This is a genomic window from Sedimentimonas flavescens, from assembly GCF_019264375.1.
In the GTDB taxonomy this organism is placed as follows: Bacteria; Pseudomonadota; Alphaproteobacteria; order Rhodobacterales; family Rhodobacteraceae; genus Rhodobacter; species Rhodobacter flavescens.
Genome location: NZ_JAHVAI010000009.1, coordinates 54,421 through 155,327 on the forward strand (window position 1 = coordinate 54,421; position 100,907 = coordinate 155,327).

104 protein-coding genes and 1 tRNA gene (1 of these 105 running past the window's edge) are annotated in these 100,907 nt (G+C 65.2%); 56 read left to right on the forward strand and 49 right to left on the reverse strand.

The genetic code is table 11. The annotated features are described in order from the left end of the window. Positions 1-412, reverse strand: partial view of a TSUP family transporter gene (locus tag KTQ37_RS10135; protein ID WP_218630499.1) — the 5' portion only. Its footprint begins 347 nt before the window's first position; the window shows 412 of its 759 coding nt (coding positions 1-412); it begins with the start codon at positions 410-412; its stop codon lies beyond the left edge, outside the window. Positions 413-534: 122 nt separating this feature from the next. On the opposite strand from KTQ37_RS10135, the gene KTQ37_RS10140 reads away from it, so the two are divergent. From KTQ37_RS10140 to KTQ37_RS10160, 5 genes are all read left to right on the forward strand, one after another. Next, on the forward strand, positions 535-1,293 hold the full coding sequence (locus tag KTQ37_RS10140) for a sulfotransferase family 2 domain-containing protein (RefSeq protein WP_218630398.1): 759 nt from the start codon (positions 535-537) through the stop codon (positions 1,291-1,293). Next, on the forward strand, positions 1,290-2,180 hold the full coding sequence (locus tag KTQ37_RS16950) for a CPBP family intramembrane glutamic endopeptidase (RefSeq protein ID WP_218630399.1): 891 nt from the start codon (positions 1,290-1,292) through the stop codon (positions 2,178-2,180). The genes KTQ37_RS10140 and KTQ37_RS16950 overlap by 4 nt, the downstream gene beginning before the upstream one ends. Before the next feature lie 72 nt (positions 2,181-2,252). Then, entirely contained in the window at positions 2,253-3,161 is a 909-nt protein-coding gene (gene accD, locus KTQ37_RS10150) for an acetyl-CoA carboxylase, carboxyltransferase subunit beta (RefSeq protein ID WP_218630400.1), read from the forward strand. 72 nt (positions 3,162-3,233) lie between these two features. Continuing rightward, positions 3,234-4,508, forward strand: a complete 1,275-nt coding sequence (locus KTQ37_RS10155; RefSeq protein WP_218630401.1) for a bifunctional folylpolyglutamate synthase/dihydrofolate synthase — start codon at positions 3,234-3,236, stop codon at positions 4,506-4,508. A gap of 96 nt (positions 4,509-4,604) precedes the next feature. After that, positions 4,605-5,624: an LLM class flavin-dependent oxidoreductase gene (locus tag KTQ37_RS10160; protein WP_218630402.1), complete on the forward strand. Its 1,020-nt coding sequence runs from the start codon at positions 4,605-4,607 to the stop codon at positions 5,622-5,624. On the opposite strand, the gene zapE is transcribed toward KTQ37_RS10160, so the two are convergent. After that, positions 5,621-6,700 (reverse strand): cell division protein ZapE, encoded by a 1,080-nt coding sequence (gene zapE, locus KTQ37_RS10165; protein ID WP_218630403.1) that lies wholly within the window; start codon positions 6,698-6,700, stop codon positions 5,621-5,623. The genes KTQ37_RS10160 and zapE overlap by 4 nt on opposite strands. Positions 6,701-6,843: 143 nt before the next feature. Here zapE and KTQ37_RS10170 point away from each other — a divergent pair, with 143 nt between their 5' ends. The 3 genes from KTQ37_RS10170 to lpxK are packed head-to-tail and all read left to right on the forward strand — an operon-like array spanning position 6,844 to position 9,337. After that, positions 6,844-7,101, forward strand: coding sequence for a DUF4170 domain-containing protein (locus KTQ37_RS10170; protein WP_218630404.1), 258 nt, complete (start codon positions 6,844-6,846; stop codon positions 7,099-7,101). Between the two features lie 14 nt (positions 7,102-7,115). Continuing rightward, positions 7,116-8,348: a 3-deoxy-D-manno-octulosonic acid transferase gene (locus KTQ37_RS10175; protein WP_218630405.1), complete on the forward strand. Its 1,233-nt coding sequence runs from the start codon at positions 7,116-7,118 to the stop codon at positions 8,346-8,348. After that, positions 8,348-9,337 carry a tetraacyldisaccharide 4'-kinase gene (lpxK, locus tag KTQ37_RS10180; protein ID WP_218630406.1) on the forward strand — a complete coding sequence of 330 codons (990 nt, stop codon included), beginning with the start codon at positions 8,348-8,350 and terminating at the stop codon, positions 9,335-9,337. The genes KTQ37_RS10175 and lpxK overlap by 1 nt, the downstream gene beginning before the upstream one ends. Before the next feature lie 9 nt (positions 9,338-9,346). On the opposite strand, the gene KTQ37_RS10185 is transcribed toward lpxK, so the two are convergent. The 6 genes from KTQ37_RS10185 to KTQ37_RS10210 form a co-directional block, all read right to left on the reverse strand. Beyond that, positions 9,347-10,516, reverse strand: coding sequence for a TIGR03862 family flavoprotein (locus tag KTQ37_RS10185; RefSeq protein ID WP_218630407.1), 1,170 nt, complete (start codon positions 10,514-10,516; stop codon positions 9,347-9,349). Continuing rightward, complete coding sequence (locus KTQ37_RS10190; protein WP_218630408.1) at positions 10,513-11,826, reverse strand: mechanosensitive ion channel family protein; 1,314 nt, start codon at positions 11,824-11,826, stop codon at positions 10,513-10,515. The genes KTQ37_RS10185 and KTQ37_RS10190 overlap by 4 nt, the downstream gene beginning before the upstream one ends. A 61-nt stretch (positions 11,827-11,887) precedes the next feature. Then, positions 11,888-12,910, reverse strand: a complete 1,023-nt coding sequence (gene holA, locus KTQ37_RS10195) for a DNA polymerase III subunit delta (RefSeq protein ID WP_218630409.1) — start codon at positions 12,908-12,910, stop codon at positions 11,888-11,890. Beyond that, complete coding sequence (lptE, locus tag KTQ37_RS10200) at positions 12,907-13,401, reverse strand: LPS assembly lipoprotein LptE (protein ID WP_218630410.1); 495 nt, start codon at positions 13,399-13,401, stop codon at positions 12,907-12,909. The genes holA and lptE overlap by 4 nt, the downstream gene beginning before the upstream one ends. Beyond that, positions 13,388-15,955 (reverse strand): leucine--tRNA ligase, encoded by a 2,568-nt coding sequence (leuS, locus tag KTQ37_RS10205; RefSeq protein WP_218630411.1) that lies wholly within the window; start codon positions 15,953-15,955, stop codon positions 13,388-13,390. Before leuS ends, lptE begins: the two co-directional genes overlap by 14 nt. Positions 15,956-16,095: 140 nt before the next feature. After that, a complete protein-coding gene (locus KTQ37_RS10210) occupies positions 16,096-16,593 on the reverse strand; it encodes a DUF3576 domain-containing protein (RefSeq protein WP_218630412.1) in 498 nt (165 codons plus the stop codon). A 281-nt stretch (positions 16,594-16,874) separates the two neighbouring features. Here KTQ37_RS10210 and KTQ37_RS10215 point away from each other — a divergent pair, with 281 nt between their 5' ends. The 3 genes from KTQ37_RS10215 to KTQ37_RS10225 all read left to right on the forward strand — a co-directional run bounded on the left by KTQ37_RS10215 (position 16,875) and on the right by KTQ37_RS10225 (position 19,630). Continuing rightward, entirely contained in the window at positions 16,875-17,819 is a 945-nt protein-coding gene (locus tag KTQ37_RS10215; protein WP_218630413.1) for a porin, read from the forward strand. Positions 17,820-18,021: 202 nt separating this feature from the next. Further along, a complete protein-coding gene (locus KTQ37_RS10220; protein ID WP_218630414.1) occupies positions 18,022-18,879 on the forward strand; it encodes a porin in 858 nt (285 codons plus the stop codon). Positions 18,880-18,970: 91 nt separating this feature from the next. Next, positions 18,971-19,630, forward strand: a complete 660-nt coding sequence (locus KTQ37_RS10225; protein ID WP_218630415.1) for a YggS family pyridoxal phosphate-dependent enzyme — start codon at positions 18,971-18,973, stop codon at positions 19,628-19,630. A 3-nt stretch (positions 19,631-19,633) separates the two neighbouring features. Here KTQ37_RS10225 and KTQ37_RS10230 read toward each other — a convergent pair whose 3' ends face one another. Beyond that, positions 19,634-20,191 (reverse strand): L,D-transpeptidase family protein, encoded by a 558-nt coding sequence (locus KTQ37_RS10230; protein ID WP_218630416.1) that lies wholly within the window; start codon positions 20,189-20,191, stop codon positions 19,634-19,636. Next, on the reverse strand, positions 20,191-21,270 hold the full coding sequence (ribA, locus tag KTQ37_RS10235; RefSeq protein WP_218630417.1) for a GTP cyclohydrolase II: 1,080 nt from the start codon (positions 21,268-21,270) through the stop codon (positions 20,191-20,193). The genes KTQ37_RS10230 and ribA overlap by 1 nt, the downstream gene beginning before the upstream one ends. Positions 21,271-21,420: 150 nt before the next feature. On the opposite strand from ribA, the gene KTQ37_RS10240 reads away from it, so the two are divergent. Beyond that, positions 21,421-22,107 (forward strand): response regulator transcription factor, encoded by a 687-nt coding sequence (locus KTQ37_RS10240; protein ID WP_218630418.1) that lies wholly within the window; start codon positions 21,421-21,423, stop codon positions 22,105-22,107. Between the two features lie 30 nt (positions 22,108-22,137). Here KTQ37_RS10240 and KTQ37_RS10245 read toward each other — a convergent pair whose 3' ends face one another. The 10 genes from KTQ37_RS10245 to KTQ37_RS10290 form a co-directional block, all read right to left on the reverse strand. Then, positions 22,138-22,482 (reverse strand): DUF3775 domain-containing protein, encoded by a 345-nt coding sequence (locus KTQ37_RS10245; protein ID WP_218630419.1) that lies wholly within the window; start codon positions 22,480-22,482, stop codon positions 22,138-22,140. Between the two features lie 59 nt (positions 22,483-22,541). Then, a complete protein-coding gene (locus KTQ37_RS10250) occupies positions 22,542-23,699 on the reverse strand; it encodes a DNA recombination protein RmuC (protein WP_218630420.1) in 1,158 nt (385 codons plus the stop codon). After that, entirely contained in the window at positions 23,696-25,555 is a 1,860-nt protein-coding gene (gene mutL / locus KTQ37_RS10255; protein ID WP_218630421.1) for a DNA mismatch repair endonuclease MutL, read from the reverse strand. Before mutL ends, KTQ37_RS10250 begins: the two co-directional genes overlap by 4 nt. A 51-nt stretch (positions 25,556-25,606) precedes the next feature. Next, the gene (locus tag KTQ37_RS10260) at positions 25,607-26,923 is read right to left on the reverse strand and encodes a M16 family metallopeptidase (protein ID WP_218630422.1); all 1,317 of its coding nucleotides are present in this window, start codon (positions 26,921-26,923) and stop codon (positions 25,607-25,609) included. Next, positions 26,920-28,254 (reverse strand): M16 family metallopeptidase, encoded by a 1,335-nt coding sequence (locus KTQ37_RS10265; RefSeq protein ID WP_218630423.1) that lies wholly within the window; start codon positions 28,252-28,254, stop codon positions 26,920-26,922. The genes KTQ37_RS10260 and KTQ37_RS10265 overlap by 4 nt, the downstream gene beginning before the upstream one ends. Positions 28,255-28,328: 74 nt before the next feature. Next, positions 28,329-28,883 (reverse strand): DUF3035 domain-containing protein, encoded by a 555-nt coding sequence (locus tag KTQ37_RS10270; RefSeq protein WP_218630424.1) that lies wholly within the window; start codon positions 28,881-28,883, stop codon positions 28,329-28,331. 69 nt (positions 28,884-28,952) lie between these two features. Continuing rightward, the gene (gene lspA, locus KTQ37_RS10275; protein WP_218630425.1) at positions 28,953-29,432 is read right to left on the reverse strand and encodes a signal peptidase II; all 480 of its coding nucleotides are present in this window, start codon (positions 29,430-29,432) and stop codon (positions 28,953-28,955) included. A gap of 69 nt (positions 29,433-29,501) precedes the next feature. Next, entirely contained in the window at positions 29,502-31,088 is a 1,587-nt protein-coding gene (gene purH / locus KTQ37_RS10280) for a bifunctional phosphoribosylaminoimidazolecarboxamide formyltransferase/IMP cyclohydrolase (protein ID WP_218630426.1), read from the reverse strand. Between the two features lie 16 nt (positions 31,089-31,104). Next, complete coding sequence (locus tag KTQ37_RS10285; protein ID WP_218630427.1) at positions 31,105-32,859, reverse strand: heparinase II/III family protein; 1,755 nt, start codon at positions 32,857-32,859, stop codon at positions 31,105-31,107. Positions 32,860-32,952: 93 nt separating this feature from the next. Next, positions 32,953-34,218, reverse strand: coding sequence for an RsmB/NOP family class I SAM-dependent RNA methyltransferase (locus KTQ37_RS10290; protein WP_218630428.1), 1,266 nt, complete (start codon positions 34,216-34,218; stop codon positions 32,953-32,955). 75 nt (positions 34,219-34,293) lie between these two features. On the opposite strand from KTQ37_RS10290, the gene KTQ37_RS10295 reads away from it, so the two are divergent. Continuing rightward, entirely contained in the window at positions 34,294-34,473 is a 180-nt protein-coding gene (locus tag KTQ37_RS10295; protein ID WP_218630429.1) for a DUF1674 domain-containing protein, read from the forward strand. A gap of 62 nt (positions 34,474-34,535) precedes the next feature. On the opposite strand, the gene dapB is transcribed toward KTQ37_RS10295, so the two are convergent. After that, complete coding sequence (dapB, locus tag KTQ37_RS10300) at positions 34,536-35,345, reverse strand: 4-hydroxy-tetrahydrodipicolinate reductase (protein ID WP_218630430.1); 810 nt, start codon at positions 35,343-35,345, stop codon at positions 34,536-34,538. A 100-nt stretch (positions 35,346-35,445) separates the two neighbouring features. Here dapB and rbfA point away from each other — a divergent pair, with 100 nt between their 5' ends. From rbfA to KTQ37_RS10345, 9 genes are all read left to right on the forward strand, one after another. Continuing rightward, positions 35,446-35,880, forward strand: a complete 435-nt coding sequence (gene rbfA / locus KTQ37_RS10305; RefSeq protein WP_218630431.1) for a 30S ribosome-binding factor RbfA — start codon at positions 35,446-35,448, stop codon at positions 35,878-35,880. 63 nt (positions 35,881-35,943) lie between these two features. Further along, positions 35,944-36,843, forward strand: a complete 900-nt coding sequence (gene truB, locus KTQ37_RS10310; protein ID WP_218630432.1) for a tRNA pseudouridine(55) synthase TruB — start codon at positions 35,944-35,946, stop codon at positions 36,841-36,843. A 36-nt stretch (positions 36,844-36,879) separates the two neighbouring features. Then, complete coding sequence (locus tag KTQ37_RS10315; RefSeq protein ID WP_218630433.1) at positions 36,880-37,401, forward strand: DUF1643 domain-containing protein; 522 nt, start codon at positions 36,880-36,882, stop codon at positions 37,399-37,401. Between the two features lie 96 nt (positions 37,402-37,497). After that, the gene (locus KTQ37_RS10320; protein ID WP_218630434.1) at positions 37,498-38,493 is read left to right on the forward strand and encodes a calcium-binding protein; all 996 of its coding nucleotides are present in this window, start codon (positions 37,498-37,500) and stop codon (positions 38,491-38,493) included. A gap of 153 nt (positions 38,494-38,646) precedes the next feature. Then, on the forward strand, positions 38,647-38,916 hold the full coding sequence (gene rpsO / locus KTQ37_RS10325; protein WP_218630435.1) for a 30S ribosomal protein S15: 270 nt from the start codon (positions 38,647-38,649) through the stop codon (positions 38,914-38,916). Positions 38,917-39,047: 131 nt separating this feature from the next. Then, the gene (locus tag KTQ37_RS10330; protein ID WP_218630436.1) at positions 39,048-39,809 is read left to right on the forward strand and encodes a phytochelatin synthase family protein; all 762 of its coding nucleotides are present in this window, start codon (positions 39,048-39,050) and stop codon (positions 39,807-39,809) included. A 225-nt stretch (positions 39,810-40,034) separates the two neighbouring features. Beyond that, positions 40,035-42,179, forward strand: a complete 2,145-nt coding sequence (gene pnp, locus KTQ37_RS10335) for a polyribonucleotide nucleotidyltransferase (RefSeq protein WP_218630437.1) — start codon at positions 40,035-40,037, stop codon at positions 42,177-42,179. 146 nt (positions 42,180-42,325) lie between these two features. Further along, positions 42,326-43,243: a glycosyltransferase family 2 protein gene (locus KTQ37_RS10340; protein ID WP_236021176.1), complete on the forward strand. Its 918-nt coding sequence runs from the start codon at positions 42,326-42,328 to the stop codon at positions 43,241-43,243. A gap of 318 nt (positions 43,244-43,561) precedes the next feature. Continuing rightward, positions 43,562-43,774: a hypothetical protein gene (locus KTQ37_RS10345; protein ID WP_218630439.1), complete on the forward strand. Its 213-nt coding sequence runs from the start codon at positions 43,562-43,564 to the stop codon at positions 43,772-43,774. A gap of 233 nt (positions 43,775-44,007) precedes the next feature. Here KTQ37_RS10345 and KTQ37_RS10350 read toward each other — a convergent pair whose 3' ends face one another. After that, positions 44,008-44,895: a glycosyltransferase family 2 protein gene (locus KTQ37_RS10350; protein ID WP_218630440.1), complete on the reverse strand. Its 888-nt coding sequence runs from the start codon at positions 44,893-44,895 to the stop codon at positions 44,008-44,010. Positions 44,896-45,053: 158 nt separating this feature from the next. Next, the gene (locus KTQ37_RS10355) at positions 45,054-45,707 is read right to left on the reverse strand and encodes a peroxiredoxin (protein ID WP_218630441.1); all 654 of its coding nucleotides are present in this window, start codon (positions 45,705-45,707) and stop codon (positions 45,054-45,056) included. 155 nt (positions 45,708-45,862) lie between these two features. On the opposite strand from KTQ37_RS10355, the gene KTQ37_RS10360 reads away from it, so the two are divergent. The 5 genes from KTQ37_RS10360 (at position 45,863) to KTQ37_RS10380 (ending at position 50,033) form a co-directional block, all read left to right on the forward strand. After that, positions 45,863-47,299, forward strand: a complete 1,437-nt coding sequence (locus KTQ37_RS10360) for an aldehyde dehydrogenase family protein (RefSeq protein ID WP_218630442.1) — start codon at positions 45,863-45,865, stop codon at positions 47,297-47,299. Positions 47,300-47,419: 120 nt separating this feature from the next. After that, positions 47,420-48,208, forward strand: coding sequence for an exodeoxyribonuclease III (locus tag KTQ37_RS10365; protein ID WP_218630443.1), 789 nt, complete (start codon positions 47,420-47,422; stop codon positions 48,206-48,208). Positions 48,209-48,286: 78 nt separating this feature from the next. Beyond that, entirely contained in the window at positions 48,287-49,186 is a 900-nt protein-coding gene (gene trxA, locus KTQ37_RS10370; protein ID WP_218630444.1) for a thioredoxin, read from the forward strand. A 26-nt stretch (positions 49,187-49,212) separates the two neighbouring features. Next, a complete protein-coding gene (locus tag KTQ37_RS10375) occupies positions 49,213-49,851 on the forward strand; it encodes an LON peptidase substrate-binding domain-containing protein (protein WP_218630445.1) in 639 nt (212 codons plus the stop codon). Continuing rightward, a complete protein-coding gene (locus KTQ37_RS10380) occupies positions 49,848-50,033 on the forward strand; it encodes a Trm112 family protein (protein WP_218630446.1) in 186 nt (61 codons plus the stop codon). Before KTQ37_RS10375 ends, KTQ37_RS10380 begins: the two co-directional genes overlap by 4 nt. Here KTQ37_RS10380 and KTQ37_RS10385 read toward each other — a convergent pair. Continuing rightward, entirely contained in the window at positions 50,030-51,256 is a 1,227-nt protein-coding gene (locus KTQ37_RS10385; RefSeq protein ID WP_218630447.1) for an FAD-dependent monooxygenase, read from the reverse strand. The two genes, KTQ37_RS10380 and KTQ37_RS10385, sit on opposite strands and share 4 nt — an antisense overlap. Before the next feature lie 77 nt (positions 51,257-51,333). On the opposite strand from KTQ37_RS10385, the gene KTQ37_RS10390 reads away from it, so the two are divergent. From KTQ37_RS10390 to KTQ37_RS10405, 4 genes are all read left to right on the forward strand, one after another. Beyond that, complete coding sequence (locus KTQ37_RS10390; protein WP_218630448.1) at positions 51,334-52,647, forward strand: amidase; 1,314 nt, start codon at positions 51,334-51,336, stop codon at positions 52,645-52,647. Between the two features lie 119 nt (positions 52,648-52,766). Further along, positions 52,767-53,945 (forward strand): aminotransferase class I/II-fold pyridoxal phosphate-dependent enzyme, encoded by a 1,179-nt coding sequence (locus tag KTQ37_RS10395; RefSeq protein WP_218630449.1) that lies wholly within the window; start codon positions 52,767-52,769, stop codon positions 53,943-53,945. 12 nt (positions 53,946-53,957) lie between these two features. Next, positions 53,958-57,020 carry a DNA translocase FtsK gene (locus KTQ37_RS10400; protein WP_218630450.1) on the forward strand — a complete coding sequence of 1,021 codons (3,063 nt, stop codon included), beginning with the start codon at positions 53,958-53,960 and terminating at the stop codon, positions 57,018-57,020. 84 nt (positions 57,021-57,104) lie between these two features. Further along, a complete protein-coding gene (locus tag KTQ37_RS10405) occupies positions 57,105-57,701 on the forward strand; it encodes a LolA family protein (RefSeq protein ID WP_218630451.1) in 597 nt (198 codons plus the stop codon). Between the two features lie 3 nt (positions 57,702-57,704). Here KTQ37_RS10405 and KTQ37_RS10410 read toward each other — a convergent pair whose 3' ends face one another. Next, positions 57,705-58,283, reverse strand: a complete 579-nt coding sequence (locus KTQ37_RS10410) for a transglycosylase SLT domain-containing protein (RefSeq protein WP_218630452.1) — start codon at positions 58,281-58,283, stop codon at positions 57,705-57,707. Positions 58,284-58,476: 193 nt separating this feature from the next. Between KTQ37_RS10410 and hspQ the strand changes: the two genes are divergently transcribed. After that, entirely contained in the window at positions 58,477-58,803 is a 327-nt protein-coding gene (hspQ, locus tag KTQ37_RS10415; protein WP_218630453.1) for a heat shock protein HspQ, read from the forward strand. Here the strand turns inward: hspQ and KTQ37_RS10420 are convergent. Together KTQ37_RS10420 and KTQ37_RS10425 are read right to left on the reverse strand one after the other, a co-directional pair. Next, entirely contained in the window at positions 58,763-59,278 is a 516-nt protein-coding gene (locus tag KTQ37_RS10420) for an ATP-binding protein (RefSeq protein WP_218630454.1), read from the reverse strand. The genes hspQ and KTQ37_RS10420 overlap by 41 nt on opposite strands. Continuing rightward, complete coding sequence (locus KTQ37_RS10425) at positions 59,268-59,615, reverse strand: STAS domain-containing protein (RefSeq protein WP_218630455.1); 348 nt, start codon at positions 59,613-59,615, stop codon at positions 59,268-59,270. Before KTQ37_RS10425 ends, KTQ37_RS10420 begins: the two co-directional genes overlap by 11 nt. Before the next feature lie 93 nt (positions 59,616-59,708). On the opposite strand from KTQ37_RS10425, the gene KTQ37_RS10430 reads away from it, so the two are divergent. The 4 genes from KTQ37_RS10430 to KTQ37_RS10445 all read left to right on the forward strand — a co-directional run bounded on the left by KTQ37_RS10430 (position 59,709) and on the right by KTQ37_RS10445 (position 62,803). Next, positions 59,709-60,887: an acetyl-CoA C-acyltransferase gene (locus KTQ37_RS10430; RefSeq protein ID WP_218630456.1), complete on the forward strand. Its 1,179-nt coding sequence runs from the start codon at positions 59,709-59,711 to the stop codon at positions 60,885-60,887. A 73-nt stretch (positions 60,888-60,960) separates the two neighbouring features. Next, positions 60,961-61,416: a GAF domain-containing protein gene (locus KTQ37_RS10435; RefSeq protein WP_218630457.1), complete on the forward strand. Its 456-nt coding sequence runs from the start codon at positions 60,961-60,963 to the stop codon at positions 61,414-61,416. A gap of 69 nt (positions 61,417-61,485) precedes the next feature. Beyond that, positions 61,486-62,112: a LysE family translocator gene (locus KTQ37_RS10440; protein WP_218630458.1), complete on the forward strand. Its 627-nt coding sequence runs from the start codon at positions 61,486-61,488 to the stop codon at positions 62,110-62,112. Positions 62,113-62,149: 37 nt separating this feature from the next. Further along, positions 62,150-62,803 carry a pseudouridine synthase gene (locus KTQ37_RS10445; protein ID WP_218630500.1) on the forward strand — a complete coding sequence of 218 codons (654 nt, stop codon included), beginning with the start codon at positions 62,150-62,152 and terminating at the stop codon, positions 62,801-62,803. Positions 62,804-62,806: 3 nt separating this feature from the next. Here the strand turns inward: KTQ37_RS10445 and KTQ37_RS10450 are convergent, their stop codons facing one another. From KTQ37_RS10450 to KTQ37_RS10465, 4 genes are all read right to left on the reverse strand, one after another. Beyond that, positions 62,807-63,949: a saccharopine dehydrogenase C-terminal domain-containing protein gene (locus KTQ37_RS10450; RefSeq protein ID WP_218630459.1), complete on the reverse strand. Its 1,143-nt coding sequence runs from the start codon at positions 63,947-63,949 to the stop codon at positions 62,807-62,809. Between the two features lie 9 nt (positions 63,950-63,958). After that, positions 63,959-64,198 (reverse strand): WGR domain-containing protein, encoded by a 240-nt coding sequence (locus tag KTQ37_RS10455; RefSeq protein ID WP_218630460.1) that lies wholly within the window; start codon positions 64,196-64,198, stop codon positions 63,959-63,961. A 67-nt stretch (positions 64,199-64,265) separates the two neighbouring features. Beyond that, positions 64,266-64,970: a response regulator transcription factor gene (locus KTQ37_RS10460; protein ID WP_218630461.1), complete on the reverse strand. Its 705-nt coding sequence runs from the start codon at positions 64,968-64,970 to the stop codon at positions 64,266-64,268. Next, a complete protein-coding gene (locus KTQ37_RS10465) occupies positions 64,967-66,874 on the reverse strand; it encodes a PAS-domain containing protein (RefSeq protein ID WP_218630462.1) in 1,908 nt (635 codons plus the stop codon). Before KTQ37_RS10465 ends, KTQ37_RS10460 begins: the two co-directional genes overlap by 4 nt. A gap of 193 nt (positions 66,875-67,067) precedes the next feature. Between KTQ37_RS10465 and KTQ37_RS10470 the strand changes: the two genes are divergently transcribed. The 8 genes from KTQ37_RS10470 to KTQ37_RS10505 all read left to right on the forward strand — a co-directional run bounded on the left by KTQ37_RS10470 (position 67,068) and on the right by KTQ37_RS10505 (position 75,920). Then, positions 67,068-69,035 (forward strand): long-chain fatty acid--CoA ligase, encoded by a 1,968-nt coding sequence (locus KTQ37_RS10470; protein ID WP_218630463.1) that lies wholly within the window; start codon positions 67,068-67,070, stop codon positions 69,033-69,035. After that, positions 69,032-69,850: an ABC transporter ATP-binding protein gene (locus KTQ37_RS10475; RefSeq protein WP_218630464.1), complete on the forward strand. Its 819-nt coding sequence runs from the start codon at positions 69,032-69,034 to the stop codon at positions 69,848-69,850. Before KTQ37_RS10470 ends, KTQ37_RS10475 begins: the two co-directional genes overlap by 4 nt. An 83-nt stretch (positions 69,851-69,933) precedes the next feature. Beyond that, on the forward strand, positions 69,934-70,920 hold the full coding sequence (locus KTQ37_RS10480) for a branched-chain amino acid ABC transporter permease (RefSeq protein ID WP_218630465.1): 987 nt from the start codon (positions 69,934-69,936) through the stop codon (positions 70,918-70,920). A 165-nt stretch (positions 70,921-71,085) separates the two neighbouring features. Beyond that, positions 71,086-71,265, forward strand: coding sequence for a hypothetical protein (locus KTQ37_RS10485; protein ID WP_218630466.1), 180 nt, complete (start codon positions 71,086-71,088; stop codon positions 71,263-71,265). Between the two features lie 49 nt (positions 71,266-71,314). Then, on the forward strand, positions 71,315-72,391 hold the full coding sequence (locus KTQ37_RS10490) for a branched-chain amino acid ABC transporter permease (protein ID WP_218630467.1): 1,077 nt from the start codon (positions 71,315-71,317) through the stop codon (positions 72,389-72,391). Between the two features lie 64 nt (positions 72,392-72,455). After that, a complete protein-coding gene (locus KTQ37_RS10495; protein ID WP_218630468.1) occupies positions 72,456-73,742 on the forward strand; it encodes an ABC transporter substrate-binding protein in 1,287 nt (428 codons plus the stop codon). A gap of 53 nt (positions 73,743-73,795) precedes the next feature. Then, complete coding sequence (locus KTQ37_RS10500) at positions 73,796-74,617, forward strand: ABC transporter ATP-binding protein (RefSeq protein WP_218630469.1); 822 nt, start codon at positions 73,796-73,798, stop codon at positions 74,615-74,617. An 82-nt stretch (positions 74,618-74,699) separates the two neighbouring features. Further along, entirely contained in the window at positions 74,700-75,920 is a 1,221-nt protein-coding gene (locus KTQ37_RS10505) for a phenylacetate--CoA ligase family protein (RefSeq protein WP_218630470.1), read from the forward strand. 174 nt (positions 75,921-76,094) lie between these two features. Here the strand turns inward: KTQ37_RS10505 and ykgO are convergent, their stop codons facing one another. Together ykgO and KTQ37_RS10515 are read right to left on the reverse strand one after the other, a co-directional pair. Then, positions 76,095-76,220 (reverse strand): type B 50S ribosomal protein L36, encoded by a 126-nt coding sequence (gene ykgO, locus KTQ37_RS10510; protein WP_038074920.1) that lies wholly within the window; start codon positions 76,218-76,220, stop codon positions 76,095-76,097. Between the two features lie 62 nt (positions 76,221-76,282). Next, positions 76,283-76,357: transfer RNA gene (locus tag KTQ37_RS10515), tRNA-Val, on the reverse strand. A gap of 161 nt (positions 76,358-76,518) precedes the next feature. On the opposite strand from KTQ37_RS10515, the gene KTQ37_RS10520 reads away from it, so the two are divergent. After that, positions 76,519-77,376, forward strand: coding sequence for an N-formylglutamate amidohydrolase (locus tag KTQ37_RS10520; protein WP_218630471.1), 858 nt, complete (start codon positions 76,519-76,521; stop codon positions 77,374-77,376). On the opposite strand, the gene KTQ37_RS10525 is transcribed toward KTQ37_RS10520, so the two are convergent. Both KTQ37_RS10525 and clpB read right to left on the reverse strand, forming a co-directional pair. Beyond that, positions 77,377-78,642 (reverse strand): DNA polymerase IV, encoded by a 1,266-nt coding sequence (locus KTQ37_RS10525; protein ID WP_218630472.1) that lies wholly within the window; start codon positions 78,640-78,642, stop codon positions 77,377-77,379. It lies immediately after the preceding gene. A gap of 147 nt (positions 78,643-78,789) precedes the next feature. Further along, the gene (gene clpB / locus KTQ37_RS10530) at positions 78,790-81,405 is read right to left on the reverse strand and encodes an ATP-dependent chaperone ClpB (protein WP_218630473.1); all 2,616 of its coding nucleotides are present in this window, start codon (positions 81,403-81,405) and stop codon (positions 78,790-78,792) included. Positions 81,406-81,627: 222 nt separating this feature from the next. Between clpB and pyrF the strand changes: the two genes are divergently transcribed. Next, positions 81,628-82,338 carry an orotidine-5'-phosphate decarboxylase gene (gene pyrF / locus KTQ37_RS10535; protein WP_218630474.1) on the forward strand — a complete coding sequence of 237 codons (711 nt, stop codon included), beginning with the start codon at positions 81,628-81,630 and terminating at the stop codon, positions 82,336-82,338. Between the two features lie 45 nt (positions 82,339-82,383). Here pyrF and KTQ37_RS10540 read toward each other — a convergent pair whose 3' ends face one another. The 7 genes from KTQ37_RS10540 to def (KTQ37_RS10570) all read right to left on the reverse strand — a co-directional run bounded on the left by KTQ37_RS10540 (position 82,384) and on the right by def (KTQ37_RS10570) (position 86,008). Then, positions 82,384-82,656 carry an NfeD family protein gene (locus KTQ37_RS10540; protein ID WP_218630475.1) on the reverse strand — a complete coding sequence of 91 codons (273 nt, stop codon included), beginning with the start codon at positions 82,654-82,656 and terminating at the stop codon, positions 82,384-82,386. Continuing rightward, on the reverse strand, positions 82,656-83,537 hold the full coding sequence (locus KTQ37_RS10545; RefSeq protein ID WP_218630476.1) for an SPFH domain-containing protein: 882 nt from the start codon (positions 83,535-83,537) through the stop codon (positions 82,656-82,658). Before KTQ37_RS10545 ends, KTQ37_RS10540 begins: the two co-directional genes overlap by 1 nt. Before the next feature lie 62 nt (positions 83,538-83,599). Beyond that, positions 83,600-83,752 carry a hypothetical protein gene (locus KTQ37_RS10550; RefSeq protein WP_218630477.1) on the reverse strand — a complete coding sequence of 51 codons (153 nt, stop codon included), beginning with the start codon at positions 83,750-83,752 and terminating at the stop codon, positions 83,600-83,602. Beyond that, a complete protein-coding gene (locus KTQ37_RS10555) occupies positions 83,752-83,988 on the reverse strand; it encodes a GlsB/YeaQ/YmgE family stress response membrane protein (protein ID WP_218630478.1) in 237 nt (78 codons plus the stop codon). The genes KTQ37_RS10550 and KTQ37_RS10555 overlap by 1 nt, the downstream gene beginning before the upstream one ends. 89 nt (positions 83,989-84,077) lie before the next feature. Beyond that, the gene (gene fmt, locus KTQ37_RS10560; protein ID WP_218630479.1) at positions 84,078-84,971 is read right to left on the reverse strand and encodes a methionyl-tRNA formyltransferase; all 894 of its coding nucleotides are present in this window, start codon (positions 84,969-84,971) and stop codon (positions 84,078-84,080) included. 3 nt (positions 84,972-84,974) lie between these two features. Further along, positions 84,975-85,475, reverse strand: coding sequence for a peptide deformylase (def, locus tag KTQ37_RS10565; protein WP_218630480.1), 501 nt, complete (start codon positions 85,473-85,475; stop codon positions 84,975-84,977). Beyond that, the gene (gene def / locus KTQ37_RS10570; protein ID WP_218630481.1) at positions 85,475-86,008 is read right to left on the reverse strand and encodes a peptide deformylase; all 534 of its coding nucleotides are present in this window, start codon (positions 86,006-86,008) and stop codon (positions 85,475-85,477) included. Before def (KTQ37_RS10570) ends, def (KTQ37_RS10565) begins: the two co-directional genes overlap by 1 nt. A gap of 174 nt (positions 86,009-86,182) precedes the next feature. Here def (KTQ37_RS10570) and KTQ37_RS10575 point away from each other — a divergent pair, with 174 nt between their 5' ends. Both KTQ37_RS10575 and KTQ37_RS10580 read left to right on the forward strand, forming a co-directional pair. Beyond that, the gene (locus KTQ37_RS10575; protein WP_218630482.1) at positions 86,183-87,391 is read left to right on the forward strand and encodes a MalY/PatB family protein; all 1,209 of its coding nucleotides are present in this window, start codon (positions 86,183-86,185) and stop codon (positions 87,389-87,391) included. After that, on the forward strand, positions 87,391-87,921 hold the full coding sequence (locus KTQ37_RS10580) for a L,D-transpeptidase family protein (RefSeq protein ID WP_218630483.1): 531 nt from the start codon (positions 87,391-87,393) through the stop codon (positions 87,919-87,921). The genes KTQ37_RS10575 and KTQ37_RS10580 overlap by 1 nt, the downstream gene beginning before the upstream one ends. A gap of 4 nt (positions 87,922-87,925) precedes the next feature. Here KTQ37_RS10580 and KTQ37_RS10585 read toward each other — a convergent pair whose 3' ends face one another. Beyond that, a complete protein-coding gene (locus KTQ37_RS10585; RefSeq protein ID WP_218630484.1) occupies positions 87,926-88,273 on the reverse strand; it encodes a hypothetical protein in 348 nt (115 codons plus the stop codon). 174 nt (positions 88,274-88,447) lie between these two features. Between KTQ37_RS10585 and KTQ37_RS10590 the strand changes: the two genes are divergently transcribed. From KTQ37_RS10590 to KTQ37_RS10600, 3 genes are all read left to right on the forward strand, one after another. Next, a complete protein-coding gene (locus tag KTQ37_RS10590; RefSeq protein WP_218630485.1) occupies positions 88,448-89,614 on the forward strand; it encodes a lytic murein transglycosylase in 1,167 nt (388 codons plus the stop codon). A 110-nt stretch (positions 89,615-89,724) separates the two neighbouring features. After that, positions 89,725-90,465: an MlaA family lipoprotein gene (locus tag KTQ37_RS10595; RefSeq protein WP_218630486.1), complete on the forward strand. Its 741-nt coding sequence runs from the start codon at positions 89,725-89,727 to the stop codon at positions 90,463-90,465. Next, positions 90,455-91,060, forward strand: a complete 606-nt coding sequence (locus tag KTQ37_RS10600; RefSeq protein ID WP_236021177.1) for an MlaC/ttg2D family ABC transporter substrate-binding protein — start codon at positions 90,455-90,457, stop codon at positions 91,058-91,060. The genes KTQ37_RS10595 and KTQ37_RS10600 overlap by 11 nt, the downstream gene beginning before the upstream one ends. A gap of 6 nt (positions 91,061-91,066) precedes the next feature. Here KTQ37_RS10600 and KTQ37_RS10605 read toward each other — a convergent pair whose 3' ends face one another. Further along, positions 91,067-93,253 (reverse strand): transglycosylase domain-containing protein, encoded by a 2,187-nt coding sequence (locus KTQ37_RS10605; RefSeq protein ID WP_218630488.1) that lies wholly within the window; start codon positions 93,251-93,253, stop codon positions 91,067-91,069. A gap of 71 nt (positions 93,254-93,324) precedes the next feature. Next, the gene (locus KTQ37_RS10610) at positions 93,325-93,531 is read right to left on the reverse strand and encodes a hypothetical protein (protein WP_218630489.1); all 207 of its coding nucleotides are present in this window, start codon (positions 93,529-93,531) and stop codon (positions 93,325-93,327) included. Between KTQ37_RS10610 and KTQ37_RS10615 the strand changes: the two genes are divergently transcribed. Then, positions 93,518-93,856 carry a P-II family nitrogen regulator gene (locus KTQ37_RS10615; RefSeq protein ID WP_218630490.1) on the forward strand — a complete coding sequence of 113 codons (339 nt, stop codon included), beginning with the start codon at positions 93,518-93,520 and terminating at the stop codon, positions 93,854-93,856. The genes KTQ37_RS10610 and KTQ37_RS10615 overlap by 14 nt on opposite strands. Positions 93,857-93,880: 24 nt before the next feature. Continuing rightward, on the forward strand, positions 93,881-95,236 hold the full coding sequence (locus tag KTQ37_RS10620; protein WP_218630491.1) for an ammonium transporter: 1,356 nt from the start codon (positions 93,881-93,883) through the stop codon (positions 95,234-95,236). Positions 95,237-95,436: 200 nt separating this feature from the next. On the opposite strand, the gene KTQ37_RS10625 is transcribed toward KTQ37_RS10620, so the two are convergent. From KTQ37_RS10625 to smpB, 3 genes are all read right to left on the reverse strand, one after another. Further along, a complete protein-coding gene (locus KTQ37_RS10625; RefSeq protein WP_218630501.1) occupies positions 95,437-96,618 on the reverse strand; it encodes an amino acid aminotransferase in 1,182 nt (393 codons plus the stop codon). Beyond that, positions 96,618-97,475, reverse strand: coding sequence for a 3-mercaptopyruvate sulfurtransferase (gene sseA / locus KTQ37_RS10630; protein ID WP_218630492.1), 858 nt, complete (start codon positions 97,473-97,475; stop codon positions 96,618-96,620). Before sseA ends, KTQ37_RS10625 begins: the two co-directional genes overlap by 1 nt. A gap of 104 nt (positions 97,476-97,579) precedes the next feature. Continuing rightward, on the reverse strand, positions 97,580-98,053 hold the full coding sequence (gene smpB, locus KTQ37_RS10635) for an SsrA-binding protein SmpB (RefSeq protein WP_218630493.1): 474 nt from the start codon (positions 98,051-98,053) through the stop codon (positions 97,580-97,582). A gap of 104 nt (positions 98,054-98,157) precedes the next feature. On the opposite strand from smpB, the gene KTQ37_RS10640 reads away from it, so the two are divergent. Then, a complete protein-coding gene (locus tag KTQ37_RS10640) occupies positions 98,158-98,607 on the forward strand; it encodes an ion channel (protein WP_218630494.1) in 450 nt (149 codons plus the stop codon). A gap of 2 nt (positions 98,608-98,609) precedes the next feature. Here KTQ37_RS10640 and KTQ37_RS10645 read toward each other — a convergent pair whose 3' ends face one another. Continuing rightward, positions 98,610-99,059, reverse strand: a complete 450-nt coding sequence (locus KTQ37_RS10645) for a DUF302 domain-containing protein (RefSeq protein WP_218630495.1) — start codon at positions 99,057-99,059, stop codon at positions 98,610-98,612. 153 nt (positions 99,060-99,212) lie between these two features. Here KTQ37_RS10645 and msrP point away from each other — a divergent pair, with 153 nt between their 5' ends. Next, positions 99,213-100,136, forward strand: coding sequence for a protein-methionine-sulfoxide reductase catalytic subunit MsrP (gene msrP, locus KTQ37_RS10650; protein ID WP_218630496.1), 924 nt, complete (start codon positions 99,213-99,215; stop codon positions 100,134-100,136). Then, a complete protein-coding gene (gene msrQ / locus KTQ37_RS10655; protein ID WP_218630497.1) occupies positions 100,136-100,741 on the forward strand; it encodes a protein-methionine-sulfoxide reductase heme-binding subunit MsrQ in 606 nt (201 codons plus the stop codon). Before msrP ends, msrQ begins: the two co-directional genes overlap by 1 nt. Positions 100,742-100,907: the final 166 nt, after the last annotated feature.

Sequence of the window (100,907 nt, forward strand, 5' to 3'; positions counted from 1 at the left end):
ATGTCGCAGGGCGAATCCGCTCGGCCCGGTCGGTGTCATCGAGGCCTTTCTTGAGCGCGAAAAACGCCGCGATCCCGATCAGCACGACGGGCAGCGCAAGCCGCAACCCCTCGGTCGGGATGACGGATACCAGAAGCGCACCCACCAAACCCGCGACAAAGGCCAGCCCCGCGGCGCGGATCTGGCGGCGCAGGTTCACATGCCCCGAGGCCGCATAGGACAGCGCCGCCGTGGCCGCCCCGAATGAGCCCTGCACCTTGTTGGTTGAAAGCGCCTGCAGGGGCGTGGCGCCGGCCAGCAGCAGCACGGGCAGGGTGATCAGCCCGCCTCCCCCTGCGATACTGTCCACAAAGCCCGCAGCAAAAGCCGCGGCAATCAGCATCAGGGCAAGCTCCAGCGAGACTTCGAACATGCGGCACCAAGGGGTCAGACTGTCTTTCATCGGCTGCCCTCCGCCCAAAGTAAAGAGAGCCGATTGCTTGCGGCGCTGAGGTGCGCGTATTACCGTTCGGCACCTGCGGGGACCCAAGGCCAATGCAACGCTCGACCACGATCATCCACTATGCCCCCGCCAAGCTGGTCGTGGTTCTCGTTCCCAAATGCGGATCGACGACAATGATCGCGGCGTTCCTGACCCTTGCGGGCCTTGGCGCGCATGTTCCAACCGCGCGCAACTTCATTCGCTCGGATGAGGGCAGGGCGCAGATGCACGCCGCCGGGTTGGAGGTACGGCCCGTCCGGTTCGAGGAACTGGCGCAGATGCAGCAGCGCGATCCCGGCTATCGTTTCCTGACCGTCCTGCGCGACCCGACCGAGTGTTTCGTCTCGGGGTATTTCAGCAAGATCAACCGCTATGCCAAGCGATTTGCCCGCCGTGCCTATCTGTGGGGCAAGCTACGCCAGGCCCTGAGCGGCCCGCGCGCCTGGCCCCATATCGAGCAGGCGAACCGTCACATCCGCAAACTGATCCCGTTCGAGCAGTTTGTCTCGGGGATGGAGCGGCACGGCACCGAATGGGATTCGCATTTCCGTCCGCAGGGCCAGACCGTTGGGCACGAGCTGATTCGATATGATCGCGTGCTGATGCTTGAGACGCTAAATGCGGCGCTGATCCCGACGCTGCAAGACCTTGGCTTCGACACGGCAGAGTTGGCGTTGTTGAAGACGCTCCCACGCAAGAACCCGACGCAGACCCCGCAGACCACGCGCGGGCAGCTTCTGACACCCGATCTGCGGGCCCGTATCGCGCGGCTCTATCACGACGATCTCAGATTCCTCGGACAGATGCAGTGATCCCCGTGGCCCCCTATCCGCGCCTTTCCCAGTTCAGCGCCCCGGCCCGCGAAAGCGCCGAGATCTGGCGCACCTTCGCCGGTGTGATCGGAATTGCGGTGCTCTACATGGCCTTCGTCTTTGGCGCGCTCAGCGCCATCGCCAAGATGATGAGCGAGTTCGAATTCGCACGCCTCGTGGCGGGCATGGTCGGCGCCTCGACCCCGATCGGGCTGTCGATGACGCTTGCCACCTTCATCCCGATGCTGATGGCGGCGTTGCTCGTGGCCAAGATCTTGCATGGGCGTGACTTCTCTACGCTGATCGGGCGCGGGGCGCTGCATGACTTCCTGCGGGTCTCCGCGCCCCTTTTGTTGCTGGTATTCCTGATGATGCCGCTGTCGCTGCTCAACCCCGACGTGGGTGCGGCGACACCATTCTCGGTTCTGCTGCGCTGGCTTCCGGCGGCGTTGCCGCTCCTGTTGCTTCAGATCACCGCTGAAGAGGTCGTCTTTCGCGGCTACCTGCTGCAGCAACTCGGTGCGCGCAGCACGCGTCCGCTGGCCTGGATGGTGCTTCCCTCGGTTCTGTTCGGGGTGCTGCATTACGCGCCGGGCGATTTCGGGGCGAATGCCATATGGCCCGCGCTCTGGGCCTTTGTCTTCGGCTGCCTTGCTGCCGATCTGACGGCGCGCACCGGAAACCTCGGCGCGGCGCTGGCAATGCATTTCGCCACGAATTTCTCGTCGATCTTCCTCGTGGGGCTTTACGGCAATCTCGACGGTCTGGCGCTCTATACGCTGGTGATCAACAGCCGGGACTTCGCCTCGCTCGCCCCCTATCTTGCAACCGACTTCGCCGCGATGCTCGTCTCGTGGCTTCTGGCGCGGCTGATGCTGCGCGTCTGATTGCATTTCCCGCGCGTCGGGCTTATCTGGGGCGGACGTGACGGAAGGCGCATTGCAGAAGGACACAGGCAGATGAACTGGATCTCGAACTACGTCCGACCCAAGATCAACTCGCTGTTCTCGCGCCGTGAGGTGCCTGAGAACCTTTGGACCAAATGCCCCGAATGCGGAACCATGCTGTTCCATCGCGAACTGGCAGACAATCAGAACGTCTGCACGAACTGCGATCACCACATGGCGATCACCCCGCGCGAGCGCTTCACCGCGCTTTTTGACGGCGGCATCTTCTCCGAGGTCAAGGTCCCCGATCCGATCACCGATCCGCTGCAGTTCAAGGATCAGAAGAAATACCCCGACCGGATGAAATCCGCCCAGAAATCGACGGGCGAGAAAGAAGCCATGCTGGTCGCCGAGGGCGAGATCGGCCGCACCCCGATCGTCGCCGCCGCACAGGACTTTTCGTTCATGGGCGGCTCGATGGGCATGTATGTCGGCAACGCGATCATCGCGGCGGCCGAACGTGCGGTGAAACTCAAGCGCCCGCTCGTGCTGTTCTCGGCTGCTGGCGGCGCGCGGATGCAAGAAGGCATCCTGTCGCTCATGCAGATGCCGCGCACCACGGTCGCGGTGCAGATGCTCAAGGAAGCCAACCTGCCCTATATCGTCGTGCTGACCCACCCGACCACGGGCGGGGTGACGGCCTCCTACGCGATGCTGGGCGATGTGCAGATCGCTGAACCCAATGCGCTGATCTGCTTTGCTGGCCCGCGCGTCATCGAGCAGACCATCCGCGAGAAACTCCCCGAAGGCTTCCAGCGCGCCGAATACCTGCTCGACCACGGCATGCTCGACCGCGTGACCCATCGCATGAAACTGCGCGAGGAACTGATCACCATCCTGCGCATGCTCATGGGGCTGCCGCCGGCCGTCGCGGGCGATCTTCCGGCACCGGGCAAATCGGCCGAAACGACCAAGGCCTGATCTTCAACGTGGCATAAATATCCCGGGGGTCCGGGGGCAGCGCCCCCGGCCCGGCTCGATCGGGTGACCCAGATGACCCAGCCCTCCGACCAGATCCTGACGCGGCTGATGTCGCTGCATCCCAAGGTGATCGACCTCACGCTTGACCGGATGCACCGCATCCTCGCCGCGCTCGACCACCCCGAGCGCGCCATCCCTCCCGCGATCCATATCGCGGGCACGAATGGCAAGGGCTCGACCCAGGCGATGATCCGCGCGGGGCTCGAGGCCGAGGGTAAGCGCGTCCACGCCTATACCTCGCCCCACCTCGCGCGCTTCCATGAACGTATCCGGCTGGCGGGCGATCTGATTTCGGAACCTGCGCTCGCTGCGTTGCTTGATGAATGCGAAGCGAAGAACGGCGGCGTTCAGATCACTTTTTTCGAGATCACCACGGCGGCGGCCTTCCTGGCCTTTGCCCGCACCCCGGCCGATTTCACCTTGCTTGAGGTAGGCCTCGGCGGGCGGCTAGACGCCACGAACGTGATTGACCGTCCCGCGCTGAGCATCATCACCCCGGTCTCGATCGACCATCAGCAGTTCCTGGGCGAGACCCTGCCCGAGATCGCAGGCGAGAAAGCCGGGATCATCAAGCGCGGCGTGCCCGTCGTGGTCGGCCCGCAGACACCCGAGGGCTTGGCCGTGATCGAGGCCCGGGCCGAGCGTCTTGGCGCGCCCATCTTCGCATATGGCCAGCACTGGCATGCTTTCGAGGAACGCGGCCGCCTGATCTATCAAGACGAGAACGGCCTGATGGACCTGCCATTGCCGAACCTGCCCGGGCCGCATCAGATCCAGAATGCGGGCGCGGCCATCGCGGCTTTGCGCACGCTCGGCTATGGTGAGACCGCCTGCGAGGCCGCCGTGACCCGCGCCGAATGGCCCGCCCGGATGCAGCGCCTGCGCCGTGGCCCGCTGGTCGAACTGGCCCCGGGGGTCGAGCTTTGGCTCGACGGCGGGCACAACCCGGCGGGGGGTGAGGCCGTGGCCGCGACGCTGGCGCGTATGCCCGCGCGCCCCACGCATCTGATCTGCGGGATGCTCAACACCAAGGATGTCGCGGGCTACATGCGCCCGCTGGCGGCGCACGCGCAAAGCCTGACCGCCGTTGCGATCCCCGGTGAGCCGAACACCCTGCCTGCCGAGACCACGGCCGAGGCCGCCGCCCGCGCGGGTTTCGCGCGCAGCGGCACGGCGGCGTCGGTGGCCGAGGCGCTTGCGGCAATCGCCGCGCAGGACGCGCAGGCCCGCGTGCTGATCTGCGGCTCGCTCTACCTTGCCGGGCAGGTTCTGCGCGACAACGGCTAGGCCTTCCGCGCGCCCATGTAGCAAGCATTGTGCGTAATGTGCGCTATACGCACAGGCCCGCTGGCCCTATCTTGCGCCCAACAGCAGGAGCGCATCATGAGCCTTGAATTCGGCCTCGACACCTTTGGCGACATTACCCGCGATTCGGGCGGCAACCGCTCGGGCGCGCAGGTCATCCGCGACACGCTGGCCGAGGGGATCCTGGCCGATCAGGTGGGCCTCGATTATTTCGGTCTGGGCGAACATCACCGCCCCGATTTCGCGATTTCCTCGCCCGAGCCGATCCTGGCGGCGATCCTTGCCCGAACCGAACGGATCAAGGCGGGCACCTCGGTCACGGTGCTCTCGTCGGATGATCCCATTCGCCTCTTTCAGCGATTCGCCACGCTCGACGCCATCGCTCCGGGCCGGGCCGAGATCACCATCGGGCGCGGCTCGTTCACGGAAAGCTTCCCGCTTTTCGGCTACAAGCTTGATGATTACGAGACGCTGTTCGAGGAGAAATCCCAACTTCTGCACCTGCTGACGACGCAGGACAAGGTCAGCTATCAGGGCAATCACCTGCCCGATCTGCGCGGCGTGACGGTCTATCCGCGCCCCGAAGAGCCGCTGCGCGTCTGGCGCGGCGTGGGCGGCAGCCCGCAATCGGTGGTCGAGGCCGCGGCGATGAACATGCCGCTGGTGATGGCGATCATCGGAGGCAGCCCCTCGCGTTTCGCGCCGCTGGTTGATCTTTATCACCGTGCGCATGCGCAGATCGGCACGCCCGTGCAGCCCATCGGCGTGCATTCGCCCGGTCATGTCGCCCATACCGATACTGAGGCCAAGGAAGAGTTCTTCCCCGCCTATGCCGAGATGCATGACCTGATCGGGCGCACGCGCGGCTGGCCGCGTCTGACCCGCGAGGCCTTTGAATCCGAGATCGCGCATGGCTCGCTTTACGTCGGCTCGCCCGAGACGGTGGCACGCAAGATCGCCAATACGGTTAAGACGCTTGGCCTTGCGCGCTTCACGCTGAAATACAGCGCAGGCCCGCAGGCGCCGGAAAACCTGCTCAAGACGATCGAGCTTTACGGCACACGCGTCGCGCCCATGGTGCGCGAGTTGCTGGCCTAGGCCTCGGCGCCCCAGTCGGCGCCCTGCATCTCGCGCAGGCGGCTTGCGGTGCGCTCGAATTCAAAGGTGCCCTCGCCCTCGATATAAAGCCGCTCGGGCACATCGGCGGCCGAGCAGATCAGGCGCACCTTGGCCTCATAAAGCGCGTCGATCAGGATGACGAAGCGTTTGGCCTCGTTGAAGTTCGAGGCGGATAGCAGCGGGATATCGTCGATCATCAGCACCCGCACCGCCTCGCCGATGGCGAGGTAGTCGGCAGGCCCCAGCATCGCGGCGCAGAGATCCCAGAAGGACGCGCGCCCGACGCCGTTGTGGAAATGCTCGATCACCACCTGACGGCCCTTGACGGTCAGCACAAGGCGCGAAGCCTCGTCATGGCCGGTCAACTCATCCCACAGCGCATCCATCCGCGTGCGCGCGGCCTGGCCGAGCGGCTGGAAATAAACCTCTGCACCCGCCAGCCGGTGCTGGCGATAGTCGGTCTCGCTCTCGATCTCATGCACGTCAAGCTGGGTGCGCAGGACGCCGATGAAGGGCAGGAAGAGCTGGCGGTTGAGGCCGTTCTTGTACAGATCCTCGGGTACCCGGTTCGAGGTGGTCACCACGGTGACGCCCAGATTGAACAGCGTCTCGAACAGGCGGCCCACGATCATCGCATCGGCGATATCGGTGATCTGCATCTCGTCGAAGCACAACAGCCGCAGTGAGGCCGCGATCTCCTTGGCTGCGGGCATCAGCGCGTCTTCCACCTTGGCGCGGCGGGCGACGTCGATCTTGGCCTGCACCTCCTGCATGAAGGCGTGGAAGTGGACGCGCCGCTTGGGCACATCGACCGCGTCGCAAAACAGGTCCATCAGCATCGACTTGCCGCGCCCGACCCCGCCCCAGAGGTAAAGGCCGCGCACCGCCTCGGGTGGTTTGGCGAAGAGCCCGAAGATCCCCGCCTTCTTCGCCGGGGCCTCCAGCTGCTCGCGCACCTGCTCGAGCATCGGCAGCACCGCGCGCTGCGCGGCATCGGCATGGAGCGTTCCCGCGGCGACCCGCGCGTCATAGATCTCGGTCAGCGTCTGTTTCATCTGATCTAGGTATCGCGTGATGTGGGCTTTGAAAAGAAGGCGTTTACGCGGGTTTCACAACCAATCGCCGCAACGCGGCGCTTGTGACATTGCGGTGCTTGCACTAGTGTCCCGCAGCGCAGCAATACCCGACAGGAGGACCCATGTCCAAACCGAGCCCTCAGCGCCTTCACCTCGTTTTCGGCGGTGAACTGGTCGATCCGCAGCGCAGCGAATTCAAGGATGTGGACAAGATCCATGTCGTCGGCATCTTCCCGAACTATGCCTCTGCCTATGCCGCCTGGAAGGCCGAGGCGCAGCGCACCGTCGATGACGCCCACAGCCGCTATTTCATCGCGCATCTGCATCGTCTGCGCGACGAGGAAGCCGCCGCCTCCTCGACCGAAGAACTCGGCAACTGAGCCGCACGGCGGTCATGCAGCGCTCCTTCCTGCTCTGGCTACGCCTTGCGCTGGCCGGTTTGCGCCGGCCGGGACCGGAAGCGCGCCGTATCGCCGCCGAGCCGCGCCCGGAAGGCACGCTGATTTGGCTGGTGCTGAACGACAGCGCCGAGGCCACCGCCGATGCGGCGCTTCTGGCGCGTCGTCTGAACCGCCTGCGCCCGCAGCTGAACCTGATCGTCACGACCCGAGGCCCTATCGCGGACAGCATCGCCTGGCCGCAGCGCACCCGGATCGAGGCCATGCCGGAAAATACCCCGGCCTCGATGCGCATGGTGCTGGATAGCTGGCGGCCCGACCTGATCGTGTTGATCGGCAATGATCTGCCCGCCGCGCTGATCTGCGCCGCGCGCAGCGTGCCGATCCTGCTCGTCGATGTGCATCTGGCGGGTGGCACCACCCGCAACCCGTTGCTGCGCAACGAGGCACGCTCGCTTTTGCGGCGGGTGCGGCGGGTTCTGGTGCGCGACGCCGGAACCTCCGAGACGCTTCTGGCGCTTGGCGTCGATCAGGCGCGCGTCGAGATCGGCGGGGTGATCTCTGACCCGCCCGATCCTCTGTCTTGCTCCGATGCCGAGCGCTCCTCGATCGCGCAGCAGATGCGCGCGCGCCCGGTCTGGCTGGCGGCCAGTGTTCCCGAGGATGAGATCGATACCGTCATCGCCGCTCATACCCATGCGCTGCGCCTTGCCCATCGGATGCTGCTGATCCTGGCGCCCGATGCGACGGGCGATGCGACCGAGCTTGCCGACAAACTGAACGCCGAGGGCTGGGTGGTCGGGCGCCGCTCGCTTGAGGGGGAGCCGGACGAAGAGATGCAGATATTCCTGGCCGACGATCCGGGCGATTACGGGTTGTGGTATCGGCTGGCGCCGGTCACCTACATGGGCGGCACGCTTGGCGAGGGCGCGCAGGCGCCGCGCTCGCCGCTTGAACCCGCAGCGCTTGGCTCGGCCATCGTGCATGGTCCGAAAACCGCCCCCCATGCCGCCGAGTTCGCCCGGTTGAGCGAGGCCCGTGCCGCGCGTGCCGTGATGGCGCCCGGCCAGCTTGGCGAGGCCGTCGCCGAGCTTATCGCCCCCGATCGTGCCGCGATTCTGGCGCATAACGCCTGGGCCGTGACCTCGGGCGGGGCAGGGGCCGTGGAGGCCACCGCGCGCGCCATCGTGACAGAGCTTGACCGCGCCGCCATTGCGAGGGCCAACTGATGGGCGCGCCGCTGTTCTGGTTCACCCCTCCCGAGGCCCCCGCGCCGCTGGCTCGGCTGCTGGCGCCGCTTGGGCGGTTCTATGCACAGGCGACCGCGCGGCGGTTGCGGCAGACCGGGCAGGCGGTCGACGTGCCGGTGATCTGCGTGGGCAATATCAACGCGGGGGGCACCGGCAAGACGCCCACGGTCATCGCGCTGGTGCAGCACCTCACCGCGCGCGGGGTTGTCGCCCATGTCGTCAGCCGTGGCCATGGCGGCAGCCTGACCGGCCCCGTGCGCGTGGATGAACGCACCCATACTGCGGATGAAACCGGGGATGAGCCGCTTCTGATTTCCGCCTTCGCGCCGACCTGGGTCGCCAAGGACCGTGCGGCGGGGGCGCGGGCGGCGGTTGCGGCCGGGGCGCAGGCCATCGTTCTGGATGACGGGCACCAGAACCCGGCGCTGATCAAGGATCTGTCGATCGTCGTGGTCGATGCGGTCAAGGGCTTCGGCAATGGCCGCTGCCTGCCCGCAGGTCCGTTGCGCGAGCCGGTCGAGGCGGGGCTGAGCCGCGCCGATCTGCTGCTGTCTATCGGCGCCCCCGCCGCGCAGGCGGCTTTCGCAGCAAGTTGGGGGGGCAAGATCAGCGTTCCGCATCTGACTGGAGCACTCGCGCCCCTGCAGACCGGGATGGACTGGGAGGGGCTGCGCGTTCTGGCCTTTGCCGGCATTGGTCATCCCGAGAAATTCTTTGCCACCCTGCGCGGTCTTGGCGCCGAGGTGATCCGGGGCGAGGCGCTGGAAGATCACCAGCCCTTCACCCCACGCCTGCTGACCCGGCTTGAGACCGAGGCACGGCTGCTTGGTGCGCAGATGGTCACGACCGAAAAGGACGCCGTGCGCCTGCCCGCGGCCTTCCGCCCCAATGTGCTGGCGCTTCCGGTGCGGCTTGAGATTGCCGATACCGCTCCGCTGGATGCGGCACTGACGCGGCTTGGGCTGTAAACGCCGCGCCTAAGCGGCCAGATGACGCGCGGCCGCCAGCCCGGCATGATGCCCGGTGGCAAGGCAGGCGGTCAGCAGATAGCCGCCCGTCGGGGCCTCCCAATCCAGCATCTCACCCGCCGCAAAGACGCCGGGCAGGGCGCGCAGTTCCAGATCGGGGCTTAGCGCGGCGCGGGCGATACCCCCGGCGGAAGAAATCGCCTCGGCAATCGGGCGCGGCCCGGCGTGGTGAACGGGCAGCAATTTGATCAGCGCCGCCAGCGCGGCAGAGTCTTGCGGCAGCGGGCGGCCCCATTCGTTCAGCAGCGCGATGCGCAGCGCGTCGAAATGCAGTGCCTTGCGCAGCCGGTTCGTCAGGCTCTCCTTGGCGGGCAGCCGGGCCAGACGCTCGGCGATCTGATCCGCGCCCAGATCCGGCGCGAGGTCGAGCGCAAGCGGGCTGCCATCGCGCATCTCCGCCGAGACGGCATAGATCCCGCCGCCCTCGATCCCGCGCGCCGAGATGACGAACTCGCCCCGCGTGACGCCGCCGTCGGTGATCAGCGCAGCACCTTTCACGGGCGTGCCGAAATGGCGCTGCATATGGGGCGACCAGTGCACCACAAAACCCATGTTCGCGGGGCGGAACGGGGCGATCTGCACGCCCTTGTCCGCCAGCCACGGCACCCATGCCGCGTCCGAGCCCAAGCGCGGCCAGCTTGCCCCGCCAAGCGCCAGAACGGTGACGCGTGGGCGCAGGCTGACCTGCCCCTGCGACGTGTCGAAAAGGAAATCGTCGCCTGCAAAGCCGCGCCAGCACCAGCGGGTGCGGATCTCGACGCCGAGGCCCACAAGCCGCCCGATCCAGGCGCGCAGCATGGGCGAGGCCTTCATGCCAACGGGAAAGACCCGCCCGGTCGAGCCGGTGAAAAGTTCGATCCCCAGGCCGCGCGCGAAATCCTGCACCGCCTCAGGGGCAAAGGCATCGACGTAGCCTGTGATCCAGTCGTCGCGATAGGCGGCGGTGAAATCCGCCTCGACCTTGGTCAGGTTCAGCCCCGACTTGCCCGCCATCAGGAACTTGCGCGCGAGCGTCGGCTTGGCCTCGGCCAAGTGCACGCGATAGCCCGCCCGCCCGATCTGTTCCGCCGCCATAAGGCCTGCCGGACCGCCGCCTATGACAAGCGCGTCGAGGGTCATGCCGGCAACGTGCCCCGGATCTCGACCACGCGATGGGGGTAGGGCATGGCGATCCCGGCGGCGGTCAGCGCGCGCCAGACCTCCATCCGGACCTGGCTTGCGTATTTGTTCTTGCCGTCGTCGATGCCGTTCACCCAGTACTCCAGGCTGAAATCGACCCCGCTTTCGCCAAATCCCGCAAGCTCGCAATCCGGGCCCTCGGGCGCCTTCAGCACAAAGGGCAGCGCCGCGACGGCGGGCACGACAACATCGGCCACGCGCTCCAGATCGGTCTCATAGGCGACCTGAAAGGTGACTTCGTAGCGGTTGGCTGAGCCCTGATCCGAGTAGTTCACCACGCGCGAGGTGATGAAATGCTCGTTCGGGACGACGATCCACTTGCCGTCGAAGGTTTCCAGGATGCAGGCCCGCGCGGTCATGCGCACGATGGTGCCCTTCTCGCCGCCGTCGAGTTCCACATAGTCGCCAACGGTGGTCTGGCCCTCGATCAGCAGGATGATCCCCGAAACGAAGTTGGCCGCGATCTGTTGCAGGCCAAGCCCGACACCAACGCCAAGCGCGCCGCCCAGAACCGCCACGGCGGTCAGGTTGATACCCATGATCGACATCAAGAGCAGGAAGGCCGCGCCGAAAATGGCGATCTCGGTCGCTTTGGCGGCCAGCTCGCGCGTGGCTGGGCGCAGGCCTTGCTGGGCCTTGATGTAGCTCGCGCTTTGCCGGTTGGACCAGGCGCCCATCCAGAACAGAAGGCTGCCCGCGATCACCCCGCGGATCAGCGCCATGACCGAGAAATGAATATTGCCTAACTCGATTGTCAGGCTTTCCAGCCAGGTGACGATCGGCCCAAGCGCGCCAAGCGCGTAAAGCGCGGCGGCGGGTACCAGAACGTAGCGCCCCAGAAGGCGCAGGAAGGGCTCGCGCAGGATGTCTTGCGCAAAGGCGCGGGCGGCCATGAACAGAAACACGCGCTTGCCAAAGGCGATCACCGCGCCGGAGCCAAAGAGCGAGCGCGTGAAGGCCTCACCCACCGCCGTCAGCCCGTAGGCCAGCAATGGCACCAGCAGCGGCAAAAGCAGAAGCGACCAGCGTCGGATCATCGCGAAGGGGCCGCTGGCGCCCTCGGGCGGGGTGATCAGCGCGCTGAGTTGCGTGCGGAACCGCCGCCCGAGCAGATGTGCCATCACCCAGGCCATGCCGAGCAGCACGAATTGCGACCATGCGGCGGGGCTGGTCGCCCAGTCCTGCGCCGTTGCGAGCCAAGGTGCGAGACGGTCCTGCAATGAGTCGATAAGCGGGCTTAGCTGTTCCATGATCTCATCCGGTCGGGTTTGGCCACAGATCGCATGGCAGGCCCGGCATCACAAGCCGCGCCTAGCGCCGCGCCATCATCGCCAGACGCAGCAGCGCGCGCTCCATCACCGCCATTTGCGGCGCCTTCGAGGTCGAGCGCAGCGTCAGGTCGGTCTCGATCAGCAGCTTGAGCGCCTCTTCGAGCCGGAACATGCCCCAAGCCTGTGCCTGCCGCTGCATCCGGTCGCGGCGCGGCCCGAAGACCGGCGGGCGCATCCGTTGCAGCCCCGCGCCCGGCCCGCCGGGGTCGGAGGCGGCGAAATGCAGCGCCCGGAAATGGCGCAGCGCGGCGATGGCCATCTGAACGGGCTGCACGCCCTGCCCCTCGATCCGGCGCATGGTCTGGCCGAGTTCACCGGTGCGGCCCTCGGCCACGATATTGAGCACGTCATCCACCTCGGCCTCGATCGTGGCGGGGGCGCAGGCGGCAACATCGGCGGGGGCCAGCGGGGTCGTGTCGCCGAACTTGTACAGCGCGATCTTCTCGACCGTCTGGCGGAAATCGCCGGGATCGAGCGCCTTGGCCAGTGCAAGCAGATCGGTCATCGCCTCGGGCGCGATATGGTGCAGACCGGCGCGCTTGAGCGTGTCCTCGATCTCTTCGCGCGAGGGCGGATCGTCATAGATGCCAATGGCATAGGCGTTGGAATGGCCCTCGAAAATCTTGCGAAGCGCGGATTTCGCGGTCAGCGAGCCTGCGGTGACGACGATCTGGGCATCGCCCTCGCGCCAGTCCTTGACGGCTTCGGCGATAACCGGGGCGAGTGTGTCGGTCGCATCCTCGACAAAGGCCACGCGCGGGCCGGGGAAAAAGCCCACGGCCTTCATCGCATCCATCAGCGCCGCGCCGTCCTTGCGCAGCTCGGCCGCGGGAATGCGGGACAGGCGCATTTCGGCCTCGCCCTCAGGGCCGATCAGGGCGGCGATCACCTCTTGCCGGCGCAGGGCCACGCGCATCGCATCCGCACCGAAGATCAGAAGGCCGGTGCGGTCGGCTTCGGGGCGCGCGAAGTAACGGGTCGCTGCGACACCGGCCAGCTTCATTGCGGCAGCGATCCGGCCTGCGCGAGCAACCGGGTCACGATCTGGTCCGCCAGCATCCGCATCAGGCGCTCATGTGCATCGATTTCGGCGGCCTGGGTCGAGACGATCGAACCGGTCGCAGACCAGGAGGTGAAGGAGCTTACCCGCCCGGTCAGCAGCACCGCATCCGAGGCGCGATCATGCAGCCGATATTCCGCCGAGCCGGTCAGCGAATAGCGTGTGGTCGCGTTGTCGGGCGTGATCGCCTGGCCGATGGTTTCGGTGTTGAGCTTGTAGGCCAGCCGGTAGCGCGCCGCGCCCGCCGGACCAAGCCGTTCGCTCAGCCGCCGCACCAGCGCGAATTCGTCGCGGGTCTTGGGGGCATCGGCCTCGACCCCGCCGAGAAGCGCCGTGCCACCACCCTGCGGCCCGTAGGCCGGGGTGAAACCGCAGGCGCCGAGGGCCAGGGCCCCCGCAAGCACAAGAAATTTCCGACGGTCAGATGACCACATTGACGATGCGCCCCGGCACGACGATGAGTTTCTTCGGCTGACCACCGGCCAGCGCCTTGAGCACAGCTTCGTCCGCCAGCACCAGCTTTTCAACCTCTTCCTTCGGCATCTCCTTGGGAACGGTGATTTCGCCGCGGCGCTTGCCGTTGATCTGGATCGGCAGGGTCACCGAATCCTCGGCCAAGAGCGCGGGATCGGCCTTGGGCCAGGGCGCGGTGACAACGAAACCCTCGCCGCCAAGCGCGGCCCAGATGTCCTCGGCCAGGTGCGGCACCATCGGCCCCATCAGCTGCGCCATCAGCTTCATCGCCTCGCGCTTGACCGGGTTCGAGGCACCCGATTTCGACAGCGTGTTGGTCAGGCCGTAAAGTGCTGCGACCGCCTTGTTGAAGGCAAAGCCCTCGATCGAGCGGGTGATCTCGTCCACCGCCTTGTGCGTGGCGCGCAAAAGCGCCTCATCCTCGGCCTCGCCTGCACCGCCCACGCCTTCCGCGATCTCGGCGGCGATGCGCCAGACGCGGGCAAGGAACTTGGCCGTCGCTTCGGCGCCCGAGGCGGTCCATTCCACGTCGCGCTCGGGCGGGCTGTCGGACATCACGAAGAAGCGCGCCGTGTCGGCCCCGAAGGAGGCGATGATATTCATCGGATCGACGACATTCTTCTTGGATTTCGACATCTTGGCCGAGGGGATGATCTCGAGCTTTTCGCCCGTGACCTTCACCACGCCGGCCTCGCGGTCGATGTCTTCGGGCAGGTGGTAGACCGGTCGGCCCGCGCTGTCGCGGGTCATGTAGATCTCATGCGTGACCATGCCCTGGGTGAAGAGCGCGTTGAACGGCTCGATCGCCTTGGCGGGTAGGTGGCCGGTGCGGTGCATCGCGCGGGCGAAGAAGCGCGAGTAGAGCAGGTGCAGAATCGCGTGCTCGATGCCGCCGATATACTGATCGACGTTCATCCAGTAATCGACATCCTCGGCCACGGTCGGCGTGGCGGCGTGGGGCGCGGTGAAGCGCGCGTAATACCACGACGAATCGACGAAGGTATCCATAGTGTCGGTTTCGCGCTTGGCGGGCGCGCCGCAGCTTGGGCAGGTGCAATCGCGCCAGGTCGGATGCCGGTCAAGCGGGTTGCCCGGCTTGTCGAAGGACACGTCATCGGGCAGTTGGACGGGCAGGTTTTCCTTCTTCTCGGGCACCACGCCGCAGGTCGCGCAATGGACGACCGGAATCGGGCAGCCCCAGTAGCGCTGGCGCGACAGGCCCCAGTCGCGCAGGCGATAGTTCGTCACGCCCCGGCCGATGCCGTTTTCCTCGCAGAATGCGATGGCCGCGGCGACGGCCTCTTCGCCGGTCTGCACGGTCTCGCCCGCGAAGCCGCGGATATAGCGCACGCGCTCGGACTTGAGCGGCACGAATTCCTCGGTGGGTACAAGATCGGCCTCGGCGGTGTCGTCCGCCTCGGGGCGGAAGACCGAGTGGATCGGCAGTTCGTATTTGGTGGCGAATTCAAAGTCGCGCGCGTCATGGGCCGGGCAGCCGAAGATCGCACCGGTGCCGTAATCCATCAAGATGAAGTTGGCGATATAGACCGGCATCTCCCAGGCCTCGTCGAGCGGGTGACGCACACGGATGCCGGTGTCCATGCCCAGTTTCTCGGCGGTCTCGATGGCCTCTTCGGTGGTGCCACCCTTGCGGCATTCGGCGACGAAAGCGGCGATCTCGGGGTTGTGGCGCTCAAGATGCTTGGCCAGCGGGTGATCGGGCGAGATCGCGGCAAAACTGGCGCCCATCAGCGTGTCGGGGCGGGTCGTATAGACCTCGATCCGGTCGAAACCTTCCGGCGCGTCGATGGTCGAGAAGGCAAATTGCAGACCGCGCGACTGGCCGATCCAGTTTGCCTGCATCAGGCGCACCTTCTCGGGCCAGTCCTTGAGGCCGTCGAGAGCGCCCAACAGTTCACCGGCGAAATCCGAGATGCGGAAGAACCACTGCGTGAGTTCCTTGCGCTCGACCAGCGCGCCCGAGCGCCAGCCGCGCCCGTCGATCACCTGCTCGTTGGCCAGAACGGTCATGTCGACCGGGTCCCAGTTCACCACGGCGTTCTTGCGATACACGAGCCCCGCGTCGAGCATGTCGATGAACATCGCCTGCTGCTGGCCGTAGTATTCCGGGTCGCAGGTGGCGAATTCGCGGCTCCAGTCGATCGACAGGCCAAGCGGCTTCATCTGCCCGCGCATGTCGGCGATATTGCCGTAGGTCCAGTCCTTGGGGTGGCCGCCCCGCTCCATCGCGGCGTTTTCGGCGGGCATCCCGAAGGCGTCCCAGCCCATTGGGTGCAGCACCGAGAAGCCCTGCGCCATCTTGTAGCGCGCGACCACGTCGCCCATCGTGTAGTTGCGCACATGGCCCATGTGGATGCGCCCCGAGGGGTAGGGGAACATCTCGAGCACGTAGTATTTCGGCTTGGCCGGGTCGCGCTTGGCGGTGAAGACGCCGGCCTCATCCCAGGCGGCTTGCCATTTCTGTTCGGTCTGGCTCGGTTCGTAGCGCGACATTTCGGCCCCTCATGCGGAATTCTGCGTGCCGTAGCTACACCGTGAGGGGCAACAACGTCCAGACTGCCAAGGGAGCAAGGCAAAAAATACTCCCGCCGCGGAGACCGAGGCGGGAGCGCATCTTGCCTGTCTGCGGCGCCTTAGAGGTTGGCGTCGCGGATCCGGATCTGCCGGGCGCGGGTGAGAATCGCATCCTCGACCGCGCGCACCGTCTCGGCCGAGACAACGCCGCCGCGGCTTTCGAGCGAGACCTTGAGGCTGCGCGCATCCAGTGCCGGGTCGGTGACGTAAACGGTGGCCTTATAGGCGCGGCCGCCGCCGGGCGGGGTGCCGTAGCCCGTCACGATCACGCCCGAGAAAGGGTCGACCGATTGAATCGGCAGGAAGTTCAGCACTTCAAGCGATGCCTGCCACAGATATTTGTTGACCTCGACCGTCACGTTCGGGTCGTCGGCATTCCCGAATAGCTCCCAGATCGTATCGGTCTTGTCGCGACCTTCCTCGACCTGCGGGGCGACCTGGGCATCGGGGCCGGTATTGTCGCCGAACAGGTTGCCGCTGCTGATGCCGCCGCAGCCCGAGACCGCAAGCACGAGGCCGCAGATCGCGCTGGCGCGCAGAAAGTCACGCATGTTCATCGGCTACTGCCTCCGTCCGCCTAGGTTTTCAGACTTGTGCCCGTACTATGCCTGTCTCTAGCCCAAGGCCCCAAGCCCGACAAGGATTTTCCCGCGTATTACATCATGCTTCGCCGCGCTGGCCGGTTTGCGGACTGTGGCAAGAGTGCACCATGCACGGCGGCAATTCCTGGAAGGGGGAGGTTTGCGTTGCATTGCAGGGGCCAAGGCGTGAAATAGCACCATACCCAAATCGGAGTGACCCGAGTTGGGGTTTACCTTTGACACAATGAGGGAAAACGATGAAAAAGGTTCTTCTCGCGACGACCGCTCTGGTGTTCTCGGCTGGCTACGCTGCCGCTGAAGTCACCATCTCGGGTTCGGCCAACATGGGCTTCAAATACGCCGAGCACGGCCTGGCCTACACCAGCGAATCCGCCGATCCGATCACCTGGAAAGACACTGCTGGCTGGTACGAAATCGACATGACCGTCACCGGCACCATGGAATCGGATGCTGGCCTGACCTTCGGCGCCACGATCGATCTCGACTCGGTCTACGGCAACGACAACCAGAACTACGGCGGCACCGTGTTCGCCTCGGGCGCCTTCGGCACCTTCACCATGGGCAATGTTGACCCGGTCGCTGACGACTACGGTCTGACCGACATCGGTTTCGACGGCATCGGCACCGACGACGTCGCCGAACTCGGTAACTACTCGTTCGGCGTCAAGTTCCTCGAAGGCATTTCGGGTGTTGACCTGGCCGATGTTAATTTCGGCGTGACCGCCGACGCTCGTTGGGACTACTCGGTTGGCGCCATCACCCTCGGCGCCTCGCTCGACACCGTCAACGAAGACTACTCGATCGCTGCCGCCTATGACTTCGGCATCGTGAAAGCCGCTCTGGCCTACTCGCAGGACGACCTGACGGACTCCGACTCGACCCAGTTCAAGCTGAGCGGCTCGCAGAACGGCTTCGGCGGTGAGTTCTTCTATGCGACGAGCGATCTCGCTGACTCGTGGGGCATCTACGGTTCGTACAAGACCGGCGCTCTGACCCTCGAAGCTTCGTACTCGGAAGCCGATTTCGACAACGCCCTGCCGCCGGGTCTCGGTGGTGAGAGCATCGACGCTTGGGGTATCGGTGCCAAGTACGACCTCGGCGGTGGTGCCAAGGTTGCCGGCGGTATCGGCGATCTCGAAGGCAGCACCGTTGCTGACCTCGGCGTGACCTTCTCGTTCTAATCCTTACGGATCTGAATGACGGAAGAGCGGGCTTCGGCCCGCTCTTTTCGTTTTCTGACGGCTTTTTGTAGCGCCGATGCCGCAGTTGCGCGGAAAGATCGTGCGCTGATACCGGTTCGATTGAAGCGGCCCTCGTTTGCGCGCATTGTCTCCTCAGCACACGGCGAGGTTTCATCGCCGTTCTCGAATGAAGGGGCAGATTATGAAGAACGTTCTTCTTGCGACCACCGCGCTGGTTTTTTCGGCGGGCTTTGCGGCGGCCGAAGTGACCATGAGCGGCGAAGCCAACATGGGCTTCAAGTACAGCGAGTTTGGTCTTGACTATGCGGACCAGAAAACCGCTGGCTGGTATTCTATTGAACTCGATATCATCGGTACGATGGCGACGGATACGGGCCTGACGTTCGGTGCCTCGGTGACCCTCGAGTCGGACTACGAAGACGGCGACAACCAGGGCTATAGCGGCGTGGTTTTCGCTTCGGGCGCGTTCGGCACCATCTCGGTTGGCGTGCTTGACCCGATCGCAGACGATTACGGCCTTCAGGATATCGGTTTCGACGGAATCGGCATCGACGACATCGCCGAAGACGCTGGCTTCCTCGGTGAGGCCGATGTGCGTTGGGATTACGCGACCGGCGACTTCACCTTCGGCGTTTCGGTGCACACCATCTATGAAGATTACGGCGTCGGTATCGGCTACGATCAGGGTGCGTTCAACTTCGGCCTGACCTACGATCACTTCGAAGACGGCTCGAACGACGTGAACACGACCTCGCTGCTGCTCGGCTATGAGGCGAATGGCTTTGCCGGCCATATCTACGTCACCGATGCCACCGATAATGGCACTTCCTATGGTATCTACGGCTCCTACGTGACCGGCCCGTGGCTGTTCGAAGCCGCCTACGCCAAGGCGGATGACGATTCGCTCACCGCGCCCGGCGTGGATGCTTACGGTATCGGCGCGAAATACGAGCTCGGCGGCGGCGCCCAGCTGGCGGGTGGCATCGGCGCGATCGATAGCGACACCGTTGCCGATCTCGGTGTGACCTTCTCGTTCTGATCCCAACGGACAGTACGATGCGAGAGCGGGCCTTGGCCCGCTCTTTTCTTTTATGCGCTGACGTGGTGTCTTGCGCCAAAAGGAGGGTTCCATGGGACTGAGCGAGATCACTACGCGGATTGCGCAGGCTGAGGCGGCAGCGGGCCGCGCTGCGGGGTCCGTCGCGCTGATTGCCGTCTCCAAGGTGCAACCGGCCGAGCGGGTCGAGGCCGTTCTGCGCGAGGGGCATCGACTCTTTGGTGAGAACTACGTGCAGGAGGCCGCACGCAAGTGGCCCGCATGGCGCGCGGCCTTTCCGGGTGCGCAGGTTCATATGATTGGCCCTTTGCAGACCAACAAGGCCAAGCTGGCGGTGGAGTTGTTCGAGGCGATCCACACGCTCGATCGCCCTTCTCTTGCCGTCAAGCTGGCCAATCTGGCGCAGGCGCGCGGCACGAGCCCCGAGTTATTCGTTCAGGTCAACACCGGCGCCGAGCCGCAAAAGGCGGGCGTGCTGCCGGACGGGGTGGATGCTTTCGTGGCCGAGGCGCGCGCGATGGATCTGCCGGTCGTGGGCCTGATGTGCATTCCGCCCGAAGACGAGGACGCCGCGCCGCATTTTCAGATGCTTGCGCAGATGGCCGCGCGGAACGGGCTAAGCGGCTTGTCGATGGGCATGAGCAGTGATTTCGAGGCGGCGATTGCCGCCGGGGCGACGCATGTGCGCGTGGGTTCGGCCATCTTCGGCGCGCGGGATTACGGTGCGCGGTAGGGCTTAAACCTTGTCATGTGGCAGGCCCCGGGGCGCTGCCCCGGACCCCGAGGTATTTTGCTCCAGGAGAAAGCAGGCGAGCGGCGGGATCTCGATCTCGGCGCCGGGTTCAAGGCGTTGGGCGAGCCAGAGCAGATCCGCGCGTCTGAACGCGAGGCAGCCTGCGGTCGGGTAGCCCGCGCGGCGGCGCTGATGCAGGAAGATCGCGGAGCCATGGCCGGGCACCGCCATCGGATAGTTCCAGTCGGTGACGAGGACGATGTCGTAGAGCGGGTCTGCGCGGCGCAGGGTTTCGTGGCTGGCGTGGAATGGTGCGCGGACGCGTTGGTTGTAGTGCGGGTGATCGGCGGCATCGCACCACAGATCACGCGGACCGATCGGGCGTGCCCAGGGCGCGGGGCGGGGCAGGCGGTCTGCGCGCCAGAACATTTCGAGGATGCGCAGGCGACCGATCGGGGTTGCGCCGTCGCCTTCGCGTTTGTCGCGCCGCAGACCGCCGCGGCCGATCTCGACCGGGAGGGTCCGGTTGCCGACCCGCAGCCCGGCGGGCGTAAGGCGCATCACAGGATATGCCCCGATTTTTCCGCCTTGGTGGCAAGGTAGGCCGCGTTGTGACGGCTGAGGCCCACGCGCAGCGGCACGCGCTCGACGACCTTGATCCCGTTTGCCTCAAGCATCCGCACCTTGGCGGGATTGTTGGTCAGCAGGCGCACGGCGTGAAAGCCGAGTTTCTTCAGCAGGGCCGCGCCGATGCGGAAGTCGCGCTCGTCATCCTCGAAGCCGAGGCGGTGGTTCGCCTCGACCGTATCGAAGCCCTGATCTTGCAGCGAATAGGCGCGCATCTTGTTGGCGAGGCCGATACCGCGCCCCTCCTGGTTGAGGTAGAGCAGGATGCCTGTGCCTTCATGCCCCATCTGCGTCAGCGCGGCGTCAAGCTGCGGGCCGCAGTCGCATTTCAGCGACCCAAGCACATCGCCGGTGAAGCAGGCCGAGTGCAGCCGCGCCAACACGGGTTTGTCGCGCGCGGGGGAGCCGATCTCGATGGCATAGTGTTCCTCGCCGCCATCATCGGGGCGGAAGATGTGCAGCCGGCCCTTCTCGGCCGCGCGCATCGGCACGCGGGCGGCGGCAACGGGTGCGAGGACCGTCTCGGCGGCGATCTCGCGCAGCGCATCATTGGCGTCGAGCGCCGTCAGCCCCTCGGCCGGGGGCGAGGGCGGCGGTGCGAGGATCGCGGCGGGCAGCAGATGCGCGGATTTCGTCAGCGCGATGGCGGCCCGGGCAAGGGTTGCGTCTCCGCCCCGCTCGGCGCTAAGCGGGCCTTTCATCGGCATGGCCAGATCGTCCGCCGGGTCGGCCAATGCCTGAAGCCAGTCAAGCTCGGCATCGGCGGGCACGCGGATGCGGGCCAGATCGGTGTCATAGATCCGCGCCTTCAGCGTCTCGGCGCGGCGCGCGGTCAGCACCAGCACCAGCGGCCCGAGCTTACGCAGCGCCGCAAGCCGCGCGGGGCTGAGCGTCTCGACGGCGACCGCAAGGCAGCTGTCGGACAGCACAACAGGCAGCCCCATGCGCAGATCGGCGCGCGCGCGGTTGAGCCGTTCGGCAGGGGTCGGGCCAAGGGAAAGGGCGGTATCCATAGCTCGTGACATAATCGTTTGTGCAACAAATTGAAACATATCCCGCGCTGGCGTCACCTCCGCGTGAGAAAGATTTCACACCCCTTGCCGTGCACGTGATCGGGCCTCAGCTTGGCCCCAACGAACAGAGCTGACGAAAGGGAGGCACCCATGGCTGGTCTGAAAAAGATCCTTCTGGTTGACGACGATACCGATCTGCGCGAGGCGCTGGCCGAGCAACTGATCGCCACCGACGATTTCGAAGTGTTCGAGGCAGGCTCGGGCGTGGAAGGGGTAGAGAAGGCGAAGGTCGCACTATACGACCTCGTGGTTCTTGACGTCGGTCTGCCCGATACCGACGGGCGTGAGCTGTGCAAGAAGCTGCGCAAGCTGGGCGTGAAATGCCCGATCGTCATGTTGACCGGCCATGATACCGATGCCGACACGATCCTGGGGCTCGACTCGGGGGCGAACGACTACATCACCAAGCCGTTCAAGTTCCCGGTCCTTCTGGCGCGTCTGCGCGCGCAGCTGCGCACCCATGAGCAATCCGAGGACGCGGTGTTCCAGCTTGGGCCGTATACGTTCAAGCCCGCGATGAAGATGCTGATCGACGCGAAAGAGCGCAAGATCCGGCTGACCGAGAAGGAAACCAATATCCTCAAGTTCCTCTACCGCGCGACCGATGGCGTGGTGCCGCGCGACGTGCTGCTGCATGAGGTCTGGGGCTACAATGCGGGCGTTACCACGCATACGCTGGAAACGCACATCTACCGCCTGCGCCAGAAGATCGAGCCCGATCCCTCGAACGCGCGGTTGCTGGTGACCGAATCCGGCGGCTACCGTCTGGTGGCGTGAATTGGAAAGGCGGCCTCAGGGCCGCCTCTTTCATACCGAGGGATAGGCCTCCTGCTCGGCGTCTTCGGGGTCTATGCCAAGCGCGCTCAGCCCGTCTTCGAGGTAATCGGCCAGCATCGGCACACCCATGAGGTAATCCTCGGTCGGGGCCGTAGCCTCGGCGCGGGCAGTGTTGAAGGCCTCGTCGAATTCGCTCGCATCAAAGGTCTCGCGACCGATCCACATGATCGCGGTCAGCGCGGCCTGCTCTTCCTCGTTCAACGCGGCGATGAAGGCGCGCAATTCGCGACCCTGCCCCGAGCCGGGCAGATCGGCGTCGAACTTGCGGGCGCGAACGATGACATGGGCGACTTTGGCGGGGCTGATCGGTAGCATAACGTCCTCCGTATGGCGCCAGTTTCGCGCCAGTTACGGCCCTGCGCAAGCGCAATCGCTCAGGGTTTGATCTGGACGATGCGCGGGGCGTCGGGTTCGGGGGTAAGTTCCTCGAAATCGAAATTATCAAGGCGATGCGCGCGCTTACCGGCCTTCTCGGCCGAGATCTTGATTTCCTCGATATCCTTGGCGGCCTGGGTGAAATGCCGGTCAAGATTGCCCACGCGGGTGCCCAGACGATCGACGTCCTGGTAAAGCGCAGCCAGCTCTTTGCGGATCGCCCCGGCCTGCTCGCGCATCCGCGCGTCTTTCAGCACGGCGCGCATGGTGTTGAGCGTGGCCATGCAGGTCGTGGGGCTGACGATCCAGACCTTGGCCGTGAAGCCTTCGCGCACCAGTTCCGGGAAATTGGCGTGCAACTCGGCATAGACGGCCTCGGAGGGCAGGAACATCAGCGCCCCGTCGGCGGTTTCGCCCTCAAGGATGTATTTCTCGGAAATCGCCTTGATATGGCTGCGTACGGCAATACGCATCATCCGCTGCGCCTCGATCAGCTGGCTCTGGTTCTCGGCGCGGCGCAGGGCCTCATAGGCCTCCAGCGGGAATTTCGAGTCGATCACGATGGGGCCGGGCGGGTTGGGCAGATGGATCAGGCAGTCCGCCCGCCGTCCGTTCGAAAGCGTCGCCTGCATCGTGTAGCTGTCCGAGGGCAGCGCCTTGTGCACGATGTCATTGAGCTGGATCTCGCCAAAGGCGCCACGGGTCTGCTTGTTCGACAGGATGTCCTGCAACCCTAGCACATCGCCCGAGAGCTTCTCGATATTGGCCTGTGCCTTGTCGATGGCCTCGAGGCGCTGGTGCAGATCGCCAAGCGAGCGTGCCGTGCGCGTGGCGGTGCCGTGCAGGCTTTCGGTCATCGAGCGGTTCACATCGGCCAGGCGCTGCTCCATCAGGGCCAGCACCTTGGTCTGGCTCATGGCCTGCGCCTCGGAGACGTGATGCAGCCCCCCGGCAAGCTGGTGCTGCCCGTCCGAGAGCGCTTGCACACGCTGCGAAAGCTGCACCATATGGCCCGCCAGCGGGTCGATCGCCTGGGCTGAACGCCCCGCCGCGCGCAGCACCATGATCAGTAAAAGCACGATCAGCCCGCCGCCGATTAGCAGCGCCAGAACAAGCGGGTCGCCAAGGTCGATCTGATGGGTGCCGATGGTGATCATGTCCGTCCGAAAAGCCGTTCGATATCGCCAAGCCGTAGCTCGACATAGGTGGGGCGGCCGTGGTTGCACTGGCCGGAATGGGGGGTGGCCTCCATCTCGCGCAGGAGGGCGTTCATCTCTTCGACGCGCATCTGACGGCCCGAGCGGATCGAGCCATGGCAGGCCATGCGGCTCAGCACTGCCTCGATGCGGGCCTGCACAAGCTGGCTGTCGCCAAGGTCCGCAAGCTCATCCAGCACATCGCGCAGAAGCGCCGCAGCGTTGATCTCGCCCAATATCGCCGGGGTTTCGCGCACCGCGACGGCGCCGCCGCCGAAGGGTTCGATGCCAAGGCCGAGACGCGCGAGATCGTCGGCCAGATCCAGCAACCGCGCGGCATCGCCGGGCGAGAGTTCAACGATCTCGGGGATCAGCAGCGCTTGTGCGGCGACGCCCTTTTCAGCCATCTGGCGCTTGAGGCGCTCATAAACCAGCCGCTCATGCGCCGCGTGCTGATCGACGATCACGATGCCGGTCTCGGTCTGGGCGATGATGTAATTCTCATGCACCTGCGCGCGGGCGGCACCTAGGGGCTTGGTCGTCAGTTCGGGCTGCGGCGCGGGGTCCGCCACGCGGGCCGAAGGGGCAATGGGCGCATCGAAGACGGGCGAGGCTTCGGCGAAGCTTGGCTGGTTCAGCGGGGCCTGCGCGCTATAGGCGCTGCGGATCGCGCCAAGGCTCGGGCGGTCCATCTGGTAGATGCGCGGGGATACGGGTTCCTCGGGGCGCATCGCGCCAAGCGTCGCGCTGGCCACGGTGCTTGAGGCCCGATGCCCCGCCTGCGACAGCGCATGGCGCAGCCCGCCCACGATCAGCCCGCGCGCCACGCCGGATTCGCGAAAGCGCACCTCGGCCTTGGCGGGGTGGACGTTGACGTCCACGCGCTCGGGCTCGCAGCTGAGGAAGAGCACCGCCGCCGGGTGCCGGTCGCGCGAGAGGAAATCCATATAGGCTGCGCGCAGGGCCCCGATCAGCATCTTGTCGCGCACCGGGCGGCCGTTCACGAAGAGGAATTGCTCGACCGCAGCGCCACGCGAATAGGTGGGCAGGGCGGCATATCCGGTCAGGCGGATCCCCTCGCGCTCGGCGTCGATGGGCAGGGCGTTGTCGGCGAAGTCGCGGCCAAGCACACGGGCGAGCCGCCCCGAAAGCGCACCGAACAGCTCGCCCTGTTCGGCATCGGCGCGGAAGATCTCGCGCTCATTGCCGCCCGAGGTGTCGATCAGGCGAAAGCTGACATAGGGCTCGGCCATGGCGAGACGCTTGACCACATCAGCGATGGCCTGCGCCTCGGCGCGGTCGGTGCGCAGGAACTTGAGCCGCGCGGGCGTCGCGTAGAACAGATCGCGCAGCTCGACCACGGTGCCCCGGTTGAGCGCGGCGGGTTTGACCGGCCCGATCTGCCCGCCCGCGACGGTGATCTGTGCGGCGTCGAACCCCTCGGCGCGCGAGGTGATCGTCAGCCGCCCGACGGCGCCAAGCGAGGGCAGCGCCTCGCCGCGAAAGCCGAAGGTATGGATGTTGAGCAGGTCCGATCCGTCGATCTTCGAGGTGGCATGGCGGCTCAGCGCCAGCGGCAGATCCTCGGCGGTCATGCCGCAGCCGTCGTCGGTGATGCGGATCAGCGTTTTGCCGCCATCGGCATAGGCGATCTCGATGCGCGAGGCCCCGGCATCAAGCGCGTTCTCGATCAGCTCTTTCACCGCCGAGGCCGGACGCTCCACCACCTCGCCCGCCGCGATGCGGTTGGCGGCGGCATCGTCAAGTTGCCGGATGACGGGGCGATTTGCGCCTATATTGGGGGGCTGTGCATTCATCCTACAAGGGATAGCACAGCCCTCGGCCAAGCCCAACAGATTCGGGATCGCTTAGTTCGAGGCGCTCGTGTCGAGCCCCTCGGGCTTGCCGACCACGACAAAGCGCAGCGCATCGGCATCGAGCAACCGCTGCGCGACGCGTTTGATGTCTTCCTTGGTGACCGCCTCGACCTTGGCATTGCGGGTGTTCACATAGTCGATCGGCATGTGATTGAGCTGCATCCCTGCCAGAATCCCCGCGATCTGCCCGTTGCCGTCGAAGCGCAGCGGATAGGCGCCGGTCAGGTAGGTCTTGGCGTCGTTCAACTCCTGGTCGGTGACCTCGCCCGTCGCCATGCGCGCCCATTCGGCGCGGGTCACGGCGATGGCCTCGGCGACCTTGCCATTGGCCGAGGCGAACGAGCCCTGCCAAGTCTCGGCCAGATCCTTGGGCGCGAGGTAGGTATAGATCCCGTAGGTCAGGCCGCGCTTCTCGCGCACCTCTTCCATCAGGCGCGAGGCAAAGCCGCCCTCGCCCAGGATCTGGTTGATCACATAGGCCGCGAAGAAATCCGGGTCATCCATCGGCAGCCCTTGCTGACCGAAGATCACCACCGATTGCGGCGTGTCGTAATCGACCACGCTCACGCCCCCGGCCAGGCCAAGCTCGGCCCGCGGCGGCATCGGTGCGCCTGTTTCGGGCAGGTCCCCCAGCAGATGGTCAAGCAGCACGCCCAGTTCCGCCGGCGTGATGTCGCCCACGGCCGAGATCACCAACCGGTCGCGCGCCATCACGCGGGCTTTCGCGTCGAAGATATCCTCACGCGAGAGGGCCTTGACGCTTTCCGCCGTGCCGTTGAGCGAGGAGCCATAGGGATGATCGCCATAGGCCAGCTGGCGAAAGGTCCGCCCGGCGATGGCGTTGGGATCTTCCTCATCCGAGGCGATGATCGACAGCACCTGCCCGCGCACGCGGTCCACCGCCACCTGATCGAAGCGCGGGTTGGTCAGCGCCTCGCGCAGCAGGTCGACCGCCTTGTCGCGATTCTCGGTCAGCATCCGCGCCGAGATCTTCAGCGTGTCGTCATCCACGTCGAAGCTGAACTGCGCGGCCAGCGACTCGGTCGCCTCGGCGAAGGCCTGCGCATCCATCTGGCCCGCGCCCTCTTCAAGCGTCGCGGCCATCAGGGTGATCGCGCCGCGTTTTTCCGGCGCATCAAGGCTTGCGCCGCCGCGAAAACGGATCTCGAGCGCGGTGAAGGGGATGTCATGGGCCTCGACCAGCCAGGCATTGAGCCCGCCGGGCGAGGTGACCTGCTGAATATCGAGCGCGCGGGCGGGCAGCGTCAGGCTAAGCACGGTCAGGGTGGCCAGAACGAAGCGGATCATTGGGTGGCCTCCTCGGCGGGGCGGGTCAGGTATCCGGTCACGGCCTGACGGCGGTCAAAGACGGAACGGGCGGCCTGCATCACCTCTTCCTCGGTGACGGACATCAGCACATCGGGCCAGCTTTGGACATCTTCCACCGAAAAGCCCGAGGTCAGCGCCTCGCCATAACGGCGGGCGAGCGCCTGCGTGTTGTCCTGCGCGTAGATTTCCGAGGCGCGGATCTGGGTGCGGATACGCTCGAACTGTGCGGGGTCGATGCCCTCGTGCAGGAACTCGGCCAACGCGGTGTCGATCGCGGCCTCGGTTTCTTCCAGCGACATGTCGGCGGCGGGGATCGCGGCGAGGCCAAAGGTCGTGTCGTCGATCGCCATGCCATCGTAGAAGGCCGAGACATAGATCGCCGTGCCGCTGCCATAGACCAGCTTGCGCGCCAGCACAGAGGTCTGCGGATTGCCGCCCAGAACCTCGGCCAGAATCGTCAGCGCCGCGGCCTCTTTCTGATTGCCGGGATCACGCTCGGGCGCGAGGTAGCTGCGCGAGACATAGGGCTGTGCCACGCGCGGATCGGGGAACACGAGGCGCCGTTCGGCCAGTTGCGGCGGCTCTTGCGGGCGGACACGGGGCGGAATGTCGGCCGAGGGTTCAAGCGGGCCGTAATAGGTCTGCGCCAGCGCCTTGACCTGCTCGGGGGTCACATCGCCCGCCACCACCAGAACGGCATTGTTGGGCGCGTAATAGCGGCGATACCATTCCAGCGCATCGTCGCGGGTCAGGGCCTCCATCTCCTGCCGCCAGCCGATGACCGGCGTGCCATAGGGATGGTTGAGATATTGCGCGGCGTTGCGCTGTTCGCCGAAGAGAGCGCCGGGGTCGCTGTCGGTGCGTTGCGCGCGCTCTTCAAGGATCACGTCGCGCTCGGTCTGCCAGTCGTCGGGCGAGATCTTGAGATGCCGCATCCGGTCGGCTTCCATCTTCATCACCAGCTCCAGCCGGTCGGCGGCGATGCGCTGGTAATAGGCGGTATAGTCATAGGAGGTGAATGCATTGTCCGACCCGCCATTGGCCGAGACGGTTTTCGACAACTCCCCCGCAGCCATCGAGTCGGTGCCCTTGAACATCAGGTGCTCAAGGTAATGGGCGATTCCCGACTTGCCGCGCCGTTCATCCGCCGATCCGGCCTTGTACCAGACCATATGGACCACGACCGGGGCGCGGTGATCTTCGATCACCACGGCCTCAAGGCCGTTGTCGAGCGTGAAATGGGTGACGTTTTCGGCCCAGACGGGCCAGGCAGCCAGCCATGCAACAGCCGCAGCGAAAAAGGCGCGCACCAATGATCCCTCCGTTATGTGGGATCAACTTACGGGCTGGGTGGCCGGTGGCAACCCGCCTGACGGGATATTGATCAGTTACCCGATGCCGCTTGGGCGATGCCGCCGGGCGGGGCCGCCGGGGTGCGCAGGCCCAGCTTGCGCCAACGCTCCAACTCGGCCTCCTGATCGAGGCTCATCGGTTCGTAGGCATGGTAATAGACGTTCACGCTGAACAGGCGTTCGAGCAGGCGACCGTCATTGGCGCGGCGATACTCAAGGTCTTCGGCGGCCAGCTGCTCGCGGATATTGGCCGAGGTGCCAAAACGCGCCGCTTGGGCAACAAGTGCGCTGTCCGAGGCCGGGATGCCGCCTGCCTTGAGGCGCGCGGGGTTGCCGCCGAGGGCGGCAATGGCGTCCGCTCCGGGCGTCGGGTCGGTAATGTTGGTGCCGCCCGGCGTGGGTGCGGGCAGCGCGGCGAGGTCTTGCGGCATCTGCAGCGGTTTGGTCGGCAGGATGCCGAATTCGTCCGGGCCCTGCGTGGCCGAACGCAGATGCATCAGCCGGGGCTCATCATCGCCGCCGCCACAGGCCGACAGCACGAGGACGGTCGCAAATGCGATCCCGAGCTTGCCGATGGTTGCCTGCATGGGCCACTCCCTCACCTGTTTCCCCATCCTCTTAGCCTATCGCTTTGGCCGCGTCACGCCAGAAAGGCGTCAGGACTTTTGCTGAGCCGAGTCGTTGCCGGTGAACAGCATCAGCCCGGCCGCGCCAAGGAAAACCGCGATATCGGCGACGTTGAACGAATAGGGATTCCTCCAGATCGGCAGCGACATGTTCAGAAAGTCGGCCACCGCGCCATAGGCCACACGGTCGATCACGTTGCCGAGCGCCCCGCCGATCAGCAGACCGGCCGAAATCTTGACCTGCGCCGAATGCTGGTCGCGCGCGATCCAGATCCAGACCCAGGCCGAGATCGCCAGCGCCACGGCGATCAGAACCCACCGCGACCAGCTTGCCTCGCCCGAGAACAGGCCGAAGTTGATGCCCTGGTTCCAGGCCATCCGCAGATTGAGCCATGGCGGAAGCACATCGATCGCGCCGACGCGGTCGAGTTCGAGATAATGCACGACCAGGTATTTGGTCATCTGGTCGAGCATCAGGATGATTGCCGCAATCTTGACGGTCAGCCGCATCCCAACCCCTAAACAAACATAAAAAAATCGTAGAGCGGCCCGCGCCCGTGACGCGGGCCGCTCGAGTTATTAATGACGGAAGTGACGCATCCCCGTAAAGACCATTGCGAGGCCGCGTTCATTCGCCGCGTCGATGACTTCCTGGTCACGCATCGAGCCGCCGGGCTGGATGATTGCCGTCGCGCCCGCCTCTGCTGCGGTGATCAGGCCGTCCGCGAAGGGGAAGAAGGCGTCCGACGCCACGACCGAGCCCTTGGTCAGCGGCTCGGCCAGCCCCATGACTTCGGCCATGTCCTGCGCCTTGCGCGCAGCGATGCGGGTCGAATCGACGCGGCTCATCTGGCCCGCGCCGACGCCCACGGTGGCGCCATCCTTGACGTAGATGATCGCGTTCGACTTGACGTGCTTGGCGACCTTCCAGGCAAACAGCAGATCGCGCAGTTCCTGCTCGGTCGGCTGGCGCTCGGTCACGACCTTGAGGTCGTCCATCGAGATCGCGCCATTGTCCTTGCCCTGCACGAGGAAGCCACCGGCGACCTGACGATAGGTGGTGATGGTCGATTTCGGATCGGGCAGCGCGCCGGTGGTCAGCAGGCGCAGGTTTTTCTTGGCGGCAAAGATCGCCTTGGCATCGTCGGTCGCCTCGGGGGCGATGACAACCTCGGTGAAGATCTTGCAGATCTCTTCGGCGGTGGCACCGTCAAGCGTCTGGTTCAGCGCGATGATGCCGCCGAAGGCCGAGGTGCGGTCGCAGTCGAAGGCGCGGCCGTAGGCTTCGGTCAGGCTCGCGCCCGAGGCCACGCCGCAGGGGTTGGCGTGCTTGATGATCGCGCAGGCGGGCTTGTCGGTGCCGAATTCGGCCACCAGTTCGAAGGCCGCGTCGGTGTCGTTGATGTTGTTGTAGGACAGCTCCTTGCCCTGATGCTGCTTGGCCGTCGAAACGCCGGGGCGGTTCGAGCCGTCAAGGTAGAAGGCCGCCGATTGGTGCGGGTTCTCGCCGTAGCGCAGGGTTTGGGCCAGCGTGCCGGCGAAGGCGCGGCGGCGCGGGGTTTCCTCGCCGATGGCCTGCTCCATCCAGGTGCTGACAGCCGCGTCATAGGCCGCGGTGCGGGCATAGGCGATCTGCGCAAGACGCTGGCGGAAGGCATAGGTGGTCGCGCCGTCATTGGCGTCGAGTTCCGCCAGAACCGCGCCGTAATCCTCCACATCGACCACCGTCGCCACGAAGGCGTGGTTCTTCGAGGCCGCGCGGATCATCGCCGGGCCGCCGATGTCGATATTCTCGATGCAATCCTCGTAATCGGCGCCTTTCGCGACGGTGGCCTCGAACGGGTAGAGGTTCACCACCAGCAGGTCGATCGGCTCGATCCCATGGGCGGCCATGGCCACCAGATGCTCGTCATTGTCGCGCAGCGCCAGCAGGCCGCCATGGACCTTGGGGTGCAGCGTCTTGACGCGGCCATCCATCATCTCGGGGAAGCCGGTGACCTCGGCCACGTCGCGCACGCTCAGCCCGGCCTCGCGCAGCGCCTTCGCCGTGCCGCCCGTCGAGAGCAGCTCGACACCGCGCGCCGAGAGCGAGCGGGCAAAGTCGATCAGCCCGGTCTTGTCGGAAACAGAGATCAGGGCGCGGAGGAGGGGGACGGGTCTGGTCACGGCTGGCAGTCCTTTGTCAGAGGTCGGATTCGGGGCGATCCGGGTCGGTATCCCGGATTGACGCGGGGGTATCCTGTGCTTTGGAGAAGGTCCAGCCAATCTGGCACGCATAGTCCAGAACACGGGCAGAAAGCACGATTTGCTGGCTTGGGCGCGGGCGCAAACGGCCCGATTCCAGATAGACCGAGGGCTCCAGCGTCATTTCCGCGACGCCGTCGTGGCGGAAGATCCAGATCTCGCCCGATTTCAGCGCGACCGACACGGCGGTGCCGCCAAGGTCGAGCGTGGCGTCGGCCTCGGGGTGCAGGTGGAAGCGGATCTGGAACGGGATGCCGCGCAGGCCGACGCGGGCGAAGATCGTCTCGAAGCGGCGGCGGTCCTCCGGTGTCATGGCGCCAAGCGTGTCCTGCCCCTTCAGCACCGCGCCATCAGGCGACAGGGTCAGCTCGCGCACATGGGTCATGCCATGGGTCGGGGCGTAGCCGTTGTGTCCGGCCATGACATGGTCGCCCTCGTCACCATCGCGGCGGGCCCAGACCTCGGCCGGGGTTTCGTCTAGCCAGAGCGAGGGCACGCGGCCCAGAACCGGTGCGGGTGCAAGGCGCGAGGAGGAGAACCCCTCGATCGCGAGGGTCGAGTGGCTCGCGGTGGCGCGTCCGGCGCGGTGCCACTCGCGTCCGAAGATCGCGCCCGAGCCGCAGCTGACCACCAGCGGGCGGCGGCCCGAAGTCAGCTCGAAGGCCAGGGTCGCGGCATGGCCATTGGCAGAGGCGGGCCCAAGCGGCGGGCGCGCGGCATCAAGGATCACGCTGGTGCGGCCGCCATGCATCCGCGCGAAACCCATCGCCAGCCCCTCGGGCATCGGGCCGCGCACCGCCGAGGCCGCCAGCGCCTGATCGAGCCGCCCTTCAAGCCCGCGTCCGCCGCCGTGAAAGCGCGCAAGCCCCCCGTCGGAATGGCGCAGTGCGCGCAGCGTGGGCACGATACGCTCGATCGCGGCGATATGTTCGGGGGCGGCCTTGCGCCCGGCGGCCTCCAGCGCGGCCTTGGCCCAGGTCAGCAGGGTCAGAACGTCAAGCAGCTCTTCGGGGTTGCGGGTGGGAATGCCGCCCTCGGCGTCGATCTGCTCGGCGCATTCGCGCGCCAGGGCCTCGGTCGCGCCGCTGGCCAGCCGCTCCATCCCGGTCAGCGAGAGGCCCGCGTAGATCAGCCCGGTCAGCGCCTCGAAGCGCGGCAGCCCCGGCGAGGCCGAGCGCCAGCGTTTCGACAGGAATAGCGTCTGCTGCCCGAGCGAGCGGAAGAACCCGTCGGCGGCGGCGCGCTCTTGCCCGTTGAGCAGCAAGATCGCGTGGTTGATCCAGCGGATCAGGCGGCGTCCGGTCAGATCGGGCGTCCAGCCCGGCCCCGAGCCCGCTCCGTAGCGCGCGATCCAGCCAAAGACCCAGTCCTGCGCCCGCTCGCGCGCGGCGCGATCGCCCACGGCGGCAAGGTCATCAAGCCAGATGCAGCCGTGCAGCGCCTCTTCGAAGGCCGGGTCGGGCATCGGCAGGTCCCAGATCGCGACTCCGGGGCCTTCGATCAGGAAGCCCGCGAACAGGAAGTTGCCGGCGATCAACTGGCGACCGCGTGCGAACGATCCGATGGTGCGCGGCTCGGGCTGGCTGACGAATCCGGTGGCGGGGCGGGCGCGGGCGGCGCGCAGGGCCGCGAGGCGATTGAGCGCAACGCCCAATCGAGCCCGTTTCTGGCCTTTTGCCGCTCGTCCTGTCATCTGCCTGCCCGATTTTCGGGTCACCGACCCGCCCGCCCGGTTTTGCGGGCAACATAGTGAAGGGGGGCGGCGCTGTCACCGCCCGATTTCGGCTCAGGCGGTCAGGGTGGCCATGTAGAACCCGTCCATTCCGCCGCGCTCGGGCCAGTAATCGGGGCGCAGGCGCAGCCCGCCCTCGGGGGTGATCCAGGCCGAATCGATGCCGTCGAGTTGCGGCGGGATGGTGCGCAGGCCGGGGTGACGTTCCAGTGCGGCGCAGATCTGCGCTTCGCCCTCTTCCGGCAGGAGCGAGCATGTGCAAAACACCAGCCGCCCGCCGGGCTTGAGCCAGCCGAGCGCCCGGTCGAGCAGCGCGGCTTGCAGGCCGAACAGTTCCTTGATGCCTTGGGCGTCCTTGATCAGCGGCAGGTCGGGGTGGCGACGGATCGTGCCGGTGGCCGAGCAGGGCGCGTCGAGCAGGATCGCGTCGAAGGGCGCCTCGGGCTGCCAGTCTAGCGCATCGGCCACGACGATTCGCGCCTTCAGACCGGTGCGGGCAAGGTTCTCCTCGATCCGCGCCGCGCGGTTTTCCGAGATGTCGAGCGCGGTCACATCGGCGCCCGCAGCCGCCAGTTGCAGCGTCTTGCCGCCGGGTGCCGCGCAGAGGTCAAGCACGCGTTCGCCCGTCGCCGGGGCCAGCAGACGGGCCGCGAGCGCGGCGGCGGCGTTCTGTACCCACCATGCGCCGTCAGTGAAGCCTGCCAGTTCCGAGACATGGGCGCCCGTGGGCAGGCGCAGCGAACCGGTGGGGAGGGCTTCTGCGCCAAGCCTCTCGGCCCAGTCGGCGGGTTCGCCCTTGATCGAGAGGTCGATGGGCGCGCCCGCGAGATGCGCGGCCTCCATCTTCTGCACCGAGGCCTTGCCCCAGGCCGACATGAGCCGCCCGCGCAGCCAGCCCGGAAGTTCGGGCGCGGGGAGGGTGGGCCAGCGTTCGGTCTCGGCCGCGACCTTGCGCAGCACGGCGTTGACAAGGCCCGCGAAGGTCTCGGTCTTGCGGCCGCCCGAGCGGATCAGGGTGACGGCGGCATTGACCACGCCATGCGCAGCGCCGTGATCCTCGCAAAGCTCGACCGTGGCGAGGCGCAGGAGCGCCAGCACATCCCCCGGCGGGCGCTTGCGCAGATGGGGCTTGAGCATCGCATCGGCGCGGGCAAGGTGGCGCAGGGTTTGTGTGGCCAGCCGTTGCGCGCGGGCGCGGTCGGAGGGCGGCAGTTCGATCAGCGCCCCGGCGTTGATCTGGTCGGCGAGCGACTCGCGCGCCTCGGTAACGCCGGTGATCAGCCCGAGGGCTGCGCGTCGTGCCGGATCGGGGTTGCTCATGCCTGCGGCCCTTCGTCTTGTTCCGAATTCCCTTGCGGCCTATATCATGCCCTGACCCGAGACAAGGAAAGCGCCATGTCCGAAGAGATCCGCAAAGACCTGCCCCCCGCCGCGCAGCGCGCGCTGGCCGAGGCCGAGGAACGCCGCCGCGCCGCGAAAGCGGAAGAACTGCCGGTGGAACTGGGTGGGCGCGATGGCCCCGAGCCCGTGCGTTTCGGCGATTGGGAGAAAAAGGGCATCGCCATCGACTTCTGAGCGAGGCCGGGGGCGCTGCCCCCGGACCCCCGAGGTATTTTCGCCAAGAAGAATAGGCGGGTTCAGAGCCCGAGCACGTCCATCATGTCATATTGGCCGGGCTTCTTGTCCTGACCCCAGAGTGCGGCCTTGAGCGCGCCGCGCGCGAAGATGGCACGGTCGGTGGCGATGTGACGCAGCACGATCCGCTCGCCCGCCGTGGCGAAGAGCACGTCATGTTCGCCCACGATATCGCCGCCACGAATGGCCGAGAAGCCGATGGCGCCGTGCTTGCGTGCGCCAGTGATGCCGTCACGGCCCGATTCGGTATTTTCCTCAAGCGCGATGCCGCGGCCCTCGGCGGCGGCGCGGCCGAGCATGAGCGCGGTGCCCGAGGGGGCATCGACTTTCTTGTTGTGATGGGCCTCAATCACCTCGATGTCCCAGTCGGCATCAAGCGCCTGGGCGACCTTGCGGGTGAGCTGGGTGAGCAGGTTGACGCCAAGGCTCATGTTGCCGGCGCGCACGATCACCGCGTGGCGGGCGCAGGGTTCGAGCGCGTCGAGATGGGCTTTTTCGAAGCCGGTCGTGCCGATGACATGTACGCAGCGCGCTTGCGCGGCGATGCGGGCGAATTCGACGGTGGCCGAGGGCGCGGTGAAGTCGATCACAGCCTGGGCCTTGGCGAAGGCCTCGAGCGGGTCGTCGGTGACGATGACGCCATTGGGCTGGCCGCCCGAGACCTCGCCCAGATCGCGGCCGATCCAGGGGTGGCCCGTGCGCTCGACCGCGCCGACCAGACGTGCCTTCTCGGAGGCGGCCACAGTCGCGCACAGCATTTGGCCCATGCGGCCCGAGGCCCCGGTAATCACGATCCCCGGCAGGTCGGTCATGTCATCGCTCCCAATCTTTAATTGCGGTTTCTTACAGCGGGACGGCCAGCTTGGCAAAGCCTCGGTTGCGCGGCGCGCGGCAAAGCACTATGTGCGGGCCATGGCAAAGAACCGCTTTCATTCGGGCGATGGCCCTTCGCAACGTCAGCTGCGCGTCGGCGAGCTGATCCGGCGCACCCTTTCGGATGTGCTGATCCGGGGAGATGTACACGATCCGGACCTGGGCCGGATGTATATCACCGTGGGCGAAGTGCGCACCTCGCCCGATCTGAAGGTCGCCACCGTCTATGTCGCGCCGCTTGGCGGGACGCTGGGTGGCGAGGATGCCGAGGTCATGCTGAAGGCGCTGCGCCGCAACACGGCCGAGCTGCGCCATTTGGTGTCGCGTGAACTCACGCTGAAATTCGCGCCCGAGCTGCGGTTTCGCATCGACGAGACCTTCGATCGTCTCGACGAGACGCGGCGGATGTTCTCGGACGAGACCGTGCAGCGCGATATCGCGCATCGCGACGACGGTGAAGACGACGAGGCGTAAGCGCGCGTTGACCTGTCCGCGCGGCTTTGCTAGCAGGCGCGCTCTCGCACGAAGGAGGCAGGCATGGCCCGCAAGAAGGGACGCGACATTTCCGGCTGGATCATCGTGGACAAGCCCGCGGGCGTGACCTCGACCGCCGTGGTGGGCAAGGTCCGCTGGGCGCTGGATGCGAAGAAGGCGGGCCACGCGGGCACGCTTGATCCGGCGGCGACGGGGGTGCTGGCGATCGCGCTTGGCGAGGCCACGAAGACCGTGCCCTACATCACCGATGCGATGAAGTGCTACCGATTCCAGGTACGTCTGGGGGCTGCGACCAATACCGACGATGCCGAGGGTGAGGTGATCGCCACGCGCGATACGCGCCCGAGCGATGCCGAGATCGCCGTGGCGCTGACCGCCTTTGAGGGCGACATCATGCAGGTGCCGCCGCAGTTTTCCGCCGTGAAGGTCGAGGGTGAGCGCGCCTATGATCTGGCGCGCGAGGGCGAGGTGATGGAACTGGCCGCGCGCCCACTGTTCGTCGAGAGCCTGACGCTGATCGCGCGCCCTGATATCGATACGGTCGAGCTTGAGATGGTCTGCGGCAAGGGCGGCTATGTGCGCTCGATCGCGCGGGATCTGGGCGAGAAGCTCGGCTGCCTTGGGCATGTGCTCTGGCTGCGGCGGGAATGGTCGGGTCCGTTCGAGGCGGGCGAGGGGCTGAGCCTTGAGGATATCGACCGCATGGCCCGCACGCCGGAACTTGAAGCCTGCATCAAGCCGCTCGAGATGGGGCTGGCCGATCTGCCCGAGGTGCGCGCGACGGTCGAGGGCGCGGTGCGCCTGCGCCACGGCAATCCTGGCATGGTGATCGGCAGCGCCGAGTATGGCAGCGAGGTCTGGGCAAGTTTCGAGGGTCAGCCGGTCGCCGTGGGCCGCCTGTTGGGCAGCGAGCTGCACCCGAGTCGGGTGTTCAATCTCTGAGCCCGCCGCTACTCTGCGCCTGTCCGGGGAGGGGTCATGATCAGCCGTTCGCATCTCAAGGGCGATGCCCAATCCGTCGCGGTCTATTCCGACTGCGAGAAATACCGCTACCTGCTGACCCGCATCTGGCAGGAGGGCGCGCCGAAGGCGCTGTTCATCATGCTCAACCCCTCGACCGCGACCGAGGTGCAGAACGACCCGACCGTCGAACGTTGTGAACGCCGCGCGCGGGCGCTTGGCTTCGGCGGTTTCCGGGTGACCAATATCTTTGCCTATCGCGCGACCGACCCGAAGGTGATGCGCGCGCAGCCTGACCCGGTGGGGCCAGGCAACGATGCCGCGATCCGCGAGAGCCTCGATTGGGCCTCGGGGGCGGGGGATCGGGTGATCTGCGCCTGGGGCAGCCATGGCGCGCATCTGGAGCGCGGCGCGGCGGTTGAGCGCTTGCTGCGGGTCTCGGGGCGCGATTTGCACCACCTCGGGCTGACCAAATCGGGCGCGCCGAAGCATCCGCTTTACATCGGTTACGATCGCCAGCCCGAGCCCTGGGCGCTGTAATTACAGCGTTAACCATTCGGCGAAATAGCCGGGCGCGTTGGGCCTTTTGCAGGGAATTCTACGCTAAGCAGTCCCTGTGGAAGAAGGGGGCGCGGCATGTTGTTTCTGACCGGAATCATGGGGCTTTTGGTGGCGGGGGCGACCTTTGCCTTGCTGCCCGACGATCTGACCCCGGAGGAGGATGAGGACGAGGTGCCCGAGGAGGCCGAGGAGGAGGCAGGGGCCGATCTGCTGGAGGACAGCGGTGATACCGTCACCACGATGCCCGGCGTCGAGACGCCCGCGCGCGCGGCTTCGCCCGAGGCCACCGGGGGGAACGATATCCTGTGGGGCGATGCGGGGGATGATGTCATCGACGGGCTCGGCGGCAACGACCAGATCAACGGCTACGAGGGTGACGATCTGATTTTGGGCGGCGAGGGTGACGACCGACTGACCGGCGGCACGGGGGCCGACCGGTTGGAGGGCGGCGCGGGCGACGATGTGCTGACGGGCGAGGACGGTGATGACCGGCTCGACGGTGGCGCGGGGAACGATGTGCTGGCGGGCGGTTTCGGCGATGACACGCTTGTGGGTGCGGAGGGCGCCGACCGGCTGATCGGCGGTGCGGGACAGGACCTGCTGCTTGGCGGCGCGGGGAACGATGCGCTTGAGGGCTGCGATGGCGACGATGTGCTGATCGGCGGCGCTGGTCTGGACGAGCTGTTCGGCGGTGCGGGCAACGATCTACTCGATGGGCGCGATGCAGCGACCGACTATCTGAATGGCGGCACCGGGCAGGACCGGCTGCTGGCAGGCTCGGGCGATTGGGTGTCGGGCAATGAAGAGGGCGATCTCTTCGCGCTCGGCGACTGGATCGACCCCGAGAACCCCGCCGTTCTGGCCGATTTCGAACCCGGTATCGACCGGATCGCCCTGTTGCGCGACCCTGACGACGAAGAGGCCGAGCTGCGCATCGAGCCCTCGCCCGATACGCCCGGTGCGGTTGCGATCTACCTGGGTGAGCGGCGACTGGCCGAGGTGCTGAACGCCGAGGGCCTCTCGCCCGAGGATATCTTGCTGCTGAGCCCCGAAGAATTCGCCAGTCTTTAAAGGGCCTCACGCGGCCTGCGTGGCCAATTTTGGCTTTCCTTCATGGCCGATTTTCCGTATATGCGCGCATCTGCCGAATCTGGCGGAGACCTATGGACCTTGCTGGACGACATCCCGGCTACGGCCCCAACCCTTTGACCAAAGGAGATCCCGATGTCGATCACCGTTGAAGACAAGAACGCCCTGATCAAGGAATACGCGACCAAGGAAGGCGACACCGGTTCGCCGGAAGTCCAGGTTGCGATCCTGACCAAGCGTATCTCGAACCTCACCGAGCACTTCAAAGAGCACAAGAAGGACAACCACTCGCGTCGTGGCCTTCTGATGCTGGTCGCTCAGCGCCGCAAGCTGCTGGACTACCTGAAGAAGAAAGAAGAAGCGCGTTACCAGTCGCTGATCCAGCGCCTCGGCATCCGCCGCTAAGGTTTCCCGCAAGGGATGAAGACGCCCGTCTCGCAAGAGGCGGGCGTTTTGAATTGGCTGCCCTCGTGTCACGATTGACAGATGGATGCGGTCGGGTAGCGTCATCGGATAGCATCCATTCAGGTATTCCAATGACATCCTCACGTATCGTTGTTTCGGCGGCTGCGGTTTTCGGCGTGGCCATCGCTTTTGCGGGCGCATCCTTCGCGGATGAGACACCGCTTCCCAAGCTTGGCCCCAATGCGGTCTCAGTGACCGAGGATTACGCCTTTCTGCGCTCGGCGGAGGCGCCCGATTACTGGGCCTTCGCGCCTTTCGTGAAGCCGCAGTTCACCACCTCGGCCTGTTCGATCGCGGCGGTGACGGCTGCGGTGAACGGGCTGCGCGGGCTTCCGGCGAATTCGGAGGACACCGTGACAACGCAGCCCGAGATGCTCGAGCTTGTCGCGCGCGCGGACTGGTCCGCGCTTTCGGCCGAGGGCGGCGACGGGGTCAAGTTCGACCAACTGGCCGAATTCACGCAGGCCGCGGTCTCTGCTGCCGGGATGGAGGGCGCAACAGTCGAGGCCTTCAAGCCCGCCGACAACTCTGCGGCATCGCTTGATGCAGTACGCCAGATGCTGGCCGGGAATGAGGCGAGCGCCTCGGATGCGCTGCTGCTTTACTTCAACCAGGGGGTGGTCACCGGCGACTGGGACGGCCCGCATGTCGCGCTGATCGGGGCCTATGACGCGGCGCAGGATCGTGTCCTGATCCTTGAGGTCGACCAGGAATGGTATGTCCCCTACTGGACGCCGACGCCCGTCCTGCTTGAGGCGATGCTCAAGCCCACCTCCGCCGAACATGGCCCGCTTGAGGGTGAAACCGGCGGTTTCGTGCACATCGCGCGCTGATCCGCGCCAAGCAGTCGCGAAACCCCGCCCGAAAGCGTTTCGGGCGGGGTTTGGCCTTGCACAGAACGCTTTCCAAATGGGCGCGTTTCCTGTATGGCCCGCCAATCTGCGACGTGAGGCCGTGCCCCGGGCCACATGCAAAGGATAGGGGCGGCGGCAATGGGGCCGCCACGCAAACGGGAGACACGGGAAGGGCCCGTGGGTGCTCCCAGATAGGATACGCTGATGTTCAACGTTACGAAAAAATCGATCCAGTGGGGCGAAGAGACGCTGACCCTGGAAACGGGCAAGGTTGCCCGCCAGGCTGACGGCTCGGTCATCGCCACTCTGGGCGAAACCTCGGTCATGGCCAACGTGACCTTCGCCAAGGAAGCGAAGCCGGGGCAGGACTTCTTCCCGCTGACCGTGCACTACCAGGAAAAATACTACGCCGCCGGCAAGATCCCGGGCGGCTTCTTCAAGCGCGAGGCGCGCCCGTCGGAAAAAGAGACGCTGACCTCGCGTCTGATCGACCGCCCGTGCCGTCCGCTCTTCGTTCCGGGCTTCAAGCATGAAGTTCTGGTCATGGCGACCGTGCTGTCGTGCGACCTGGTCAATGATCCCGATGTCGTCGCGATGATCGCGGCCTCGGCGGCGCTGACCATCTCGGGCGTTCCGTTCATGGGCCCGATCGGTGCGGCGCGCGTCGGCTTCGTCGATGGCGAATATGTGCTGAACCCGGCCATGGACGACATGACCAAGCTGCGCGACAACCCCGAGCAGCGCCTTGACCTCGTCGTCGCCGGCACCAAGGACGCCGTGATGATGGTAGAATCGGAAGCCTACGAACTGACCGAGGCCGAGATGCTGGGCGCCGTGAAATTCGGTCACGAGCAGATGCAACCGGTCATCGACCTGATCATCGCGCTGGCCGAAGACGCCGCCAAAGAGCCTTTCGACTTCTCGGCCCCGGATTACTCGGAGCTGTATGGCAAGGTCAAAGCCGCGGGCGAGGCCGAAATGCGCGCCGCCTTCGCGATCAAGGACAAGCAAGAGCGCACCAATGCGATCTCGGCTGCCCGTGACCTGATCAAGTCGAAGCTGACCGAAGAAGACCTGGCCGATGCCAACCTCGGCTCGGCGTTCAAGAAGCTTGAATCGAGCATCCTGCGCGGCGACATCATCAACGGTGGCGCCCGTATCGACGGCCGCGACACCAAGACCGTGCGTCCGATCGTGTCGGAAGTGGGCTTTCTGCCGCGCACCCACGGCTCGGCGCTGTTCACCCGCGGCGAGACCCAGGGCCTTGTGGTTACCACGCTTGGCACCGGCGATGACGAACAGATCATCGACGCGCTGAACGGCAACTACCGCTCGAACTTCCTGCTGCACTACAACTTCCCGCCCTACTCGGTTGGCGAAGTGGGCCGCGTGGGTTCACCCGGCCGTCGCGAGATCGGCCACGGCAAGCTGGCATGGCGCGCGCTGCAGGCGGTTCTGCCGGCGGCGACCGACTTCCCCTACACGATCCGCGTCGTATCGGAGATCACCGAGTCGAACGGTTCGTCCTCGATGGCCTCGGTCTGCGGCGGTTCGCTGTCGATGATGGATGCGGGCGTTCCGCTGAAGGCTCCGGTGGCGGGTGTCGCCATGGGTCTGATCCTGGAAGACGACGGCAAATACGCCGTTCTGACCGACATCCTTGGCGACGAGGATCACCTCGGCGACATGGACTTCAAGGTTGCGGGCACCGAAGCGGGCATCACCTCGCTGCAGATGGACATCAAGGTTGCCGGCATCACGCCCGCGATCATGGAGCAGGCCCTGGCGCAAGCCAAGGACGGCCGGATGCACATCCTGGGCGAAATGGCCAAGGCCCTCTCGGCCGGCCGCCAGGAATTCTCGGCCCATGCCCCGCGCATCGAGACCATGCAGATCCCGACCGACAAGATCCGTGAAGTGATCGGTTCGGGCGGCAAGGTCATCCGCGAGATCGTTGAGGTCTCGGGTGCCAAGGTCGACATCAACGATGACGGCATCATCAAGATCGCGTCGGCCAATGGCGACTCGATCAAGAAGGCCTATGACATGATCTACTCGATCGTGGCCGAGCCGGAAGAAGGCAAGATCTACACCGGTAAGGTGGTGAAGCTGGTCGATTTCGGCGCCTTCGTGAACTTCTTCGGCAAGCGTGACGGTCTGGTCCACGTGTCCCAGATCGCCAACAAGCGCCTGAACCACCCCAACGAGGTGCTCAAGGAAGGCCAGGAAGTGAAGGTCAAGCTGCTCGGCTTCGACGACCGCGGCAAGGTGCGCCTCGGCATGAAGATGGTCGATCAGGAAACGGGCGAGGAAATCGCGCCCGAGAAGAAAGACGAAAAGGCAGAGTAAGTCTCTCTGGACCTTGCAAACCGCCCCGCTATCATAGCGGGGCGGTTTTTTTGTTGCTGTGCGCCATGGGAGTTTGGGTGGGTATGCGGACTCGCGATGCACATCTTAAGGTTGTTGTCGCCTCATTGACGCGTGGTCGGCCACGAATGCTCGCCGAGCTGATTCGTTCTTGGGGGCAGATGGATCTGCCGGAAAACTGCGATGTCCGGTTCCTGATCGTCGAGAATGATTCTCAGCCCGCTTCGCGTGGGGTGGTGGAGGCGGCCGAACCGCTCGGAAATGGTGCGCGGATCGATTATGTCCTAGAAACCGAGCCCGGCATTCCGTTCGGGCGCAACCGCGCCGCACGAGAAGCGATCGCGCAGGGCGCCGATCTGCTGGCTTTCGTGGACGATGACGACACCGCGGCACGGGATTGGCTCGTGCGAATGATCGACGGCTACCGGCGTAGCGAGGCTGTTTTGCTGGGCGCGCCGCTAAGGATCGATCCGTCAGTCGAGGGGCTTAGCTTCTGGGAGCGGCTGATGCACGACAATGTCGGCGCACGCTACCGTAAGAAAGAGGAGCGCGCAGCCGCCCGCGCGACGCTGCACGCGACGAATGGCACTACGATTGTCACGAATAACTGGTTGGGCGAAACGTCGCTGTTTTCCCGCGAAGGAATCTGGTTCGACGAGGCAACGCGCTACTCCGGGGGTGAGGATTCGAAATTCTACGACGAAGTGCGGCAGAAAGACTTCAGGACGGGCTGGGTCAAGGATGCCTATGTTTATGAGACCGTGCCGAAGGCGCGGCTGACGTTCGGCTATCAATATGGCCGTGCCCGGGATCAGGCGATCACCCACTTCCTTCGCAAGATCGAGGAGCAGCCGATGAAGCGTTGGGGGCTGCTCGTGTCGGTTCCTGCGAAGATGGTCGGCGCTTTGTTTCTGGCGGTTGCGCTGCCGTTCACACGCGGCGGAACGCTGCTGGAATTCGCACGGACCACGGGCTGGATTGCGGGGCGGTTGGGGGCGCTGATGGGGCGGCGTTCCAAGCATTATTTCAATACTACGGGCCACTGAGCACTGCAGTGTCGCGGCCTTTGTGCCGTACCGCCAACGGACTCAAGGTGTTGCAAAGTTAGCTTAGAGAAGAGGTTGTGTGATGCGGCGCCTACCCGCGCTGTCGCGGTATTGGTAGAACTGGAAGCTTAGGCTTCGGCTAGTGCGGGCACGATCCGAGTTACGCCGTCGTGTCGCAGTCGGAGCTTCTCGGCTGTCGTCGCATGGGTTGAACCGTCGCCTTGTTGTCTCACTGACCAGCTATCCAAAGCGCTTCGAAACGCCAGCGCGGATTTGCAGTGCCTCGTGTGTCAAGCGTTGTCCCGCGACGAGATCATCTTGTGGCTCGCATGGGGGGGGCGCGCGACCCTGCGGGACGAGGTGCTGAATCTGGAGCGGTTCGGCCTCGTCATCCGAGAAACCGACGATACCCGCTCGTTCAGGAAGATCATTCCGACGCTTGAGCTGTACCCCGACGCGGTGGTTTGTCATCGGGCGCACCGGATCATGATTAGCCCCGAGGATTGCTCTGCGCAGCTGTTTCCGCCCTAGGGGCACACTGTGATGCGAGCGTTCGGACGACTGTAGCCCGATGCGGATGAAGTCTGGCTCTGCTGGATGCACCGGCTGAACGGTAGCGCTCCGTGTCTGCTCGGGCGCCGAGGACGAATCGTGGAATGGCCCGGCACGCAGGGCGAGGCGCTGAAGCTGCATAACGTTGGGGCGGGGCCGCAACGACCTTGTCATCGCCGCGAGGATCGCGCGCTATCGGGTTCCCACGCCCCTCAGCCCTTAGCCAGCGCGCGGCGACGCAACTCGATCATCGAGGTGGTCATGCGCGGATAGGCAGGCTCGACCGCGCCGCCAGGTTGCCAGATGCCATAGGTCTGACGGAAGTAGTCGATTGCCGCCAGATCGGCCTTAACACGATCGTGCCCCTGCTCGACCAGATCGAGCAGGGCATGACGATTGCCGCTATCGCGCATTAGCGGGATCTTACCCTTGGCGTTGAGCCATATCGGGATGCCGCGCCGCTCCAGGTGACCCGAAAGCCAGGGATCATCGACCGTCCAGATAATATCGGGGATGTCGAACACCGCGTCGTCGAACCAGTCCGGGCGCAGCAGAACGCCTGCATAGCCCGAAAGTTGGTCGACATACCCGCTCTGAGTGAAGAAATGGGGCTTGTACCACCCAAGACTGAGCAGCCGCTTGAGGCGGTAGCCGATCCCCTTGCGTGCGAGCCGGCGACCGCGCGGCAGGCGGTCAGGGGCGCGGTGCGTCTCAGCGATATCGGGAAAGGTCTCGCCGACCTCCACGATGCAGGTGCCCGGCCTTTTGCGCGCCTGCTCCTTGAAGCGACGATGCCAGTCGCGGTCATAGATCTTGTCGTCATCGCAGAGCAGAAGGTCGACCTCGTGTCCCCTGAGCGCGCGAACGGCGGGCAGGATCTTTGTGGCCGGGCCCAGATCTTCGGCGCAGCGATGAATCGTCACGCCCGCTGGAACCTGAGGCAGCGTCCCGTCCCAGTCGGGAAAGCGGCGGTAGCGCTCGGGGATGTGAAGCCGGATCTCTTGCACCGGCAGGCTTTGGGTCAGAAGCGATTCCAGCGTTTCGCCCAACTCGGAAAAGCGCGGGGGGATCGAACTCAGGGTGACTATTGTCGGGGTCATGGCTCGTTGCGAATGCGAAGAATATGGAACGGAACTTGTGCCTTGTGCCCGGAACGGTCAATCGCAAAGCGTGTGAACGTGAATCTTCGCCCGTCTGCGCAAAACGAAAGCCCGGCCATTTGGCCGGGCTTTGCAATTCATGGCGGGCAGTGCCCCTGTCAGGCAGACCGCTTCACAAAGCGCAGGTAGGGCAGCTTGACGTCCACCTCGCCGAACTTCGCCTTGGCGTCGTCGGTCGAGAGCGAGAGCGCGACGATGACATCCTGGCCCGGGACCCAGTTGGCCGGGGTGGCGAAGGGCACGCCATCGGTCGCCTGAACGGCGTCGAGCGCACGCAGGATCTCGGCGAAGTTGCGGCCTACCGACATCGGGTAGATCATCATCAGGCGGATTTTCTTGTCGGGGCCAACGATGAATACGGTACGCACGGTGGCCGAGTCTGCCGGGGTGCGGCCATCGGGCAGATAGGCGTCGGCGGGCAGCATGTCATAGGCTTTGGACACGGCGAGCGAGGTATCGTCGATGATCGGGAAGTTCGCCGGAGCGCCCGCGAAAGCCTCGATATCGGCTTTCCATTTCACGTGCTCTTCAACCGAGTCCACCGACACGCCGATGACTTTGGTGTTGCGCTTCTCGAACTCGGCGGCAAGCTGCGCGACGGCGCCGAATTCGGTGGTGCAGACCGGGGTAAAGTCTTTCGGGTGCGAGAACAGGATCGCGTAGCTGTCGCCGATCCAGTCGTGGAAGTTCAATTCGCCGGCGGTGGAGTCAGCGGTAAAGTTCGGGGCGATATCGTTAATGCGCAGGGCCATTTCATTCTCCGGTCGGTAACTATGTCGAGCAGCCATATAGGCGCTTTGGTCAGGCCTTGCCAGACGGGTGCGCCATTTTGCGCAGGGCTTTTCCAATGCGTCGCCTTGCCCTTACCGCGGCACGATGCCACGCTGCGCGCCAACAGGAGGTTTCCATGATCGAAAAGCGCGATTTCTACATCAACGGCGCATGGGTCGCCCCGGCTGCGGCTCGTGACTATCAGGTCATCGACCCGGCCACCGAAGATCCCTGCGCGGTGATCTCGCTAGGCGCGCGCGCCGACACCGAGGCGGCGGTTGCCGCCGCCAAGGCAGCCCTTCCCGCCTGGCGCGCGACCGCGCCCGAGACTCGTCTGGCCTATGTCGAGAAGATCCTCGCGATCTACGAGGAGCGGTTCGAGGAAATGGCCCAGGCCATCAGCCTTGAGATGGGCGCACCCATTGATCTGGCCCGCAAGGAGCAGGCCTTCTCCGGCACTTGGCACATCTCGAACTTCATCAAGGCGGCGAAGGATTTCGAATGGGTTCACCCGCTCGGCGATGGCACCCCCGGCGCGATGATCGCCTATGAGCCGATTGGTGTTGTCGGCCTGATCACGCCGTGGAACTGGCCGATGAATCAGGTCACGCTCAAGGTCATTCCGGCGCTGATCGCGGGCTGCACGATGGTGCTCAAGCCCTCGGAAGAGGCGCCGCTGTCCTCGATGCTGTTTGCCGAGTTCATCGATCAGGCGGGCGTGCCCGCAGGCGTGTTCAATCTGGTGAATGGCGACGGCGTCGGCGTGGGCTCGCAGCTTTCGTCGCACCCGGATATCGCGATGATCTCCTTCACCGGCTCGACCCGTGCGGGCAAGGCGATCTCGGTCGCCGCCGCCGAGACGCTCAAGCGCGTCTGTCTTGAACTGGGTGGCAAGGGCGCGAACCTGATTTTTGCCGATTGCGACGAAAAGGCCGTCAAGCGCGGTGTGCGCCACATGTTCGAGAACACCGGGCAGTCGTGCAACGCCCCGAGCCGGATGCTGGTCGAGCGCAGCTATTACGAGAAGGCGCTGGAAATCGCTGCGCAGACCGCCGCCGAGACCCGCGTGGCCAACCCGCGCGAGGAAGGCCGCCACATCGGTCCGGTGATCAACAAGGCGCAGTTCGAGAAGATCCAGGGCCTGATCGAGTCCGGTATCAAGGAAGGTGCGCGGCTGATCGCGGGCGGTCTTGGCCGCCCCGAGGGGCTGAACAAGGGCTATTACGTCCGCCCGACCATCTTCGCCGATTGCACCCCCGAGATGACCATCGTGCGCGAGGAAATCTTTGGTCCGGTGCTGTCGATCATGCCTTTCGACAATGAGGAAGAGGCCGTCGCGCTGGCCAATGACACGCCTTACGGTCTGACGAACTATGTCCAGAGCATGGACGGTGCGCGCCGCAACCGTCTGGCGCGGTCGCTCAATGCCGGGATGGTGCAGATGAACGGGAAAAGCCGTGGCGCGGGCGCGCCCTTCGGCGGCATCGGCGCCTCGGGCCTTGCGCGCGAGGGTGGCCGCTGGGGCATCGAAGAGTTCTGCTGCGTCAAGTCCATCGGCGGTTGGGCCGAGTAAGCAGGCCGAAAACCTTGAAACGGCGGTGGCAGGCTCCACCGCCGTTTTCGTTTCGGGCAGGCTTCGGGTTGCCCTTTGGCGGGGGCCGGGCCAGTATCGCGCCGATCAAAGGAGACGCCCATGACCTTCACCCTCGCCACCTGGAACATCAACTCGGTCCGCCTGCGCGAGTCGCTGGTGTGCAAGCTGATGGAAGAGGAGGCGCCCGACGTCCTTTGCCTTCAGGAATGCAAGAGCCCGGTCGAGAAGATCCCGCTCGAGCGGTTCCGAGCGCTTGGCTACAACTGGATCGTGGCGCGGGGGCAGAAGGGCTACAACGGCGTGGCGATCCTGTCGAAACTGCCGCTGACCGAGGCGGGCGGCGAGGATTACGCCAACTTGGGCCATGCCCGCCACGTCGCGGGCCGGCTTGAGAACGGCGTGACGATCCACAACTTCTACGTCCCGGCGGGCGGCGATATTCCCGACCGCGCGCAGAACGAGAAGTTCGGCCAGAAGCTCGATTTCCTGACCCATATGCGTGACGATTTCCACGCGGCCAAGCCGCAGAAGTCGATCCTTGTCGGCGATCTGAACATCGCCCCGCGCGAGGATGACGTCTGGAACCACAAGCAGTTGCTCAAGATCGTCTCGCACACGCCGATCGAGATCGAACACCTCGCGCAAACGCAGGATGCGGGCGCTTGGGTCGATGTGACCCGCAAGGACATTCCCGAGGGGCTTTTGTATTCCTGGTGGTCCTATCGCGCGGCGGATTGGGATGCGGCGGACAAGGGCCGCAGGCTCGATCACGTCTGGGCCACGCCCGATATCGCCAACGCCTCGCATGGCAGCCGTGTGCTGCGCACCGCGCGGGGGTGGGAGCAACCCTCGGACCATGCGCCAGTCTTTGCGACCTTCGATCTGTGAGACAATTCCGCCCGGCCCCTTGGCGCGGCGCCCTTGCGCGCGCATATAGGGGACAACCGAATCCGAGAGGATAAGCATATGTTTGGAACCGATACGAAGCCCGCCCAACCCGAACTCGTCAAGGACGTGACCGAAGCCAACTTCATGGCTGAGGTCGTGGACAAGTCGATGACCGTCCCGGTGATCGTCGATTTCTGGGCGCCCTGGTGCGGCCCCTGCCGTCAGCTTGGCCCGGCGCTTGAGGCGGCGGTGAATGACGCCAAGGGCAAGGTTGTCATGGCCAAGGTCAATGTCGATGAAAACCAGATGATCGCGGGCCAGATGCGGGTCCAGTCGATCCCGACGGTCTATGCCTTCTGGCAGGGCCAGCCGGTCGATGGTTTCCAGGGCGCGCTGCCGGCCTCGGAGCTGAAGAAGTTCGTTGAGAAGCTGTCGGCCATGGCCGGTGATGGCGGTCTGGCCGATGCCGTTGCCGCCGCCGAGGAAATGCTGGCCGAAGGCGCCGCCGTCGATGCCGCCGAGACTTTCGCTGCGATCCTTGAGGAAGACGCCGAGAATGCCGAGGCCTATGGCGGGTTGATGCGCGCGCATCTGGCGCTTGGCAATCTTGAGCAGGCCGAACAACTGCTGGCCGCCGTGCCCGCCAAGATCGCCTCTGCCGCCCCGGTCGAGGCCGTGCGCGCGCAAATCGCGCTGACGCGGCAGGCGGAAAAGGCAGGCCCGCTCGATATCCTCAAGGCGGCGGTCGAAGCAGATCCCAACGATCATCAGGCGCGCTTCGACTATGCGCAGGCGCTCCATGCGGCAGGGCAGGTTGAAGAGGCCGTCGAGCAGTTGCTCGAACTCTTCCGTCGGGATCGTGAGTGGAACGAGGGCGCCGCCAAGACGCAGCTTTTCACCGTTTTCGACGCGCTCAAGCCCAATGACCCGATCGCGGCCAAGGGCCGTCGCCGGCTGTCGTCGATGATATTTGCCTGAACGGAACGGCGGGCTATGTGATGCGCATGATCAAGCCCGGCGACCTGCCCGATACCATTCCCCTTTTCCCGCTGACCGGGGCGCTCTTGCTGCCCCGGGGACGCCTGCCGCTGCATATCTTCGAGCCGCGCTACCTGCAGATGCTTGAAGACTGCATGAAAACGCGCGAGCGGCTGATCGGCATGATCCAGCCCTGCCGCTGTCCCGGCGGGGCCACGCGGCTCAGCACCATCGGCTGCGCCGGGCGGCTGACGGGGTTCTCTGAGACCGAGGATGGGCGCTACATGATCACCTTGTCGGGGATCTCGCGCTTCAAGCTCTGCGAGGAGCAGGAGGGTTTCACCCCCTACATCCGCGCGCGGGTGAACTGGGCGCCTTTCGCGCGCGACATCGGCCTGGCCGAGCATGATCCGGGCTTCGACCGTCCGCCCTTCATGGATCTGCTGTGCCGCTATTTCACCGCGCAGGGTCTCGATACCGACTGGGATTCGCTCAAGGATGCCGAGGATGAGCTGTTGCTCAACACGCTCTCGATGCTTCTGCCGCTCGACCCCGAGGACAAGCAGGCGCTGCTTGAGGCGCCCGACCTGACCACGCGGCGCGAAACCCTTGTGACGCTGATGGAGTTTTCGCTGCGTGGCTGCGGCGAGGAGGGCCTGCAATGAGCGATCAAAAGCCCCTGTTCGAGCGTCGGATGCTTGAGGCGCTGGTCTGCCCGCTGACCCATACCACCCTGCATTACGATGCCGAGCGGCAGGAGTTGGTCTCGAAGGCCGCGCGGCTGGCCTTTCCGATCCGCGGCGGTATCCCGATCATGCTGGTGGATGAGGCGCGCGCGCTCGACTAAAGCGCGCGGCCCTGAAGCAGGCGTGGCAGCGGCCCCGACAGGCCGGCCGCCTGCCGCATGAAGCCCTGGCGCAGGCCGGGGATGGCCTGCACGATCCCCATGCCCAGATCGCGCCCCGCGCGCAGGATCGGGTTGTCGTTCGAGAAAAGCTTGTTCACCGCATCCATGCCAAGCGCGAGCGCGGTCGAGTCGAACCGCCGCCAGCCCTGGTAACGCTCAAGCACGTCGATGGCGCCGATATCCTCGCCGCGCCGCATCGCCTCGACCAGCACTTCGGCCAGGGCACCGACATCACGCAGCCCAAGGTTCAGGCCCTGCCCGGCGATCGGATGCACGCCATGCGCCGCATCCCCGATCAACGCCAGGCGCGGCGCCACATAGGCACGCGCCAGCGTCAGGTTCAGCGGATAGCTGAAGCGCGGCCCGGCCAGTTCGATCTTGCCAAGGAAATCGCCGAAACGCGGGCGCAGAACCGCCAGGAAATCCTCGTCCGAGAGCGCGGCGATGGTGCGCGCGTTCTCGTCGCTCTCGCTCCAGACGATCGATGAGCGGTTCCCCGTCAGCGGCAGGATCGCCAGCGGCCCACCGGTCATAAAGAACTGATGGGCGATGCCATGATGGGGCTTTTCATGGGCGATGGCGGCGACCAGCGCCGTCTGCCCGTAACCCCAGCCCTCACGTGTGATGCCCGCGCGCTCGGCCACGCCTGAGCGGCGCCCGTCTGCGCCGACCAGCAGCCGTGCGGTCATCACCCGTCCGTCGGACAGCGTGACGGCGATGCCGCCGGGCTGCACCTCTTGCGCGGTGACCGAGGTGGCCGGGATCAGGGTGATCCCCGGCGCGGCTTCCATCGCATCTAGGAAGGCGCGGTATAGGAAACGATCCTCAAGCATGTAGCCCACGGGGGACTGATCCAGCTCTCGCGCGTCGAAATGCAAGAAGAGCGGTGCGGCACCCTCGCCGGGGCGGCCGTCGGCGGCCTTGACCTCCATCATCGGCTGCGCTTGCGCCGCGACCGCAGGCCAGACGCCAATCGCGCGCAGAAGCTTGTGCGAGGCCAGCGCCAGCGCATAGGCGCGCCCGTCAAAGGCGTCCTCGGCGCGCTGGCGCGCGGGCGCGGCGTCGATGACGGTGACACTGAGGCCGGTCTGGGCCAGTGCAAGCGCAAGGGCCGGGCCGTTCAGCCCGCCGCCCGAGATGATGATATCTGAATCGTATTTCATGCCCGTTACTATGGCGTGACGCGCGGGATTGTCCATGCGCAGCCTTGTCGCTAGCCTCGCTGAAAACGGAGGTCGGCATGGATCGGTTCGCAAGCGCAGTTGAGCAGGGGCAGGCCATCGGGGCGGGCAAGCTTTGCCCCGTCGATCTGACCGAGGCCTATCTGGAGGCCGCCGCGGGCGCGCCCGATGTCTATGCGCGCCTCACGCCCAAACGCGCCCGGGCCGAGGCGATGGCCGCGCGTTCGCGCGCCAAGAACGGCACCCGGCGCGGGCTACTCGATGGTGTGAGCCTGAGCTGGAAGGATCTTTTCGACAGCGCGGGCGTGGCGACCGAGGCGGGCTCGCGCCTGCTGGAAGGCCGCATCCCCGAGGAAGACGCCGAGGTGCTGGCCCGCGCGACGCTGGCGGGGTCGGTCTGTCTGGGCAAGACGCATATGACCGAACTGGCCTTTTCCGGCCTTGGCGTGAACCCGATGACGGCGACGCCGCCCAATGCGATCCACCCCGAACTGGCGCCGGGGGGCTCAAGCTCGGGCGCGGCGGTGTCGGTCAAGCTGGGGCTGGCGGCGGGGGCGATCGGCTCTGATACCGGGGGTTCGGTGCGTATTCCCTCCGCATGGAACGATCTTGTCGGCCTCAAGACCACGCACGGCCGCGTTTCGGCCCGTGGGGTGGTGCCGCTCTGCCGCCGGTTCGACACGGTGGGGCCACTGGCGCGTACGGTTGCCGATTGCGCCGCGCTCTTGGCGCTGATCGAGGGGGGTAAGGCCGCCGATCTGCGTGGCGCCGATCTGAAAGGCGCGCGGCTTCTGGTGCTGGAGGGGCTACCCTTCGATGCCGCGCGCGAGGCGCCGGTTCGCGGCTGCGAGGCGGCTGTGGATCGTCTGGCCCGTGCGGGCGCGCGGATCGAGCGGCGCGCCTTGCCGATGGTGAAGCCCGCCATGGATCTGTCCGGCATCCTCTTCGCGCCCGAGGCTTACGGCATCTGGAAGGACGTGATCGAGGCTGCCCCCGCCAAGATGTATCCGCTCATCCTAGAGCGTTTCCGCTCCGGGGCTGCGGCGCTGGCGGCGAATTACATCGCTGCGTGGGAGGCGCTCGACGCCTATCGCGCCGCCTATCTGGCCGAGACTGCCGAATATGACGCCGTGCTGGTCCCGACCGCGCCGATCCTGCCGCCCGATGCGAAACGCCTGCTCACCGATCCGGCCTATTTCGCCGCCGAGAACCTTCTGGCACTGCGCAACACGCGTATCGGTAACATCTTTGGCCTTTGCGCGCTGACCCTGCCCACGGGCGAGCCGATGTGTGGCATATCGCTGATGGCCGCACCCATGGCCGAGGAACGCCTGCTGCGTCTTGGTGCCGCCGCCGAAGCCGCGCTTGGCTGAAAAGACACAATTGCGAATCCCCTCCCGCACCGACCCCGCGCTTTTTCTGGACGGATCGGGCGCGGTTTTGTAACCTGTTGATCAAACGGGGCGAAACGACCCCGATACATGAGGCAAATATGGCATTTCCCGAGCGGTTCTCGAACCTGCCCGAATATGCGTTTCCGCGTTTGCGGACGCTTCTCGATTCGCACGCTCCGGGCGGCGAACCCATCGCCATGACCATTGGCGAGCCGCGCCACGCCATGCCCGATTTCGTCGGCCCGATCCTTGCGCAAAACCTTGCGGAGTTTGGCAAGTACCCGGCCAATGACGGTACGCCCGAGCTGCTTTCGACGATTTCGGCCTGGCTCAAGAACCGCTATCGCGCCGATGTCGCGCCCGAGCGGATCATGGCGCTGAACGGCACGCGCGAGGGGCTTTTTAACGCGGCCGTGGCGCTTTGCCCGGAAACCAAGAACGGCGCGAAGCCCGTCGTGCTGATCCCGAACCCGTTCTATCAGGTTTACGCCGTTGCCACCGCCACCGTGGGCGCCGAGGCAGTGTTCGTTCCCTCGACCGAATCCACGGGTTTCCTGCCCGATTACGCGGGCCTGCCCGCCGAGGTGCTTGACCGCACCGCCATCGCCTATCTGTGCTCGCCCGCCAATCCGCAGGGCGCGGTTGCCTCGCGCGAGTATCTCAAGACGTTGCTCGCGCTGGCCGAGAAGCACGATTTCCGCATCTTCGCCGACGAATGCTATTCGGAACTGTGGCGGACCGAGCCGCCGCCCGGCGCGCTCGAAGTGGCCAATGACGAGGGTTTCGACCCCGAGCGCGTGGTGATCTTCCACTCGCTCTCTAAGCGTTCGAATCTGCCGGGGCTGCGGTCTGGCTTTTGTGCGGGCGGGGCGGAGTGCATCCGGCGCATCCGACAGTTGCGTGCTTACGCCGGCGCACCGCTGCCGCTGCCGATCCAGCGCGTCTCGGAAGCCGCCTGGGCCGACGAGATCCATGTGATCGAGAACCGCGCGCTTTACGCCGAGAAATACGCGCTCGCCGAAGAGATTTTCCAGGGCGTGAACAGCTTCCGCCTGCCCGAGGGCGGGTTCTTCCTGTGGCTTCCCGTCGAGGATGGCGAGGAAGCGGCACTGAAACTGTGGCGCGAGACGGGAGTGCGGGTTCTGCCCGGCGCATACCTTTCGCGTGAGGTCGCGGGGTTCAACCCCGGCAAGGGATATATCCGGGTGGCCCTGGTCGCCCCAAAAGAAGAAACGCGGCGCGGGCTGATCAAGCTGCGCGACTGCCTCTATGCGTGAGGACAGGTAAAGATGGCATCCTATCAGGTGAGACAGCGCGACCCGCTACTGGACCAGAACACGCAGGCGATCCTCGAGCGTCGCGGCAAGGAACTGGTCGGCGCGGTGCTGATTTTTGCCGGGGTTCTCGTGGCGATGCTGCTGGGCAGCTACTCACCCGAAGACCCGAGCTGGATGGCCGCCTCGGAAGAGCCGGTGCAGAACTGGCTTGGCCGGATCGGTGCGGGTATCGCCTCGCCGCTGGTGGTGATCGTCGGGCGTGGGGCGTGGCTCTTGCCGCTTGGCCTGTGGGTTTGGGGGGCGCGTTTCGTCACCCATCGCGGCGAGGAACGCCTGAGCCAGCGCGCCGTTTTGCTGCCGATCGCGGTGGCTGTCGCCTCGGTCTATGCGGCGCTATTGGTGCCGGGTGCTGACTGGGGTCAGACTTTCGGTCTGGGCGGGCATTTCGGCGACATGATCGCAGGCTCGCTTCTGGGGATCTCGCCGGTTTCGGGGACGGTCGGGCTGAAGCTGCTTTCGCTGGTGCTAGCGGTGCTGACCATCGCCGTGTCGTCCTTCGTGCTGGGTTTCGACCGTGAGGAATGGGGCCTGATCGCGCGTTTTCTGATGCTGGGGACGGTGGCGGCCTATGCCGGGCTGATGACCCTGCTGGGCAAGGGTGCTTCGGCCTCGGTCCGCGCTGCGCAGACGGCAAGCGAACGCGCGCGTCAGCGCCGGGCTGCGGCTGCCGAGCGTGCCGACGACTACGCTACCTGGTCCGCGCAACAGGCCTGGGCGGCCGAGCCGCCGCTGGCCGCGCAGCCCGAGCGCGGCTCGCTTCTGTCGCGCATCCGTCGTGCGCAGGACAATGAGCCGCTGATCGACCCTGACGATCTGGAACCCGAACTGTTTGAGCGTCAGCGTGACTGGCAAAGCGCCGGGGCCGCGCCTTCCGAAGACCGTATTCGCGCCCGCATTGCCGAGGCGGTGAAGACCCGCGCCGCGACGGCCGCACCCGTTGCTACCGCGCCCGCAGCACCTCTGCGCGCCGAGGCGCGCGTCGAAGAGGCGCCCGCCGCGCCGCCCGCGCCCGCCTCGGTTCTGGCCGCGGTTGCCGCGCGCCTTGCGCGTGGGCCGAAGCCGCTGGTCGCCGCAAGTCGCCCGCCGGCGCATGCGCTGCGCGCAGAACCCCCGCTGCAAGCCAAGCCCCGCTTCATGCCGGGCAAGGTGCAGGTGCCGGAGCCGAGTCTGATGCAGGCCGACAGCCCGATCCTGACGCTGGACGCTCCCGCCGCGCCACAGTTCGAGCCCTTCGATATCGACCTCGACATGGATGAGGCGCATTTCTCGGCCCCCGAGATGGATGCCGAGACCCAGGATTGGGACGAGACCGCCGATTACGACGACGGTTTCGCCGAGATCGACGGTGAAATCCCGCCCGCGCCGCGGATGGAACTGAACCGCCAGGTGATCCCGCAGGCGCCCGAACGGCGCGTGGTGATGCCGGTCAAGAAGGCGCCCGCGCCCTCGAAACAGGCGATGGCCGAGGCCCAGCCCACGCTGCGCTTCGAGGCGCCCCAGCACCCCGCCTATGAGGTGCCGCCGCTGTCGCTGCTGACCAACCCGACGACGATCCAGCGCCATTCGCTGTCCGACGAGGCGTTGGAGGAAAACGCCCGGATGCTGGAAAACGTGCTCGACGATTACGGCGTGAAGGGTGAGATCGTCTCGGTCCGCCCCGGCCCCGTCGTCACGATGTACGAACTTGAACCCGCACCGGGCCTGAAAGCCAGCCGCGTGATCGGCCTGGCCGATGATATCGCACGCTCGATGTCGGCGCTGTCGGCGCGTGTCTCGACCGTGCCGGGCCGTTCGGTCATCGGAATCGAACTGCCCAATGCGCACCGCGAGAAGGTCGTGCTGCGCGAGATCCTCGCCGCGCGCGATTTCGGCGACTCGAACCTGCGCCTGCCGCTCGCGCTCGGCAAGGACATCGGCGGCGAGGCAGTCATCGCCAACCTCGCCAAGATGCCCCACCTGCTGATCGCCGGGACCACCGGTTCGGGCAAGTCGGTGGCTATCAACACGATGATCCTGTCGCTGCTCTACAAGCTTTCGCCCGAGGAATGCCGGTTGATAATGATCGACCCGAAGATGCTGGAACTCTCCGTCTATGACGGCATTCCGCATCTGCTGAGCCCCGTTGTGACCGATCCCAAGAAGGCCGTCGTCGCGCTGAAATGGGTCGTGGGCGAGATGGAAGAGCGCTATCGCAAGATGTCCAAGATGGGTGTGCGCAACATCGAGGGCTACAACGGGCGCGTCAAAGAGGCGCTGGCCAAGGGCGAGCTGTTCAAGCGCACCGTTCAGACCGGCTTTGACGAGGAAACCGGCGAGCCGATCTTTGAGACCGACGAGTTCCAGCCGCAACCCTTCCCCTATATCGTCGTCATCGTCGACGAGATGGCCGACCTGATGATGGTCGCGGGCAAGGAGATCGAAGCCTGTATCCAGCGTCTGGCGCAGATGGCACGGGCCTCGGGCATCCACCTGATCATGGCCACGCAGCGCCCCTCGGTCGACGTCATCACCGGCACGATCAAGGCGAACTTCCCCACCCGGATCTCGTTCCAGGTGACCTCGAAGATCGACAGCCGCACCATCCTAGGCGAACAGGGCGCCGAGCAGCTTCTGGGCATGGGCGACATGCTTTACATGGGCGCCGGCTCGCGCATCACCCGTATCCACGGGCCCTTCGTCAGCGACGAAGAGGTCGAGGAGATCGTGAACCACCTCAAGTCCTTCGGGCCGCCGGAGTATATGTCGGGCGTGGTCGATGGGCCGGATGACGAGATCGCCAGCGATATCGACCAGGTGCTTGGCCTTGGCGGCAATACCGATGGCGAGGATGCGCTCTACGATCAGGCCGTCGCGATCGTCATCAAGGATCGTAAATGCTCGACCTCGTACATCCAGCGCAAGCTGGGGATCGGCTATAACAAGGCCGCGCGGCTGGTCGAGCAGATGGAGGATCAGGGCGTTGTCAGCTCGGCCAACCATGTCGGCAAGCGCGAGATCCTTGTGCCCGAGCAATGATCCCGCAGGAACGTGATGAAAGCCCCGCCGATCGTGATCCGGCGGGGCTTTTTCATTTGGCGTGGTGCGGATAAATTCAGGCCCATGAACATGCTTCGCCTTGCCCTTGCGCCCGTTCTCGCCCTCGCATTCGCGGCCCCCGCGTTTGCCGAGAAAATCCCGCTGAACGAGATCTCGCGCTATCTGAACGCCCTGCAAACTGCGCAGGCCGATTTCACGCAGGTGAACTCGGACGGCACGATCTCGACCGGCAAGATCTTCATCAAGCGGCCGGGGCGGGTGCGCTTCGAATATACCTCGGACAAGACGCTGGTTCTGGCAAGCGCGGGGCAGGTGGCGATCTTCGACCCCAAGTCGAACTCGGGTCCCGAGCAATACCCGCTGTCGAAGACGCCGCTGAACCTGATCCTGGCCGCCAATGTCGATCTGGCGCGTGAGAAGATGGTGGTGGGGCACAGCTCTGACGACAAGTCCACGCGCGTCGTGGCGCAGGACCCCGAGCACCCGGAATATGGCTCGATCACGCTGGTCTTCACCGAAAAGCCGACGGAACTGCGTCAGTGGATCATCACCGATGACAGCGGCGCCCAGACCACGGTCATCCTCGGCGATCTGACCAAGGGCGTCGATCTGGGCTCGGCGATGTTCAACATCGTGGTTGAAAGCAGCCGCCGGCAGTAAGCCTTACCGGCCGCAGGCGTCCAGCTGCGCGCGGTACATCTGCGCGCGGGCCTCGACCTGATCGGACACCGCCAACAGCCAGCCTTTCGACCGGTAGCTGCCGCTGGCATAGCCCGAGCGCCCCTCGTGATAAGCCAGATACTGGTTGCGCGCGTCGTATTTCGAGATCCCGAGACGCTCGCTGGTGCCGTCCATGTACCAGCCCATGAAGTCGCTCGCGTCCTGGAACTTGTTGCGTCTGGCGCTGCGGCGGTTCGTAGCCTCGCGATAATCATCCCAGGTGCTGTCGATCGCCTGGCTGTAACCATAGGCCGAACTTTGGCGTCCGAGCGGGATGATTCCCAAGGCGAAGCGATGCGGCGTCTTGGCATTGCCGATGAACTTCGATTCCTGGTAGATCGTCGCCATCTGCACATGAACGGGCACGCCCCAGCGGGACTCGGTCTTGCGCATGGCCGCAAAATACGAAGGCTTTTCGCGCGCCAGCAGGCATGCGTTGTCCAGATTTCGCGGTGCCCGCGAGTCGCCGCCACCACATGCCGCGACAAGCAGCACGATGGCCAGTTTCAGGATGTTCTTCATGACTGCTCTTTTGCCGTTTGGCTTATTTGTCGATATTTTACGGGATTTCGTCGAAAGGGGAAATCACAAAGCGCCACGAGGGCCGCAAAAGCGGACTGTCGGGCAGCGGGCCACAGATTGTTTCCAGCCAAATTGTGGCGAAATTGTGGACATAAGATGGAGTTAGGCGTTAGGTGGAGCTATGGGTGCCATCATGTACAAGACTCACGCCAAGTATCATATCGGCCAGATCGTCCGTCACCGGAAGCATCCGTTCCGGGGCGTGATCTTCGATGTGGACGCGATGTTCTCGAACACGCAGGAATGGTATGACGCCATTCCCGAAGACAGCCGCCCGTCCAAGGAACAGCCCTTTTATCACCTTCTGGCCGAGAACGACGACAGCTATTACGTCGCCTATGTCTCGGAGCAGAACCTGATGGCCGATTACTCGGGGGAGCCGGTCGAGCATCCCGATCTGCCCGACCTTTTCGGCGATTTTACGGATGGTCGCTATCCGCTTCAGTTTCATCTGAACTGAACGCCTGCAGCGGCAGACGGAAGGCCAGAAGGTTGCGCCCGCCCTCGCGGTGGTAGCCCAGATCCTCGGCCAGATCCCGGATCAGAAACCAGCCAAAACCACCCTCAGGCAGATCCTCTGGCGCCGGGCGTGACGGTGCGCCGTCCCAAAGGTGATCAAGGCAGCGCGCGGGCAGTTCGACGCCGTCGTCGCTGACCGAACAGATCATGCTGCACCGGTCACGCACCATCGAGAGGGTGATCGTGCCGGTCTCATCGGCGCCATAGCCATGCTCGACGATATTGTTGAGCACCTCTGCCAGAACAAGCTCCAGCGTGCCGGCTTCATCCTCGCTCATCTGCCGGGCGAAGCGCGCACGTGTGGCGCAAAGCGCCGCGCGGACCGACAGCGGGTCGGCCAGAAAACTCAGGTGAAAGACCTGTGCGGTGCCGCGTGTGGGCCGCGGCTCGGTCAGGCCTCGACGTTCAGCCAGCATCCCGCAGCCCCTCGGCCAGCGCGGCATCGGCGTTGGCATGAATGGGGAAAACGGTATCCATCCGCGTCAGGCGAAAGACCTTCTCGACATTGGGGGTAAGGCCGGCCAGTTCCAGCCGCCGATCTGGCGCGAGCGATTTCATAACCGCCACCACGGCGCCAAGCCCCGAGCTGTCCAGGAACACCACGCGCGACAGATCCAGCACGACCCGCGCCGAGGCGGGGGCGGTTTCCTCGCGCATCCGGTCCTTGAAGCGGATCGCCACGGCCGCGTCCAGCCGGTCTTCCTCGACCCGAATAATCAAAGTGTCGCTACGTAACTTTGCAGTCAGGTTCATTTGGGCCTCCGGCACAGGTGCAGTTGTGGCAACACTATCGGCGAATGCTTACCATTCCGTATTCGGAGTACGGGTTTCTTGAGGGAGGAAAGAATGACCGAAGTCGTGATCGTCGGGGCCGCGCGGACACCCATGGGCGGAATGCAGGGAGCGTTCTCCGGTTTGACCGCGCCCGAGCTTGGCGGGGCGGCGATCGCGGCCGCGCTGAGTCGTGCAGGCGTCGCGCCCGAGCGGGTCGAGGAATTGCTGATGGGCTGCGTGCTGCCGGCAGGGCAGGGGCAGGCCCCGGCGCGCCAGGCGGGTTTTGCTGCCGGATTGCCGCAGGACGTTCCCGCAACGACGCTCAACAAGATGTGCGGCTCGGGGATGAAGGCCGCGATGATGGGCTATGACCAGATCCGTGCTGGCGGGGCCGGGCTGATGGTTGCGGGCGGCATGGAAAGCATGACCAATGCGCCCTACCTGCTGCCCAAGATGCGCGGCGGCGCGCGCCTCGGCCATGCGCAGGTCATCGACCACATGTTCCTCGACGGGCTTGAGGATGCCTATGACAAGGGCCGCCTGATGGGCACCTTCGCCGAGGATTGCGCACAGGCCTTCCAGTTCACGCGTGAAGAGCAGGACAGCTACGCTCTCGCCTCGCTGACCCGTGCGCTTGAGGCGCAGAAATCGGGTGCTTTCGAGGCCGAAATCGTTGCGGTCTCGGTTCCGGGCAAGGGCGGCGCGACCGATGTCGGCATCGACGAACAGCCCGGCAATGCCCGTCCCGACAAGATCCCGCATCTCAAGCCCGCCTTCCGCAAGGATGGTACGGTGACTGCGGCCAACTCTTCTTCGATCTCGGATGGTGCCGCAGCGCTGGTCCTTGCCTCGGCCGAACTTGCCGCTGCCGAAGGCCTGCCCGTGCGCGCCCGCATCCTGGGTCACGCCAGCCACGCCCAAGCCCCGGCCGAGTTCCCCACCGCCCCCGTGCCCGCCGCCGAAAAGCTGCTCAAACGGCTCGGCTGGACGGTCGAGGACGTGGATCTGTGGGAGGTGAACGAGGCCTTCGCCGTCGTGCCCATGGCCTTCATGCGCCGCATGGGCCTGCCGCATGACAAGGTCAACGTGAACGGCGGTGCCTGCGCGCTTGGCCACCCGATCGGTGCCTCGGGCGCGCGGATCATCGTCACCCTCCTGCACGCGCTCGAAACGCGCGGCCTCAAGCGCGGGATCGCCGCAATCTGCATCGGCGGCGGCGAAGGCACGGCCATCGCCATCGAGCGGCCTTGACCTTTTCAACGTGGTCGAAATATCCCACGGGGGTCCGGGGGTGTGAAACCCCCGGCCTTCCTTTGAGGGTAAGATGCGCGTTGATTATGATCAGCTCGAACAGCAGATAGCCGCACTCAGCCATGGCGAGACCGACGAGGTCGCGCTGATGGCAACGCTTGCCTGTGAGATCCATCACGCTGACGATCGCTTCGACTGGACCGGGTTTTACCGCGTGACCGGGCCGGAACTCCTCAAGATCGGCCCTTATCAGGGCGGCCATGGCTGCCTTGTCATCCCCTTCTCCAAGGGGGTCTGCGGCGCCGCGGCGCGCACGCGAGAAACGCAGCTCGTCCCGGATGTCGACGCCTTCCCCGGGCACATCGCCTGCTCCTCCTCGACCCGGTCCGAGATCGTGCTTCCCGTCTTCGGGCAAGGCGGACGGCTGATCGGTGTGCTCGACATCGACAGCAACCAGCCCGACGCCTTCACGCCGGAGGACGCTGCACGACTTGGGCGGATCCTCGCCGCGACCTTCGCTGGCGTCTGACGCAAAATCCCGCGTGACGACGCCGCCGCGCTGATCTAGCGTGCCGCAAACAGATGCCCGGAGCGCGCTATGTGGGATACGTTTATGGCCTTTCCGGCCGGAACCTTGGCGGCCTTCATGGTGGGCGCGCTGGTGCTGAACTTCACTCCCGGATCGGATGTGCTTTTCGCCACGGCCTCGGGCATTCAGGGCGGGCCCAAGGCGGGCGCGGCGGCGGGTCTTGGCGTCGGTATCGGCGGCATCGCCCATGTGCTGGCCACGGCCTTCGGGCTTGGCGCGTTGGTCGCGGCGCATCCCGGCGTGCTGGATGTCGTGCGCTGGTTCGGGGCGGGTTATCTGCTCTGGGTCGCCTGGCGCTGTTGGCGCGCGCCGGCGCCCTCGACCAGCTCGATCCAGGGCGCGCTGCGCCCCGCAGTGGCTTTTCGTCGCGCGATCATCACCAACCTGCTCAACCCAAAGGTCATGCTCTTCATGCTGGCCTACCTGCCGCAGTTCACCAACCCCTCGGTCGGCCCGATCTGGCAGCAGATCCTGATCCTGGGCACGCTCGTGATGACCACCGGCACTATCGTCACGGCGGGCTACGGGGCAACGGCAGGCTGGCTTGGCGCGCGGCTCGCGCGTCGGATGGGGGTGCTTAACCGTGTCGCAGCGGTCATGTTCGGGGGCCTCGCCGCAAAGCTCGTCCTCGACTGAGCTTGATTTCGCCGCCCCGCCGGGCCATCTGGGCCGCATGAGCGATTTCGTCTATACCCCGACCGCCGAGCAGCCCCGCGTGCTCCACGCCGATCACGAGATCCTGGTGGTGGACAAGCCCGCGGGTCTTCTGTCCGTGCCGGGTAAGGGTGAGGACCGCGCCGATTGCCTGATCAATCGGCTGCGCGCGGCCTTCCCCACGATCTTGCTGGTGCATCGGCTGGATATGGATACTTCGGGCGTAATGATCTTTGGCCTGACGCCCCATGCGCAGCGCCACCTCGGCCTGCAATTCGAGAACCGCCAGACGAAGAAACACTACCTTGCGCGGCTCTGGGGGCATCTGGAGCCGAAGGAGGGCACCGTCGATCTGCCGTTGATCGTGGATTGGCCGAACCGCCCCAAGCAGCATGTGAATCATGAAACCGGCAAGCCCGCGCAGACCGGTTGGCGCGTGTTGCGACATGATCCCGACGGCACGACCCGTGTGCGCCTCAACCCGCTGACCGGGCGCAGCCACCAGTTGCGGGTGCATATGCTCTCGCTTGGGCACCCGATCCTGGGCGATCCGCTTTATGCCGAAGGCGCCGCGCGCGATTTTCCGCGCCTGATGCTGCATGCCGAGAGCCTGCGTATCCGCCATCCCGACGGCGGCAAGCACATGACCTTTACGGCGCCCCGCCCGTTCTGAACGTCAGGCCAGATGGTCAATTCGGGCGAGATACTGCGCCTGGCTTTCGAGCGCCCCGAGCCAGCCCTTGACCAGTTTGGGGTCATGCGGCGCCGAATGCACCCCGGCGGGGATCTCGTGGCGCAAGATCGCCTCAACCGCGAGCGAGACCGTGCCCGACACCAGCCGCGCCATGGCCGAGCCGCGCGCGTCGCCCTGAGCATCCAGCATCCAGCTTCGATGCCAGACCGGCCGCCCGTCGTGCTTGGCCTCAAGTGAGACGACCAGCACGACCCGGTCGGGCTCGTCCTTGTGATAGGCGTTCTCGCGCCAGAGCGTGTCGGCCATGTCCGCCAGCCGCTCCTCGGCCTCGGGGCCATCGCGTTCGAGCGCGGCGAAAACCGGCGCCCAGGCATCGGACCAGCCCAGAAGGCGGATCGTGCCGCGCACGAAATCCTCGATCCGCCAGGCGGGGTCGAAGCGATATTCCTCGACGAAGGGCAGGCTGTCGCGATTGGGGTAGACCTCGAAGGTCTCGGGGTGCGGCAGGGGCGCGTCGAAGCGCGAGACCGCCTCCCACGGGTGGCGGACCTTCAGCTCGGTGAAATGCCGGATCGAGCGTGCGGGCGTGCGCAGCGCGCGCAACACGCCAAGCGGCGACCAGCTGAACTTGTAGCGAAACGCGTTCGGATGGGCCGGGATGCCACCGCAGTAGCTGTGAAACGATAGGGTGTTGCCCGCCGCCACCGTCCCCGAGGCGCGATAGCCCGCCACAAGATCATGCGCCATCAGGTGGTCGATGCCGGGGTCAAGCCCGACCTCGGCCAGGATCGTCACGCCCGCCTCGCGCGCGGGGCCATCCAGATCGCGCAACTGCTTCGACAGGTAGGACGAGCAGGCGAAATGCGCGCCCCGGCGCACCGCGATCTGCGCAAGATCGCCATGCAGATCGGGCGGCAGCATCGAGACAATCACCTCGCCCGGCTGCACGGTAGCCTCAAGCGCCTGCTGCGAGAAGCCGCTGATCTCAGCCTCGCGCCCGGCCAGAAGGGCGTAGGCGGCAGGCTCGTCGATGGTCCAGACCGTCACCGCGTGTCCGGCGTCGATCAGGCGCCGCAGGCCCGGCCCCGAACTCAGCCCCGTTCCACACCAGTGAATACGCCCCATCGCCGCCCCTCAGCCTTGCGCGGCGCGGCGTTCGGTCAGCCGATAGCCGCGCCGGATCGCGCGTCCGCGCCAGCGGTCGGCGGCCTGAGCGGCCTCACGCAGGTTGGAAAACCAGTTCACCCGCATCCCCGCGCGGCGCCCCTGACGGCCCCATTCGCGCAGCACCGAATATTCGCCAAAGAGATTGTCGGCGATCTCGACGCGGTAGAAGGCGCGGGCGGTGGGGCGGTGCAGCAGCAGGCTGAGCATGGCGGGGCCTTGGGTTGGTCTTGTTCCTTCAGGGAATCAGAACCGGGCGGCTGACGCCAGTGCAAAATCACTCCCACCGGACCTCGCCGAGGAAGATATAGCCCGCACCGTAGATCGTCTTGATCAGGCGCGGGTTCTTGGGGTCTTCGCCCAGCTTGGTGCGCAGCCGCGAGATGCGCACATCCATCGCCCGGTCAAAGCTTTCGCCCGCCACGCCGCCAAGGTGTTCTTGCATCTGCGCGCGGGTCAGCAGCCGGTTGGGGCTGTCTAGGAAGAGCCGCAGCACCTCGCCCTCGGCATGAGAAAACGGGGTTTCGCGGCCATCTGCATCGGTCAGCACGTAACGGTCGAAATGGGCGCGCCAGCCCGCGAAATGCGCGATCTGGGCGCTCGTGCTGGCTTCGGTGCGGGACTTGCGCAGACGCGCACGGATGCGCGCCACGACCTCGGCCGGGTCGAAGGGTTTGATGATGTAGTCATCCGCGCCAAGCTCCAGCCCGGTGACGCGGTCCTGCACCTGCGCGCGGCCCGAGATGATGATGATCGCCGCTCCGGATTCGAGCGCGAGCCGATGCACCAGTGCCAGCCCATCCCGGTCGGGCAGGCCGAGGTCTACGAGGCAAACATCAAAGGCCGTGCGTTTCAGCGCCGCCTCGAACTCGGTCGCGCGGGAATAGGCCGTGGTGCGAAACCCCGCCTCTTCGAGCGTGTCGGCCAGCATCCGGCGGATCTCGGGTTCGTCGTCGAGGATGGCGACATGCGGGGCGGTCATCGGCGTGCTCCGGCGAGTGTGGCGGCGAGGGTTACCGCGTTAAAAGGTTTTTGCAGAACCGGGCAGGGGGCAGAGGCGCGCAGCGCGTCGCCCGGCGGCAGCGAGGTCATCAAAACGACGGGCAGGCGCTCGGCGATGCGGTTGGCAAGATCCACGCCCGAGCCCTCGCCGGGAAGCTGGATGTCCGAGAGCACCATGCCGATATCTGGCAGTGCGAGCAATGCCTCCGCCTCGGCAACGCTGCTGGCCTCGACGACGGTGTGCTCCATGCTGCGCAGCATTTCGCGGGTATGGGCGCGAATCTCTTCATTGTCCTCGACCAGAAGCACCAGCATTGGCGCGGTCTCGGCCTGGGCGGGGCGCAACGGCAGGCGCAGCGCCACGAGCGCGCCTTCGGGGGTGTTTTCCAGCCGCACCGTGCCGCCGGCAAGCTTGGTCTGATCATAGACCATCGACAGGCCCAGCCCCGAGCCCTCGCCGCCCTTGGTGGTGAAGAACGGATCGAGCGCGCGGCTCAGCGCCTCTTCGGAGAAGCCCGGGCCGGTGTCGCTGACCGAGATCTCGACCCAGGTGTCGCGCACGGGATGCACCTCAACCCGGATCGTGCCGCCGTGCGGCCCCATCGCATCGCGGGCATTCAGGAGCAGGTTCAACACGCTGTCCTGCAATTGCCCCGGATCGAGCAGCACCGGCCCCTCGATCCCGCCGACGAAGGTTTCCAGTTGCACCGCTTCGCCAAGGGTCGGGCGCGCCATCGCGGCGATATCCTCGATCATCGGGCGCAGCTCGACCGCTTGCGGGCGCAACTCGCGCTTGCCCGAGATCGCGGCGATCCGGTCGAGCAGGGCGCCGCCCCGCCGTGCGGCGGCCAGCGTTGCGCGCACGGCCTCCTGCGCGTCGGGCGACAGGTCCGGCATGCGCTCAAGTCGCCCCTGAAGCCCCAGAATGATCGTCAGGAGGTTGGCGAAATCATGCGCCAGCCCCGAGGTCAGCTGTGCCGCCAGCTCGCGTTTGGAGGATTGCGCCAGTGCTGCGCGGGCCTGCGTTTCGTGGGTGACGTCGGTCGAGAGGATATAGACCCCCTGCACCTGTCCCGAGGCGCCCCGGTCGGGCGTCAGCGCGATGCGGATGCGCCGCCCCGAGGGTTCGTGCGTGATCTCGAGCACGTTGGCCTGACCCGCCAGCGCCTTGACGAAGCCGGGCTCGATCCGCGCAAAAGTGTCGGGCCCGAGCACCGCATCCGCATGTTTCCCGACCGGATCGTCAAGCGAGCCGGGCATGACAGCCGTCAGCTTCCGGTTCGAGAAGGTATAGATGAAGTCGCGGCCCATATGCGCGATATGGGCGGGCATCATTTCGGTCACCTGCCGGGTGCGCGCCTCGATCGCGGTCAGTTCGCGCTGCGCCTCTTCCAGCGCGGCGTTGGTTGCGGCCAGCGCGCGGTTGGCGCCCGCCAGCCGCTCGGCGTTTTCCAGCACCTGCTCGGACAGCTCGGCCGAGCGCGCCCGCAGCAATGCTTCCTGGCGCTTGATCTCGGTGATGTCGGTATAGACGGTCACCCAGCCACCCTGCGGCAGTGGCGCGCCCTCGACCGCGATGGTGCGGCCATTGGTGCGGGTGCGCTCCAGGTAATGCGGCTCGAAGGCGCGGGCCTGTTCGGCGCGCAGCCGCACCGCTTCCTCGATGTCGCCGATGTGGCCGTATTCTCCGCGCAGCGCCAGCAGGCGGATCGTGTCCTCGAACAGGGTGCCGGGGCGCGTATATTCCTCGGGAAGGTCGAACATGCGCTGGTACTGGCGGTTCGAAACGGCCAGCCGCAGATCGCTGTCGAAGATCGACAGAGCCTGTCCGATCAGGTTCAGCCCCGCCTGTGTCAGACGCTCGCGTGGGTCTTCTGCGCTCATCGGTTCCTCCCCTTCCATCGCTAACACTCCGGGGCCGGATGAAAAAGGGGCCTGTTGCTCCGGTAAGAATTCGTTAGATTCAAGAAAAAATCAGGAAAACTTTGACCGCGAGGGTGTCACTGTGCCGCTATGGGGCGCAGGAGGAATCGCCCCTGCGGCGAGAACGCCGGGTAACTGGCGCGAGGGAGGAACAATGGCTGACGCAGTTGCGGCAGAGGGATCTGCGCATTCGATTCCTGCGCTCTTGGCGCGGAACGTGCAGCGATACGGCGGATACCCCGCCTATCGTGAAAAAGAATTCGGCATCTGGCAGAGCTGGACCTGGGCGCAGGCTTCCGAGGAAATCCGCGCCATGGCGATGGGCTTCCTGAGCCTTGGCGTCGAGCGTGGCGACCACATTGCCATCATCGGGCGCAACCGCCCTGCCCATTACTGGGCGATGGTTGCGGCGCAGATGTGCGGGGCCGTGCCGGTGCCGCTCTACCAGGACGCCGTGGCCGAAGAGATGGCCTATGTGCTGGGCCATTGCGGCGCGCGCTTCGTGGTCTGCGGCGACCAGGAGCAGGTCGACAAGGTCGTCGAGGTCGAAGACCAGATCCACTCGATCAAGCATGTCATGTATACCGACAAGCGCGGTATGCGGAAATACGACCACACCCGCATGAACGCGCTGGAGGATGTCGTTTCCGAAGGCCGCGCGGGCCACTACCGCTATGAGGAAGAGCTCAACCACCGCATCGCCGAGTTGAACTACGACTCGACCTGCGTGATGCTCTATACCTCGGGCACCACCGGCAAGCCCAAGGGCGTGGTGCTGTCGAACCGCAACATCATCGAGACCGCCAAGAATTCCTGCGCCTTCGACAAGCTGACCCGGAACGAGGAAGTTCTGGCCTACCTGCCGATGGCCTGGGTGGGCGACTTCATCTTCTCGGTCGGGCAGGCCTATTGGGCGGGCTTCACCGTGAACTGCCCCGAGAACGCCTCGACCATGATGACCGACCTGCGCGAGATCGGGCCGACCTATTTCTTCGCCCCGCCGCGCGTGTTCGAAGGTCAGCTGACCAACGTCATGATCCGCATGGAAGACGCGGGCAAGTTCAAGAAATGGCTGTTCGACCGCTATATGGCGCTGGCGCGCAAGGTGGGACCGGCGATCCTTGACGGCAAGCCGGTCAGCGGCGCGGACCGGCTGGGCTATGCGCTTGGCAATCTCTTTATCTACGGCCCGCTGAAGAACACGCTCGGGTTCACGAATATCCGCGTGGGCTATACCGCGGGCGAGGCCATCGGCCCCGAGATCTTCGATTTCTACCGCTCTTTGGGGATCAACCTCAAACAGCTCTACGGCCAGACCGAGGCGAGCGTTTTCATCACCCAGCAGCCCGATGGCGAAGTGCGCTCCGATACCGTCGGCGTGCCCTCGCCCGGCGTCGAGGTGAAGATCGCCGACAACGGGGAGGTGTTCTACCGCAGCCCCGGCACCTTCGTCGAATACTATAACAACCCCGAAAGCACCGCCTCGACGAAAGATCCCGAGGGCTGGGTGGCAACGGGGGACGCAGGCTTCTTCGAGGAAGGCTCGGGTCACCTGCGTATCATCGACCGCGCCAAGGACGTGGGCAAGATGGCCGACGGGCGGCTGTTCGCACCCAAATACGTTGAAAACAAGCTGAAGTTCTACCCCAACATCCTAGAGGCTGTCGTCTTTGGCGCGGGCAAGGACCGCTGCACGGCCTTCATCAACATCGACCTGAACGCGGTCGGCAACTGGGCCGAGCGCAACAACATCGCCTATGCCTCCTATCAGGAACTGGCGGGTCACCCGAAGGTCTATGAGATGATCAAGAGCCATGTGAACGAGGTGAACGCCTCGGTCGCGCTCGATCCGATGCTGTCGGGCTGCCAGATCCACCGCTTCCTGATCCTGCACAAGGAACTGGATGCCGACGACGGCGAGATGACCCGGACCCGCAAGGTGCGCCGCAATATCGTCGCCGAGAAATTCGCCGACCTTATCGAGGCGCTCTATGACGGGCGTACCAGCATCTACACCGAGACCGAGGTCACCTACGAGGATGGCCGCAAGGGCGCGATCAAGGCGACGCTGAACATCGCCGACGCCGAAGTCGCCCCCGAACAGAGGATGGCCGCGGAATGAACGACATGAGCGACGGTTACATCACCGCAGACGGCCGCCAGATCGGTGGCGTTCTGATGGAGTTGAAGAACATCACCCTCAAGTTCGGCGGGGTTACGGCGATCAGCGACATCTCGTTCGACATCCGTCAGGGCGAGATCCGCGCGATCATCGGCCCCAACGGGGCGGGCAAGTCCTCCATGCTGAACGTCATCTCGGGTTTCTACATCCCGACCGAGGGCGAGGTCTGGTTCAAGGGCTACAAGCGCGGGCCGATGCGCCCCTATGAGATCGCGGGCCTTGGTATCGCGCGTACCTTCCAGAACATCGCGCTGTTTGATGGCATGTCGGTTCTCGACAACATCATGACCGGCCGCCTGACCCTGATGAAATCGGGTCTGCTGAGCCAGGCGATGTGGTGGGGCGGGGCCTCGAAGGAAGAGGACGCGCACCGCGAGAAGGTCGAGAAGATCATCGACTTCCTCGAGATCCAGCCGATCCGCAAGACCCCGGTGGGCCGACTGCCCTACGGTCTGAAGAAGCGGGTGGAACTGGCGCGCGCACTGGCCGCTGAGCCCAAGATCCTGCTTCTGGACGAGCCGATGGCCGGCATGAACGTCGAGGAAAAAGAGGACATGTGCCGCTTCATCCTCGATGTGAACGACGAGTTCGGCACCACCACCGTGCTGATCGAGCATGACATGGGCGTCGTCATGGACCTGTCCGACCGCGTGGTCGTCATGGACTATGGCCGCAAGATCGGCGACGGCCCGCCCGATGAGGTGCGCAACAACCAGGACGTTATCGACGCCTATCTGGGGGTGGCCCATGACTGAGCTTCAGGGCCGCAAACCGGACATGCACACATCCTGCATCCTTGATGCAGACATCATGCAGACGACGCCGACGGGAGGGCACCATGCCTGATCAACTTCTCTTTGCGATGGAAGTGACGCTGAACGGCCTGATGGCCGGCGTCATGTATGCGCTGGTCGCCCTTGGCTTCGTGCTGATTTACAAGGCGTCGGGCATCTTCAACTACGCGCAGGGCGTGCTGGCGCTGTTCGCGGCGCTGACGCTGGTGGGTATCCAGCAGGGTCAGGTGCCCTTCGCCCATCTGATCAACGCGATGACAGGGATGCATGTCAGCCACTTCGGCTGGACCGTCCCCTCTATTCTGGCCATCATCCTGACCGCTGGCGTGATGGTCGGTCTTGCGATCGTCATCGAGAAGCTGGTGCTCAAACACCTCGTCAACCAGGCGCCGATCATCCTGTTCATGGCGACCATCGGTCTGGCCTATTTCCTTGAAGGTTTCGGCGACGTCATGTGGGGCGCCGATATCAAGAAGCTCGACGTCGGCCTGCCGCAGGGTATCTCGGAGACCGTGGAGAGCGTGACCGACAGCCTGTTCGGCTATGGTTTCTTCATCGACAACCTCGACATCGTGGCCACCGTCGTGGCGGTGCTGCTGGTGACCGCGCTGACGCTGTTCAGCCAGTACTCCAAACAGGGCCGCGCGCTGCGCGCCGTGGCAGACGACCACCAGGCCGCGCTGTCGGTAGGCATCTCGCTGCGCTTCATCTGGATCCTCGTGTGGTCGATCGCAGGCTTTGTGGCGCTGGTTGCAGGGATCATGTGGGGCTCGAAGTCGGGCGTGCAGTTCTCGCTGTCGCTGATCGCGCTCAAGGCTCTGCCGGTGCTGATGCTTGGCGGTTTCACCTCGATCCCGGGCGCCATCGTGGGCGGTCTGATCATCGGTGTGGGCGAGAAGCTGTTCGAATTCACCATCGGTCCGATGATCGGCGGCGCGACCGAGAACTGGTTCGCCTATGTGCTGGCGCTGATCTTCCTCGTGTTCCGGCCGCAGGGTCTGTTCGGCGAAAAGATCATCGAGCGGGTGTGATCGATATGGCTAACATTCACGGAAAGAAATCTGTTGATCAGGGCGCCGCGCTGCGACATCCTGCCGCAGATTCGGCAGCAAACGGGCAGGGAGGCCTGAGCCGAAGGGAAGGGAGCCATATGCGGCCCCAGATGGCCGCGACAAGGATTGGGAGGTCCTTCGGTCATGAAAACCTGCGCGACTGTCTTCACTATCGGATGGGCTGCAGCACTAGCCTTCGGCTGGATCGCGCTTGCCGCGCCGAGTTCGGAGCCGATGGGGCTGCAGGTCACCAACATGCTGCTCGCAGCCGCCGGAGCGGCGGTCGGGCTCTGGTCCTGGCTGCGGTTGCGCCGGGGCTGCTGATCGGGGGCGGAACGACCTTCCCCCGCAACAATGACGGGGGGAGGCTCTGATGTTCTACCGCGAGGCCGGTGATTTCAAAACGTCCTATCGGGAGGACAGCCAAACCTTCCCGATCAAGTTCGACCGCCTGCGCTACTACGCGGTGCTGGCAGTCGCCTTCGGGGTGATCCCGCTATTCATCAACGATTACTGGGCGAACGCTGTGTTCGTGCCGTTCCTGATCTACTCGATCGCGGCGATCGGGCTGAATATTCTGGTCGGCTTTGCCGGACAGGTCAGCCTGGGTACCGGCGGCTTCATGGCCGTGGGCGCCTATGCCGTCTACAAGCTGATGACCGCCTTTCCTGAAGTGTCGATCTTCTTTCACGTGCTGATCGCGGGCGGCATCACCGCCGCAGTGGGGGTTCTGTTCGGCCTTCCGTCGCTGCGCATCAAGGGCTTCTACCTTGCGGTGGCAACGCTCGCGGCGCAATTCTTCCTCGTGTGGCTCTTCAACAAGGTTCCGTGGTTCTACAACTACTCGGCCTCGGGTCAGATCAACGCGCCCGACCGCACGATCTTCGGTGTCTTCGTCACCGGTGCGCAGACCTCGGCTACCGCGAAGTACATGTTCTGCCTGGTCATGCTGACGATCGTCGCGGTGATCGCGCGCAACCTGACGCGCGGCACGGTGGGGCGCAAGTGGATGGCGATCCGCGACATGGATATCGCCGCCGAGATCATCGGGGTGAACCCGCTGAGCACCAAGATCACCGCCTTTGCCGTCAGCTCGTTCTTTATCGGCATCGCCGGGGCGCTGTTCTTCGCGGTCTATCTGGGCGCGGCCGAAGTGGGCGAAGCCTTCGGTATCCAGAAGTCCTTCCTGATCCTCTTTATGGTGATCATCGGGGGCCTGGGGTCGATCTTCGGCAGCTTCGCGGGCGCGGCCTTCCTGGTCCTGCTGCCGGTGCTTCTGAAGAACGTGCTCGTGGGGACGCTGGGTTGGCCGACCGACTTGGCGGCGCATATCGAGCTGATGATCGTGGGCGGTCTGATCGTGATCTTCCTGATCGCGGAACCGCATGGCCTGGCGCAACTGTGGCGCGTGGCAAAAGAAAAACTGAGACTCTGGCCCTTCCCGCACTGAGGGGCCAGCCAAGAACCGGGCAACCGGCAACCGACACCTGAATACGTTCTGGGAGGATTGACGTATGAAGAAGACTTTTGCAGCACTTGCGGCCGCGACCATCGCCGCCACCGCCGCTCCGGCGATGGCCGACCTGGTTGTGCCGAACATGAGCTACCGCACCGGGGCCTATGCCGCCAACGGCATCCCCTACGCGGATGGCTTCAACGACTATTTCACGCTGCTCAACGAGCGTGACGGCGGCATCGGCGGCGAGAAGGTCGTCGTTCCGGAATGCGAGACCGCCTACAACACCGAAAAGGGTGTGGAATGCTACGAGTCGACCAAGGGCATGGGCGCGCTTGTCTATAACCCGCTCTCGACCGGTATCACCTATCAGCTGATCCCGAAGGTCTCGGCCGACGGCATCACGCTTTACACCCCGGGCTACGGCCGCACCTCGGCCGCCAACGGCAAGGTGTTTGAATGGGTGTTCAACTACCCGGCGAACTACTGGGACGGCGCCAGCGTTGCGGTCAAGCACCTGCTCGACGTCAACGGCGGCGATCTGAACGGCAAGAAGATCGCGCTCGTCTATCACAACTCGGCCTATGGTAAGGAACCGATCCGCACCCTGACCGAGCTGTCGAAGAAGCACGGCTTCACGCTGGTCGAACTGCCGGTCGATCACCCCGGCCAGGAACAGAAGTCGCAGTGGCTGCAGATCCGCCGTGACAAGCCCGATTACGTCCTGATGTGGGGCTGGGGCGTCATGAACCAGGTCGCGATTCAGGAAGCCGTGAACATCAAGTTCCCGATGGAGAACTTCATCGGCATCTGGTGGTCGGGTTCGGAGAACGACGTGGGTCCGGCCGGTGACGGCGCCAATGGCTACAAGACCATCAGCTTCCACGGCACGGGCGCGAACTTCCCGATCAACGACGACCTGAAGAAGTACGTTCTCGACGCCGGCAAGGGCTCGGGTGCGGGCGATCAGGTGGGCACGGTGCTCTATTCGCGCGGCATGTACGCGGCGATGACCATCTCGGAAGCGATCCGCAAGGCGCAGGAAATCGCCGGCACCTCGGCGGTGAACGCGGCACAGGTGCGCGAGGGCTTCGAGAACCTCAACCTGACCGAAGAGCGTCTGACCGAGCTTGGCCTGCCCGACTTCGCCCAGCCGATCACGGCGAACTGCGCCGATCACGGTGGCCCGGGTTCGGCCCGCATCTACCAGTGGGATGCCGGTGGCAAGACCTGGAACGCGGTGTCGGACTGGATCACCTCGGACGCCGACGTGCTTGACCCGCTGGTCGCCGAAGACTCGGCTGCCTTCGCGGCTGAAGCCGGCATCACCGAGCGCTGCAACTAAGCTGACCTCCCCCCGGCCGTTCGCGGCCGGGGGCCTCATTCACGGAGAATGCCATGCTCGACGCCGGGAAAACCGAGACCCTTCTCGAGGTCAACAACATCGAGGTGATCTACAACCACGTCATCCTCGTTCTGAAAGGCGTAAGCCTGAGCGTGCCCAAGGGCGGTATCACCGCGCTTCTGGGCGGCAACGGCGCGGGCAAGACGACGACGCTCAAGGCTGTTTCCAACCTGCTCAAATCCGAGCGCGGCGAGGTGACCAAAGGATCGATCATCTATCGCGGCGAGCGCGTGCAGGAACTGTCCCCGGCCGATCTGGTGCGCAAGGGCGTGATCCAGGTGATGGAGGGCCGCCACTGCTTTGAGCACCTCACCGTCGAGGAAAACCTGCTGACCGGCGCCTATACCCGCACCGACGGGCGCGCCGAGATCCAGAAGGACCTCGAGATGGTCTATAACTACTTCCCGCGCCTGAAAGAGCGCCGCAAGAGTCAGGCGGGCTACACGTCGGGCGGGGAGCAGCAGATGGTCGCCATGGGCCGCGCGCTGATGTCGCGCCCCGAGACGATCCTGCTCGACGAACCCTCGATGGGCCTGGCGCCGCAGCTGGTCGAGCAGATCTTCGAGATCGTGAAAGCGGTCAACGAAGGCGAAGGCGTGACCTTCCTGTTGGCCGAGCAGAACACCAACGTCGCGCTGCGCTACGCGCATTACGGCTATATTCTGGAATCCGGCCGCGTCGTGATGGACGGCCCGGCCAAGGCGCTGCGCGAGAACCCGGATGTGAAGGAATTCTATCTGGGCGTCTCGGACGATGGGCGCAAGAGCTTCCGCGAAGTACGCAGCTATCGCCGTCGTAAGCGCTGGCTGGCGTAACGCAACTGACTGAATTCAAACGATTGCTGCGCAGAATGCTGCTGCGCAGAAAGATGACTTATACCCCGATGGAGGGTCCGACATGAGCCGCTACTACGACGATCTCGAAACCCGCTCGGTCGATGAGCGCGCGGCTGCGCTGGCTCGGGATCTGCCGCAGGTGATCGCGCGGGCGCTGAGCGCGCCGGGTATGGCGGCGCATCTGGGCCCGGTCGAGGCGGGGCAGATCACCTCTCGTGCGGCGCTGGCCCGCTTGCCGGTGCTGCGCAAGTCGGACCTGGGCGCGGCGCAGAAGGCGCAGGCGCCCTTCGGCGGGCTGACCAGCAAACCAGCCCATGCCTTTGCCCATATCTTCCAGAGCCCCGGTCCGATCTACGAGCCGGGCGATGTGAGCCATGACTGGTGGCGCATGGGCCGCTTCCTGCATGCCTGTGGTGTGGGCCAGGGCGATATCGTGCAGAACTGCTTTGGCTATCACCTGACGCCCGCAGGGATGATCTTCGAATCCGGGGCGCGGGCCGTTGGCGCAGCGGTGCTGCCCGCCGGGACCGGGCAGACCGAGTTGCAGGTGCGCGCCGCGGTCGATATCGGCACCACGGTCTATTCGGGCACGCCTGACTATCTCAAGATCATTCTCGACAAGGCCGAGGAGATGGGGGAACGCCTGGGCATTACCCGCGCGGCCGTGGGTGGGGGGGCGTTGTTCCCGAGCCTGCGCAAGGAGTACGCGGATCGCGGCATCCAATGCCTTCAGTGCTACGCCACGGCGGATCTGGGCAATATTGCCTACGAATCCGACGCGATGGAGGGGATGATCCTCGACGAGGGTGTGATCGTCGAGATCGTGCGCCCCGGCACCGGCGATCCGGTGCCCGATGGCGAGGTCGGCGAAGTCATCGTCACCACGCTCAACCCCGATTACCCGCTCGTGCGTTTCGCCACCGGCGATCTGAGCGCGATCATGCCCGGCATCTCGCCCTGCGGACGCACCAATCAGCGCATCAAGGGCTGGATGGGACGGGCAGATCAGACCACCAAGATCAAGGGTATGTTCGTGCGCCCCGAGCAGGTCGCGGCCTTCGTCGCGGCTCATCCGGAGGTCGCGCGTGCGCGCGTGATCGCCACGCGCGACGGCGAGATGGACGTCATGACGGTTCAGATCGAGACCGAAGCCTCGGACCCGGCGCGCTTCAATGGCGGCGTTGTCGAGGCGCTGAAGATGAAAGGTGTGATCGAACTGGTCGCGCCGGGCAGCCTGCCGAACGACGGCAAGGTGATCGACGATCTGCGCAAATACGACTGAGGGGAGGGGGCGCTGCCCCCTCGCGGCCCTGCCGCTCACCCCCGAGGTATTTTCTCCAAGAAGAATGGGCATGGGCGCGAACCCTTGATCGGGTGCGGCGTTGCTTTGCGTCCAGCATGGAAAAGGCCGCGCGGGTTGCCCCTGCGCGGCCTTGAAATTCCGTGGCTCTACGCCTCAGCCCTGACGGGCCTTGAAGCGCTTCTGCGTCTTGTTGATCACGTAGACGCGGCCTTTACGGCGCACGACCTGGCAATCGCGGTGACGCTGCTTGAGCGAGCGGAGCGAGTTACGGACCTTCATTGGCCATCTCCTTTTCGCGGCGCGCGTGCGCCTTAAGCTTAAACCCCCGAGGGAGCGGCGAATGGTGGGCGGTACTGGGATCGAACCAGTGACCACTACGATGTCAACGTAGTGCTCTACCGCTGAGCTAACCGCCCACAGCCTAAGTGATTCTGCCGCTGCATCCCTTTCAGATGAAAAGGACGCGGGGCGGAACCGCGTCGGTCTGCGGGTCTATAAAAGGAGTCGGGGCGGCTTGCAAGAGGGTTTTGGCGGGAAATCAATTCGGTGTAGGCTGCTCAGGTAACGAGGAGAGACGATGCCAGAAACGCTGCCCTATCGGCTGACGCGGCCCGCGCGACTGACGACCTCGGTCATCTTCGCGTCGCCGCATTCCGGGCGCGACTATCCGCAGGCGTTGCTGGAGCGCACGGGGCTCGACGAGGCCAGGCTGCGTTCCTCCGAGGATGCATTTGTCGAGGATCTGCTGCAGCGCGCACCGCAGGAGGGAGCGGCGCTTCTGGCGGCGCGTCTGCCGCGCGCCTGGGTCGATCTGAATCGGGCGGCGGATGAGTTGGACCCTGCGCTGATCGAGGGACTGGGGCGGCGCGCGCCGGTCTCGCCGCGTGTGGCGGCGGGGCTTGGGGTGATTCCGCGGGTGGTGGCAAGCGGGCGGGCGATCTATGCAGGCAAGATTAGCTGTGCGGAGGCGCAGGCGCGAATCGATGCGGTCTGGCGCCCCTATCACGCGGCGCTTGCGGAACTGATCGAGGAGGTGCGTTGCCAGTTCGGGCGCGCGATCCTGATCGACATGCATTCGATGCCGAGTGAGGCGCTGGATGCCTTCGGTGCGCAGCGCCCCGATATCGTTCTGGGCGATCGCCACGGCAACACGGCGCGGGCGAGTACGGTTGCGGCGGTCGAGGCTGTGCTGCGCGGGCTGGGGTTGCGGGTGGCGCGCAACCGCCCCTTTGCGGGCGCCTATATTGCGCAGCGCTACGGGCGGCCCGCTGAGGATGTGGAGGTCATTCAACTGGAGATCTGCCGCAGCCTTTACATGGATGAGCGGCTGGTGCGCCGTGCACCGCAGTTCGATGCCTTTGCCGGGGTGATGGGGCGTGCGGTCGCGCAGATTGCCGAACTGGGCCGGGCGCAGGGGCGCATCGCGGCCGAGTGATCAGTCCTCCCCGCGCAGGCTGCGGCCCGTGCGGATCGCGTCGCTGCCGAATTTCGCGCGGATCTTGTCGGCGGCGCGCTCGGCGCCTGCGCGGGCGCGGGCCTGCGGGTCCAGCAGATCGCCCACCGGGTCGCGGCCGCTGGCGGTGGTGAGGTCGGAATAGCCGATGCCGATCAACCGGAAGGGGCCGCGTTCGGGCAGAGCGTCGAGGAGGCGGGTGCCATCGCGATAGAGCGTGTCGGCGAGTTGCGAGGGTTCCTCAAGCTGCATCTGGCGCGAGAGGGCCGAGAAATCGGCGCGGCGCAGCTTGAGCGTGACGGTGCGGCCCTCAAGCCCCTTGGCCTTCATCCGCGCGGCGGCTTTCTCGGCCATGATCCAGAGCTGGGTCTTGAGCTCTTCGCGGTCCTCGATGTCCTGCGCGAAGGTGGTTTCGTTCGAGACGGATTTGATCGGCTCATTGGGGTTCACGCGGCGGTGGTCCTCGCCATGGGCGAGGTGCCATAGGCGCGTGCCTTGGGTGCCGAAGCGGCGCAGCATCTGATCGCGGCCGGTGCGGCGGATGTCGGCCAGGGTGCGCAGGCCCGCGCGGCCGAGTGCGACGCGGGTGGCGGCGCCAACGCCCCAGAGCAGCGAGACCGGCTTGTCGCGCAGGAAGCCTTCCGTTTCGGCGCGGCCGATCACGGAAAAGCCGCGCGGTTTGTCGAGGTCGGAGGCGATCTTGGCGAGGAACTTGTTATGCGAAAGGCCCACCGAGGCGGTGACGCCGATCTCGGTCTCGATCTGCCGGGCGAGGCGGGCCATCAGGAGCGCGGGCGGGGCGTTGTGGAGGCGCTCGGTGCCGGTGAGGTCTAGGAATGCCTCGTCGAGCGAGAGGGGTTCAATGAGCGGGGTGAGCGCGGCCATGAGTGCGCGGATGCGGGCCGAGACCTCGGCGTAATGCGACATGCGCGGGCGGATGACCACGGCCTCGGGGCAGAGTTTGAGGGCCTGGAACATGGGCATGGCCGAACGCACGCCCGAGATGCGGGCGACATAGCAGCAGGTGGAGACGACGCCGCGCGTGCCGCCGCCCACGATCACAGGCCGGGAGGAAAGCTCTGGGTTGTCGCGTTTCTCGACCGATGCATAGAAGCTGTCGCAGTCGATATGGGCGATGGGGAGCGAGAAGAGCTCTGGGTGGGCGAGAATGCGCGGGCGGCCGCAGCGCGGGCAGCGTGCGGGGGCGGTGTCGAAAGAGGTGAGACAATCGCGGCAAAGGGCGGGCATGGGGCACCGAGGTTTGCCCCATTCTAGCGCCTTGGCGGGGCCGGAGCGAGGGGGCGCTGCCCCCTCTTTCGCCCGGGCGGGCGAAATTCACCCCCGAGGTATTTGACCCAAGAAGAAGGGAAGGGGGCCGGAGCCCCCTTCGCCGGATCAGTTCAGGATGGCATCGGCCGGGGCGCGGCGGGACGAGGCCGAGACCTTGCCTCCGACCACGAGACCGTTTTCATTGGCGGTGATCGTCACGGTGGCGCCGTCAAGAATCTCACCGCCCAAGATGAGTTCGGCCAGCGGGTCTTGCAGCGAGCGCTGGATCACCCGCTTGAGCGGGCGCGCGCCATAGACCGGGTCGTAGCCTTCGTCGGCGAGCCACATCTTGGCGGCCTCGTCGAGCGCGAGCGCTATCTTGCGTTGCGCGAGGCGCTTTTCGAGCCGGGCAAGCTGGATTGCGACGATGCCGTCCATGTTGCCACGGGTCAGGCGGTCGAAGATCACCATCTCATCGAGGCGGTTCAGGAACTCGGGGCGGAAATGGGCCCGCACAGCCTCCATCACCTCGGCCTTGGCCTGATCGCTGGACGAACCCTCGGGCAGGATGCTGAGCGCATGGCTGCCGAGGTTCGAGGTCAGGACGATCAACGTCTGCTTGAAGTCCACCGTGCGGCCCTGACCATCGGTCAGAACACCATCGTCGAGCACCTGGAGGAGCACGTTGAAGACATCCGGGTGGGCCTTTTCGACCTCGTCGAAGAGGACGACCTGATAGGGGCGGCGGCGCACGGCCTCGGTCAGCACGCCGCCCTCATCGTAGCCGACATAGCCGGGCGGTGCGCCGATCAGCCGGGCGACGGAGTGTTTCTCCATGAACTCGGACATGTCGATGCGCACCATCGCGGTGTCGTCGTCGAAGAGGTATTCGGCGACGGCCTTGGTCAGTTCGGTCTTGCCGACGCCGGTCGGGCCGAGGAACAGGAAGGAACCGAGCGGGCGGTTCTCGTCGTTCAGACCCGCGCGGGCGCGGCGTACGGCGTTCGACACGGCGGTGATCGCCGTATCTTGGCCGATGACGCGCTTGTGCAGCTCCTCTTCCATCTTCAGCAGCTTTTCGCGCTCGCCCTCAAGCATCTTCGAGGTCGGGATGCCGGTCCAGCGTTCCACCACCTCGGCGATCTGTTCGGGGCGCACGGCCTCCTCGACCATCTGCCCGTCCTCGTTGCCTTCGGCTTCCGAGAGGCGTTTTTCCAGCTCGGGGATGGTGCCGTATTGCAGCTCGCCCGCCTTGGCGAAGTTGCCTTCGCGTTTGGCCTGATCAAGCAGGGCGCGGGCATGGTCGAGCTTTTCCTTGACGTCGCGCGAGGCTTCGAGCGCGTCGCGCTCGGCCTGCCATTTGGCGGTCATCGCGGCGGCGCGCTGTTGCAGCTCGGCCAGATCCTTCTCGAGCTTTTCGAGGCGGTCCTTGGAGGCCACGTCATCCTCGCGCTTGAGGGCCTCGGCCTCGATCTGCATTTGCAGGATCTGGCGGTCGAGGGCGTCAAGCTCTTCGGGCTTGCTGTCCACTTCCATGCGCAGGCGGCTTGCGGCCTCGTCCACGAGGTCGATCGCCTTGTCGGGCAGGAAGCGGTCGGTGATGTAGCGATGCGAAAGCGTCGCAGCCGCCACCAGCGCCGAGTCGGAGATGCGAACGCCGTGGTGCAGTTCATATTTCTCCTTGATGCCGCGCAGGATCGAGATCGTGTCCTCGACGGTCGGTTCTTCGACCATCACCGGCTGGAAGCGCCGCGCAAGGGCCGCGTCTTTCTCGACATATTTGCGGTATTCATCGAGCGTGGTCGCGCCGACGCAGTGCAGCTCACCGCGCGCAAGCGCCGGTTTGATCAGGTTCGCTGCGTCCATTGCGCCCTCGGATTTGCCCGCGCCCACCAGCGTGTGCATCTCGTCGATGAACAGGATGATCTCGCCGGCGGCGGCCTCGATCTCCTTCAGGATCGCCTTGAGGCGCTCCTCGAATTCACCGCGGTATTTCGCCCCGGCGATCAGCGCGCCCATGTCGAGCGCCAGCAGCTTCTTGTTGCGCAGGCTTTCGGGCACGTCGCCGTTGATGATGCGCAGCGCAAGCCCCTCGGCGATGGCGGTTTTACCCACGCCGGGTTCGCCGATCAGGACGGGGTTGTTCTTGGTGCGGCGCGACAGCACCTGCATGGTGCGGCGGATCTCGTCGTCGCGGCCGATGATCGGGTCGATCTTGCCCTCTTCGGCGGCCTCGGTCAGGTCGCGGGCATATTTCTTGAGCGCGTCATAGCCCTCTTCGGCCGAGGCCGAGTCGGCCGTGCGGCCCTTGCGCAGATCGTTGATCGCGGTGTTGAGTTTTTGCGCGGTAACCGCGCCCGCATCCAGCGCGTCCTTGGCCTTGGTGTTGACCACGGCCAGCGCCATCAGCACCCGCTCGACCGGCACGAAGCTGTCGCCCGCCTTCTTGGCGATTTTCTCGGCCTCATCAAGCACACGCACCAGCGATTGCTCGACATAGACCTGACCGTCGCCGCCCGAGACCTTGGGCAGCTTCGAGACGAACAGATCGACGCTTTCCTGCACGCGCTTGGGTTCACCCCCTGCGCGGCGGATGAGGTTGGCCGACAGCCCCTCTTCGTCATCCATGAGTGCCTTGAGCAGATGTTCGGGAACCACCCGCTGGTGTCCCTCGCGCATCGCGATGGTCTGGGCTGCCTGCAGGAAACCACGCGACCGTTCCGTGAACTTTTCCATGTTCATCGGGTATCTCCTTTCCTAAAGCCCCCGGTCCTTGAGGCGCCCAATTCTGGCGCGCCCCGCTCCGGGTCTTGAGATTGAGTTGGTTTTTGCGCGGCACCGGTTCAAGGGGGTGCGACCGGGTGTGCGGCAAAAAGTTGGCCCGGTGTGCGGGCGGCTTTTTCTTGACCGGCGCGCGGTTCGGGCGCAAAAGGCCACCGTTTGCCCTTCCCCCGGAGAATTGCCATGACCCAGATGCTGCCCGCCGACGACCGGTTGATTGTCGCCCTTGATGTGCCGAACGCCCTTGCCGGGTTGGAGCTGGCCAAGGCGCTTGGCGACAGCGTGTCGTTCTACAAGATCGGTTTGGGGATGCTGACGGGCGGGGGGTTGGCGCTGGCCAACGAACTCAAGCTCGAATTCGGCAAGAAGATCTTCCTCGACATGAAATTCTTCGACATCGGCGCGACGGTCGAGAAGGCCGTGAAGGGCATCGCGCAATACGATCTGGATTTCCTGACGGTGCATGGCGACCCCTATGTGGTGAAGGCCGCCAAAGAGGGTGCGTCGGGCAAGAACCTCAAGATCCTGGCGGTGACGATTCTGACCTCGCTCGACCGGGGCGATCTGGACGGGGCGCTGATCAAGCAAGGCGAGATCGCCGATCTGGTGACCGAACGCGCCGCGCGCGCGTTCGAGGCCGGGGCGGATGGCGTGATCGCGTCCCCGCGTGAGGCGGCGGTGATCCGCGCGCTGCCGCAGGCAGCGGGCAAGCTGATCGTGACGCCGGGCGTGCGCCCCGCGGGTGCGGCGCTCGGTGACCAGAAGCGGGTCGAGACGCCGGCGACGGCGCTGGCCGCCGGGGCCGATCATCTGGTGGTGGGTCGCCCGATCTGGGATGCGCCCGATCCGGTGGCCGCCGCGCAGGCGATCTTGTCAGAGATCCGCGCAGTCTGAATCAAGAACGGCGGCCCGAGGGCCGCCGTTTCTTCTTTCGCAGTATCAGTTCTCGTTGATGTCGCGATCCCAGATCTTGTTCTGGCCGCTGCGCACCCCGGCGATGCGCCGCGCGATCAGCCAGGCGGGCACGGCAGTGGCCGCCATCACGAGTAGCAATGCCGGCAGGCTGGAACCCATGAGGTCGAGCCAGACCAGAAAGCCCACGACCAGCGCGCCGATCGCGAAACCCAGTAGGAAGAAGCCGGGGATCAGCATCTCCAGCGCGCCCAGAACGACCCCGGCAGCGACCCAGAACCACGCTTGTTGCCAGAGCATCACGATCTCCCCTTCATCAGCGTGAACGCATTGGTGAAGGCCTCTAGCGCGGCGGCGGGCAGGATCACGGTCTGCTTGCCATTGCCGCTGGCGACCTCAGAGATTGCCTCGACTTGCTTGAGTGCGACCTGATACTGCGCGGCCTCAAGTCCGTTCTTGGCGATGGCCTCGGCGATGACGCCGGTGGCGAAGGCCTCTGCCTCGGCCAGGATGCGGCGGGCCTTGGCCTGTTGCTCGGCGGCGTAAAGCTCGCCGTCGGCATGCAGCTCGACCGCGCGCTTGCGGCCCTCGGCCTCGGTCACCTGAGCGCGGCGGGCGCGTTCGGAGTTAAGCTGTTGCAGCATCGCGGCGCGGGTGGCCTCATCTAGGTTCACGTCGAGGATCTCGGCGCGGGTGACCTCGATCCCCCAATCATCGACGACATTGGCGAGGTTGTCCTGGATCGTGCCGATCAGGCCCGCGCGGTTCGACTGCACGGTGTCCAGTTCCATCTTGCCGATCTCCGAGCGCACGATGCCCGCCACGGTAGTGGCGATGGCCGCGTCCACGTCGCGGATGCGGTAGACGGTCTTTTCCGGCTCGGTGATGCGGTAGAAGACCGAGGTTTCGACCTGCACCAGCACGTTGTCGGCGGTGATCGCATCCTGCCGCGTCGACGGCAACTGGCGTTCGAGGATCGAGATGCGATGCGCGACCCGGTCAAGGAAGGGGACGATGAAGTTGATGCCCGGCCCCAGAACGGCGCGCAACCGGCCGAAACGCTCGACCACGTGCTTTTCGGATTGCGGAACGATGCGGACGCCCAGAAATACCGCAAGGGCAATAAAACCGGCAAGCGCCAGAAGTACGATATTGCCGCCGCTGATGGTCTCAAGTGGCATGGACTATGTCTCCCTCAAAATTCGCCCGGGATTATGCGGGCGCAGCGAAACTCTGAAAAGGCCTATTTCGCGGGCAGCAGCTTCACCCCCACCAGCGCCAGAACGGCCAGCACCGCCCAGCCGCCGGGGCGGCTGATCAGCCAGATCGAGATGGCGATGATCCAGAGCACAAGGCGCGAGGCGCCGAGCCCGAGGATCGCAAGAAAGGCGGGCATCAGCGCGCCACGTAACGGCGCCAGAGCCAGATCAGCGCCATCGCCCCCAGCACAGCGCCCGCAAAGCCTGACATCCAGCCGGTGACCATCAGCAAGAAGCGCAGTGTCAGCCCGCCGATCAGCGCGCCGAAGATCCCGATCGCGACGGTTGTCGGGATATCGGTTTCCAGTTTCATGACGCGCGTGGCGATAAAGCCCGCCGCCGCGCCGATGATGATGAGAGCGATGATGTTCATGGGCGCCTCCGTTGGTCCGAACAATATGGGGCAGGGAGGGCCGCACGAAAAGGGGAGCGGGGGTCAGGATTTCCCCCGTTGCGGGCCGCTCAGAGCCGCGCGGGCAGGCTCAGACCCTTGAGAACCTCGGCCGCGGGCATCGGACGCTTGCCCTCGCGCTGCGCATCGAGCACCTCAAGCGCGCCTTGGCCGCAGGCGACGGTGAAGCCGCCCAGAACCTCGCCCGGCGCGCCCTGACCCGAAGCCGGTGCGGCGCGCAGGATCTTGACCCGCTCGCCCGCGATCTCGCACCAGGCGCCGGGGAAGGGCGAAAGGCCGTTGATCTGCCGCACCAGCTCAGACGCGGGGCGGGACCAGTCGATCCGCGCCTCGGCCTTGTCGATCTTCGATGCGTAGGTCACGCCCGCCTCGGGCTGCGGTTCGGGCGTCAGGGTCTCAAGCCGATCCAGCGCCTCAAGGATCATCCGCGCACCCATGGCCGACAGGCGATCGTGCAGCGCGCCGGTGGTTTCGGTCTCGCCAATCGGCGTGGCCTCGCGCAGCAGCACCGGGCCGGTGTCGAGCCCGGCCTCCATCTGCATGATGCAGATGCCGGTCTCGGCGTCGCCCGCCATGATCGCGCGATGGATCGGCGCGGCTCCGCGCCAGCGCGGCAAGAGCGAGGCATGGATATTCAGGCAGCCGTGGCACGGCGCGTCGAGCACCGCCTGCGGCAGGATCAGCCCATAGGCCACGACGACGGCCACATCGGCGTGCAGCGCGGCGAAAGCGGCGCGGTCTTCCTCAGCCTTGAAGTTCAGCGGCGTGCGCACCGCGATGCCAAGCGCCTCGGCGCGGGCATGGACGGGCGAGGGGCGTTCCTTCTTACCCCGGCCCGCCGGGCGCGGAGGCTGCGAATAGACGGCTACAACCTCATGTTCGGCAGCCAGCGCCTCAAGCACGGGAACCGAGAAATCGGGAGTGCCCATGAAGATCACGCGCATGGCTTACCTTTTCGAAAGCTTGGCCGACTTCTGCACCAGCATCTTGCGCCGCAGGGGCGAGAGGTGATCGACAAAGGTCTTGCCGTTCAGATGGTCGATCTGGTGCTGCACCGAGGTTGCCCAGAGGCCGACGAAATCGCGGTCTTCGATCTCGCCCTGGTCGTTGAGGAAACGCACGGTGACGGCGCGGGGGCGCTCGATCGTGGCGAAGATGCCGGGCAGGTTGGGGCTGGCCTCATCATGGCGGCGCATCTGCACCGAGGCATGCAGCACCTCGGGGTTGGCCATACGCACAGCCTGACCGCGCTTGTCCGAGGCATCGACGACGGCCAGACGCATCATGATGCCGATCTGCGGCGCGGCAAGGCCCACGCCGGGCATCGCCTCCATCGTCTCGATCATGTCGTCCCAGATCATCCGCACGGTCTCGGTGATCTGCTCAACCGGTTCTGCGGCGGTGTGCAGGCGCTTGTCCTCGTAGGGGATGAAGGGGCGGACGGCCATCAGGCTTCCTTCACGCCGCGCGCCCGCTCGCGCTTGAGCTTTTCCATCTTGCGCGTGATCATCGAGCGCTTCATCGCGCCCAGATAGTCGATGAAGAGCTTGCCGTTGAGATGGTCGTTTTCATGCTGCGCGCAGGTTGCCCAGAGGCCGTCGAACTGTTCCTCGTGCATCTGCCCGTCAAGGCCCAGCCAGCGCATCCGCACCTCTTTCGGGCGGGTGACCTCGGCATATTGCTCGGGGATCGACAGGCAGCCTTCCTCATAGACGTTGGTCTCTTCCGAGGTCCAGGTGATCTCGGGGTTGATCAGCACCATGGGCTGCGGCGCGGCGGTGTTGTCCTTGACGCAATCCATCACGAAAACCCGCTTGAGCACGCCCACCTGCGGCGCGGCAAGGCCCACGCCGGGCGCGTCATACATGGTGGCCAGCATGTCGTCGGCAAGCTTGCGAATCTCGTCGTCCACGCAGGCGACGGGGTCGCAAAGCTTCTTGAGCCTCGGGTCGGGATGGATCAGGATCGGGCGAATGGTCATAGCCCGTGATTTAGGCGATGGGCGCCCATGGTGCAATGGTCGGGTTCGGATGGAATGATTTTCCATCATGGCTGGTGATATAGGAACAGAGTTCCAATAATTTATGATGCATTGGGAGGGTGTGCTATATTACCTAGCAAATCAGGAAAATCTTGCCTCTGGAAAGGTGGAGACATGAACCAGGCCCCGAATCGTGCCGCCCTGACGGCCGCCCCGAATTTCGACGAAGTGATCGACCGGGTGGGCACCCATTCGTCCAAATGGGACGGAATGCAAGGCATCTACGGCGTCAGCCCGCGCGAAGGGATCGCGATGTGGGTCGCCGACATGGACTTTCGCCCCCCGGCCTGCGTGCAGCGCGCGCTTGAGGGCATGACGGCGCACGGGGTCTATGGCTACTGGGGCGACAACCGCGCCTATCATGCCGCGATCCAGTGGTGGATGGCCAACCGCCACGGCTGGCATGTCGAGCCGGAGTGGATCTTTACCACCCATGGCCTCGTGAACGGCACCGCGCTTTGCGTCGATGCCTTCACCGCGCCGGGCGATGGCGTGGTGCTGATGACCCCGGTCTATCACGCCTTTGCACGCGTCATTCGCGCCGCTGGCCGCACCGTGGTGGAATGCCCGCTCAAGCGCGTCGATGGCCGCTACGAGATGGATTTCGACGCCTGGGACGCGCAGATGGACGGCTCGGCCAAGATGATGATCCTGTGCTCGCCGCATAACCCCGGTGGCCGGGTCTGGACCGAGGATGAGCTGCGTGCCGCCGCCGATTTCGCGCGCCGCCACAACCTCGTGCTGGTCTCGGACGAGATCCACCATGACCTGGTGATGCCGGGCGGGCGCAAGCATATCCCGATGGCCGTGGTCGAGCCCGACATGCCGCTGGTGATGATGACCGCCACCACCAAGACCTTCAACATCGCGGGCGGTCTGACGGGCAATGTCATCATCGCCGACCCCGAACTGCGCAAGCGGTTCGGCGCGCGCATGATGGCGATGGGGATTTCGCCCAACAGCTTTGGTCTGGCGATGGCCACGGCGGCCTATTCGCCCGAGGGTGCGGCCTGGGTCGATGCGCTGCTGGCCTATATCGACGGCAATCGCAAGATCTTCGATGCGGGCGTGAACGCGATCCCCGGCCTGCGCTCGATGCCGCTTGAGGCGACCTATCTCGCCTGGGTCGATTTCGCCGATACCGGAATGGAACCGGCCGAGTTCATCGCGCGAGTCGAGAAAGATGCGAAGATCGCCGCCAACCATGGCGCCACCTTCGGTCTGGGCGGCGAGAATTTCCTGCGCTTCAACCTGGCGACGCCGCGCGCCCGTGTCGAAGAGGCCGTGGCGCGGCTGAAAGACGCCTTCGCCGACTTGCAGTGATGCTGCGGCGGCTGGCGCGGATCTTTTCAGCGTTCACGCTGGCGGTGTTATTGGCGGGCGTGGTGGCGATTGTGCTGCCGCGCCCGCAGCCGCCTTTGCCGCCGCTTGCGGGACCGGTCAGCCGTATTGTCGTTGAAAAGGCCGCGCGCCGGATGACGGTCTATACCGGCGATCAGGTGGCGCGGGTCTATCGCATTCGGCTCGGCTTCGCGCCCGAGGGCGACAAGCTGCGCGAGGGCGACGGGCGCACGCCCGAGGGTGTCTTCCGTATCGACCGGCGCAACGGCTCCAGCGCCTATCACCTGTCACTGGGCATCGACTATCCGCAGAAAGAAGACCGCGCCCGCGCCGCAGCGGCCGGGGTCGATCCGGGGGGCGATATCTTCTTTCACGGTCAGCCCAACATCCTGCCGCGCGGTATAACGCTTGGCCATGACTGGACGGCCGGTTGCATCGCGCTGGCCGATGCCGAGATCGAGGAGTTGTTCGCAGCAACCCCCGTGGGTGCGCGCGTCGAGATCCTGCCCTGAGCCCTCAGGCCGAGGGCAGATATCCAACCGGCGCATCGTCGGGGCGCACGAAATCCAGCGGCGCGCGGTCGGCCACCGGGGTTTCGCGCTTGACCGTGCAGATCAGCTCATCCCCGTCGATGTCAGAAGCCACGATCAGCGCGCTGGCGATATGCCGCCCGCCTTCGTAAAGCTCGACATGCCCGCGCAGATGGGTCACCCGCGTCGCATCGAGCGCAAAGCCGCCACGCCAGCGGCGCAGCACCGGCAGCACCTCGTCGCCGGTGTGAATGCGCAAACGCGATTTGCGGCCCCCCTCGGGCCGGTAGGCGGCACGCAGAGCCGCCACGAGATCTTTCGGCAGAAACTCCATCTCCCCCTCCTACGACGAATCCCCCTAAGGGACATCCTGCGCCTGACTGTATAAAAATCAAGTTTATCAAAAGTATGACGCTGAGATCGGGGTGATCCAGGGTCTGAGCGCAACGCTGTTGCGATGCTGCCGCGCAGCGACTAGCCTTGAGCCATTCGACTACCGGAGGATTTCATGCGTCCCTTTGTTGCGGCCCTGATCTGGGGCCTTTGCCTGCCTTTACCCGTGGCCGCGCAATGCGGGGGCGATTTCGGCACCTTCGTGCAGGGCCTCAAGGCCGAGATCCGCGCTCAGGGGCTGAGCGAGGCGCAGGCGGACGCTTTTCTGCGTGGTGTGCGCCAGGATGCGCGCGTTCTGAAAGCCGATCGTGCGCAGGGCGTTTTTCGCAAGAATTTCATTGAGTTCTCACAATCTCTGATCAGCCAGAACCGACTGACGAACGGGGCGAAGAACAGCCAGAAGTACAAGGCGGTCTTCGACCGGATCGAGCGCGAATATGGCGTGTCACGCGGGGTGCTACTGGCGTTCTGGGCGCTTGAAACCGATTACGGCGCGGTGCAGGGCGATTTCAACACACGCGATGCGCTGGTCACGCTGGCCCATGATTGCCGCCGCCCCGAGTTGTTCCGGCCGCAGGTTCTGGCGGCCGCAGAGTTGTTCCGGCGCGGCGATTTCGACCCGCAGCGCACTATCGGTGCCTGGGCGGGCGAGATCGGGCAGGTGCAGATGCTGCCCGAAGATATCCTGCGCAACGGGGTCGATGGCGATGGCGACGGGCATGTCACGCTCAAGACCTCGGCGCCCGATGCGCTGATGTCGGGGGCGCGGATGCTACGCGATCTGGGTTGGCGCAAGGGTGAGCCCTGGATGCAGGAGATCATGGTGCCCGAGGGGCTCGACTGGTCGAAGACGGGAATGAAAGTCGCGCTCGATACATCCGAATGGGCGCGCATGGGTGTCAAGGCGCGCGCAGGCGCGCTGGCGTCGGGCAAGGGATCGGTGCTGCTTCCGATGGGACGCAAGGGGCCGGCCTTCATGGTCTACCCAAATTTTCAGGTGTTGTTCGAGTGGAACAAGAGCTTTGTCTACGTCACCACCGCAGCCTATTTCGCGACGCGACTGGAGGGCGCCGCACGATTCGATCCGGGCCGCCCCGAGGCTGGTCTGAGTGCCGAGCAGATGAAGGTCTTGCAGCAGAAGCTGGCAGCACGTGGCCATGATGTGGGCGCCATAGATGGTATCCTGGGGGCCCGCACGCGCGACGCCGTGCAGCGCGAACAGATGCGCCTGGGGCTACCCGCCGATGCCTGGCCGACTGCGGCGCTATTGTCTCGGTTGTGACGCTGGCACGCCTTGTTTCCGCCTATGCATAGACCTAACTTTAGAGGATAAGTTGAATTGGACTCCCGGCATTTGAATATTGACCGGCGGCGGCCGGGATGGGGGGTAAGATGCAGTTGCTGACCTTGCAGACCGGGGCGTTGGCCATGTGCGTCGTGCTGGCGGGCTGTGGCGGGACACCGCCGCATGAGGGTGAGTTCTGGGACCCCCATGAAGAGCAGAATCGCTCCACGCATGAGTTCAACAAGAAGCTCGACCGTGTTTTCGTGACGGCCATCAAGCCGATCGTGTTGCCCGAGCCGGTCTTCGACGGTTTGGCCAATGCGTCGCGCAACCTCGGATTGCCTAGCAAGGCGGTCAACTCGGTGCTACAGGGGCGCGCGGAACCAGCGGTCGAGAACAGTCTGCGCTTCGTGATCAACTCCACCATCGGGATCGGCGGGGTGTTCGACCCGGCGGGCGCTGTCTTCGGCCTGCACGAGACAGATACCGATTTCGGCGAGACGCTCTATGTCTGGGGCTGGAGCGAGGGCGCCTATGTCGTGCTGCCGGTTGTTGGTGCCTCGACCGAGCGCGATGCGATCGGCTGGCTCGTCGACTTCGTCCTCGACCCGGTCAACGTGGCATTCGAAGGGCAGGATGCCGTTGCCGTCACCGGCGTGCGGATCGCGGGCAAGATCGCGAATCGCAAGCGCTTTGGCGACACGGTGGATTCGGTGCTGCATGAAAGCGCCGATAGCTACGCCCAGACCCGGCTGCTTTACCTGCAAAGCCGCCGCTACCAGCTTTCCGGCAGGGAGGAAAACGATGCAGATGCCTATGACCCCTATGAGGACCCCTATGCGGAATGAACCGACCCGCCGCAGCCTGCTGGCGTTTGGCGTCGCGGGGGTTGCCGCCCTTGCGCTGCCCGCCCCGGCGCTGGCGCTGAACGATGCCGAGGCGAGCGCGCTGATCCAGCGCGCGGTCAACGATGTGAACGCGGCGATTGCCTCGGGCAAGAGCGGCGCGGCGCTTTACGCGGATTTCGAGAAGATCTTCACCCGTTACGCCGATGTGCCGGTCATCGCGCGCTCGGCGCTTGGAACGGCCGCGCGCTCGGCCAGTTCGGCACAGATGTCGGCCTTCACCACCGCCTTCCGGGGGTATCTGTCGCGCAAGTACGGCAAGCGCTTCCGCGAGTTCTTCGGCTCTCGCTTCGAGGTGCAAGGCGCGCGGGCGGTCAAGACCTTCTACGAGGTCAAGACCATTGCCTATATGCCGGGTCAGGCGCCGTTCGAGGTGCTCTGGCATGTCTCGGACAAGTCGGGGCGCGATCTGTTCTTCAACCTCATCATCGAGGGGGTGAACATGCTGGCCTCCGAGCGCACCGAGATCGGCGCCATGCTTGATCGGCGCCGGGGTGATATCGATGCGCTGATCGCGGATCTCAAGACCGCCGGCTGAGCCCGCCTAATAAAGCGAGCGCAGCAGGTTCTCGATGGCCTGACCAAGGGTTTCGTTGCGGTCGGGCTGGGTGCTGCGGCGAACGAGCTCGCCGTTGATCACGGGCACGCCGCCCTCGGGGATCGGGTCGCCCGAAGACCAGACCTGACCGCCACTGTTGCGCCACTCGGACGGGTCCGCCATCGGCAGGGGGCGCGCGGGCAGGCCGTCTTCGACCCGCACCATGACCTCGCGCCAGATATCGGCAGGCAGGCCGCCCCCGGTCACACCCGACAGCGGGCGGTTGTCGTCATAGCCCATCCAGACCCCGGTCACGTAATCGGCGGTGAAGCCGATGAACCAGGCGTCGCGCGCGGCCTGGGTGGTGCCGGTCTTGCCTGCGATCTGGCGCCCCTCGATCCGGGCGCGGCGGCCGGTGCCCTGCTCGATACCCTGATGCATCATCCACATCAGCTCGCGCGCGGCTCTCTCCGAGATCACCCGCTCGCCCATACCGCCGCCGGCGCCGAAAAGCGGTTCGGCATCGCCCTTGATGCGCAGCTCGTTCATGCCGAAGGGCTCAACCGAGCTGCCACCGTTCAGGATGCCCGCGAAGGCGCCCGTCATCTCAAGCAGGGTGGATTCGGAAACGCCCAGCACAACGGCGGGGCCGGGGGCCAGATCCGAGGCAAAGCCGAAATCTGACGCGACCTTGCGCACCTGGTCAAAGCTGACCTCAAGCCCCACGCGCACCGTGGAGGTGTTGATGGAATGTGCCAGCGCCATCCAAAGCGGGATCGGCCCCAGGAATTCCTTGGTGTAGTTCTGCGGCGACCAGTGGCCCGATCCGCGCACGTTCACCGTCAGCGGGCCGTCCAGAACGGTCGTATCGGGCGTCATGCCCATGTCGAGACCAGCCGCATAGACAAAGGGTTTGAAGGTCGAGCCGGTCTGCCGCTTGGCCTGCGTTGCGCGGTTGAACGCGCCCGACACTTTCGTGGCACGCCCGCCCACCATTGCGCGCACCGCGCCATCGGCGGACATGACGACAATCGCGGCCTCGGCCTCGGAGCCTTCCTTGACCTTGGTTTCGAAGACGGATTTCAGCGCCTCTTCCGCCGCGCTCTGGATGCGCTGGTCGAGCGTGGTGTGGATGATCACGTCCTCGGTCGTATCCTTCGACAGGAAGTCGGGCGTCGTATCCATCACCCAGTCGGCAAAATAGCCGCCCGCGCGGGCCTGTGCGGCCTCGGACAGCGTTGCCGGGTTGGCGCGTGCGGCCTGCCATTCGCCGTCATCCAGGTAACCCTGCTCATGCATCAGCGCCAAAACCATGCCTGCGCGCTCTTGCGCGCGGGTCAGATTGGTCGTGGGCGCATAGCGCGAGGGTGCCTTGAGCAGCCCTGCCAGCATCGCGGCCTGCTGCGGGTTCACATTCGCCGCCGAGATGCCGAAATAACGCTGCGCCGCGGCTTCGAAGCCGCGCGCCCCCGCGCCCAGATAGGCGCGGTTGAGGTAGATCGTCAGGATCTCCTCTTTGGAATACTTGACCTCCATCGCCAGTGCGTAGGGGATCTCCTTGATCTTGCGCTTGATCCCGCCCGAGCGGCAGTCGTCCTCATAGGCCGCCTCGGTCTTCCAGATCGCGGGGTCGTATTCGACGCCGAGGCAGAGCAGTTTCGCGACCTGCTGGGTGATGGTCGAGCCGCCGTTACCCTCAAGCGGGCCGCGCCCCTCGGACAGGTTGATCTTGATCGCCGAGGCGATGCCGCGCGGGCTGACGCCGAAATGGCGATAGAAGCGTCGGTCCTCGGTCGCGATGACGGCGTTCTTGAGATGCGGCGAGACGTTCTCGGCCGTGATCTGGCCGCCGAAGGTTTCGCCACGCCAGGCAAAGACCTGGTTGTTGCGATCCAGCATGGTGACCGAGCCGCGATAGCGCCCGTCGAGCAGCGCCGAGACGTCGGGCAGGCCCGCGTAGAAGTAGAAGGTGGCAAGGCCGACGATCATCGCGACAAAGGCTCCGGCGCGCCATGTCATGCCCCAGATCGCGCGCCAGATCAGATGCAGAAGCCCCATGATCGGGCCGCGCTTGTGCGGTGCACGCGGGGCCTTGCGGCGCTTGGCGGCTTTCTTGGGCGCAGCGGGCTTCGCCGCCGCTTTGTAGCGCTTGTCTGCCACCAAGGGCCCCTGCCGCCCACCTGTTCCTGCCATTACCGTGATCCGATGCCTGCCGTTTTTCGGGACACTACACGCTCTGCCTCGGCTTGTGGAGCAACAAGAGATCACGATTCGGTTTGCTTGGCGCCTAAAAAATAGGCGATGCGCACAATTTGTGCAGATAGGAGCGGCTTCAGGCTGTTTTGACGTGTTTCTGCGGGCGCGATTTCTTGTGCTGCAGATGCATATTCGCGCTTTTGAAGGGCATGGATGTCCTGCGTGGCATCGAAAGTTGCTGACAAAGGGAAGGGCGAACCAGTGAAACTGATCATTGCAGCAATCAAGCCGTTCAAGCTCGAGGAGGTGCGCGAGGCGCTCACTTCGATCGGCGTGCGCGGAATGATGGTGACCGAAATCAAGGGCTTTGGGGCGCAGTCGGGCCACACCGAGATCTATCGCGGTGCGGAATATGCTGTGAACTTCGTTCCCAAGGTCAAGCTCGAGATCGTCGTGGCCGACGCTCTGGCTGACGAAGTTGTCGACACGATCCTCAAGGCGGCGAAGACCGACAAGATCGGCGACGGCAAGATCTTCATTCTCGACGTCAACCAGGCGGTCCGCGTCCGCACCGGCGAAGCCGGCGATGACGCGCTCTAAGTAAAGCTCAGGGGAAGTGAATCAATGAAAAACCTCTCGAAAATCACGGGCCTGACGGCAGCGGCGCTGCTGGCTGCCCTGCCCGCCTTCGCGCAGGAAACCGCCGCCGTCGCAGAAGCAGCCGTCGAGGCCGCTGCTCCGGTCGTGGACAAGGGCGACGTGGCCTGGATGATGACCTCGTCGCTGCTGGTGCTGTTCATGATCGTGCCGGGCCTCGCGCTGTTCTATGGCGGCCTCGTGCGCACCAAGAACATGCTGTCGGTGCTGATGCAGTGCACCATGATCGCCGCCGTGGCGATGGTGGTCTGGGTCCTTTATGGCTATTCCTTCGCCTTCGGGGGCGGCACTTCGCCGTTCTGGGGCGGCCTGGGCAAGCTGTTCCTGTCCGGCGTGACGATCGACTCGGTCGCGGCGACCTTCTCGGATGGCTATGTGCTGCCTGAGTATGTCTTCATCGCGTTCCAGATGACCTTTGCCGCCATTACCCCGGCGCTTGTCGTCGGTGCTTTTGCAGAGCGCATCAAGTTCTCGGCGGTGATGCTGTTCACGGTGATGTGGCTGACCGTCGTCTACTTCCCGATCGCCCATATGGTCTGGGACGGCGCCGGCCTGATCTTCAACTGGAGCGCCATCGACTTTGCCGGCGGTACGGTCGTGCATATCAACGCTGGTGTCGCGGCCCTGGTCGCAGCCATCGTGATCGGCCCGCGGGTTGGCTTTGGCAAGGACATGATGGCTCCGCACTCGATGACGTTGACCATGGTTGGCGCGGCGATGCTGTGGGTTGGCTGGTTCGGCTTCAACGCCGGTTCGAACCTCGAAGCGACCGCCGGTGCGACGCTTGCCATGATCAACACCTTTGTCTGCACCGCCGCAGCGATCGTCAGCTGGGCTGCCATCGAAGCGATCTTCCGCGGCAAGGCCTCCGGGCTAGGTGCGGCGTCGGGTCTGGTCGCTGGTCTGGTTGCCATCACCCCTGCCTGCGGCACCACCGGCCCTGTCGGTGCGATCGTTCTGGGCCTGATGGTTTCGCCGGTCTGCTACTTCTTCGTGACCTCGGTGAAGTCGAAGTTCGGCTACGACGACTCGCTCGACGTGTTCGGTGTGCACGGCGTGGGTGGCATCGTCGGCGCGATCATGACCGGCGTGCTCTGCGCCCCGGCTCTGGGTGGCACGGGTTTCGTGGTCGAAGCTGGCACCATGGGGGCTCAGGTCGCCGCGCAGATCAAGGGTGTCGCCGTGACCATCGTGTGGTCGGGTGTTGCCTCGCTGGTGCTGCTCTACATCACCAAGTCGATTACCGGGCTGCGCGTCTCGACCGATGACGAGCGTCAGGGCCTCGACCTCTCGGCCCATGGCGAAAGCGCCTACCACTCGTAATCCGCAACACGTAAAAAATGAGAAGGCCCGGGGGTATCCGGGCCTTTTTGCGTTTCCCCCCCGACCTCCTCCACGGCGGACCCCAAAGGTATGGGGACAGCGCTTTGAGCATGCGGATTGCATTGCTGATGAGGACCGCAATGAAAAACGCGGGGGCGTTGCGGCCCCCGCGTTTCTTGTCGTTTCAATCCCTTGGCGGATCAGACGCCGGCGTCGATGATCGCGCGGGCCAGAAGCGGCACGGTCTTGGCGTTCAGGCCCGCGATGTTCAGGCGCGAGTCGCCGACCATGTAGATGGCGTTGTCGAGGCGCATCTTCTCGACCTGCTCGGGGCTGGCGCCGATGCGCGAGAACATGCCGCGGTGCTGTGCCACGAAGTCGAACCGGTCCGAGTTCGACAGCTGGCGCAGCTCAGCCGCCAGCGCCTCGCGCAGGCCGAGCATGCCGTTGCGCACCTCTTCGAGTTCGGCCTCCCAGTCAGCGCGCAGCGCCGGGTCGGTCAGCACCATGGTCACAAGGCGCGCGCCGTGATCGGGCGCGAAGGAATAGGTCTGGCGGTTCAGATAGGCCAGGGTGCCCTGCGTGACCTCTTTCGAGGCGGCGTCGGACAGGACCATCAGGCAGCCGGTGCGCTCGCGGTAGATACCGAAGTTCTTCGAGCAGGAAGCCGCGATCATCACCTCGGGCAGGCGCGACGCGATCAGGCGGGTGCCCGCGGCGTCGGCCTCAAGCCCGTCGCCAAAGCCCTGATAGGCGAGGTCGATCATCGGGATCGCGCCCTTGGCCTCAAGCAGGTCGGCGACGACGCCCCATTGCTCGATCGTCAGGTTGGCCCCGGTCGGGTTGTGGCAGCAGCCGTGCAACAGGACAACATCGCCCGCCTTCACGCCCTCAAGGTCCGCCATCATCGCGTCGAAATCGACCGAGCGCGAAGCCGCGTCGAAGTAGCGATAGAGTTTGTAGTCCTGCTTCATGAAGGACAGGATCGACAGGTGGTTCGGCCAGGTCGGGTCCGACACCCAGATGGTCACGTCCGGGTTCGCCATGCGCGCAAGCTCAAACCCCATGCGGCAGGCGCCGGTGCCGCCCACGGTTTGCAGCGCGGACAGACGATCCTTCGGATAGTCGGCACCCAGAACCATGCCCGCCATGGCGGCGTGGAATTCGGGTTCGCCTGCCAGCGCGGTATAGGTCTTGGTGGTTTCCTTGTCCCAAAGCTGCTTCTCGGCGGCCTTGATCGCACGCATCACCGGCGTGCGGCCCTCGGCGTCCTTGTAGACACCGACGCCGAGATCGACCTTGTCCGTCCGGGGGTCGGCGCGGAACATGCCCATCAGCGCCAGGATCTTGTCCGGCGCCTGCGGCTTGAGAGAGTTGAACATCATGCTTCTCCGGTTGCGACCTTGAGGTCGTTATACATGCCCCACTCGGCCCAGGCCCCGTCATAGACCGACCAGTTGCGGTGGCCCAGACGTTCCAGCGCCAGCGCAAGGATCGCCGCATTCACGCCCGAGCCGCAGCTGCAGATCGCGGGCTTCGACAGATCGACCTTGGCGGCCTCGAAGGCGGCGCGCAGATCATCTGGGGATTTGAGCGTATTCGCCGGGGTCAGCAGATCCATCCACTGGACGTTCTTCGAGCCGGGAATATGGCCCTGGCGCAGGCCAGGGCGGGGTTCGGGATCGACGCCGATGAAGCGGCCATGGGCGCGCGCGTCGATGATCTCGTAATCGCCCAGCTTCGAGGCATGGGCGACCTGCGTGACGTCCTTGATCAGGCTGGCCTGACGCTGGACGGTGATGTGGCGATCGCGCATGACCGGGGGCAGATCCTCGATCTCGCGGCCCTCGGCCTGCCATTTCGGCAGACCGCCGTCGAGCACGGCGACATCGGTCTTGCCCATCAGGCGGAAGGTCCACCACACGCGGGGCGCCGAGAACACGCCCGCCTGATCATAGACCACGACCTGATGGCCGTCGCCGATGCCCATGGCCCGCATCCGCGAGACGAACTTCTCGACCGGAGGCGCCATATGCGGCAGTTCCGAGCGCGAATCGGCGATCTCGTCGATGTCGAAGAACCGCGCGCCGGGAATATGCGCGGCGTCATAGCCGGCCTTGGCATTGCGCGGATCGGTCGGCAGGAACCATGTGGCGTCAATAATCCGCAGATCCGGGTCGTGCAGATGTGCCTCGAGCCAGTCCGTGGAAACAAGGGTTTTAGGATCATCCATCGCCATTGCGCGCCCTCCGTTTGCTTCAACGTCCTTAGCCTCAGAGGGCCAAGGGAGGCAAGAGTTCTGGGCGGTCCGAGAGCGAAAAGCGGCCCGCAACTGTCTCTGGGTCAGCTATGCTGCTTGAGTAGGCGCTGTTTTTGCCGATTCCAGTCGCGCTTGGCCTCGGTTTCGCGCTTGTCGGCCACCTTCTTGCCCTTGGCGATGCCCAGGAGCAGCTTCACCCGCCCCTTGTCGTTGAAATACATCTTGAGCGGCACGATGGTCATCCCCTCGCGCCCGATCGCCTGCCACAGCCGCGACAGCTCGCGCTTGGAGACCAGCAGCTTGCGGTGGCGGCGCTCTTCGTGGCCGAAGACGCCCGCCTCCTTATAGGCGGCGATGTAGGAGTTGATCAGCCACAGCTCGCTATTCTCGACCGAGGCATAGCTTTCGGCGATGTTCGACTGTCCGGTGCGCAGCGATTTCACCTCGGAGCCGGTCAGCACGATGCCCGCCTCGAGCGTGTCCTCGACGGCATAGTGGTAACGCGCCTGCCGGTTTTCGGCGATCAGCTTGGAATTGGGATCGGACTTCTGGGCCATGGTCGCACCGAGATAGGGCAGGGCAGGGCATCTGTCCAGTGCGACAGCGCGGACCTTGACCGCCGCGCCCCGCAACGTATAGGCGCGATTCAGGGAGAGATCGCATGTTTCTGCAGCTGTTCATCGGGTCGGTCATCATGGTGATGACCGTGATCATCGCCGCTCTCAGCGCCTGGGGGATGGAGTGGGCTTTTGCGCGCTCGCGTCCCTGGTTGCTGCGCGAGCCGCACCGACCCAAGCTCATCCTGGTGGTGCTGGTCACCGCGCTTTGGGCGCTGGCCATGGTAACGGCGGGGGTCTGGCTCTGGGCCTTCTGTTTCCGCGCGCTCGGGATCTTCATCACCATGGAGGCCGCGGTCTATTTCGCGCTCGTGTCCTACACGACGCTTGGCTATGGCGACATCCTGTTGACCCATGAATGGCGCATCCTCGGGGGGATGGCGGCGGCCAATGGTCTGCTGAACATCGGCCTGCTGACGGCGCTTCTGGTCGAGGCGCTGCGTCAGGTGCGCCTGAGCCAGTTGCAGGCGCACCTTAAACGAGGCGAGGGCTGAGCTTACGGATCGAGCATCAGCGCCTCGGCGACGATGCCGCCGAGCATCTCCTCGACCATGTCCATCTCGCCCTCGGGGTAGTCCCGGAAACCCACGGTGATTACGCCGGGGCGCTCGGGGGTTTCATAGACGAAGATGTTGTAGGGGCAGAACTGCACGTTCGTCGGATCGATCTCCATCACCGCGCGCGACACTTTGGCCGAGCAGAACGAGAACACATCGGCGGCGGTGAAGATCACCTTGTCCGAGCCGACATCGGCACGCGTGCGCTCCAGCATCGCGCCGGTATGGCTGACGTGATCGACCACAAGGCCCGCGCCGATGATTGCGTTCTCGACCGCGAAGGCGACGCTGCCGAAATCGTCCTCGACGTCCCAGCTATGGGCATCTTGCGCCTGCGCGGCCCCCGCGAGGGCACAGGCCGCGACGGCGGCCAGTATCGGGTGTTTCATGATTTCTCCCTTTTCCCTGCCGCCGCGGCGGCTTTCGTATTCCATTTTTAATATATTTAAGCGCCGTGGGAAGAGGTAACAATCGCGCTAGCTGTGTAACGGCGGGCCTGTTGGGAACGTATTCCTTTTATAGTCCCGACAGGAGGAGTTCCGATGGCACATGAACGCGCGAAACTGAGCTGGTCCGATGTGACCCCCAAGGCCCAATTCCTGCAGCGCAGGACGCTGCTGGCGGGGATCGGGGCAAGTGCGGTGCTCGGCGCGCTACCCGCGCAGGCCAAGATCGCGGCGCGACCCTCGGCCTATTCGACCGATGCCAAGCCCAACACCTTCGAAGAGATCACCACCTATAATAACTTCTACGAGTTCGGTTGGGACAAGACCGACCCGGCCCGCCATGCGGGCAAGCTGCGCACCGATCCCTGGTCGGTCGAGATCGCCGGGCTGGTCGAGCGCCCCGGCAGCTATGCGCTCGATGACATCCTGAAGAACGTGACCCTGGAAGAGCGGATCTACCGGCTGCGCTGCGTCGAGGCCTGGTCCATGGTGATCCCCTGGATCGGCTTTCCGCTGGCCGATCTGCTGAACCGCGCGGGCGTGCAGCCCGGTGCGAAATATGTGGCGTTCGAGACCTTGCTGCGCCCCGAGGAAATGCCCGGCCAGCGCGGCGGCGGGATCGACTGGCCCTATGTCGAGGGGCTACGCCTCGACGAGGCGATGCATCCGCTCACGATACTTGCCTCAGGGCTATATGGCGAAGAGCTGCCCAAGCAGAACGGCGCCCCGCTGCGACTGGTCGTGCCGTGGAAGTATGGCTTCAAGTCGATCAAGAGCATCGTCAGGATCACCCTGACCGATGCGATGCCGCGCACCACATGGAAAGCCCTGCAGCCGCGCGAATACGGGTTCTACGCGAATGTGAACCCGGAGGTGGATCACCCCCGCTGGTCGCAGGCGACCGAGCGCCGGATCGGTGCGGGCCTCTTTGCCAAGCGCGAGCCGACGCTGATGTTCAACGGCTATGCCGATGAGGTCGCCGGCCTCTATGCCGGGATGGACCTGAGGGTGAACTATTGATGATGGCCGCAACGGTGAATGGCAGTCTGCGCAGGGTCTCGCCCGGCTGGATCTATCTGGCGGGGCTGATCCCTCTGGCTTGGATCGTCTGGCTTGGCCTGTCGAACGGGTTGGGCGTTGATCCGGTCAAGGAGATCGAGCACCGACTGGGCAAGGTGGCGCTGTGGTTCCTGATGGGCGGGCTGGCCATCACCCCCGCGCGCCGGTTTTTCGGTTTGAACCTGATCCGCTATCGCCGCGCGATCGGCCTGATCGCCTTCTTTTATCTCTGCCTGCACCTGACCGCTTGGGTCGTGCTCGACATGGCGCTTTTGTGGGAGCAGGCCCTGCGCGATCTGGTCAAGCGCCCCTATCTTTATCTTGGCCTCACCGGGTTTGCCGCGCTGATCCCGCTGGCGCTGACCTCGAACAATGCCTCGGTGCGCAAGCTGGGACGTAACTGGCGACGCCTGCACTGGCTGGTGTACCCGGCCGTGGGGTTCGGGGTGATTCACTATCTGATGCAGATGAAGGTCGTCACGGCCGAGGGATGGGCCTGGGCCGCCGCTTTCACGGCGCTGATGGTGGCGCGAGTCGCCGCCCGGGCCTTGCCGACTCGCCGCTGATGCCGCGATTCCTGCCACAAGACGCCTTGAGGGGCGGAGGCTTGCGGGTTTCGTCAGGCAGGGCTCGCTCGATCGGCATTTTCTTTTCCCAACGAAACAAGGGATTTTTGTGATTTGAGAGAGAAAAGTTTGTGATTTTTGAAAAAGGGCCTTGCGGAGGTTGTCG

What these genes read in the sequence shown, in the direction of transcription:
- KTQ37_RS10475 (WP_218630464.1), top strand. Translation starts at nt 69,032, where the DNA reads ATGAACGACATGAGCGACGGTTACATCACCGCAGACGGCCGCCAGATC.
- fmt (WP_218630479.1), bottom strand. Translation starts at nt 84,971, where the DNA reads ATGCGCGTGATCTTCATGGGCACTCCCGATTTCTCGGTTCCCGTGCTT.
- KTQ37_RS10470 (WP_218630463.1), top strand. Translation starts at nt 67,068, where the DNA reads ATGGCTGACGCAGTTGCGGCAGAGGGATCTGCGCATTCGATTCCTGCG.
- KTQ37_RS10625 (WP_218630501.1), bottom strand. Translation starts at nt 96,618, where the DNA reads ATGTTCAACTCTCTCAAGCCGCAGGCGCCGGACAAGATCCTGGCGCTG.
- KTQ37_RS10365 (WP_218630443.1), top strand. Translation starts at nt 47,420, where the DNA reads ATGACCTTCACCCTCGCCACCTGGAACATCAACTCGGTCCGCCTGCGC.
- pyrF (WP_218630474.1), top strand. Translation starts at nt 81,628, where the DNA reads ATGACCCAGATGCTGCCCGCCGACGACCGGTTGATTGTCGCCCTTGAT.
- KTQ37_RS10170 (WP_218630404.1), top strand. Translation starts at nt 6,844, where the DNA reads ATGTCCAAACCGAGCCCTCAGCGCCTTCACCTCGTTTTCGGCGGTGAA.
- ykgO (WP_038074920.1), bottom strand. Translation starts at nt 76,220, where the DNA reads ATGAAGGTCCGTAACTCGCTCCGCTCGCTCAAGCAGCGTCACCGCGAT.
- KTQ37_RS10580 (WP_218630483.1), top strand. Translation starts at nt 87,391, where the DNA reads ATGCTGCGGCGGCTGGCGCGGATCTTTTCAGCGTTCACGCTGGCGGTG.
- KTQ37_RS10295 (WP_218630429.1), top strand. Translation starts at nt 34,294, where the DNA reads ATGTCCGAAGAGATCCGCAAAGACCTGCCCCCCGCCGCGCAGCGCGCG.
- lptE (WP_218630410.1), bottom strand. Translation starts at nt 13,401, where the DNA reads ATGTGGTCATCTGACCGTCGGAAATTTCTTGTGCTTGCGGGGGCCCTG.
- KTQ37_RS10215 (WP_218630413.1), top strand. Translation starts at nt 16,875, where the DNA reads ATGAAAAAGGTTCTTCTCGCGACGACCGCTCTGGTGTTCTCGGCTGGC.
- KTQ37_RS10450 (WP_218630459.1), bottom strand. Translation starts at nt 63,949, where the DNA reads ATGGGGCGTATTCACTGGTGTGGAACGGGGCTGAGTTCGGGGCCGGGC.
- KTQ37_RS10435 (WP_218630457.1), top strand. Translation starts at nt 60,961, where the DNA reads ATGCGCGTTGATTATGATCAGCTCGAACAGCAGATAGCCGCACTCAGC.
- mutL (WP_218630421.1), bottom strand. Translation starts at nt 25,555, where the DNA reads ATGAATGCACAGCCCCCCAATATAGGCGCAAATCGCCCCGTCATCCGG.
- KTQ37_RS10245 (WP_218630419.1), bottom strand. Translation starts at nt 22,482, where the DNA reads ATGCTACCGATCAGCCCCGCCAAAGTCGCCCATGTCATCGTTCGCGCC.
- msrQ (WP_218630497.1), top strand. Translation starts at nt 100,136, where the DNA reads ATGATGGCCGCAACGGTGAATGGCAGTCTGCGCAGGGTCTCGCCCGGC.
- KTQ37_RS10480 (WP_218630465.1), top strand. Translation starts at nt 69,934, where the DNA reads ATGCCTGATCAACTTCTCTTTGCGATGGAAGTGACGCTGAACGGCCTG.
- KTQ37_RS10400 (WP_218630450.1), top strand. Translation starts at nt 53,958, where the DNA reads ATGGCATCCTATCAGGTGAGACAGCGCGACCCGCTACTGGACCAGAAC.
- KTQ37_RS10360 (WP_218630442.1), top strand. Translation starts at nt 45,863, where the DNA reads ATGATCGAAAAGCGCGATTTCTACATCAACGGCGCATGGGTCGCCCCG.
- KTQ37_RS10505 (WP_218630470.1), top strand. Translation starts at nt 74,700, where the DNA reads ATGAGCCGCTACTACGACGATCTCGAAACCCGCTCGGTCGATGAGCGC.
- lspA (WP_218630425.1), bottom strand. Translation starts at nt 29,432, where the DNA reads ATGCGGCTGACCGTCAAGATTGCGGCAATCATCCTGATGCTCGACCAG.
- KTQ37_RS10240 (WP_218630418.1), top strand. Translation starts at nt 21,421, where the DNA reads ATGGCTGGTCTGAAAAAGATCCTTCTGGTTGACGACGATACCGATCTG.
- KTQ37_RS10595 (WP_218630486.1), top strand. Translation starts at nt 89,725, where the DNA reads ATGCAGTTGCTGACCTTGCAGACCGGGGCGTTGGCCATGTGCGTCGTG.
- KTQ37_RS10320 (WP_218630434.1), top strand. Translation starts at nt 37,498, where the DNA reads ATGTTGTTTCTGACCGGAATCATGGGGCTTTTGGTGGCGGGGGCGACC.
- KTQ37_RS10210 (WP_218630412.1), bottom strand. Translation starts at nt 16,593, where the DNA reads ATGAACATGCGTGACTTTCTGCGCGCCAGCGCGATCTGCGGCCTCGTG.
- rpsO (WP_218630435.1), top strand. Translation starts at nt 38,647, where the DNA reads ATGTCGATCACCGTTGAAGACAAGAACGCCCTGATCAAGGAATACGCG.
- KTQ37_RS10160 (WP_218630402.1), top strand. Translation starts at nt 4,605, where the DNA reads ATGAGCCTTGAATTCGGCCTCGACACCTTTGGCGACATTACCCGCGAT.
- KTQ37_RS10465 (WP_218630462.1), bottom strand. Translation starts at nt 66,874, where the DNA reads ATGAGCGCAGAAGACCCACGCGAGCGTCTGACACAGGCGGGGCTGAAC.
- KTQ37_RS10355 (WP_218630441.1), bottom strand. Translation starts at nt 45,707, where the DNA reads ATGGCCCTGCGCATTAACGATATCGCCCCGAACTTTACCGCTGACTCC.
- KTQ37_RS10185 (WP_218630407.1), bottom strand. Translation starts at nt 10,516, where the DNA reads ATGACCCTCGACGCGCTTGTCATAGGCGGCGGTCCGGCAGGCCTTATG.
- KTQ37_RS10645 (WP_218630495.1), bottom strand. Translation starts at nt 99,059, where the DNA reads ATGAAACACCCGATACTGGCCGCCGTCGCGGCCTGTGCCCTCGCGGGG.
- KTQ37_RS10455 (WP_218630460.1), bottom strand. Translation starts at nt 64,198, where the DNA reads ATGCTCAGCCTGCTGCTGCACCGCCCCACCGCCCGCGCCTTCTACCGC.
- KTQ37_RS10410 (WP_218630452.1), bottom strand. Translation starts at nt 58,283, where the DNA reads ATGAAGAACATCCTGAAACTGGCCATCGTGCTGCTTGTCGCGGCATGT.
- KTQ37_RS10545 (WP_218630476.1), bottom strand. Translation starts at nt 83,537, where the DNA reads ATGCCACTTGAGACCATCAGCGGCGGCAATATCGTACTTCTGGCGCTT.
- KTQ37_RS10350 (WP_218630440.1), bottom strand. Translation starts at nt 44,895, where the DNA reads ATGACCCCGACAATAGTCACCCTGAGTTCGATCCCCCCGCGCTTTTCC.
- holA (WP_218630409.1), bottom strand. Translation starts at nt 12,910, where the DNA reads ATGAAGCTGGCCGGTGTCGCAGCGACCCGTTACTTCGCGCGCCCCGAA.
- KTQ37_RS10380 (WP_218630446.1), top strand. Translation starts at nt 49,848, where the DNA reads ATGAGCGATCAAAAGCCCCTGTTCGAGCGTCGGATGCTTGAGGCGCTG.
- KTQ37_RS10375 (WP_218630445.1), top strand. Translation starts at nt 49,213, where the DNA reads ATGATCAAGCCCGGCGACCTGCCCGATACCATTCCCCTTTTCCCGCTG.
- KTQ37_RS10485 (WP_218630466.1), top strand. Translation starts at nt 71,086, where the DNA reads ATGAAAACCTGCGCGACTGTCTTCACTATCGGATGGGCTGCAGCACTA.
- KTQ37_RS10230 (WP_218630416.1), bottom strand. Translation starts at nt 20,191, where the DNA reads ATGCGCCTTACGCCCGCCGGGCTGCGGGTCGGCAACCGGACCCTCCCG.
- KTQ37_RS10440 (WP_218630458.1), top strand. Translation starts at nt 61,486, where the DNA reads ATGTGGGATACGTTTATGGCCTTTCCGGCCGGAACCTTGGCGGCCTTC.
- msrP (WP_218630496.1), top strand. Translation starts at nt 99,213, where the DNA reads ATGGCACATGAACGCGCGAAACTGAGCTGGTCCGATGTGACCCCCAAG.
- KTQ37_RS10290 (WP_218630428.1), bottom strand. Translation starts at nt 34,218, where the DNA reads ATGAGCAACCCCGATCCGGCACGACGCGCAGCCCTCGGGCTGATCACC.
- KTQ37_RS10575 (WP_218630482.1), top strand. Translation starts at nt 86,183, where the DNA reads ATGAACCAGGCCCCGAATCGTGCCGCCCTGACGGCCGCCCCGAATTTC.
- KTQ37_RS10605 (WP_218630488.1), bottom strand. Translation starts at nt 93,253, where the DNA reads ATGGCAGGAACAGGTGGGCGGCAGGGGCCCTTGGTGGCAGACAAGCGC.
- leuS (WP_218630411.1), bottom strand. Translation starts at nt 15,955, where the DNA reads ATGTCGCGCTACGAACCGAGCCAGACCGAACAGAAATGGCAAGCCGCC.
- truB (WP_218630432.1), top strand. Translation starts at nt 35,944, where the DNA reads ATGGCCCGCAAGAAGGGACGCGACATTTCCGGCTGGATCATCGTGGAC.
- KTQ37_RS10270 (WP_218630424.1), bottom strand. Translation starts at nt 28,883, where the DNA reads ATGCAGGCAACCATCGGCAAGCTCGGGATCGCATTTGCGACCGTCCTC.
- KTQ37_RS10175 (WP_218630405.1), top strand. Translation starts at nt 7,116, where the DNA reads ATGCAGCGCTCCTTCCTGCTCTGGCTACGCCTTGCGCTGGCCGGTTTG.
- KTQ37_RS10620 (WP_218630491.1), top strand. Translation starts at nt 93,881, where the DNA reads ATGAAAAACCTCTCGAAAATCACGGGCCTGACGGCAGCGGCGCTGCTG.
- KTQ37_RS10445 (WP_218630500.1), top strand. Translation starts at nt 62,150, where the DNA reads ATGAGCGATTTCGTCTATACCCCGACCGCCGAGCAGCCCCGCGTGCTC.
- KTQ37_RS10250 (WP_218630420.1), bottom strand. Translation starts at nt 23,699, where the DNA reads ATGATCACCATCGGCACCCATCAGATCGACCTTGGCGACCCGCTTGTT.
- lpxK (WP_218630406.1), top strand. Translation starts at nt 8,348, where the DNA reads ATGGGCGCGCCGCTGTTCTGGTTCACCCCTCCCGAGGCCCCCGCGCCG.
- KTQ37_RS10640 (WP_218630494.1), top strand. Translation starts at nt 98,158, where the DNA reads ATGTTTCTGCAGCTGTTCATCGGGTCGGTCATCATGGTGATGACCGTG.
- KTQ37_RS10190 (WP_218630408.1), bottom strand. Translation starts at nt 11,826, where the DNA reads ATGGAACAGCTAAGCCCGCTTATCGACTCATTGCAGGACCGTCTCGCA.
- KTQ37_RS10395 (WP_218630449.1), top strand. Translation starts at nt 52,767, where the DNA reads ATGGCATTTCCCGAGCGGTTCTCGAACCTGCCCGAATATGCGTTTCCG.
- KTQ37_RS10315 (WP_218630433.1), top strand. Translation starts at nt 36,880, where the DNA reads ATGATCAGCCGTTCGCATCTCAAGGGCGATGCCCAATCCGTCGCGGTC.
- pnp (WP_218630437.1), top strand. Translation starts at nt 40,035, where the DNA reads ATGTTCAACGTTACGAAAAAATCGATCCAGTGGGGCGAAGAGACGCTG.
- KTQ37_RS10330 (WP_218630436.1), top strand. Translation starts at nt 39,048, where the DNA reads ATGACATCCTCACGTATCGTTGTTTCGGCGGCTGCGGTTTTCGGCGTG.
- KTQ37_RS10600 (WP_236021177.1), top strand. Translation starts at nt 90,455, where the DNA reads ATGCGGAATGAACCGACCCGCCGCAGCCTGCTGGCGTTTGGCGTCGCG.
- KTQ37_RS10490 (WP_218630467.1), top strand. Translation starts at nt 71,315, where the DNA reads ATGTTCTACCGCGAGGCCGGTGATTTCAAAACGTCCTATCGGGAGGAC.
- KTQ37_RS10610 (WP_218630489.1), bottom strand. Translation starts at nt 93,531, where the DNA reads ATGATCAGTTTCACTGGTTCGCCCTTCCCTTTGTCAGCAACTTTCGAT.
- KTQ37_RS10590 (WP_218630485.1), top strand. Translation starts at nt 88,448, where the DNA reads ATGCGTCCCTTTGTTGCGGCCCTGATCTGGGGCCTTTGCCTGCCTTTA.
- KTQ37_RS10225 (WP_218630415.1), top strand. Translation starts at nt 18,971, where the DNA reads ATGGGACTGAGCGAGATCACTACGCGGATTGCGCAGGCTGAGGCGGCA.
- KTQ37_RS10525 (WP_218630472.1), bottom strand. Translation starts at nt 78,642, where the DNA reads ATGCCCGCCCTTTGCCGCGATTGTCTCACCTCTTTCGACACCGCCCCC.
- KTQ37_RS10390 (WP_218630448.1), top strand. Translation starts at nt 51,334, where the DNA reads ATGGATCGGTTCGCAAGCGCAGTTGAGCAGGGGCAGGCCATCGGGGCG.
- KTQ37_RS10500 (WP_218630469.1), top strand. Translation starts at nt 73,796, where the DNA reads ATGCTCGACGCCGGGAAAACCGAGACCCTTCTCGAGGTCAACAACATC.
- KTQ37_RS10430 (WP_218630456.1), top strand. Translation starts at nt 59,709, where the DNA reads ATGACCGAAGTCGTGATCGTCGGGGCCGCGCGGACACCCATGGGCGGA.
- rbfA (WP_218630431.1), top strand. Translation starts at nt 35,446, where the DNA reads ATGGCAAAGAACCGCTTTCATTCGGGCGATGGCCCTTCGCAACGTCAG.
- accD (WP_218630400.1), top strand. Translation starts at nt 2,253, where the DNA reads ATGAACTGGATCTCGAACTACGTCCGACCCAAGATCAACTCGCTGTTC.
- def (WP_218630481.1), bottom strand. Translation starts at nt 86,008, where the DNA reads ATGACCATTCGCCCGATCCTGATCCATCCCGACCCGAGGCTCAAGAAG.
- KTQ37_RS10155 (WP_218630401.1), top strand. Translation starts at nt 3,234, where the DNA reads ATGACCCAGCCCTCCGACCAGATCCTGACGCGGCTGATGTCGCTGCAT.
- clpB (WP_218630473.1), bottom strand. Translation starts at nt 81,405, where the DNA reads ATGAACATGGAAAAGTTCACGGAACGGTCGCGTGGTTTCCTGCAGGCA.
- KTQ37_RS10260 (WP_218630422.1), bottom strand. Translation starts at nt 26,923, where the DNA reads ATGATCCGCTTCGTTCTGGCCACCCTGACCGTGCTTAGCCTGACGCTG.
- KTQ37_RS10495 (WP_218630468.1), top strand. Translation starts at nt 72,456, where the DNA reads ATGAAGAAGACTTTTGCAGCACTTGCGGCCGCGACCATCGCCGCCACC.
- KTQ37_RS10340 (WP_236021176.1), top strand. Translation starts at nt 42,326, where the DNA reads ATGCTCGCCGAGCTGATTCGTTCTTGGGGGCAGATGGATCTGCCGGAA.
- KTQ37_RS10420 (WP_218630454.1), bottom strand. Translation starts at nt 59,278, where the DNA reads ATGCTGGCTGAACGTCGAGGCCTGACCGAGCCGCGGCCCACACGCGGC.
- KTQ37_RS10425 (WP_218630455.1), bottom strand. Translation starts at nt 59,615, where the DNA reads ATGAACCTGACTGCAAAGTTACGTAGCGACACTTTGATTATTCGGGTC.
- KTQ37_RS10140 (WP_218630398.1), top strand. Translation starts at nt 535, where the DNA reads ATGCAACGCTCGACCACGATCATCCACTATGCCCCCGCCAAGCTGGTC.
- KTQ37_RS10460 (WP_218630461.1), bottom strand. Translation starts at nt 64,970, where the DNA reads ATGACCGCCCCGCATGTCGCCATCCTCGACGACGAACCCGAGATCCGC.
- hspQ (WP_218630453.1), top strand. Translation starts at nt 58,477, where the DNA reads ATGTACAAGACTCACGCCAAGTATCATATCGGCCAGATCGTCCGTCAC.
- KTQ37_RS10520 (WP_218630471.1), top strand. Translation starts at nt 76,519, where the DNA reads ATGCCAGAAACGCTGCCCTATCGGCTGACGCGGCCCGCGCGACTGACG.
- sseA (WP_218630492.1), bottom strand. Translation starts at nt 97,475, where the DNA reads ATGGCGATGGATGATCCTAAAACCCTTGTTTCCACGGACTGGCTCGAG.
- smpB (WP_218630493.1), bottom strand. Translation starts at nt 98,053, where the DNA reads ATGGCCCAGAAGTCCGATCCCAATTCCAAGCTGATCGCCGAAAACCGG.
- dapB (WP_218630430.1), bottom strand. Translation starts at nt 35,345, where the DNA reads ATGACCGACCTGCCGGGGATCGTGATTACCGGGGCCTCGGGCCGCATG.
- KTQ37_RS10585 (WP_218630484.1), bottom strand. Translation starts at nt 88,273, where the DNA reads ATGGAGTTTCTGCCGAAAGATCTCGTGGCGGCTCTGCGTGCCGCCTAC.
- KTQ37_RS10220 (WP_218630414.1), top strand. Translation starts at nt 18,022, where the DNA reads ATGAAGAACGTTCTTCTTGCGACCACCGCGCTGGTTTTTTCGGCGGGC.
- ribA (WP_218630417.1), bottom strand. Translation starts at nt 21,270, where the DNA reads ATGGATACCGCCCTTTCCCTTGGCCCGACCCCTGCCGAACGGCTCAAC.
- def (WP_218630480.1), bottom strand. Translation starts at nt 85,475, where the DNA reads ATGGCCGTCCGCCCCTTCATCCCCTACGAGGACAAGCGCCTGCACACC.
- zapE (WP_218630403.1), bottom strand. Translation starts at nt 6,700, where the DNA reads ATGAAACAGACGCTGACCGAGATCTATGACGCGCGGGTCGCCGCGGGA.
- KTQ37_RS10540 (WP_218630475.1), bottom strand. Translation starts at nt 82,656, where the DNA reads ATGCTCTGGCAACAAGCGTGGTTCTGGGTCGCTGCCGGGGTCGTTCTG.
- KTQ37_RS10385 (WP_218630447.1), bottom strand. Translation starts at nt 51,256, where the DNA reads ATGAAATACGATTCAGATATCATCATCTCGGGCGGCGGGCTGAACGGC.
- KTQ37_RS10285 (WP_218630427.1), bottom strand. Translation starts at nt 32,859, where the DNA reads ATGACAGGACGAGCGGCAAAAGGCCAGAAACGGGCTCGATTGGGCGTT.
- KTQ37_RS10405 (WP_218630451.1), top strand. Translation starts at nt 57,105, where the DNA reads ATGAACATGCTTCGCCTTGCCCTTGCGCCCGTTCTCGCCCTCGCATTC.
- KTQ37_RS10555 (WP_218630478.1), bottom strand. Translation starts at nt 83,988, where the DNA reads ATGAACATCATCGCTCTCATCATCATCGGCGCGGCGGCGGGCTTTATC.
- trxA (WP_218630444.1), top strand. Translation starts at nt 48,287, where the DNA reads ATGTTTGGAACCGATACGAAGCCCGCCCAACCCGAACTCGTCAAGGAC.
- KTQ37_RS10550 (WP_218630477.1), bottom strand. Translation starts at nt 83,752, where the DNA reads ATGCCCGCCTTTCTTGCGATCCTCGGGCTCGGCGCCTCGCGCCTTGTG.